132 protein-coding genes, 1 pseudogene and 1 riboswitch (1 of these 134 running past the window's edge) are annotated in these 109,259 nt (G+C 71.2%); of the genes and pseudogenes, 32 read left to right on the top strand and 101 right to left on the bottom strand.

Features of this window, described 5'->3' with window-relative positions; translation table 11 throughout:
- The 8 genes from AB852_RS29180 to AB852_RS29140 form a co-directional block, all read right to left on the bottom strand.
- On the bottom strand, window positions 1–1,175 hold the 5' portion of the coding sequence (locus tag AB852_RS29180; RefSeq protein WP_073793413.1) for an ABC transporter ATP-binding protein. 37 nt of this gene lie to the left of the window's left edge; only the first 1,175 of its 1,212 coding nucleotides appear in the window; the start codon lies at window positions 1,173–1,175; its stop codon lies beyond the left edge, outside the window.
- 14 nt (window positions 1,176–1,189) lie between these two features.
- Window positions 1,190–2,287, bottom strand: a complete 1,098-nt coding sequence (locus AB852_RS29175) for an ABC transporter ATP-binding protein (RefSeq protein ID WP_073793227.1) — start codon at window positions 2,285–2,287, stop codon at window positions 1,190–1,192.
- Window positions 2,284–3,282 carry an ABC transporter permease gene (locus AB852_RS29170; RefSeq protein ID WP_073793226.1) on the bottom strand — a complete coding sequence of 333 codons (999 nt, stop codon included), beginning with the start codon at window positions 3,280–3,282 and terminating at the stop codon, window positions 2,284–2,286. Before AB852_RS29170 ends, AB852_RS29175 begins: the two co-directional genes overlap by 4 nt.
- 117 nt (window positions 3,283–3,399) lie before the next feature.
- On the bottom strand, window positions 3,400–5,187 hold the full coding sequence (locus AB852_RS29165) for an ABC transporter substrate-binding protein (RefSeq protein WP_073793225.1): 1,788 nt from the start codon (window positions 5,185–5,187) through the stop codon (window positions 3,400–3,402).
- A 63-nt stretch (window positions 5,188–5,250) separates the two neighbouring features.
- Window positions 5,251–6,252, bottom strand: a complete 1,002-nt coding sequence (locus AB852_RS29160) for an ABC transporter permease (RefSeq protein ID WP_073793224.1) — start codon at window positions 6,250–6,252, stop codon at window positions 5,251–5,253.
- Between the two features lie 362 nt (window positions 6,253–6,614).
- Window positions 6,615–7,409: an enhanced serine sensitivity protein SseB C-terminal domain-containing protein gene (locus tag AB852_RS29155; protein WP_073793223.1), complete on the bottom strand. Its 795-nt coding sequence runs from the start codon at window positions 7,407–7,409 to the stop codon at window positions 6,615–6,617.
- A gap of 167 nt (window positions 7,410–7,576) precedes the next feature.
- On the bottom strand, window positions 7,577–8,389 hold the full coding sequence (locus tag AB852_RS29150) for an enhanced serine sensitivity protein SseB (protein WP_073793222.1): 813 nt from the start codon (window positions 8,387–8,389) through the stop codon (window positions 7,577–7,579).
- 986 nt (window positions 8,390–9,375) lie between these two features.
- Entirely contained in the window at window positions 9,376–10,167 is a 792-nt protein-coding gene (locus AB852_RS29140; RefSeq protein WP_079185006.1) for an AAA family ATPase, read from the bottom strand.
- A 236-nt stretch (window positions 10,168–10,403) separates the two neighbouring features.
- Window positions 10,404–10,498: riboswitch (glycine riboswitch) on the top strand.
- Window positions 10,499–10,673: 175 nt separating this feature from the next.
- Here AB852_RS29140 and gcvT point away from each other — a divergent pair.
- The 5 genes from gcvT (at window position 10,674) to AB852_RS41050 (ending at window position 15,976) form a co-directional block, all read left to right on the top strand.
- Window positions 10,674–11,789, top strand: coding sequence for a glycine cleavage system aminomethyltransferase GcvT (gene gcvT / locus AB852_RS29135; RefSeq protein WP_073793219.1), 1,116 nt, complete (start codon window positions 10,674–10,676; stop codon window positions 11,787–11,789).
- Between the two features lie 136 nt (window positions 11,790–11,925).
- Window positions 11,926–12,306, top strand: coding sequence for a glycine cleavage system protein GcvH (gcvH, locus tag AB852_RS29130; RefSeq protein WP_073793218.1), 381 nt, complete (start codon window positions 11,926–11,928; stop codon window positions 12,304–12,306).
- 22 nt (window positions 12,307–12,328) lie between these two features.
- On the top strand, window positions 12,329–13,597 hold the full coding sequence (glyA, locus tag AB852_RS29125) for a serine hydroxymethyltransferase (protein WP_073793217.1): 1,269 nt from the start codon (window positions 12,329–12,331) through the stop codon (window positions 13,595–13,597).
- A gap of 311 nt (window positions 13,598–13,908) precedes the next feature.
- Window positions 13,909–15,276 (top strand): L-serine ammonia-lyase, encoded by a 1,368-nt coding sequence (locus AB852_RS29120; protein ID WP_073793216.1) that lies wholly within the window; start codon window positions 13,909–13,911, stop codon window positions 15,274–15,276.
- A 463-nt stretch (window positions 15,277–15,739) separates the two neighbouring features.
- The gene (locus AB852_RS41050; protein ID WP_073793215.1) at window positions 15,740–15,976 is read left to right on the top strand and encodes a helix-turn-helix transcriptional regulator; all 237 of its coding nucleotides are present in this window, start codon (window positions 15,740–15,742) and stop codon (window positions 15,974–15,976) included.
- 347 nt (window positions 15,977–16,323) lie between these two features.
- On the opposite strand, the gene AB852_RS29100 is transcribed toward AB852_RS41050, so the two are convergent.
- From AB852_RS29100 to AB852_RS29090, 3 genes are all read right to left on the bottom strand, one after another.
- Entirely contained in the window at window positions 16,324–16,725 is a 402-nt protein-coding gene (locus tag AB852_RS29100; protein WP_073793212.1) for a hypothetical protein, read from the bottom strand.
- Complete coding sequence (locus tag AB852_RS29095; RefSeq protein ID WP_079185005.1) at window positions 16,722–17,132, bottom strand: hypothetical protein; 411 nt, start codon at window positions 17,130–17,132, stop codon at window positions 16,722–16,724. Before AB852_RS29095 ends, AB852_RS29100 begins: the two co-directional genes overlap by 4 nt.
- A gap of 104 nt (window positions 17,133–17,236) precedes the next feature.
- On the bottom strand, window positions 17,237–18,463 hold the full coding sequence (locus tag AB852_RS29090; protein WP_073793210.1) for a helix-turn-helix domain-containing protein: 1,227 nt from the start codon (window positions 18,461–18,463) through the stop codon (window positions 17,237–17,239).
- 136 nt (window positions 18,464–18,599) lie between these two features.
- Here AB852_RS29090 and AB852_RS29085 point away from each other — a divergent pair, with 136 nt between their 5' ends.
- Together AB852_RS29085 and AB852_RS29080 are read left to right on the top strand one after the other, a co-directional pair.
- The gene (locus AB852_RS29085; protein WP_073793209.1) at window positions 18,600–18,797 is read left to right on the top strand and encodes a hypothetical protein; all 198 of its coding nucleotides are present in this window, start codon (window positions 18,600–18,602) and stop codon (window positions 18,795–18,797) included.
- A gap of 103 nt (window positions 18,798–18,900) precedes the next feature.
- A complete protein-coding gene (locus tag AB852_RS29080; protein ID WP_073793208.1) occupies window positions 18,901–19,422 on the top strand; it encodes a hypothetical protein in 522 nt (173 codons plus the stop codon).
- Window positions 19,423–19,540: 118 nt separating this feature from the next.
- Here the strand turns inward: AB852_RS29080 and AB852_RS40010 are convergent, their stop codons facing one another.
- Together AB852_RS40010 and AB852_RS29075 are read right to left on the bottom strand one after the other, a co-directional pair.
- On the bottom strand, window positions 19,541–19,708 hold the full coding sequence (locus tag AB852_RS40010) for a hypothetical protein (protein WP_178391137.1): 168 nt from the start codon (window positions 19,706–19,708) through the stop codon (window positions 19,541–19,543).
- 254 nt (window positions 19,709–19,962) lie between these two features.
- Window positions 19,963–20,598: a hypothetical protein gene (locus tag AB852_RS29075; protein WP_073793207.1), complete on the bottom strand. Its 636-nt coding sequence runs from the start codon at window positions 20,596–20,598 to the stop codon at window positions 19,963–19,965.
- A 157-nt stretch (window positions 20,599–20,755) separates the two neighbouring features.
- On the opposite strand from AB852_RS29075, the gene AB852_RS29070 reads away from it, so the two are divergent.
- From AB852_RS29070 to AB852_RS29050, 5 genes are all read left to right on the top strand, one after another.
- Window positions 20,756–20,983 (top strand): hypothetical protein, encoded by a 228-nt coding sequence (locus AB852_RS29070; protein WP_073793206.1) that lies wholly within the window; start codon window positions 20,756–20,758, stop codon window positions 20,981–20,983.
- A 287-nt stretch (window positions 20,984–21,270) separates the two neighbouring features.
- Window positions 21,271–21,861: a hypothetical protein gene (locus tag AB852_RS29065; protein WP_073793205.1), complete on the top strand. Its 591-nt coding sequence runs from the start codon at window positions 21,271–21,273 to the stop codon at window positions 21,859–21,861.
- Entirely contained in the window at window positions 21,858–22,577 is a 720-nt protein-coding gene (locus tag AB852_RS29060) for a hypothetical protein (RefSeq protein ID WP_073793204.1), read from the top strand. Before AB852_RS29065 ends, AB852_RS29060 begins: the two co-directional genes overlap by 4 nt.
- 58 nt (window positions 22,578–22,635) lie before the next feature.
- Window positions 22,636–23,037 carry a hypothetical protein gene (locus AB852_RS29055; protein ID WP_073793203.1) on the top strand — a complete coding sequence of 134 codons (402 nt, stop codon included), beginning with the start codon at window positions 22,636–22,638 and terminating at the stop codon, window positions 23,035–23,037.
- A 293-nt stretch (window positions 23,038–23,330) separates the two neighbouring features.
- Window positions 23,331–24,038: a hypothetical protein gene (locus tag AB852_RS29050; protein WP_073793202.1), complete on the top strand. Its 708-nt coding sequence runs from the start codon at window positions 23,331–23,333 to the stop codon at window positions 24,036–24,038.
- 51 nt (window positions 24,039–24,089) lie between these two features.
- Here the strand turns inward: AB852_RS29050 and AB852_RS29045 are convergent, their stop codons facing one another.
- The 27 genes from AB852_RS29045 to AB852_RS28910 all read right to left on the bottom strand — a co-directional run bounded on the left by AB852_RS29045 (window position 24,090) and on the right by AB852_RS28910 (window position 48,412).
- Complete coding sequence (locus AB852_RS29045; protein WP_073793201.1) at window positions 24,090–24,275, bottom strand: hypothetical protein; 186 nt, start codon at window positions 24,273–24,275, stop codon at window positions 24,090–24,092.
- A gap of 1 nt (window position 24,276) precedes the next feature.
- Window positions 24,277–24,642 (bottom strand): hypothetical protein, encoded by a 366-nt coding sequence (locus tag AB852_RS29040; protein ID WP_073793200.1) that lies wholly within the window; start codon window positions 24,640–24,642, stop codon window positions 24,277–24,279.
- Window positions 24,632–25,060, bottom strand: coding sequence for a hypothetical protein (locus AB852_RS29035; RefSeq protein WP_073793199.1), 429 nt, complete (start codon window positions 25,058–25,060; stop codon window positions 24,632–24,634). Before AB852_RS29035 ends, AB852_RS29040 begins: the two co-directional genes overlap by 11 nt.
- Complete coding sequence (locus AB852_RS29030) at window positions 25,061–25,315, bottom strand: hypothetical protein (protein ID WP_073793198.1); 255 nt, start codon at window positions 25,313–25,315, stop codon at window positions 25,061–25,063.
- A 1-nt stretch (window position 25,316) separates the two neighbouring features.
- The gene (locus AB852_RS29025) at window positions 25,317–26,213 is read right to left on the bottom strand and encodes a hypothetical protein (protein ID WP_073793197.1); all 897 of its coding nucleotides are present in this window, start codon (window positions 26,211–26,213) and stop codon (window positions 25,317–25,319) included.
- Window positions 26,214–26,270: 57 nt separating this feature from the next.
- Window positions 26,271–26,888, bottom strand: coding sequence for a hypothetical protein (locus AB852_RS29020; protein ID WP_073793196.1), 618 nt, complete (start codon window positions 26,886–26,888; stop codon window positions 26,271–26,273).
- Between the two features lie 6 nt (window positions 26,889–26,894).
- The gene (locus tag AB852_RS29015) at window positions 26,895–27,653 is read right to left on the bottom strand and encodes a hypothetical protein (protein WP_073793195.1); all 759 of its coding nucleotides are present in this window, start codon (window positions 27,651–27,653) and stop codon (window positions 26,895–26,897) included.
- On the bottom strand, window positions 27,650–28,741 hold the full coding sequence (locus tag AB852_RS29010) for a DUF5047 domain-containing protein (protein ID WP_073793194.1): 1,092 nt from the start codon (window positions 28,739–28,741) through the stop codon (window positions 27,650–27,652). The genes AB852_RS29015 and AB852_RS29010 overlap by 4 nt, the downstream gene beginning before the upstream one ends.
- Window position 28,742: 1 nt before the next feature.
- Window positions 28,743–30,977 (bottom strand): hypothetical protein, encoded by a 2,235-nt coding sequence (locus AB852_RS29005; protein ID WP_073793193.1) that lies wholly within the window; start codon window positions 30,975–30,977, stop codon window positions 28,743–28,745.
- 10 nt (window positions 30,978–30,987) lie between these two features.
- A complete protein-coding gene (locus AB852_RS29000) occupies window positions 30,988–35,988 on the bottom strand; it encodes a M23 family metallopeptidase (RefSeq protein ID WP_073793192.1) in 5,001 nt (1,666 codons plus the stop codon).
- Window positions 35,989–36,013: 25 nt separating this feature from the next.
- Entirely contained in the window at window positions 36,014–36,364 is a 351-nt protein-coding gene (locus AB852_RS28995) for a hypothetical protein (protein ID WP_073793191.1), read from the bottom strand.
- A gap of 65 nt (window positions 36,365–36,429) precedes the next feature.
- A complete protein-coding gene (locus tag AB852_RS28990; protein WP_245876966.1) occupies window positions 36,430–36,876 on the bottom strand; it encodes a hypothetical protein in 447 nt (148 codons plus the stop codon).
- Between the two features lie 88 nt (window positions 36,877–36,964).
- Complete coding sequence (locus AB852_RS28985) at window positions 36,965–37,552, bottom strand: phage tail tube protein (RefSeq protein ID WP_073793190.1); 588 nt, start codon at window positions 37,550–37,552, stop codon at window positions 36,965–36,967.
- A gap of 78 nt (window positions 37,553–37,630) precedes the next feature.
- Window positions 37,631–38,029, bottom strand: coding sequence for a phage tail termination protein (locus AB852_RS28980; protein WP_073793189.1), 399 nt, complete (start codon window positions 38,027–38,029; stop codon window positions 37,631–37,633).
- Window positions 38,029–38,355, bottom strand: a complete 327-nt coding sequence (locus tag AB852_RS28975) for an HK97 gp10 family phage protein (protein ID WP_073793188.1) — start codon at window positions 38,353–38,355, stop codon at window positions 38,029–38,031. The genes AB852_RS28980 and AB852_RS28975 overlap by 1 nt, the downstream gene beginning before the upstream one ends.
- Window positions 38,356–38,364: 9 nt before the next feature.
- Window positions 38,365–38,727, bottom strand: a complete 363-nt coding sequence (locus AB852_RS28970) for a hypothetical protein (RefSeq protein ID WP_073793411.1) — start codon at window positions 38,725–38,727, stop codon at window positions 38,365–38,367.
- On the bottom strand, window positions 38,727–39,125 hold the full coding sequence (locus AB852_RS28965; RefSeq protein ID WP_073793187.1) for a hypothetical protein: 399 nt from the start codon (window positions 39,123–39,125) through the stop codon (window positions 38,727–38,729). Before AB852_RS28965 ends, AB852_RS28970 begins: the two co-directional genes overlap by 1 nt.
- A 10-nt stretch (window positions 39,126–39,135) precedes the next feature.
- Window positions 39,136–40,164 (bottom strand): glycosyltransferase family 4 protein, encoded by a 1,029-nt coding sequence (locus AB852_RS28960; RefSeq protein WP_073793186.1) that lies wholly within the window; start codon window positions 40,162–40,164, stop codon window positions 39,136–39,138.
- The gene (locus AB852_RS28955) at window positions 40,164–41,120 is read right to left on the bottom strand and encodes a phage major capsid protein (RefSeq protein ID WP_073793185.1); all 957 of its coding nucleotides are present in this window, start codon (window positions 41,118–41,120) and stop codon (window positions 40,164–40,166) included. The genes AB852_RS28960 and AB852_RS28955 overlap by 1 nt, the downstream gene beginning before the upstream one ends.
- Before the next feature lie 15 nt (window positions 41,121–41,135).
- On the bottom strand, window positions 41,136–41,711 hold the full coding sequence (locus AB852_RS28950; protein ID WP_073793184.1) for a hypothetical protein: 576 nt from the start codon (window positions 41,709–41,711) through the stop codon (window positions 41,136–41,138).
- A 58-nt stretch (window positions 41,712–41,769) separates the two neighbouring features.
- Window positions 41,770–42,585 (bottom strand): VG15 protein, encoded by an 816-nt coding sequence (locus tag AB852_RS28945; RefSeq protein WP_073793183.1) that lies wholly within the window; start codon window positions 42,583–42,585, stop codon window positions 41,770–41,772.
- Window positions 42,566–44,029, bottom strand: coding sequence for a phage portal protein (locus tag AB852_RS28940; RefSeq protein WP_079185004.1), 1,464 nt, complete (start codon window positions 44,027–44,029; stop codon window positions 42,566–42,568). The genes AB852_RS28945 and AB852_RS28940 overlap by 20 nt, the downstream gene beginning before the upstream one ends.
- Window positions 44,026–45,768 carry a terminase gene (locus tag AB852_RS28935; protein WP_073793182.1) on the bottom strand — a complete coding sequence of 581 codons (1,743 nt, stop codon included), beginning with the start codon at window positions 45,766–45,768 and terminating at the stop codon, window positions 44,026–44,028. The genes AB852_RS28940 and AB852_RS28935 overlap by 4 nt, the downstream gene beginning before the upstream one ends.
- Window positions 45,761–46,198: a phage terminase small subunit gene (locus AB852_RS28930; protein ID WP_073793181.1), complete on the bottom strand. Its 438-nt coding sequence runs from the start codon at window positions 46,196–46,198 to the stop codon at window positions 45,761–45,763. Before AB852_RS28930 ends, AB852_RS28935 begins: the two co-directional genes overlap by 8 nt.
- 75 nt (window positions 46,199–46,273) lie before the next feature.
- Window positions 46,274–46,912, bottom strand: coding sequence for a bifunctional DNA primase/polymerase (locus tag AB852_RS28925; protein WP_073793180.1), 639 nt, complete (start codon window positions 46,910–46,912; stop codon window positions 46,274–46,276).
- Window positions 46,913–47,307: 395 nt separating this feature from the next.
- Window positions 47,308–47,526: a hypothetical protein gene (locus AB852_RS38865; RefSeq protein ID WP_073793179.1), complete on the bottom strand. Its 219-nt coding sequence runs from the start codon at window positions 47,524–47,526 to the stop codon at window positions 47,308–47,310.
- Window positions 47,527–47,830: 304 nt separating this feature from the next.
- The gene (locus AB852_RS28910; RefSeq protein ID WP_073793177.1) at window positions 47,831–48,412 is read right to left on the bottom strand and encodes a hypothetical protein; all 582 of its coding nucleotides are present in this window, start codon (window positions 48,410–48,412) and stop codon (window positions 47,831–47,833) included.
- A gap of 39 nt (window positions 48,413–48,451) precedes the next feature.
- Here AB852_RS28910 and AB852_RS28905 point away from each other — a divergent pair, with 39 nt between their 5' ends.
- A complete protein-coding gene (locus AB852_RS28905) occupies window positions 48,452–48,793 on the top strand; it encodes a hypothetical protein (protein ID WP_143201298.1) in 342 nt (113 codons plus the stop codon).
- A gap of 218 nt (window positions 48,794–49,011) precedes the next feature.
- Here AB852_RS28905 and AB852_RS40005 read toward each other — a convergent pair whose 3' ends face one another.
- From AB852_RS40005 to AB852_RS28880, 7 genes are all read right to left on the bottom strand, one after another.
- Entirely contained in the window at window positions 49,012–49,173 is a 162-nt protein-coding gene (locus AB852_RS40005) for a hypothetical protein (protein ID WP_178391148.1), read from the bottom strand.
- Between the two features lie 227 nt (window positions 49,174–49,400).
- On the bottom strand, window positions 49,401–49,538 hold the full coding sequence (locus tag AB852_RS40000; protein ID WP_178391147.1) for a hypothetical protein: 138 nt from the start codon (window positions 49,536–49,538) through the stop codon (window positions 49,401–49,403).
- Window positions 49,539–49,613: 75 nt separating this feature from the next.
- Complete coding sequence (locus AB852_RS28900; protein WP_073793175.1) at window positions 49,614–50,156, bottom strand: class I SAM-dependent methyltransferase; 543 nt, start codon at window positions 50,154–50,156, stop codon at window positions 49,614–49,616.
- Window positions 50,157–50,166: 10 nt separating this feature from the next.
- A complete protein-coding gene (locus tag AB852_RS28895) occupies window positions 50,167–50,466 on the bottom strand; it encodes a hypothetical protein (protein ID WP_073793174.1) in 300 nt (99 codons plus the stop codon).
- Entirely contained in the window at window positions 50,457–51,293 is an 837-nt protein-coding gene (locus tag AB852_RS28890; RefSeq protein WP_073793173.1) for a hypothetical protein, read from the bottom strand. The genes AB852_RS28895 and AB852_RS28890 overlap by 10 nt, the downstream gene beginning before the upstream one ends.
- Before the next feature lie 12 nt (window positions 51,294–51,305).
- Window positions 51,306–51,689, bottom strand: a complete 384-nt coding sequence (locus tag AB852_RS28885) for a phage tail fiber protein (protein ID WP_073793172.1) — start codon at window positions 51,687–51,689, stop codon at window positions 51,306–51,308.
- 9 nt (window positions 51,690–51,698) lie between these two features.
- Window positions 51,699–51,926 (bottom strand): MerR family transcriptional regulator, encoded by a 228-nt coding sequence (locus AB852_RS28880; RefSeq protein WP_073793171.1) that lies wholly within the window; start codon window positions 51,924–51,926, stop codon window positions 51,699–51,701.
- A 145-nt stretch (window positions 51,927–52,071) separates the two neighbouring features.
- Here AB852_RS28880 and AB852_RS28875 point away from each other — a divergent pair, with 145 nt between their 5' ends.
- Together AB852_RS28875 and AB852_RS39995 are read left to right on the top strand one after the other, a co-directional pair.
- A complete protein-coding gene (locus tag AB852_RS28875; protein ID WP_143201297.1) occupies window positions 52,072–52,614 on the top strand; it encodes a hypothetical protein in 543 nt (180 codons plus the stop codon).
- Window positions 52,615–52,940: 326 nt separating this feature from the next.
- Window positions 52,941–53,156 carry a hypothetical protein gene (locus tag AB852_RS39995; protein WP_073793169.1) on the top strand — a complete coding sequence of 72 codons (216 nt, stop codon included), beginning with the start codon at window positions 52,941–52,943 and terminating at the stop codon, window positions 53,154–53,156.
- Window positions 53,157–53,267: 111 nt separating this feature from the next.
- Here AB852_RS39995 and AB852_RS39990 read toward each other — a convergent pair whose 3' ends face one another.
- The 14 genes from AB852_RS39990 to AB852_RS39975 form a co-directional block, all read right to left on the bottom strand.
- Window positions 53,268–53,408 carry a hypothetical protein gene (locus tag AB852_RS39990; protein ID WP_178391146.1) on the bottom strand — a complete coding sequence of 47 codons (141 nt, stop codon included), beginning with the start codon at window positions 53,406–53,408 and terminating at the stop codon, window positions 53,268–53,270.
- A gap of 26 nt (window positions 53,409–53,434) precedes the next feature.
- On the bottom strand, window positions 53,435–53,584 hold the full coding sequence (locus tag AB852_RS39985) for a hypothetical protein (RefSeq protein ID WP_178391145.1): 150 nt from the start codon (window positions 53,582–53,584) through the stop codon (window positions 53,435–53,437).
- A 45-nt stretch (window positions 53,585–53,629) separates the two neighbouring features.
- Window positions 53,630–53,791: a hypothetical protein gene (locus AB852_RS39980; protein ID WP_178391144.1), complete on the bottom strand. Its 162-nt coding sequence runs from the start codon at window positions 53,789–53,791 to the stop codon at window positions 53,630–53,632.
- 78 nt (window positions 53,792–53,869) lie between these two features.
- Window positions 53,870–54,481: a hypothetical protein gene (locus AB852_RS28865; RefSeq protein ID WP_073793168.1), complete on the bottom strand. Its 612-nt coding sequence runs from the start codon at window positions 54,479–54,481 to the stop codon at window positions 53,870–53,872.
- Window positions 54,478–54,987, bottom strand: a complete 510-nt coding sequence (locus tag AB852_RS28860) for a hypothetical protein (protein ID WP_073793167.1) — start codon at window positions 54,985–54,987, stop codon at window positions 54,478–54,480. Before AB852_RS28860 ends, AB852_RS28865 begins: the two co-directional genes overlap by 4 nt.
- Window positions 54,984–55,574 (bottom strand): hypothetical protein, encoded by a 591-nt coding sequence (locus AB852_RS28855; RefSeq protein WP_245876963.1) that lies wholly within the window; start codon window positions 55,572–55,574, stop codon window positions 54,984–54,986. Before AB852_RS28855 ends, AB852_RS28860 begins: the two co-directional genes overlap by 4 nt.
- Complete coding sequence (locus AB852_RS28850) at window positions 55,571–56,533, bottom strand: hypothetical protein (protein WP_073793166.1); 963 nt, start codon at window positions 56,531–56,533, stop codon at window positions 55,571–55,573. The genes AB852_RS28855 and AB852_RS28850 overlap by 4 nt, the downstream gene beginning before the upstream one ends.
- A gap of 21 nt (window positions 56,534–56,554) precedes the next feature.
- The gene (locus AB852_RS28845) at window positions 56,555–57,010 is read right to left on the bottom strand and encodes a Pycsar system effector family protein (RefSeq protein ID WP_073793165.1); all 456 of its coding nucleotides are present in this window, start codon (window positions 57,008–57,010) and stop codon (window positions 56,555–56,557) included.
- A 74-nt stretch (window positions 57,011–57,084) separates the two neighbouring features.
- Window positions 57,085–57,279, bottom strand: a complete 195-nt coding sequence (locus AB852_RS28840; RefSeq protein ID WP_073793164.1) for a hypothetical protein — start codon at window positions 57,277–57,279, stop codon at window positions 57,085–57,087.
- The gene (locus tag AB852_RS28835; protein ID WP_073793163.1) at window positions 57,276–57,551 is read right to left on the bottom strand and encodes a hypothetical protein; all 276 of its coding nucleotides are present in this window, start codon (window positions 57,549–57,551) and stop codon (window positions 57,276–57,278) included. Before AB852_RS28835 ends, AB852_RS28840 begins: the two co-directional genes overlap by 4 nt.
- 403 nt (window positions 57,552–57,954) lie before the next feature.
- Window positions 57,955–58,314 (bottom strand): helix-turn-helix domain-containing protein, encoded by a 360-nt coding sequence (locus AB852_RS28830; protein ID WP_073793162.1) that lies wholly within the window; start codon window positions 58,312–58,314, stop codon window positions 57,955–57,957.
- Window positions 58,315–58,468: 154 nt separating this feature from the next.
- Window positions 58,469–59,116 carry an XF1762 family protein gene (locus AB852_RS40295; RefSeq protein WP_073793161.1) on the bottom strand — a complete coding sequence of 216 codons (648 nt, stop codon included), beginning with the start codon at window positions 59,114–59,116 and terminating at the stop codon, window positions 58,469–58,471.
- The gene (locus tag AB852_RS28820) at window positions 59,106–59,303 is read right to left on the bottom strand and encodes a hypothetical protein (RefSeq protein ID WP_073793160.1); all 198 of its coding nucleotides are present in this window, start codon (window positions 59,301–59,303) and stop codon (window positions 59,106–59,108) included. Before AB852_RS28820 ends, AB852_RS40295 begins: the two co-directional genes overlap by 11 nt.
- Before the next feature lie 497 nt (window positions 59,304–59,800).
- Window positions 59,801–59,968, bottom strand: coding sequence for a hypothetical protein (locus AB852_RS39975; RefSeq protein ID WP_178391143.1), 168 nt, complete (start codon window positions 59,966–59,968; stop codon window positions 59,801–59,803).
- An 85-nt stretch (window positions 59,969–60,053) separates the two neighbouring features.
- Between AB852_RS39975 and AB852_RS39970 the strand changes: the two genes are divergently transcribed.
- Window positions 60,054–60,218 carry a hypothetical protein gene (locus tag AB852_RS39970; RefSeq protein WP_178391142.1) on the top strand — a complete coding sequence of 55 codons (165 nt, stop codon included), beginning with the start codon at window positions 60,054–60,056 and terminating at the stop codon, window positions 60,216–60,218.
- Between the two features lie 114 nt (window positions 60,219–60,332).
- Complete coding sequence (locus AB852_RS39965; RefSeq protein WP_178391141.1) at window positions 60,333–60,491, top strand: hypothetical protein; 159 nt, start codon at window positions 60,333–60,335, stop codon at window positions 60,489–60,491.
- A 635-nt stretch (window positions 60,492–61,126) separates the two neighbouring features.
- Here AB852_RS39965 and AB852_RS28810 read toward each other — a convergent pair.
- From AB852_RS28810 to AB852_RS41690, 25 genes are all read right to left on the bottom strand, one after another.
- Window positions 61,127–61,786, bottom strand: a complete 660-nt coding sequence (locus AB852_RS28810; protein WP_073793158.1) for a hypothetical protein — start codon at window positions 61,784–61,786, stop codon at window positions 61,127–61,129.
- Window positions 61,787–61,869: 83 nt separating this feature from the next.
- Window positions 61,870–62,091, bottom strand: a complete 222-nt coding sequence (locus AB852_RS28805; RefSeq protein ID WP_073793157.1) for a hypothetical protein — start codon at window positions 62,089–62,091, stop codon at window positions 61,870–61,872.
- Window positions 62,092–62,093: 2 nt separating this feature from the next.
- Complete coding sequence (locus AB852_RS28800) at window positions 62,094–62,369, bottom strand: hypothetical protein (RefSeq protein WP_073793156.1); 276 nt, start codon at window positions 62,367–62,369, stop codon at window positions 62,094–62,096.
- Complete coding sequence (locus tag AB852_RS28795; protein ID WP_073793155.1) at window positions 62,366–62,569, bottom strand: hypothetical protein; 204 nt, start codon at window positions 62,567–62,569, stop codon at window positions 62,366–62,368. Before AB852_RS28795 ends, AB852_RS28800 begins: the two co-directional genes overlap by 4 nt.
- A 14-nt stretch (window positions 62,570–62,583) precedes the next feature.
- Window positions 62,584–62,835: a WhiB family transcriptional regulator gene (locus tag AB852_RS28790; RefSeq protein ID WP_073793154.1), complete on the bottom strand. Its 252-nt coding sequence runs from the start codon at window positions 62,833–62,835 to the stop codon at window positions 62,584–62,586.
- A gap of 78 nt (window positions 62,836–62,913) precedes the next feature.
- Window positions 62,914–63,300 (bottom strand): hypothetical protein, encoded by a 387-nt coding sequence (locus AB852_RS28785; RefSeq protein ID WP_073793153.1) that lies wholly within the window; start codon window positions 63,298–63,300, stop codon window positions 62,914–62,916.
- An 84-nt stretch (window positions 63,301–63,384) separates the two neighbouring features.
- Window positions 63,385–63,603, bottom strand: coding sequence for a hypothetical protein (locus tag AB852_RS28780; protein ID WP_073793152.1), 219 nt, complete (start codon window positions 63,601–63,603; stop codon window positions 63,385–63,387).
- A 78-nt stretch (window positions 63,604–63,681) separates the two neighbouring features.
- Window positions 63,682–64,095: a hypothetical protein gene (locus AB852_RS28775; RefSeq protein WP_073793151.1), complete on the bottom strand. Its 414-nt coding sequence runs from the start codon at window positions 64,093–64,095 to the stop codon at window positions 63,682–63,684.
- Window positions 64,096–64,411: 316 nt separating this feature from the next.
- The gene (locus AB852_RS28770) at window positions 64,412–64,621 is read right to left on the bottom strand and encodes a hypothetical protein (RefSeq protein WP_073793150.1); all 210 of its coding nucleotides are present in this window, start codon (window positions 64,619–64,621) and stop codon (window positions 64,412–64,414) included.
- The gene (locus tag AB852_RS28765) at window positions 64,618–65,061 is read right to left on the bottom strand and encodes a hypothetical protein (protein ID WP_073793149.1); all 444 of its coding nucleotides are present in this window, start codon (window positions 65,059–65,061) and stop codon (window positions 64,618–64,620) included. Before AB852_RS28765 ends, AB852_RS28770 begins: the two co-directional genes overlap by 4 nt.
- Window positions 65,058–65,366, bottom strand: coding sequence for a zinc finger domain-containing protein (locus AB852_RS28760; protein WP_073793148.1), 309 nt, complete (start codon window positions 65,364–65,366; stop codon window positions 65,058–65,060). Before AB852_RS28760 ends, AB852_RS28765 begins: the two co-directional genes overlap by 4 nt.
- Window positions 65,363–65,917: a zinc finger domain-containing protein gene (locus AB852_RS28755; RefSeq protein WP_073793147.1), complete on the bottom strand. Its 555-nt coding sequence runs from the start codon at window positions 65,915–65,917 to the stop codon at window positions 65,363–65,365. Before AB852_RS28755 ends, AB852_RS28760 begins: the two co-directional genes overlap by 4 nt.
- Window positions 65,914–66,819 (bottom strand): hypothetical protein, encoded by a 906-nt coding sequence (locus tag AB852_RS28750; RefSeq protein ID WP_073793146.1) that lies wholly within the window; start codon window positions 66,817–66,819, stop codon window positions 65,914–65,916. Before AB852_RS28750 ends, AB852_RS28755 begins: the two co-directional genes overlap by 4 nt.
- 88 nt (window positions 66,820–66,907) lie before the next feature.
- Window positions 66,908–68,620: a DNA cytosine methyltransferase gene (locus tag AB852_RS28745; protein ID WP_079185000.1), complete on the bottom strand. Its 1,713-nt coding sequence runs from the start codon at window positions 68,618–68,620 to the stop codon at window positions 66,908–66,910.
- The gene (locus AB852_RS28740; protein ID WP_073793145.1) at window positions 68,617–68,976 is read right to left on the bottom strand and encodes a hypothetical protein; all 360 of its coding nucleotides are present in this window, start codon (window positions 68,974–68,976) and stop codon (window positions 68,617–68,619) included. The genes AB852_RS28745 and AB852_RS28740 overlap by 4 nt, the downstream gene beginning before the upstream one ends.
- On the bottom strand, window positions 68,973–69,344 hold the full coding sequence (locus AB852_RS28735; protein WP_073793144.1) for a hypothetical protein: 372 nt from the start codon (window positions 69,342–69,344) through the stop codon (window positions 68,973–68,975). The genes AB852_RS28740 and AB852_RS28735 overlap by 4 nt, the downstream gene beginning before the upstream one ends.
- 60 nt (window positions 69,345–69,404) lie before the next feature.
- Complete coding sequence (locus AB852_RS28730; protein WP_073793143.1) at window positions 69,405–70,223, bottom strand: recombinase RecT; 819 nt, start codon at window positions 70,221–70,223, stop codon at window positions 69,405–69,407.
- Window positions 70,220–71,143 (bottom strand): YqaJ viral recombinase family nuclease, encoded by a 924-nt coding sequence (locus AB852_RS28725; protein ID WP_073793142.1) that lies wholly within the window; start codon window positions 71,141–71,143, stop codon window positions 70,220–70,222. Before AB852_RS28725 ends, AB852_RS28730 begins: the two co-directional genes overlap by 4 nt.
- A gap of 161 nt (window positions 71,144–71,304) precedes the next feature.
- A complete protein-coding gene (locus tag AB852_RS28720) occupies window positions 71,305–71,607 on the bottom strand; it encodes a hypothetical protein (protein WP_079184999.1) in 303 nt (100 codons plus the stop codon).
- Window positions 71,604–71,747 (bottom strand): hypothetical protein, encoded by a 144-nt coding sequence (locus AB852_RS39960; RefSeq protein WP_178391140.1) that lies wholly within the window; start codon window positions 71,745–71,747, stop codon window positions 71,604–71,606. Before AB852_RS39960 ends, AB852_RS28720 begins: the two co-directional genes overlap by 4 nt.
- Window positions 71,744–71,983: a hypothetical protein gene (locus AB852_RS28715; RefSeq protein WP_073793141.1), complete on the bottom strand. Its 240-nt coding sequence runs from the start codon at window positions 71,981–71,983 to the stop codon at window positions 71,744–71,746. Before AB852_RS28715 ends, AB852_RS39960 begins: the two co-directional genes overlap by 4 nt.
- Complete coding sequence (locus AB852_RS28710; protein WP_143201296.1) at window positions 71,980–72,441, bottom strand: hypothetical protein; 462 nt, start codon at window positions 72,439–72,441, stop codon at window positions 71,980–71,982. The genes AB852_RS28715 and AB852_RS28710 overlap by 4 nt, the downstream gene beginning before the upstream one ends.
- The gene (locus AB852_RS28705) at window positions 72,438–72,767 is read right to left on the bottom strand and encodes a hypothetical protein (protein ID WP_218623289.1); all 330 of its coding nucleotides are present in this window, start codon (window positions 72,765–72,767) and stop codon (window positions 72,438–72,440) included. Before AB852_RS28705 ends, AB852_RS28710 begins: the two co-directional genes overlap by 4 nt.
- A 98-nt stretch (window positions 72,768–72,865) precedes the next feature.
- A complete protein-coding gene (locus tag AB852_RS28700; RefSeq protein WP_073793138.1) occupies window positions 72,866–73,129 on the bottom strand; it encodes a hypothetical protein in 264 nt (87 codons plus the stop codon).
- Entirely contained in the window at window positions 73,107–73,352 is a 246-nt protein-coding gene (locus AB852_RS41690) for a helix-turn-helix domain-containing protein (RefSeq protein WP_073793137.1), read from the bottom strand. Before AB852_RS41690 ends, AB852_RS28700 begins: the two co-directional genes overlap by 23 nt.
- 178 nt (window positions 73,353–73,530) lie before the next feature.
- Between AB852_RS41690 and AB852_RS28690 the strand changes: the two genes are divergently transcribed.
- The 6 genes from AB852_RS28690 (at window position 73,531) to AB852_RS28665 (ending at window position 77,227) form a co-directional block, all read left to right on the top strand.
- On the top strand, window positions 73,531–74,061 hold the full coding sequence (locus AB852_RS28690; RefSeq protein ID WP_073793136.1) for a helix-turn-helix transcriptional regulator: 531 nt from the start codon (window positions 73,531–73,533) through the stop codon (window positions 74,059–74,061).
- 108 nt (window positions 74,062–74,169) lie between these two features.
- Entirely contained in the window at window positions 74,170–74,583 is a 414-nt protein-coding gene (locus AB852_RS28685) for an ImmA/IrrE family metallo-endopeptidase (RefSeq protein WP_178391139.1), read from the top strand.
- Window positions 74,553–75,989, top strand: coding sequence for a tyrosine-type recombinase/integrase (locus AB852_RS28680; protein WP_073793407.1), 1,437 nt, complete (start codon window positions 74,553–74,555; stop codon window positions 75,987–75,989). The genes AB852_RS28685 and AB852_RS28680 overlap by 31 nt, the downstream gene beginning before the upstream one ends.
- Window positions 75,990–76,151: 162 nt before the next feature.
- Window positions 76,152–76,541: a hypothetical protein gene (locus tag AB852_RS28675; RefSeq protein ID WP_073793134.1), complete on the top strand. Its 390-nt coding sequence runs from the start codon at window positions 76,152–76,154 to the stop codon at window positions 76,539–76,541.
- A 24-nt stretch (window positions 76,542–76,565) separates the two neighbouring features.
- Window positions 76,566–76,838: a hypothetical protein gene (locus AB852_RS28670; RefSeq protein WP_073793133.1), complete on the top strand. Its 273-nt coding sequence runs from the start codon at window positions 76,566–76,568 to the stop codon at window positions 76,836–76,838.
- Window positions 76,835–77,227, top strand: a complete 393-nt coding sequence (locus AB852_RS28665; RefSeq protein ID WP_073793132.1) for a type II toxin-antitoxin system VapC family toxin — start codon at window positions 76,835–76,837, stop codon at window positions 77,225–77,227. The genes AB852_RS28670 and AB852_RS28665 overlap by 4 nt, the downstream gene beginning before the upstream one ends.
- A gap of 261 nt (window positions 77,228–77,488) precedes the next feature.
- On the opposite strand, the gene AB852_RS28660 is transcribed toward AB852_RS28665, so the two are convergent.
- Together AB852_RS28660 and AB852_RS28655 are read right to left on the bottom strand one after the other, a co-directional pair.
- A complete protein-coding gene (locus AB852_RS28660) occupies window positions 77,489–77,848 on the bottom strand; it encodes a hypothetical protein (RefSeq protein ID WP_245876961.1) in 360 nt (119 codons plus the stop codon).
- Between the two features lie 363 nt (window positions 77,849–78,211).
- Entirely contained in the window at window positions 78,212–80,437 is a 2,226-nt protein-coding gene (locus AB852_RS28655; protein ID WP_073793130.1) for a SpoIIE family protein phosphatase, read from the bottom strand.
- Between the two features lie 452 nt (window positions 80,438–80,889).
- Between AB852_RS28655 and AB852_RS28650 the strand changes: the two genes are divergently transcribed.
- Window positions 80,890–81,951, top strand: coding sequence for a nitroreductase family protein (locus AB852_RS28650; protein WP_073793406.1), 1,062 nt, complete (start codon window positions 80,890–80,892; stop codon window positions 81,949–81,951).
- Between the two features lie 250 nt (window positions 81,952–82,201).
- Entirely contained in the window at window positions 82,202–82,756 is a 555-nt protein-coding gene (locus tag AB852_RS28645) for a GH25 family lysozyme (RefSeq protein WP_073793129.1), read from the top strand.
- A 108-nt stretch (window positions 82,757–82,864) separates the two neighbouring features.
- On the opposite strand, the gene AB852_RS28640 is transcribed toward AB852_RS28645, so the two are convergent.
- The 8 genes from AB852_RS28640 to AB852_RS28600 all read right to left on the bottom strand — a co-directional run bounded on the left by AB852_RS28640 (window position 82,865) and on the right by AB852_RS28600 (window position 90,438).
- Complete coding sequence (locus AB852_RS28640) at window positions 82,865–83,392, bottom strand: hypothetical protein (RefSeq protein WP_073793128.1); 528 nt, start codon at window positions 83,390–83,392, stop codon at window positions 82,865–82,867.
- Between the two features lie 328 nt (window positions 83,393–83,720).
- Window positions 83,721–84,389 carry an NADPH-dependent F420 reductase gene (locus AB852_RS28635; protein WP_073793127.1) on the bottom strand — a complete coding sequence of 223 codons (669 nt, stop codon included), beginning with the start codon at window positions 84,387–84,389 and terminating at the stop codon, window positions 83,721–83,723.
- Window positions 84,390–84,624: 235 nt separating this feature from the next.
- The gene (locus AB852_RS28630) at window positions 84,625–84,837 is read right to left on the bottom strand and encodes an EF-hand domain-containing protein (protein WP_073793126.1); all 213 of its coding nucleotides are present in this window, start codon (window positions 84,835–84,837) and stop codon (window positions 84,625–84,627) included.
- A 117-nt stretch (window positions 84,838–84,954) separates the two neighbouring features.
- On the bottom strand, window positions 84,955–86,151 hold the full coding sequence (locus AB852_RS28625) for a YncE family protein (RefSeq protein ID WP_073793125.1): 1,197 nt from the start codon (window positions 86,149–86,151) through the stop codon (window positions 84,955–84,957).
- Entirely contained in the window at window positions 86,151–86,930 is a 780-nt protein-coding gene (locus AB852_RS28620; protein ID WP_073793124.1) for a polysaccharide deacetylase family protein, read from the bottom strand. The genes AB852_RS28625 and AB852_RS28620 overlap by 1 nt, the downstream gene beginning before the upstream one ends.
- A 438-nt stretch (window positions 86,931–87,368) precedes the next feature.
- Window positions 87,369–87,872, bottom strand: coding sequence for an ATP-binding protein (locus AB852_RS28615; protein WP_073793123.1), 504 nt, complete (start codon window positions 87,870–87,872; stop codon window positions 87,369–87,371).
- Window positions 87,873–88,305: 433 nt separating this feature from the next.
- On the bottom strand, window positions 88,306–89,073 hold the full coding sequence (locus tag AB852_RS28610; protein WP_073793122.1) for an enoyl-CoA hydratase/isomerase family protein: 768 nt from the start codon (window positions 89,071–89,073) through the stop codon (window positions 88,306–88,308).
- A gap of 192 nt (window positions 89,074–89,265) precedes the next feature.
- Window positions 89,266–90,438, bottom strand: a complete 1,173-nt coding sequence (locus AB852_RS28600) for a L,D-transpeptidase (protein WP_073793120.1) — start codon at window positions 90,436–90,438, stop codon at window positions 89,266–89,268.
- Window positions 90,439–90,694: 256 nt separating this feature from the next.
- Here AB852_RS28600 and AB852_RS28595 point away from each other — a divergent pair, with 256 nt between their 5' ends.
- Both AB852_RS28595 and AB852_RS28590 read left to right on the top strand, forming a co-directional pair.
- A complete protein-coding gene (locus AB852_RS28595; RefSeq protein ID WP_073793119.1) occupies window positions 90,695–92,521 on the top strand; it encodes an ABC transporter ATP-binding protein in 1,827 nt (608 codons plus the stop codon).
- Window positions 92,518–94,413, top strand: coding sequence for an ABC transporter ATP-binding protein (locus tag AB852_RS28590; RefSeq protein ID WP_073793118.1), 1,896 nt, complete (start codon window positions 92,518–92,520; stop codon window positions 94,411–94,413). The genes AB852_RS28595 and AB852_RS28590 overlap by 4 nt, the downstream gene beginning before the upstream one ends.
- A gap of 1,229 nt (window positions 94,414–95,642) precedes the next feature.
- On the opposite strand, the gene AB852_RS28585 is transcribed toward AB852_RS28590, so the two are convergent.
- Window positions 95,643–96,308, bottom strand: a complete 666-nt coding sequence (locus AB852_RS28585) for a TetR/AcrR family transcriptional regulator (RefSeq protein WP_073793117.1) — start codon at window positions 96,306–96,308, stop codon at window positions 95,643–95,645.
- A gap of 144 nt (window positions 96,309–96,452) precedes the next feature.
- On the opposite strand from AB852_RS28585, the gene AB852_RS28580 reads away from it, so the two are divergent.
- The gene (locus AB852_RS28580) at window positions 96,453–96,851 is read left to right on the top strand and encodes a Dabb family protein (RefSeq protein WP_073793116.1); all 399 of its coding nucleotides are present in this window, start codon (window positions 96,453–96,455) and stop codon (window positions 96,849–96,851) included.
- Window positions 96,852–96,885: 34 nt separating this feature from the next.
- Here the strand turns inward: AB852_RS28580 and AB852_RS28575 are convergent, their stop codons facing one another.
- Window positions 96,886–97,956: a cytochrome P450 family protein gene (locus tag AB852_RS28575; protein ID WP_245876959.1), complete on the bottom strand. Its 1,071-nt coding sequence runs from the start codon at window positions 97,954–97,956 to the stop codon at window positions 96,886–96,888.
- Between AB852_RS28575 and AB852_RS28570 the strand changes: the two genes are divergently transcribed.
- The 3 genes from AB852_RS28570 (at window position 97,943) to AB852_RS28560 (ending at window position 103,410) form a co-directional block, all read left to right on the top strand.
- A complete protein-coding gene (locus AB852_RS28570; RefSeq protein ID WP_073793114.1) occupies window positions 97,943–99,034 on the top strand; it encodes a cytochrome P450 in 1,092 nt (363 codons plus the stop codon). The two genes, AB852_RS28575 and AB852_RS28570, sit on opposite strands and share 14 nt — an antisense overlap.
- Window positions 99,035–99,838: 804 nt before the next feature.
- Window positions 99,839–101,905 carry a M4 family metallopeptidase gene (locus AB852_RS28565; RefSeq protein WP_079184996.1) on the top strand — a complete coding sequence of 689 codons (2,067 nt, stop codon included), beginning with the start codon at window positions 99,839–99,841 and terminating at the stop codon, window positions 101,903–101,905.
- Between the two features lie 260 nt (window positions 101,906–102,165).
- A complete protein-coding gene (locus tag AB852_RS28560; RefSeq protein WP_073793113.1) occupies window positions 102,166–103,410 on the top strand; it encodes a helix-turn-helix domain-containing protein in 1,245 nt (414 codons plus the stop codon).
- A gap of 1,320 nt (window positions 103,411–104,730) precedes the next feature.
- Here AB852_RS28560 and glgP read toward each other — a convergent pair.
- From glgP to AB852_RS28540, 3 genes are all read right to left on the bottom strand, one after another.
- Window positions 104,731–107,349: an alpha-glucan family phosphorylase gene (gene glgP / locus AB852_RS28550; protein ID WP_073793111.1), complete on the bottom strand. Its 2,619-nt coding sequence runs from the start codon at window positions 107,347–107,349 to the stop codon at window positions 104,731–104,733.
- 197 nt (window positions 107,350–107,546) lie between these two features.
- Window positions 107,547–107,939: a zinc ribbon domain-containing protein gene (locus AB852_RS28545; protein WP_073793110.1), complete on the bottom strand. Its 393-nt coding sequence runs from the start codon at window positions 107,937–107,939 to the stop codon at window positions 107,547–107,549.
- Window positions 107,940–108,134: 195 nt separating this feature from the next.
- The gene (locus AB852_RS28540) at window positions 108,135–108,935 is read right to left on the bottom strand and encodes a TetR family transcriptional regulator (RefSeq protein WP_073793109.1); all 801 of its coding nucleotides are present in this window, start codon (window positions 108,933–108,935) and stop codon (window positions 108,135–108,137) included.
- 169 nt (window positions 108,936–109,104) lie between these two features.
- Here AB852_RS28540 and AB852_RS28535 point away from each other — a divergent pair.
- Window positions 109,105–109,259, top strand: a pseudogene (locus AB852_RS28535) (electron transfer flavoprotein subunit beta); the annotation flags it as partial.

The raw sequence follows: 109,259 nt of genomic DNA, 5'->3' as shown, positions 1-109,259 counted from the left end.
ACCTGCGACGGGTCGGACACATGCGTGGGGGCCGGCGCGTCCTTCCCCACCGCCACCACCGCCACCGCGTCCACCGCCGCCGACAACAGCACCGTGTCCCCCGGCGCCTGATCCGCCGCGTTCTCGGGATGGTGGCAGGCCACGGACTGCCCCGGCCGCAGCTCCACGAACACCGGCTCCTGCCGCGCGCAGATCTCCGTGGCCTTCCAGCACCGGGTGTGGAACCGGCAGCCGCTGGGCGGCGAGATGGGCGACGGCACGTCCCCCTTCAGCAGGATGCGCTCGCTCTTGGCGGTCCGCCGCCGGGGGTCCGGGATCGGCACCGCCGACATCAGGGCCTTGGTGTACGGATGCATGGGCGACGCGTACAGCGACTTGCGGTCCGCCAGCTCGACGATCTTGCCGAGGTACATCACCGCGATCCGGTCCGAGACATGCCGGACGACGGACAGATCGTGCGCGATGATCACATAGGTGAGCCCCAGCTCGGTCTGGAGATCGTCCAGGAGGTTGACCACCTGCGCCTGGATGGACACGTCCAGCGCCGACACGGGCTCGTCCGCCACGACCAGCTTCGGCTTGAGGGCGAGCGCGCGGGCGATCCCGATGCGCTGGCGCTGGCCGCCGGAGAACTCGTGCGGATAGCGGTTGTAGTGCTCGGGGTTGAGGCCGACCACCTCCAGCAGCCGCTGGACCTCCTTCTTGACACCGCCCTCGGGGCTGACCCGCTGGAGCCGGAAGGGCGCGCCCACGATCGTGCCGATGGTGTGCCGGGGGTTCAGCGAGGAGTACGGGTCCTGGAAGATCATCTGGACATCGCGCCGCAGGGGCCGCATCCCGGCGACCCCGAGGTGCGTGATGTCCCGGCCCTGGAACTCCACCGTGCCGGCCGTGGGTTCCAGCAGCCGGGTGATGAGCCGCCCCATCGTGGACTTGCCGCAGCCCGACTCGCCGACGACGCCCAGGGTCTCCCCCGCGCGTACCTCGAAGTCGATGCCGTCGACCGCCTTGACCGCCCCGGACTGCCGCTGGAGCAGGCCCTTGCGGATGGGGAAGTGCTTCTGGAGACCGCTGACCCTCAGCAGCACCTCGCCGGGTGCCGGGTCCTCGGTCAAGGCGGCGCCGACGGACCGCTGGGCGGGGACCGGCGTGGAGCCTTTGTCGTCGCTCGTCACGGGTTTGTCCTCGCTCACAGCTTGGGCGCAATCTCTTCGGTCCAGATCCGCTCCCGCTGCTCCTGCGCCATATGGCAGGCGGCCCAGTGGGCACCGCCGACCCGCGTCAGCTCGGGGCGGACCTTGCGCGTGACGTCGTCCTTGGGGACGTCCGCGTACGGGCAGCGCGGGTTGAAGGCGCAGCCGTCCGGGATGTTGATCAGCGAGGGCGGGGAGCCCTTGACCGGGATCAGCCGTTCGGTCTCCTCGCGGTCGAGCCGGGGCATCGAGCCGAGCAGTCCCCAGGTGTAGGGGTGGCGGGGCTCGTAGAACACCTGCTCGGCGGGTCCGCGTTCCACGCACCGGCCGCCGTACATCACCAGGATGTCGTCGGCGAGTTCGGCGACGACCCCCAGGTCGTGGGTGATGATGACGACCGCCGAGCCGAACTCCTTCTGGAGATCGCGGATCAGGTCGAGGATCTGCGCCTGGACGGTGACGTCGAGGGCGGTCGTCGGCTCGTCCGCGATGAGCAGTTCGGGGTTGTTGACCAGTGCCATGGCGATCATGGCGCGCTGGCGCATCCCGCCGGAGAACTCGTGCGGGTAGCTGTCGACGCGTTTGTCGGGCTGGGGGATGCCGACCCGGTCGAGCATGTCGACGGCCCGCTTGCGGGCGGCCTTCTTGCTGACGTCGTGGTGGACGCGGTACGCCTCCACGATCTGCTGGCCGATCGTGTAGTACGGGTGCAGCGCGGACAGCGGGTCCTGGAAGATCATCGCCATCTCCCGGCCGCGCAGCTTGCGCACCTTGTCCGGGTCGGCGGACAGCAGCTCTTGTCCGTCGAGCCAGATCTCCCCGGAGAGCCGGGCCTTGCGCTTGCCGTACTGGCCGGCGGTGTGCAGGCCCATGATGCCGAGCGAGGTCACCGACTTGCCGGAGCCGGACTCCCCGACGATCCCGAGGGTCTTGCCCTTCTCCAGCGTGAAGCTGAGTCCGTCGACGGACTTGACCACGCCGTCGTCGGTCGGGAAGTGCACCTTCAGATCGCGTACGTCGAGGAACGCGGTGGGCGGCGGGGAGTCGGTCACGGGTTCGCCGAGGGCCGCCCCGGTCTTGCTGAGTCGGGTCATGCGAGCCTCACTCGGGGGTCGATCACGGCGTAGAGGAAGTCCACGGCGAGGTTGGCGACGATCACGGCGAGCGAGGTGACCAGGGTGACGCCGAGGATGATCGGCAGGTCGCGTTCACTGATCGCCTTGAGGACGGCCTGGCCGAGTCCTGGGAGGTTGAACGCGGTCTCGGTGAGGATCGCGCCGCCGATCAGGGCCCCGAGGTCCATCCCGAGCATGGTGAGGATCGGGGTCATCGTGGAGCGCATGGCGTGCTTGCCGATGACGACGGGTTCGGTCAGTCCCTTGGCGCGGGCGGTGCGGATGTAGTCCTCGCCGAGCACTTCGAGCATGGTGGCCCGGGTGATCCGCGCGTACATCGCCGCGTACAGGAAGGACAGGGTCACCCAGGGCAGGAGCATGCCCTGGAACCAGCCGCCGAGTCCGTCACCGATCTCCTGGTACTCGCCGTCGATCCAGCCGAGGCCGTAGTCGAAGGCGGCGAGCGAGAGCAGCGCGGTGAAGTAGATCGGCAGGGAGACGCCCGAGAGGGCGACGACCATGGCCGAGCGGTCCCACAAGGTGCCCCGCTTGAGGGCGGAGAGCACACCGGCGGCGACACCGAACAGCAGCCACAGGACGGCCGCGCCGAGCGCCAGGGTCAGGGTCACCGGCAGCCGGTCGGTGAGGACGGGCCAGATGGCCTGCTCACTGCGGAACGAGTAACCGAAGCAGGGAGCCGAGCAGTTGGTGACCTCGCCGCCCGCCGCGTAGGTGCGGCCGACGAACAGACCCTTGAAGAACTCCAGGACCTGCGCGTAGATCGGGTCGCCGAGCTGGAGCTTGTCCCGCACGGCCTCCACGGCCGCGGCGTCGGACTGCTTGCCCACGTACATCGTGGCCGGGTCGACGCCCGCCCACTGGGGGATGAGGAAGAAGATGCAGAAGACCACCACGACGATGACCACCAGCATCACTGCGGCGGCCAGCAGCCGCCTGATGAGGTATGCGAGCACAGCTCTTCGGCCCGGCGGGGGTCGCGGGCCACCGGAGGTCGTCCGATGGCCCGCGACCCTACCGCTCCGGCCTTCACCTGCCTTTCGTGCCGTACGGCGGGTGTGCCGGGGTGGTCGTTACTTCAGGCCCAGGCTGATGAAGTCGTACTGACCGCTGTACGCGTCCGTGGTGTACACGTTGGTCAGGTCCGACGACCGGAAGTTGATGAACTTCTCGAAGACGAAGGGCAGGTAGTACGCGCCCTCCATCACCTGGTGGTTGATCTGGGTGGCGAGCTGCTCCTTCTTCGCGTCGTCCAGCTCGGTGACGAACTTGTCGAAGTTGCCGTCGATCGCCTTGTCGTTGATCATCGCGAAGTTGTTGTTACCGCTGTCGAGGATGTACTTGCTGTCCCACAGCGGCTGGCCGTAGCCCTGGACCGACGGGAAGTCGGGGCCCCAGCCCATGATGATGATGCCGTAGTTCTTGTCCTTGACGACCTTCGGGTTGCCGATGATGCCCGAGGTCTGCGAGCCGTCGTACTTGTCGATGTCGACCGTGATGCCGATCTTCTTCAGCGACGCCTGGAGCGACTCGGCGGTGGCCACCTCGACCGGCTTGTTGTTCCGGACGGCGATGGTGGTCTTGAAGCCGTTCGGCTTGCCGCACTTCTTCAGCGCGTCCTTGGCCTTGGCCTCGTCGGGCTTGCCGTCGTTCTGGGCGAGACCGTACGGGTCGTACTTCTGGCCCTCGGAGCCCGGGACGGACGGCGGGAGCATGTTGGTGCCGATGTCGCCACCGGCCATCGGGCCGCCGCGCGCGGTCTGGAGCGACTTGTGGTCGGCGCCGTAGATGACGGCCTTGCGGCACTCGATGTTGTCGAACGGCGCGACCGTCTGCGGGAACACCGCGTAGCGGATGTAGCCGGAGACCGGGTTGTCCAGGTTGTTCTTGTGGTCCTTCAGGGCCTTGATACGGCCCTGCGGGGACAGCCCGGTCTGGTTGATGTCCAGGTGGTAGTCACCGGCGAGGATGCGGTTGTCCATCTCGTCGGCGTTCGAGAACAGGGTCACCGTGACCTTGTCCGGCAGGGCCTTGCGGACCGGGTCGGAGGACTGCTTCCACTCCGTGTTGCGGACGAGGGTGATTTCCTTGTTCGGCGTGTACGACTCGAACTTGTACGGGCCGGACGAGAACGGCTTCAGACCGTACTTCGACTTGGTGTCCTTGTCCTGGCGGACCGGGGACGCCGAGGTGAGCGCCAGCATCTCCTCGAAGTCGCTGTTCGCCTCGGGCAGCTTGAAGATGATGGTCTTGTCGTCGGGCGTCTCGATCGCCTTGAGGCCGAGCTTGTCCTTGGACTTGTCCTTGTACGGGCCCGGGTACTCGCCCTTGGGGTCGAGGACGTCCTTGAGGTAGATCGGGCCGCCGGACAGCACGTCCTGCGCCCACACGCGCTGGATGCCGTACTTGACGTCCTGGGAGGTGATCGGCTTGCCGTCCTCCCACGTGATCCCGTCACGCAGGGTGTACTTGTACGTCTTGCCGTCGTCGCTGATCTCGGCGCGCGCGCTGGCGAGGTCCGGGGTCAGGTCGGAGCCGGCCTTGCCGGGCTGGGTCTGGCTGGTGACGAGCTGACGGCTGTAGTAGCGCATGAAGTTCCACGCGAAGCCGTAGTAGCCGCGGGTGGTGTCCCATGAGTCGGCGTCCTGGGCGCCCGCGAACTTGAGCGTGCCGCCCTTCGTAGCACCGGCGCTCGCGATCTTGTTGTTGGCCGCGTCGAAGCCCGCGGCCTTGCCGCCGCCCTTGCCATCGTTGTCGCCGCCGCTGTCGCCGCCGCACGCCGCCGTGGCCAGCAGCGCCGCGACCACGGCGGTCGCCGCCACGGCCTGCTTGCGCCGTCCTCTGCTGATGTGGGTAGTCACGATGTCGGTTCCTCCGTGTGATTCGTGGCCTGTCCGAGCAACGGGCCCTGGTGGTACGGCAGTTCAGCGGGAGCCCTTCGGGTCGAGCGCATCGCGTACGCCGTCGCCGAAGAGATTGAAGGAGAGGACGGTGATGAAGATGGCCAGACCCGGGATGACCATGTACATCGGGTCGGCCTCGTAGTAGCTCACCGCGGAGGAGAGCATGTCGCCCCAGGACGAGGTGGGCGGCTTGACGCCGACACCCAGGAAGCTGAGGGCCGCCTCCGTGAGGATGTTCGTCGGGATCATCATGGTCATGTACACGATGATCGGGGCCACCAGGTTGGGCAGCAGTTCCTTGAACAGGATGTAGAAGCGTCCCGCGCCGAGACTGCGGGCCGCCTCCACGTACTCGCGCTCCCGCAGCGAGAGGGTCTGGCCGCGCACCACACGGCCGACGTAGGGCCAGCCGAAGAAGCCGATGACCAGGATCATCACGAAGAGCCGGACACCGGTGCCGGTGAGCCCCAGCATCTCGTTCGGCATCACCGAGACCAGCGCGATGATGAACAGCAGCTGCGGGAAGGACAGCAGCAGGTCCATCAGCCGGCTGATGGCCGCGTCCAGCCAGCCGCCGAAGTAACCGGCGAGGACCCCGAGGACCGTACCGATCACGACGGCGACCATCGCGGACGCGAAGCCGACGAGCAGCGAGATCCGGGCCCCGTAGACGATCCGGGCGAAGATGTCGCGGCCGTTGACGGGCTCGACACCGAGCCAGTGCTCACCGCTCATCCCGCCGTACGAGCCGATCGGGGTGGAGAACAGCGGGTCGATCAGGTCCTCGTGATGGACGTCGGGGTCCTGGCCCGCGAGCTTGGTGATGAACGGGGCGAGGATGGCGACCAGGATCAGCAGCAGCACCACGGCGCCGCCGAACAGGGCGAGTTTGTCGCGTTTCAGGCGCTCCCAGGCGATACGCCCGAGGGAACGCCCCTGCACCGCCTTCCCCTCGACCGCGGCGACCTCCTCGGCGGCCGACGGGGCCGCTTGCGCGGTGGGCTCGTGCAATGGTGCCGTCATGGTGGCGGGGACCCCTTTTCTCAACCGGCGGTGACCGGCCCGTACTTGCCGCGATGGCGACATGATCAGCCGTCGTGCGTGAGGGCTGGGTGCCCCCGTCGAGCGGGGCGGCGCGGCCCCTGGTGCGGGAGTCTTCATCCCGGCCGCGATCCGTAGCCAGACCTGACAGTGAATGGATGCGCAACCGTGATGCGGTCCGGCAGGTTCCGTTATTCGAACGGGAGGTAACGAACCCCGGACACCGGCCAGTTGGAAACCGTTACAGGACGCGCGTAGACCAGTGCGACTTCTGCCCGCACAAGCCGCGCCGAAGAGTAAAAGGGGTCAACGGGCACGGAGGGCCCGTGAGGTGACAGAGCGGGTCAGTACGCGCTCTGCTGCGGCGGGTAGCCGTACCCGGCGGTAGGCGCGGCGGGGGCGACATGCGATTCGCGGTCGTAGAAGGGCCGGGCGTGCGCCCGCAGCCACATCGCGACGGGGTCGTACTCGTCGGACAGCGCGACCGTCGACACGGCGAGGCCCTCGGGCACCGCGCCGATGGACTGCTGCATCATCGCCCGCACCGCGTCCACGGCACCGGGGCCGCTGTCGTACACGTCCAGCCCGATCGCCAGGTACGGGGCGCCGAGCGCGGGCTGCACCCAGGCGCGGCGCAGCGAGCGGACGGCGGGGGTGCGGTGGGCGTTCTGTCCGAGCAGCGCGTAGAACTGCGGGATCTCGATCGCCGGCTCGGTCAGCCGCAGCGGTCCGGCGGGCTGGCGCTCCAGGCCGGTGGCGACACGCCGCAGATCGAGCCAGGGGATGCCGACACCGCCGCCGGGGGCGTGCGGGTTGAGCCACAGGCCGTAGCGGTCGGGGTAGAGGGCGCGGGCGACCTCGGTGACGGGCAGTACCTCGTAGCCGCGGTTCCAGCCGCTCGCGGACAGCTCCTGGGCCGAGGTCACACAGGGGGCGTAGCCGAGGCCGTCGACGTCCATGTTGCCGTACTGGGCGTCGGGCGAGCCCGAGCGGCCCTGCCACAGCAGCATCCAGACCTGGCCGGACGACGGGTCGGCCAGGGCGCGCAGCAACGCCTCGTACGCGTCGTAGCGCCCGGGGGTCACCTGGCGCAGCATGTGCTCGATCTGCCCGGCCGCAGCCGTGCCCGACGCACTCACCCTTGACCGCCCCTTCGTGACCCATCAGAACAGTTCCGCAGCCGACACGACCCGATTCGTCCGCCCCGGTCCGCCCGGGCCCCGGATCAGGCCATGAAACCAGCTTAAGCGCCACGGCCGGGACCGACTTGACGTGCCGGTCCCAGGTCGGTCACAGGTGACGGTGTTCACCGGCCCCGGGCGTAGAAGGGCCGCACCTTCTCCCGCATCCAGTCGGCGACGGGATCATGGGCGACGTCGAGGAGGACGAGGTTGACCCCCCAGGCCACCGGTACCAGGCCGAGGGCGCGGCCGAGGGCGTCCAGCGGGAGTTCGCGACCGGCTCCGGCGAGCTGCGCGGGGTCCAGTTCGACGCCGACGAAGAGGTTCGGCTCGGCGCCCTCCACGCTGGCGAGGCAGCGGCGGGCCGTGGTGACGACGCCCGTGCCCTCGAACTCGGCGCTCGCGGCGGCGAGGAAGTCGACGGGGTCCTCCTTCCAGTCCGGCTCGAAGAGGCGGACCCGGCCGCCGCTGCCGGGGCCGTCGAGGGCGGTGCGTCCGGCGCGGCACAGTTCCGCGACGGCCGGGGGCGGCAGCGGGACGCCGACGGGGCCGTCGGGGTTGAGGACGATGCCGAGCTGCGGGGGCAGGCCCCGGGCGAACTCGACGGCCGGGGCGGCGGTGCCGTCCATACGGTCGCCGACGGTCTGGTGGAAGCGGTGCTCGGAGCTGAAGACGGGGACGTAGGCCTGGCCGTCGATCTCCAGGGTCGGCAGATCGAGGCTGCTGCTGGTGGGGCCGCCGCCGTTGGGGAGCGGAACCCATATCCGGCTGCGGCCCAGGGCCTCGACGATCCGGGGGGCGGCCGTGGGGACGCCCACGGAGGCGGCGAGCACCTCCTCCAACTCGTTCGCGGGCCACCCGTTGCCCTCGGGCGGGTGGGGGGCCGGTGCGGGGCCCTCCGGGGGGTGGGGGGCCGGTGCGGGGGCCGGGAACTCCATGGTCAACCACCTGCTCTGGACGGTGCGGGGTGCGGCACGCACCTTAGCGAAGTCGCGGGGGCGCGAGGTGGGGGCGGCCGCCTTCCCGTCCGTACGCGGCCCCCTCCCCGGGCCGCCCCGGGCCCGCGTGCCGGGGTCCCCCGGGCTGGGCGTACCTGTCCCCGTGCGGGGTCGCTCGTGGGGTGTGCGGTTCCCCGCGGGCCGCCTTCGCTTGCGCCTCTGGGTCTGCCCGGCTGGGCGTACTTGTTCCCGTGCGGGTACTTCGGGGGTGCGCAGTTCCCCGCGCCCCTGGGTTTCCCCGGCTGGGCGTACCTGTTCCCGTGCGGGTACTTCGGGGGTGCGCAGTTCCCCGCGCCCCTAGGGTTCCCCGGGCGGGCGTACCTGTTCCCGTGCGGGTACTTCGGGGGTGCGCAGTTCCCCGCGCCCCTAGGTTTGCCCGGCTGGGCGTACCTGTCCCTGTGCCGTCGCTCGGTGGGTGCGCGGTTCCTCGCGCCCCTAGGGTTCCCCGGCTGGGCGTACCTGTCCCTGTGCGGGCCGGACGGGGGGGCGCAGTTCCCCGCGCCCCTGGGTACTCGCCCCTGGGCGTAACTCGTCCCGTGCGGGTACTTCGGGGGTGCGCGGTTCCTCGCGGGCCTGGGGGCTGCCGCCTCGGGGCCGGCCTGTGGCTGCCTGCCGCAGCCGACCGGCAGCGTCCAGGGGCACGATCAAGGGGCGCGGGGAACTGCGCACCCCCGTCGGGCCCGCACAGCACGTGCGACGTCCACCCGGGACGACCCAGGGGCGCGGGGAACCGCGCGAGCAACCCAGGGCCACCCGCAGCCGAACAGCCACCGCGAGGGGCGCGACCTCAGGGGCGCGGGGAACTGCGCACCCCCGAAGTACCCGCACGGGAACAAGTACGCCCAGCCGGGAAACCCTAGGGGCGCGGGGAACTGCGCACCCCACGAGCGACGGCACGGGAACAAGTACGCCCAGCCCGGGGAACCTCAGGGGTGCGGGGTACCGCGCAGACCGGGGGCGACCCGCACGGGGAGAGGCGTGGGCGCGGACCCGGAGGCGCAAGCGAAGGCGATCGTGCGGAGGGTGTCCGCCGCGGCCCGGTCGAGCAGCACCGCGGACCTGCACCCCCGGGGCAGAACCCCCCGCTCCGCGTCCCGCACCAACCGCCCCACCGCCCGCCGGTGCCGCGCGAAGGCGTACCGCGACACCCCGCGCCCCCGCTCCCGCTGCCCGTCCAGCGCGGTCCGCGGCGCGACATCGAGCAGCAGCAGATGCAGCACCGCCCCCCGCCGCCGGGCCTCCCGCGCGAGCCACCGCCGCACCCACGCCTGCGTCCCGCAGTCATGCACCACGACACCCGCCCCGGACCGCAGCGCCCTGCGCAGCCCCGCGAAGTGGGCGAACCGCACCAGCGGCCGGTACAGCGCGTACGGCACCGCCGCCGGAACCCGCCGCGCCCAGCGGTCCCGGGTGTCCTGGGAGTCGATCCGGACCGCGGCCGGGGCGGCGCCCAGGGCCCCGGCACCCGCCCCGCCCCGGAGATCCGTCTCCCCCACCGTCCGCGCCATCAGCGTGGTCTTCCCGCTGCCGGGCAGACCCGAGACGACGACGAGGTCACCGGGGTCGAAACGCAGCGCGCGGGGCCCCCTGCCCGAACGGTCGCGGAAGTCCCGTACGACACCGAGCCGCCGTTCCGCGGCCACCTCCGCGGCGGGCGCGCCCGACTGTCCGGGAAGCGCGATACCGGAAGCGCCCACCGTCACCCTGGTCCTGTTCACCGTGATCGTCCCCTCCAGTCGGTCACGTGAGCCTTCCCCGTAGAGTGTAAAGAGCGGGTAATTTCGGACAATCGTGATCGGGTACCGGTACTGCCACAGGACCGTTACGGCCCGTACCCCCTCCAACACGCCGCCCGCGGTCCGTACTCCCGTTTCCGCACTCCCGTACGGATGCTGCCCTGCCCTCGGCGGCGAATGCGTGCAATGATGAGCGCGCCAACTGCATACCGGCCGCTTGAATCCGCGCGGGAGAGCCCTCGGCCGACGCCGGGGCGCCGAAGGAGCAAGTCCCTCCCTTGAATCTCTCAGGCCCAGTTACCGCGCGGGCGAGGCACATCTGAAAAGCGGACCGCAGTACCGGGAGCCCTTGGGCCCTTGGTCCTGAGCGGTCCCACCCAAGGTGCAAACCGGACTCACCGCGCACGGCGCGTCGTCCGGCGAACCTCTCAGGTTCCGATGACAGATGGGGAGGATCACCTCGCCGTCATGCCCTGGGAGCACCCTTCATGAGCAACGCCCCCCGTCATACCGCCCTCGACGCCCTGCACCGGTCGCTCGGGGCGACCATGACCGATTTCGCGGGCTGGGACATGCCGCTGCGGTACGGGAGCGAGCGCGACGAGCACAACGCCGTACGGACCCGTGCCGGGCTGTTCGACCTGTCGCACATGGGCGAGATCACCGTCACCGGGCCGCAGGCCGTCGGGCTGCTGAACCACGCGCTGGTCGGCAACATCGGCACGGTCGGCGCGGGCCGCGCCCGGTACACCATGATCTGCCGCGAGGACGGCGGCATCCTGGACGACCTGATCGTCTACCGCACCGGCGACACCGAGTACCTGGTCGTCGCGAACGCGGGCAACGCGCAGACCGTGCTGGACGCGCTGCTGGAGCGGGCCGCGGGCTTCGACGCCGAGGTGCGGGACGACCGGGACGCGTACGCGCTGATCGCCGTGCAGGGCCCGGAGTCGCCCGGCATCCTCAAGGCCGTCACCGACGCGGACCTGGACGGTCTGAAGTACTACGCGGGCCTGCCCGGCACGGTCGCGGGCGTCCCCGCGCTGATCGCCCGGACCGGGTACACCGGCGAGGACGGCTTCGAGCTGTTCGTGGCGCCGGAGCACGCCGAGACCCTGTGGCGGGCGCTGACCGACGCGGGCGCCGGGGCAGGTCTGGTGCCGTGCGGGCTGTCCTGCCGGGACACCCTGCGCCTGGAGGCGGGCATGCCGCTGTACGGCAACGAGCTGACGACGGCGCTGACCCCCTTCGACGCCGGCCTCGGCCGGGTCGTGAAGTTCGAGAAGGACGGCGGCTTCGTGGGCCGTGAGGCCCTGACGGCCGCCGCCGAGCGCGCCGCCGCGAAGGCGCCCCGCAAGCTGGTCGGACTGATCGCCGAGGGCCGCCGGGTGCCGCGCGCCGGGTTCGCCGTCGTCGCGGACGGCGTGGTGATCGGCGAGGTCACCTCCGGCGCCCCGTCCCCGACACTCGGCAAGCCGATCGCGATGGCCTACGTGGACACCGCGCACGCCGAGCCCGGCACCCCCGGGGTCGGCGTCGACATCCGGGGCACCCACGAGCCGTACGAGGTCGTGGCGCTCCCCTTCTACAAGCGCCAGAAGTAGCGCGGCGGGCGGTCGGGCCCTCGCACGGCCCGCTCCGTCCCGCTGTGGCCTGTTCGGGCCCGTGTCCCGGCGGCCGTCTCGCATACCAAGACATCCCGTTCCCCAGCACTCCCCCGCGTACAGGAGAATTCGACTCATGAGCAACCCCCAGCAGCTTCGTTACAGCAAGGAGCACGAGTGGCTGTCGGCCGCCGGCGACGACGGTGTGTCGACGATCGGCATCACGGAGTTCGCCGCAGGCGCGCTCGGCGATGTGGTCTACGCCCAGCTTCCCGAGGTCGGCCGGCAGGTCACCGCGGGTGAGACGTGCGGCGAGCTGGAGTCGACGAAGTCGGTCAGCGACCTGTACTCGCCGGTGACCGGGGAGGTCACGGAGTTCAACCAGGACGTGGTCGACGACCCGTCCCTCGTGAACTCCGCGCCCTTCGAGGGGGGCTGGCTCTTCAAGGTACGCGTCGGCGCCGAGCCGGACGATCTGCTCTCCGCCGACGAGTACACCGCGTTCTCCGCGGGCTGACCCGAGACCGAGGGATCTACTGATGTCGCTTCTGAACACCTCTCTGCACGAGCTGGACCCGGATGTCGCCGCCGCCGTCGACGCCGAGCTGCGCCGCCAGCAGTCCACGCTGGAAATGATCGCGTCGGAGAACTTCGCCCCGGTCGCGGTCATGGAGGCCCAGGGCTCGGTCCTGACCAACAAGTACGCGGAGGGCTACCCGGGCCGCCGCTACTACGGCGGCTGCGAGCACGTCGATGTGATCGAGCAGATCGCCATCGACCGGATCAAGGAACTGTTCGGCGCCGAGCACGCCAACGTCCAGCCGCACTCCGGTGCCCAGGCCAACGCGGCGGCGATGTTCGCGCTGCTGAAGCCGGGCGACACGATCATGGGTCTGAACCTCGCGCACGGCGGGCACCTGACCCACGGCATGAAGATCAACTTCTCCGGCAAGCTGTACAACGTGGTCGCCTACCACGTGGACGAGACCACCGGCCAGGTCGACATGGCCGAGGTCGAGAAGCTCGCCAAGGAGGCCCGGCCGAAGCTGATCGTCGCGGGCTGGTCGGCGTACCCGCGTCAGCTCGACTTCGCGGCGTTCCGCCGGATCGCGGACGAGGTCGGCGCGTACCTCATGGTCGACATGGCCCACTTCGCGGGTCTGGTGGCGGCGGGGCTGCACCCCAACCCCGTCCCGCACGCCCATGTCGTCACGACCACCACGCACAAGACGCTCGGCGGTCCGCGCGGCGGGGTCATCCTGTCCACCCAGGAGCTGGCGAAGAAGATCAACTCGGCGGTCTTCCCCGGTCAGCAGGGCGGCCCGCTGGAGCACGTCATCGCGGCCAAGGCCGTCTCCTTCAAGGTCGCGGCGACGGAGGAGTTCAAGGAGCGCCAGCAGCGCACCCTGGACGGCGCGCGCATCCTCGCGGAGCGGCTGGTCCAGGACGACGCCCGCGCGGTCGGCGTCAACGTCCTGTCCGGCGGCACGGACGTGCACCTCGTCCTGGTCGACCTGCGGGAGTCCGAGCTCGACGGCCAGCAGGCCGAGGACCGCCTCCACGAGGTCGGGATCACGGTCAACCGCAACGCCGTCCCGAACGACCCGCGTCCCCCGATGGTCACCTCGGGGCTGCGGATCGGCACCCCGGCGCTCGCCACCCGCGGCTTCACCGCCGAGGACTTCCGCGAGGTCGCCGACGTGATCGCCGAGGCGCTGAAGCCGTCGTTCGACGAGACGGTGGCGGCGTCCCTCAAGGCCCGGGTCACCGCCCTGGCCGACAAGTACCCGCTGTACCCGGGCCTCTAGGCCCTTCCCGCGGGCGCCGCGCACCCGTCATTTCGCGCGGCGCCCGTACGGTGCCCGTACCGGCGCGTGACGCGGGTACGAGCACAGGAGGACCCGCCGTACCGCGAGCGCCACAAGCGCCACGGCACACCACCAGCCTGACCGCGTCACGAGCCTCACCGCACAACAAGCGTCACCGCACGACAAGCCTGACCGCACCACGAGCCTCACCGGCCCACCGGCCGACGGCCCGCAGAAACGATTCACCCACCGGTGGGTCCGCACCATCCGGCAGACAACGGCGTCTACCAGCACCAGCTAGGAGTCCTCCCGTGGCCATCTCGGTCTTCGACCTGTTCTCGATCGGCATCGGCCCGTCCAGCTCCCACACGGTCGGCCCCATGCGCGCCGCGCGGATGTTCGCCCGGCGCCTCAAGAACGACGGGCTCCTCGCCCACACCGCGTCCGTCCGCGCCGAGCTGTACGGCTCGCTGGGCGCGACCGGTCATGGGCACGGCACCCCGAAGGCCGTGATCCTGGGCCTGGAGGGCGAGTCGCCGCGCACGGTCGACGTGGAGGGCGCCGACGAGCGTGTGGAGCGGATCAAGCGGGACGGCCGGATCGAACTGGTCGGCGCCCACGCGGTCCCGTTCTCCTTCGACGACGACCTGATCCTGCACCGCCGCAAGGCACTGCCCTACCACGCCAACGGGATGACGCTCTTCGCCTTCGACCACGAGGGCGCCCCGGTGCTGGAGAAGACGTACTACTCGGTCGGCGGCGGCTTCGTCGTGGACGAGGACGCGGTCGGCGAGGACCGCATCAAGCTGGACGACACCGTCCTCACACATCCGTTCCGGACCGGCGACGAGCTGCTGCGCCTCGCCCGTGAGACCGGCCTGTCGATCTCCTCGCTGATGCTGGAGAACGAGAAGGCGTGGCGCACCGAGGCGGAGATCCGCGAGGGACTGCTGGAGATCTGGCGGGTCATGCAGAGCTGCGTGGCGCGGGGCATGGGCCGTGAGGGCATCCTGCCGGGCGGTCTGAAGGTCCGCCGCCGCGCCCCGTCCTCCGCGCGGCAGCTGCGCGCCGAGGGGAACGCCGCGGCCCACTCGATGGAGTGGACGACCCTGTACGCGATGGCCGTGAACGAGGAGAACGCGGCGGGCGGCCGGGTGGTGACCGCCCCCACGAACGGGGCCGCGGGCATCATCCCCGCGGTGCTCCACTACTACATGAACTTCGTGCCCGGCGCGGACGACGAGGGCGTGGTCCGCTTCCTGCTGGCCGCGGGCGCGATCGGCATGCTCTTCAAGGAGAACGCCTCCATCTCCGGCGCCGAGGTCGGCTGCCAGGGTGAGGTCGGCTCCGCCTGCTCGATGGCGGCCGGCGCCCTCGCGGAGGTCCTGGGCGGCTCGCCCGAGCAGGTCGAGAACGCGGCGGAGATCGGCATGGAGCACAATCTGGGCCTCACCTGCGACCCCGTCGGCGGTCTGGTCCAGATCCCCTGCATCGAACGCAACGGCATGGCCGCGGTCAAGGCGGTCACCGCGGCCCGGATGGCGATGCGCGGCGACGGCAGCCATCTGGTCTCCCTGGACAAGGTCATCAAGACCATGAAGGAGACCGGGGCGGACATGAGCATCAAGTACAAGGAGACGGCGCGGGGCGGGCTCGCGGTGAATATCATCGAGTGCTGAGGGGCGGGCCCTGAACAGGCTCTTTAGCTTCTTGCTGAATCTTGCTGGAGCATTCCCAACCATGCGCGCCGTCTCTCCCTGAGGGCTCCCTGGCCCGCCGAACTCCCTACGCGCTCCCTGGGGATTTCGTGGTGGTGGGTCGCTGCGCTCCCACGCTGGAGGCGCAGCGACCCTCAGCCCGTCTGGTACCGCGCCTCCCACAGGTGGGCAACCGGACGGGCGTCTGGGGGTTGGCACTTCCATGCCGTTCGCGACAGGCCACTGCGGGGCCGCGCCGCTTTGCGATGCGAACACACATTCGATTTGTGCAAGGTACACCCAATGGGGCCATCACCCCCAGCGGCCACGGAGAGCACCATGCCCAACACTCCGCGCCACCGAACCTGACGACTGCGTTCCAATGCCCATCAAAGCGACCGTTTAGGCACTGACCGATGATCAGCACGGTCTCAGCGTTTGGCAAGTGCCAACCCGCCGAAACCCATACCCAGCCTGGGTGCTCGCTCGCCGCACCCAACTCGGCGACCACCTTGCCGCCGCCCGCCGCGCCCGCCGCATGTCGCAGGACGATCTCGCCGACGCAGTCGGCATGGAGCGACGATCGATCCAGCGGTACGAACGAGGCGAACGCGATCCTCGATTCAGCGATCTAGTTCTCATCGCCCGGGCTCTCGACGTCCCGCTCCGCGACCTGGTCTAGCCTCCGCCGGTCGCCGCGGCCTTAGGTACGGCTGCGGCTTCGGTGGTGTGGCACGGGCAGTCGCACCGCCCGGCCACCGCGGGCACGGAGAAGGGCTCCACGTACACGGCGTAGGTGCCGTGGCAGATGTCGTGTATCCGGTGCTCGCACTCCGGCGCCAGCTCCTGCTTACCCGGCACGGCCGTACCCCCGATACTGCGTGGGCGCGGTCTGGGTGGGCGGTGGCCGGCGTTGGCAGTCCACGGCGTGCCGGTACGCGACCCGCCCCGGCCCGGACATGGACGGCCAGTGCTGCTCCTCGTACGCCTCATGGCCCTGGATCTGCCGATCGCAGCGCGCGCAGATCCTCATGCGCCGGCCCCTGTCCGTGTGCCCACGGCGATCGCGTCCGATCCGGCGAGGCGGGTGAGCGCGCGGAGGATGATGGCGAGCCGCCGATCCCCGAGTTCTTCCAGTCGCCACAGCGGGACGACCCGAGGGAACGCGGTCGCGATGAGAAGGGTCAGGAACGCGTCCTCGCCCGCGTTCAGCGCGAGCTCGGAGCGGTAGCGGGACTCGAAGCGGGGCCAGTCGCAGAAAACGCCGGCCCCGGTCTCGACGATCAGGAGACGCTGGACGTCCTCGCGGGCGAGGAGCGTGTCCTCCTCGATGAGCGCGGCGACCGCAGCCCGCACTCCGCGCTGCTGGGTGCGAGCCCACTCGGTCAGGCGGTCGGACAACAGCGGCTCCGCCAAGGTGTGATCGGTCACCGCTCCTCCTCCGCCGCGCCCAGGGCTGCCGCCAGGGCGCGCGGGTCCACGAGCAGGCCGGAGCCGTCCGGAGGGTTCAGCCAGTAGACGCCCGGCGGTTCGGTGCGCTCCGGGGTGGGGACGCCGAGCCAGCACGACGGGCCGCCCAGCAGCTCACCCTCCGGGCTGCCCCACTCGGTCGTCGTGGGGACGAGGAAGTAGACGGCGCGGCCGGTCCCGTCGTGGATCGCGGGGCCTTCGAGGCCGGTGACGACGCGCAGTCCCGCGCGTTCCTCCGTTTTCACGGCGGACCAGGTGTTGCCGAGCGGCAGGAGCGTCACGCCGGTGTTCGTCATCCAGCGTTCGGCGTGTTCGGGGCTCGGGTCGGCGGCTGCGAGCCAGGCGCGGGCTGTGTAGGTATCGAACACGGGTGATCCCCTCATCTGGTGGTGAGGGGATCATTGCGCGCTGCAACGTGGGCGTTACCCACAGATTGTGGGGATGATTCTTTGCCGTTCCGCTTGACGGAAGGTCAGACGCCTGCCCACGCAGCGAAGTTCGTGACTGCCTCGTCGCCACTGCGGTCGAGTCGCACCAGCGCACCGGCGGTGTGTCGCACCGTCGGATGGAACCGCGTATGTGCAGGTGAGATCCGGCGGGCGACCGCCAGATCCGCGAAGGCGCCACCCCGGTCGCCCTCGGCCAGCCGCGCCGCAGCAACGTCGATGTGGTGGTGGGACGCCCGCTCGGCAGCAAGGTCGTCGGGCAGCTCCCACTCGTCGCGGTCCTGCTCGGCACCCCACTCCCGCAGCCGGGCCAGGGCCCGGCCGGTGTCTCCCGTGTCGATGAGCATCGCGATCTCGTGGATGCGGACGTTCGTCGGCCCGAACGACATCTCGTAGTGCGTCGTGTCGCGGCGCAGCACTGCCGCTGCCGCCTGCGCTTCAGCCAGCCGGAGCACCGCACGATCGGCCTGGCCGTCGCGGGCCTCGACCATCGCGAGCTTCAGGAGTACCGCTCCCTGCACGGCGAGCTCCGCCTCGGACATCGAGCCCTCCGGGGCCATACGCTCGATCTCCCGCTCCAGCCCCTCCAGCAGCCGACGCGCCGACCCGAAGCTACCGAGCCGCAGCATCGCGCCGGCCTTCAGGTAGGCAGCGGTCACCTGCATGAGCGGCTCACCGGCCCGGTCCGCCGCCCAGTGCACCCGCTCCACCGCCGTCAACGACAGGTCGTGGTAGCCCAGCTTGTGCGCGAGCGAGTTGGTCGCCCGGTACCCGCGGGCCAGCCACCCGAACGCGCGCCGCTGCTCCTCACCGCGGCCCGCGAGCGCCACATGCGTCAGCTCGGACAGCAGACCCGGCAGGAGCGCGCCCATCGGGATGTACTTGCCGTCCTGCCGCATCCGGGACAGCTGCTCCATCTCGGCGGCGAGCACCGGCAGCGGCCGGGGGGCGACGAGAAGGTCGTCCGGGCTGTCGTAAGTGAGGCAGATCCTCCGCAGCTCGGGGATCACCGCCTGCACGGGGTCCTCGGCCTCGGCGCCGTTCATGTACGGCTGGCCGGTGAGCCGGTCCGGCCCCACCCGGAGCACGCTTGCGATCCTGGTCAGCAGGGCTGGCGACAGGGTCCGGTCGCCCGACTCGATCTTCTCCAGCAGGCTGGGCGAGATCGCGGCCTGCGTGGCGAGGCTCCGCACGCTGAGGTGGCGAAGTTTCCGCAGCTGACGCACCCGCTGACCGACATGACTGGCAACCATGGAACCCCCTGTGTGCGGTGTGGACCGGGCTGCCAGCGTAGGCGCACTCCGGTGTCGGGCGGATATCACGTGCGCAAACTCTCCCCGCCGGCCGAGCCGGAGCTGCCGCCGCCGCGGGGCGACCTATCATCTCGGGGTGGCTGACATCGACCTACCCGAAGACCTGCTCGACCTGGAGCGCCGTGCGTGGGCGGAGCAGCAGGCGGGCGCGCTGACCGTGCCCACCGCGCTCGCCGTGCAGACCGCGATCACCGCGCACGCGACGGCGGCAGGGCTGTCCCGGTACGCGGTCGAGATGGCCGTGAAGAAGGCGGTCAGGAGCGTGGCGGGCTGACTCAAGTGACGCGTCTGCGCGGACGGCTGTGGCGGGGATCGAAGCGCCGCCCCTTTTGCAGGAAGTGCCGCCGGGACCACTCCCGGAGTCGCCATAATGCGGGATGCCGAACTGGTTGACCACCGTCATGATCGCGGCAGTTACCGCTACCGTCGCGGCGACTCTCACCGGCCTTCTGGCCGCCCCGCGACTGGAGGCTCGGAACCGCCGCCTTCAGGCGCTTCAGCTGGAGCGGGAGCTGTTTGGCGCCGCCACGCTGAAAATCTGGATGTACGCGAGCAGGCTCCGGAAGCTAACGCCTCCCGACGGGTCCCGGTCCAGCCTGGAGGGCGACCGGAGCAGGTGGCTTGCGGAGATCGACGCGGCTAGTCGGACCCTCGTCGACTGCATCGCACCGCTCACCTACATCGGCCCGATCGGGCGCCTGGCACTCCGCTACGCGTTGAGCCTGCGCGGTGTCTGGCTGTCCGGGCGGAGCGACGCGGCGAAGCTGGAACTGGTCGCCGAGATGGCCGCAGCCGCTCAGAAAATCTACTTCACCGCCGCATGGCAGCGCCCTCGGAGGACCAGGCACGCCGTAGCGCTGGAGCGCCTGTGCGACGACCTGGTGGAAGGGCGCCGGTAGCAGCGGAAGGGCCCCGTAAGTACGGGGAGGATGCCGGAAAGCTCGGAATGTCCGGCCCATCCCCGCCGGAGCGAGGAGGTGGCCAGGCTACAGCATCGCCCCCTGCTTCCACCGGCGTTCACCAGGCTCCGAGGACCTCGTTGCGCAGTGCGCGGAGCAGGGTCAGGGCGTCCTCGTCGTCGGCGTCGGTGAACGCCCGGATCGCCAGCAGGAGGGAGCGGGCGACCTGCACGGCGGTGTCGGGGTCGTGGCCGGCGGCGGTCTGCTCGGGGCTGGGGGAGGTCACGGGCATTCTCCTGAGTGTTCGGGGTGCGGGGCGGGACCGAAGGATCGGTCCTGGTGCGCTTCGGCCGGGCCGCGCGGCAGGCACACAGGGGTGCGCGGGCCGGTGACGGCGAACCGCGTCCCCGGCCGGGGGCGGCGCGGGCATTCCCGCACACGCGGGAGAAGAGAAGTACCGCAAATCTAGAGGAGTTCCGGCGCCGCCGGAACGGCCGTCCGGCCGGGCGGGCCCCGGAGCATTCCGGGACGGCGGGTCGTTCAGAGGGTGTTCCGCAGCTCCTGCACCCTGGCCGCGAGGTCCGCGCGCCGCTCGTCATCGGCCGCGATGACCCGGCGGACCTGACTGTCCGACAGCTTGAGGACACGCCCTGCGGCGAGGCGGTTGCCGCCCCGGCCCTCGACGGTCTCCCGGTAGAGGGCGGCGTTGGTGCGCTGCCACTGCGTGTCGAGGGCCTGGAGGGCGGCGCGGCGCCCGCTGATGGCGGCTGCGGCGAGGCGGGGGTCGGCGGGGAGGGTGAGGCGGACGATGTCGGTGTAGTCGTCCAGCGTCTCCTGGTCCCGGTCGAGGTCCCCGAGCCCTCCGGCGTAGTACTCCGGGTCGGTGATGCGGTCCTGGACGATGCCGATGACGTCGTCACACAGGTCGGCGGCGGCCTGCGGGGTGAGCTGGTCGACGGTCCAGCCCTCCCCGTCGAGGGGGCCGTTGTCGTAGGCCCACCAGACGGTGCGGGTGTCGGGGTCGAGGACGATCTCGTGGAGTTCGTCGCCGTGGAGGGCGGTGAGGGCGGTGAGGGTGCGGGCATGGGGGGCGTACTCCGCGAGGTGGGCGCGGGCGTCCTCCCAGCTGTCGACGGTGGCGGTGCGCAGCGGTGCGGCGGGCTCGGGCCTGGCCATGCGGTCCTCCGGGGTAGGCGGTACCCAGATTCAACGCCCCCCCGTTGGAAATGTCAACGCCCCCCCGTTGAATATTTCAACGGGGGGACGTTGAATCCTGGCGGCTGGACCGGTGACACCGGATGCGACCGCCCCTGCCCCGGCGGACGCTGGAGGCATGGCCGCGCCCGTCGTCGTGTACCCGCCCAGCGCCACCGGCGGGCGCCGGGTGCGCGCGGGCGACGAGATCCTCGGCCTCGCCTACAGCCTCCGCGACCTCACCGAGTTCCTCCGCCGCGCCGGACTGGAGGACATCAGCCCGGACGAGGTCGCCGCGAGCACGATGATCGAATGGCGCGGTGGCGGGCCGGACGCGTGGGGGCTGCACGGCGCTGGGCCGGCCTGAACGCGAAAGGCCCCTCCCGGAGGAGGGGCCACCCCGCGTTGGCGGGGGCAACGTCTTGGTGAGACGGAAAAGTGGAGCAGCCCCGACCGGCAGGGCCTACGACGGCTCGGCAGGGCCCGCGCAACTGGGCCGAGAGCCACCTCCGCACTGCGGGGCTTCCGGCAGGGTTTCAGTCAGGGCGTCAACTGTCCATCCGTGCATCGGTTTTCGGCTGGCGCCGGGCCCCCACACCTTGCATAACGCCGCACTGTGCGGCATTATGGGGTTGTCGAGCCGAGGGGGACCCGATGACCACCGTGAATACGGCCACCGCAGCAGCCGAAGCCCGCGTCACCGCCGCCACCGTCCGCACCTGGTGCCGCCGCGGGGCCGTGGCCGCCACGAAGGCCGCAGGGCGCTGGGCCATCGACACCGCGTCCCTCGCCCGCCGCATCGCCATCGGCGCCCGCCGCCACACCCGGAAGGCCCCGTCCATGACCGAAGCCCCCCTCACCCTCACCAGCAAAACCACCTCCGTAACCGGCCACATCGGCGTCATCGGCCCCGCCGATGTCCTCGAAGCCGCGTTCCGGGCCGGAACCGCGGTCACCCTCTCCGGCAAATTCGCAGGCGAACGCGTCCACCTCGGTCACACCCGCCAGATATACGACGACGGCATCATCCTCCAGACCATTGGACTCGACCGGACCCTGGGCAACTCGTGCGGACGCACCGGCGTCCACGCCATCTACCTCGTCAATTTCGAGCGCCTCGACGAGGCCCCCCGCCTCGCCGCCCTCATCGCCCGGGTCGAAGCCCGACGCACCGCCAGGGCGTGGGCCGCGGAACAGCGGGCCGCCGACGAGGAGAACCGCTACCTCAACGCCCCGGAGGCATGAGCATCATGACCGAAATCGTCAATCTCGCCCTGCGTGACGGCTCCCGCGTCTACGAAGACGTCGACCTCGACCAGCTCACCCCCCGCGCCCGCACCGTGGCCGAAGTCATCGCCCGGACCACCCTCCGGACCCCGGTCAGCATCCTGCTGCGCTCCGACCGCGGGGAGATGCAGTCCTGGCGCGGCTGGGACGGCTACCCCGTCAACTCCCCCGTCACCCCCCTGCTCTGGCTCGAAAACGCGGCACGGCGCATCCCCATGGGCTGGCACGTCTACGGCGTCGGCATCGACCACCCCGTCCCGTCCGTCGACGCCGGAGCAGACGACACCCGCCTCAGCCGGTACGCCGCCATCACGTACATGCAGCGCCGGGGCAGCAACATCAACCCCGCCGCGTGGGACACCCTCTGCGGCACCGGACACCTCCCCGAGCCCGACCGCTACGTCAACAACCGGCCCCAGTGGCGGCCCGCCGCCATCGACGCCTACCTGACCAGGCCCCGCGACCTGTGGACCGTGTCCCAGATCGCCACCTACCTCGGCTACCAGGGCGACCCGAGCTCCGCAGCCAGCAGCGCCCGCCGCCAGCTCGGCCGCTGGGGCTTCACCGCCGAAGGCCGCGCACCCGGCCGCGGCGGGGAATCCCTCTACCCCGCCGACCAGATCATCGCCGCCCACACCCACCGCCCCGGCAAAGGCAACCGCACCCCCCGCTGACACCACGCAGCACCGCCGAAGCGGCCCACACCGTGGGCTCGGACCCCGGAGAGTTCACATGGCCATCAGCTCGACAGACGCAGCCGCCATCCACAAGCTGGCCCAGGCCGCCGGAATCGACGACGACACCCTCGCCGCCTGGACGGAGGAGGAAGGCGGCTACCGGTTCGCCATCACCAGCCACACCGGCGCCATCAAAGCCCCCGCGGCTTCCCGGCTCAGGGAGCGGATCAACAAGTTCGCGCGCACCAAAGACGCCCCCACGCCGAACGCCGCCCCGGAGGGCACCCTGATGGCCACCGACAGGCAGGTCACCTACATCCTCGACCTGCTGGCCGAGCGGGAACGCACCGGCGACGGAGGCGGCTTCATGACCGGCCCCACGGACCAGAACGGCATCGAACAGATGACCCGCCGGGAGGCGTCCATGTACATCACATCCCTGACAGAGGACTACTGACGGGGCCGATCACCGATATGGTTCACCCCATCACCACGGACCTGCAAAACGGCCCAGCTCTCGCGAGGAGCCGGGCCGTTCGAGGCGGGAGGCGCTGAGCGAGTCCGGCCGACCATCTCGCGGCCGGACTCGCTCGCGCGAGAACCAGCTCAGACCGCCCCCGGAACGCCCCGAAGCGTGCAGGCCAGTCCCGGTTCGCGGCGGCCCGCATCTGTCACAGGTCCATCACAACGCGCACACCCCTCCCGAGTCCGCCCTACCGTGGCGAGACCGTCACACCTGGGGGGATTCCCGTGCCAGCCCGCATCACCATCTCAACTGCCGCACTCCTGCTCGCCGCAGCCCTCACCGCCTGCGGAGGCAGCGACAGCGGAGACAGCAAAGCCGACGAGAAGCCGAAGAACAGCTCCGCGCCCGCCGCCAGCAAGAAGGCCACCGAGGTCGACTGCACGGCCGAGGACATCGACCAGAAGACGTGGAACACCCACTGCTCCGGCGAGATCGATGGCGCGGCCAGCGCAGGACCCGAAGAGCCGCTCGCGCTCGGCAAGCCGGCCGGGACCGTCGGGGACCAGGGCGCCGGCGTCCTGGAGATCACCCCGACCACCGTCGTCTACACGAAGGCGGGTGGCGGCGGCACCTCGCAGAAGGGGACGTTCGTCTTCGTCACGGTGAAGGCGCGGGCGACGACCGGCGCGGCAGCCGAGGTGCCCGCACCGATCACCGGCAACGGCTGGCAGTGGATCGCCCCCGGCGGAGAAGCCATCGGCTGGGGCAGCGGGGACTCGGTCAGCGTTCAAACGGAGTCGTTCGACAGCACGGGGCCCGTCCAGCCCGGATCGTTCCAGTGGCGCAGCACTGTGTTCGACCTCACCCCGGCGCAGGCGAAGGGCGGCACGCTCCAGTACCTCGACGGTGACGGCGCCGCCTACCGGTGGAAGATCCCGGGCGCCGACACCGGCCCGCAGATCGCCGAGGTCAAGAAGCAGCTGGCGGGCTGAGACAGTCGTGTGCCCCCGCCGCCTGCACGAAGCAGGGGCGGGGGCACACGACTACTCGGACTCGCCCGGCGGTTCAAGCAGCAGCGCCGGGTCGAAGGCGGGTTCCAGGAACGGTGCGATCGACGGGGCGGGCATCGGCTGCGGATCGGCCAGGCCAAGATTCACCAGCGACGCCATGTCGGCCGAGGCATCCACCGGGCGGGACGTGGCGGGTCGCGGTTCGATCAGGTTGGGCACTTCAGACTCCTATGTCGTGCAGGTACGGCCGGACGTCGTCTGGGACCGGCTGCGGCGGTGAGGGCGGTTCCGCTCCCGTTGCGCGGATGTGGCCGTACAGGCTGCGGACCCACGCCGTCAGGTAGCGGATCGTGAAGTCCTGACCGGCGACGCGCGTGCGCTGCTGCTCGGAGTCCGCCTCCAGCTCGTCTATCCGCTGGCCCTGGCGGGTGATCTCCTTTTCCATCCGGTCGGTGACGGCCGTGAAGTCGTCGCGCCGGTGGTCGCGGCGTGTCCGGCGGGCGGCGCGCGCGCCCCATGCTGTCACGACCGCCGATGCCACCCCGACGGCCCCACCGGACACAGCCGTCCACATCTCAGCCGTCACCGCCCCACCCCTCCATGTGCTCGGGCCGGGCAGGCTCGGTCCACCCGGCCACGACGATCACCGGCACTGCCGCGACCGCCCAGATCAGTGCCGCGATCCACCCCCGCGGGTAGTCGTGCAGCGGCCACCACGACGCCAGGTACGAGCACATCCACGGCACGACGATCACCAGCAGAGCGGGGAACCCTACCCAGTCCCGGCCCTGGCGCAGCGGGGCCGATGCCAGGGCGAGGAGGCCGCAGACTATCCAGCACCAGGCCCACCCGTCCAAGGGCATGACGCGCAGCAGGAGGCGGATGCCCCGGGTGTCGGGCAGCGGCTCGATGAGCTGACCGACACCGTAGAGCGCCCACAGTGCGCCGAAGCTCGCGAGGATCGCGCCCCGTCTCCCGAGGCGCCGGGCTATCAGCCCGAGCACCTACACCCCCCGGGCGAGCGACGCGCTGTTCGTCACGTCCCTGGCCCGCGCGAGGATGCCCTTCACGAGGGACACCGCGGCGGCCGTTCCCGCGGACAGGGCGGTGTACCACATGCTCGCGTCCAGCGGCTGGGTGATCACGATGCCCGCGAGGAATCCCCCGAGGAACGAGGTCAGCACCCGTTCCAGCAGGTCGCGCGCGTACGTGGCGCCGTTCTTGATGACGGTCTCAGGCGTGGGCAGTATGTCGGCCATCTCAGGCCCCCTTCTTGAGGTCGCGCACCTCGGCGCGCAGCTTGGCCACGTCACCGCGCAGCCCGGTGAGCGCGTCGTAGATCTCCCGCAGGAACGACTGAGGCGCCCAGTGGGGGTTGGTCGTCTTCGTCGAGCTGCTGTCCGGGGCGGGCACCTTGTCCTGCTCCCACACCGCCGCGTACAGCTGTGTCTTGTCCATGTCCTTCTCCTTGCCTCCGGTTGCAGGGGACTTCGCGAGGGCGATCACCCGCGCGAAGTCCATCGATCCCGGGTCGCCATGGTCGTTCTCCGGGACGTGCTGGTGCCCGCACCAGCCGGTGAAGGCGCGCCACTGCGCGTGCGACATGCGCGCCGGACTGGCCCCGTACGAAGCCGGGGTCACGCCGGGCCGCCGCGAGTCGACCCCGTAGGCCAGCCAGTCCTTCACGCACGTGAGCGGCACGGCGTGGTGGGTGTTCAGCCAGCGCACCAGCCACGCCACCTCCGCGAGCGCCCACTCGGGCGCGTCAGGCCAGTAGATGTAGTCGACGCCGGCGCGCTTCCCTGCCCACGTGCTGGCCTTCGTCGCATCGCAGGTCCCCACCAGCTCCATCTGGAAGGCGTTGGCCTGGTTCGTCTCGACCCCGCCGACCTTGTTCGCGAGCGCTCGTGCGGACTCGTCGACGTCGTAGTGCTGGTACCAGCGGATACGCCGTGCCGGGATGTCGGGCAGCCCGGTCACGGTCGGCGCCATGGCGCCAGGCCGTCCCTGGCTGTCGGCGTACGTAGGGAGGCTGCGGCCCTCCGTGGTGTGTACGACACCGCAGTTGACCTCCATGTCCGACCCCGAGAAGCGCCCGGCCCCGTAGAAGTACGCCTGTGAGGCGCCGGGTATCTTCTGCGGCCCTGATCTGGCCACGTGTCCTCCTGGGAATGGCGAAGGCCCCGACGGCGAGCCGGGGTTCGAGTGGTTGGTCTAGAGGCTGGCGAAGCAGCCGTTGAAGGACACCCAGGGAGGTCTGCTGTCGGCCTGGGTGCCCCAGAGCCTGATGTGGCCGTCGGTCTGGATGTCCGCTTTCAGGGTGATCCGCACGCTGTTCACATCGGAGCATGGGACCGTGATGGTCCGCTTCGTCGACGGTCGGTACGCCACAGGGAGAGGGCTGGCGGTCAGCGTCCAGCTCCCCGGTACGAGCCACGGAATCCCGTACGCGTCCTTGCTGATCGCCCCGCGGAACATGATCGAGTCCTCCCCGAACAGGTTCACGAGCCGGTACTGGAAGGTGCCGTTGTCGTTGCCGTTGTGCTCCCAGCCCGAGGTCAGGCCGACCGTGGTCCATGACTTCGCGCCGGTCGCCACGACCGTCCACGCGCTGCCGTCCCACAGCGTGAGCAGGTCCACGTCCCGCAGCCACGCCAGCATGCCCTCGACCGGGGTCGTGATCGTGGCTCCCCGCGCTGACGCCGACGCGAAACGCATCACCCCGCGCTGCGCGAGCGCGTTGGCGATGTCCTTGGCGAGCTTGCCCGCGTCCGGGGCGTCGATCAGCGACGCGATCTGTATGCCCTGCCCGTAGTCGTCTGGTACCGGCATGATCCCCTATCCGATCCGTGTGGCCCGCATCCACGAGCCAGCACCCATCCGCGTCGGCGTCGCGTTGCTCGCCGACTGCGCCCATGCCACCGCGCAGGTCCCCGCGGTCCCGGTCGTGGTGACCACGCCGGTTTCGATGGCGTACAGCAGGTTGGTGTTGGTGTTGCGGCGCCCGTAGGTCACCGTGGTGCCGAACCCGTGGGCGCCGAAGCGGCCCGCAATGTTGTCCCCCGCGTTGGTCAGCGCATCCGTTCCGGCGGCGGTCGACGCGGGGCCGTGCGCGCCCTTCAGGCCGGTCGCTCCGGCGGGCACCTGCCACTGGGTGACCAGCAGTCCGGCCGCCGGGCCGCCCACCAGCAGGTGCATCTCGACCACGTACACGCCCGCCGCTGCGAGCGGCAGGACGAGGTCGGGGTCGGCGGCCGGTGCCGTGGTCGATGCGCGGTCCGTCGCGGTGGTCTTGTAGGCGTAGGCGGGGATGCCGATGGCCGTTCCGGGCCCGGTGTCGAGGCGTCCGGCGGCGGCCCAGTTGCCCGCCGAGGACTGGGTGAGCAGGATCGTGTCGCCGACAGCGGGCCGGGCGTACGTCTCCATCCGCCGGGCGGGGATGCCGTCGGCGGTGACCGTGCCGTCCGTGCCGACCGCGGTGACGGTGGCGAGCCGCCAGTCGGAGCCGCGTACCGTCGTCGCGGCCTCACCGGCGCGCTGGGCCTGCCCGCGGAGCGCGGCGGCGAGGTCGCGGTGGATGCCGTGGCTGCTGGTCACGCGTCCTCCTTCGCGGAGATCGTCGTGATCGGGAAGTCTCCGCCCACGTCGAGGGGGACGCTGAACGAGGCGACCTGGTGGAGTTCTTTGGTGCCGTCGGGGTGGACGACCCGGATCACGTCCCCGGGCTCCAGCGCCGGGTTGGGGAGGCTGGAGAAGTCGCCCTTGGCGTTGGGGGCCTTCGCCGCGGCGAGCTTCAGGTTCGCCGCCGCCGTGCAGGCCGCGGTGGTGGTGAGGGTGGGCGAGCTGTAGAAAGTGGGGCGGCGGCCGAACGGGCCGCCCCAGTAGGTCGGCGAGGCCGGGTCGTTGTCGGTCGCGAGGTAGCTGACGGGGGCCGTGTTGTCGGCGGTGTTCTCGCCCCGGGCCAGGACGCCGTTGTGGACGTTGCTGCTGGTCATCTGCCGGGTACCGGAGAGGTACACGCCGCCCTCGGTGGCTTCCACGGACCACGCCGGGGTGGCGGTCGTCAGGTCGGGCAGGGTCGCGATGACGAACACGCCGTCGGCGTTCACGTAGCACTCTGCGCCCGCTGCGGCGGCGATCTCCTGCACGGCGGCCCACGGGTCGGCCTCCGTGTCGAAGGTGCGCCGCCCGATCGGCGCGTCGGGGATCGCCGCGAGGACATCGGCGCCGGGGAGGCTGCGCGTCACCACAGCGGTGATCGCGCCGACGACCGTGCCCGACGCGGTGAACGGGGCGGTGAACCTGTCATCGGCGACGGCCGCGGAGAGGTCCTTCCCCTGGAGCGTCACCGGCCCTTCGGACAGGTCGCCGCCCGCCTCGTCGAGCCGGAACACCCCCAGCGGGACGAGCTCCTCGCTGCCGTCGCCGTACTCGACGCCGCGGGCGAGCATCAGCCGCGCACCGTAGGTCGCCAGCTCGTCGGCGGCCGTTACGGGGATCAGGGACACGTCCGCGCACGTCACCGTGCAGGTGCGGCGGATCGCCTGCGCCCGGTCGACCGCGACGCTGCCGCCTGTGTGGTCCAGGTCCAGGACCCGGCCGTCCGTGAGCATCAGCTGCACGCGCGTCACCGGGGTGTGGCTCTCCGCCAGCCGGGCCAGGAAACGGTCGCTGACCGGATACATGTCACGTCCTTCTGCGGTCGAGGAGGACGTGCTCCCAGGTGGCGTACGCGGCGAGGACATCGCCCCAGGTCGCGAACTCGGTCAGCACGTCCTGCCAGGTGCGGCCCGCAGCGCCGTTGACGCCGACCGCCGTCGGCATGTCCGCCTCGACGAGGGGCAGCGTCCACTCCCTCCACGGGTCCTGCGCCGTCCCGCCCGTGCGGGCCTCCGTCACAGTTCCGGCGTTCACGTACATGTCGGTGACGCCCATGCCGGGGGCGGCCTGCCACAGCAGCGTGTTCCCGGAGTCGAGGAGCAGGTTCAGACCGGCGCGTTCCTCGTCCGAGCGGGTCCAGACGACGAGTTCCCCTTCCGCGCCCTGCCGCAGGCCGGAAAGAACGATCTTGTTGCGGCGGCCCCGCACGATGAACGACGTCTGCTCGATCGGCCGCTGCCAGTCCGGCGCCCGCCGCACCATCACCCTCGTGTTGCGCTGCGGGTTGCCGGGGTCCTTCAGCCAGGCCGTGTTGATGTCGGCCAGGGCGACCGTCACGTAGACGCTGGTCCGCGTCCCGGTCAGCACCGCCGACGGCGACCACAGCTGCACGTGGTAGCGCACCGGCACATTCAACGGCGCCTCATGATCCTCGATGACGACCGTGTCCGAGATGACCGGCGTCCGGTCCCACAGTCCGTCCGGCCCCCGCACCAGGGTGCGGGACCCGTCAGCGCCCTCGCGGTACACCGTCAGCCCGTAGTCAAGCAGCAGCTCCCGCAGCGTCAGACGCGCGTAGCCGTCCCCGCTGACCGCCTCGACCGCGGTCAGCGGCAGCACCTGCCACAGCGCGACCGCGTCGACCTGCATCTCCGAGCCCGTCGCGGACGCCGTGGCGATCAGCTCGACCGCCGCCTGGGTGGCCCCGGCCGGCGCCGCCGCATCCGAGGGCATGCCGTACCACACCCCGGACGAGGGGAACGAGTACGCGGTCCCCGCCGACGCGCCGAGGTCGGTGCCCGCCGCGTCGTACCAGCGCAGCCGCAGCCACAGCGACGCCCACGTGCCCGTCACCGTCCGCGCAGACAGCGAGATCCGCCAGTTCAGGCCCTCGCCGCCGGGCGTGGGGAAGCGGGCGCTGCGCACGGTGCTCGCCGTCGCGGTCGCCGAGGTGACCGACAGCGCGTACGACCCGTCGACGGTGGCCGCGCCCCACGGCGAGGTCCGGGCCAGTACGGCCACACCGGATGTCCTGGTCCAGCCCGCGATGCCCTGCTCGAAGCGGCTGTCCGGGTACGGGACGACGCTGCCGACGACGTTCTTCGGCGCGGTGGTGATGACGACGGTCTCCAGGCGCAGTACCTGCCCGGCGCTCGCGCCCGTGAGGCCAGCCGCCACCGAGCACGACGCGGCTGTCGGCGGCGCGACCATCGCCGCGCGCTGCGTGTACATGCCCGTCCCCGGCGCGTCCAGTTCACTGCGCGCGGCCCCGACCTGGTTGCCCACCGAGTCGTAGAACCTCAGCTCGATCCACGCCGCCGCGGACAGGGTCGGCGGGTTCAGGTAGGCGTACGCCAGGTACTCGGTCCCCGGGGTCACCCGGGGCCGGTCGACCGCGACGACCGCGGCGTTCCCCGCGGCGACAGCCGTCAGCGCCAGGGTGTGCCCGCCGGCGAGGTAGTTGTTCACCGCCCACGCCACCACCGGTACCTGCCGGGACACGGTCGCGTTGACCTCGGGCACCCAGCCGGACGTGTCGATCTCCGTCGACTCCGTCCCGAACGGCAGCAGGTTCCCCGGCACCCGGAGAGGCCGCCCCAAGTACACGTTCTCCCAGTAGTGGTTCACGCCTGCCGCCGCAGGTGTGGACGTCAGAATCACCCTGGCCCGTTTGGTGTTTGCGGGCGCGGCGCCCGCCACTCCCACCCGGTGCCAGTTCGGCGACGACCCGGCCGTCGTGAGGGACAGTGTGGTCCCGATCGGGAGGCCCACCGCGTTCAGCCACTGGATGCCGATCCGTTCCGGCACCACACCGGCCGCGTCGGCGACCGCCTGGAGGACGGTGCCGGGGGTGACCGCGTACGACGACACGGTCGACGCGACGACGGTGCCGGCCGCGACGGACTTGACGACCAGGCAGCCGTCGCCGTTGCGGCCCCCGGTCCCCTTGGACAGGGCCGCGTTGAGCGGCAGCCCCCACCCGGACGTGTTCGGATCGACCATCTCCGTCGTCGCGGAGAGGAAGTTCCCGGGGATCGGCACAGGGGCCTCCTCAGCTCGACTGGATGACGGAGATCAGTTCCTGCTGCGCGGACCGGATCTCGGTGCGGGCGATGTCGGTGATCTCACGGTCCCCGACGAACACCTGGACCGTGAGATCACCGAGACCGAGCTGGGGTGGGCCGGAGGAGGCGGTGAGGGTGTCCCACTGCCGTCCGGTCAGCACCGGCTCCGGCCGTCCCGTCCCGTTGTAGGCCAAGTTGAGGCCGGGCTGGAGCATGCCGCCCGAGTCGTACCAGTGCGGGCTGCGGGACAGCCATTTCGAGTAGGCAGCCGACGGGCTGCCGTAGTCCGGGCGGCCCTTGATGTACCCCAGGCCCCACCGGATCTGGGTCTGCGGGTTGGTCCGCCAGTCGGCTCCGGCCGCCGCCATCTTCGTCGCGGGGAGCGACTGCGGAATCCCGTAGGCCCCACTGGAGGGGTTGCGGGCGTTCCACCGCCAGTTCGACTCGCCCTCCCACAACTTCTTCAGCGCAGGGAACTCGGACGGGCCCCAGCCGTAGCGGCCGAGGATGGACCGCGCGTAGGTCTGCGCGGCGCCCGCGGGAGCAGTTCCGCCCCCGCCTCCGGAGAGGAACGGCATCGGGTCGACGGCACGCCCGAGGCGCCGCGCCTCGAAGTGGAGGTGCGGGCCGGTGACGTTGCCGGTCGCGCCGACCCGTCCGATCAGATCGCCCGCACCGACCCGCCCTCCCTTCTGCGCCACCGCGGACGACAGGTGCGCGTACAGGGACGTCAGGCTGCCGCCGTGGTCGAGGACCACGAACTTGCCGTAGGGGCCGCCTCCGGCGGAGACCTGCTGCACGGAGCCGCCTGCCGCCGCACGGACCGCGGTGCCCACGGCGGCCGGGAAGTCGAGGCCGGTGTGCCGGCCGGACGCCCACATGTCGCCGGAGACGCCGTACCGGGTGCCGAACGCGGCGTTCACGGGCCGCAGCCACTGCCCGCCGCCGCTGCCGCCCCCGCCCGTCAGGCCGGTGACCGCATCGACGATCTTGTCCTTGAGTCCGGTCGTCATCTTCAGCGGGATCCGGCCGATCATCTTCCCCATCCGCGAGGTGCCGACGCCGCCCGCGACCTTCGACAGGACGGGCTTGACCAGCTCCTTCCACACCTTGGAGGGGTTGGTGAGCAGGTCGGCGCCCTTCTTCGCCCAGTCGATGCCCGTCCCGACGACGTCCGTCACGGTGTCCTTCGTCCAGTCCCACGCCCCCTCCAGCCCGCCGAGGACGCCTCCGCGCTCCATGAGCCGGGTTCCCGCCGCCTGGTGCAGGGAGAGGGCCCGGTTGCGGTACTTCGGGTCCGTCGGGATCACGAACTCGGGATAGCGGGGGTTGCCCTCGCCGACGATCGCCGTCGGCCGGTTCACCCGCATCGGAGCCGCGGGGCCGAACCCGCTGCCGACCGTGCCGCCCGCTTCAAGCAGTTTCGGCGCGTTCGGGAGTTTCTTCAGGCCGACGAATCCGGCGATCTTGTCCCAGACGGCCTTGATCCCGTTCGTGTAGACGAAGTCGATCACGAAGTTCACGGGGCCTTTGGTGATTCCCTCGATTTTGTCCCATGCCTTTTTGATGGCTTTCCTGGCACCCTCGAACGCGTCACCGACCAGCCCGATCGCCGACTTGATGCTGTCGAACGCGGGCTTCAGTCCCTTCACGTAAAGCCAGTCCGCTTTCTCCCCGATCCAGTCCCATGTGTCGCGGCCCTTGCGCCACAGCCAGACCAGCTTGTCGCCGACCCAGTTGAGCGCATCCCAGAACCCTTTGAGGAACGGCCAGAGGGCCTTTTCCCAGACCCATCCGAGTTTGGGGGCAAACCAGTCGAAGAGGGGGACGAGGATTTCGTCCCAGATCCACTTGAGTTTCCCGCCCACCCAGACAAGCGCATCCCAGAACCCTTTGAAGAGCGGCCAGAGGGCCTCGTCCCAGACCCACTTGGCCTTGTCGCCCACCCACTGGAGGACACCCCACAGGTTCGAGAAGAACGGTTCCAGGGCGGTGTCCCAGACCCGCTCGGTGGCGTCCTTGATGCCCGCCCACGCCGTGTCGACGATCTCCCGGAAGACGGGGAACTTCTCGTAGGCGGCGATGACTCCTGCGGCCAGCAGGCCGACCAGCCACACGACGCGCCCGATGGGCGACATCCGCATGACGAACGACCACGCGGCCGTGGCCGCGACGATCCCCCACAGCCCCTGCACCAGCCACGGCGCCTTCTCCGCCATCCGGCCGATGCCGTCGGCGACGTTCCTGATGACATCCAGGACCGGCCCGGAGAGAGGGGCGAGGGCCTGCCCGATCTCGAAGAACGCGCCGCCGATCCCACGGAGCGCGCCGCCGACCTTCGGGCCGGTCTCCTTGACATATCCCAGGAACCCCTCGAATTCGGGGCTGCCCTTCAGGCCTGTCGCCCAGTCGGCGAACTTCTCCGACTTGTCGCCCATCCAGTCGGATATGTCTTCCATGTGCGGGAAGAACGCCTCGACGGCGCCCGCCATGCCTTTGAAGATGTTTCCGAAAGTCCGGCCGAACCCCTTGATCGCGGGTGCTGCTGCCCCTTCCAGGCCCTTTTTGAAGCGGGACCAGAACGGGTCCTTCAGTTCACGTGAAGCGTCGTCCTGGAGGTCGCTGACAGCGCCAGCAGAATTCTTGACCAGCGTCGTCAGTCCGGGAAGCGCGCCCTTCGCGCCCTTCACTCCACGGGTGAAAATGGGGAGGACGTCGGGCTGCAACTCGGTCTGCCAGTCGGTGAACGCTGCCGACAGCCCGTCCGGGCCCGCGATCGAGTCGTACAGCTCCCGCTGCGCCGGGCTCAGCTTCGCCAGCGCGTCCCGGTACTTGTCCTGAGCCGTCGCGGCCCGCACCGTCGTGTCGATACCGGCCGCGCGGGCCGACTCGATACCGCGCTCGGCGGACTCGATCCGCTCGGCGGACTCGACCTGCACCTCGGCCGCACGGGCGACCGCGTCGGCGACCGCCCTCTGCGCGTCGGCGACACCCCGCTGTGCGTCGGCGACACCCCGCTGTGCCTCGATGGTCGCCTCGGCCGCATCCTGGGAAGCCCGGGCGGCAGCCGCCTGCGCGTCGGCGACGCCGCGGGCCCGCTCCTGCACCTGCCGCTCGGCCTCGGCGGCGCGCTCGGCGGCCGAGCGGACCGCCTCCTGCCCCTCTACACCCTCACGGCGGGCCTTGTCGGTCTGCCGCAGCTGCCGGACCAGGTCGGCCTGCTCGGTCGCCTGCGCCCGCACCGCTTCCTGCGCCTGGTCGCGGGTCAGCTGGGCCCGCGCGCGCTGGAGGTCGGTCGCCTTCGGGTCGGCGAGGACCTTCTGGAGTTCCGCGTGCGCCTCGCTCAGGCGGAGGCGCGCGTCGCGCTGGTCCAGGGACGACCGCCGCAGACGCTCGTCCAGCGCCGCCCGCTGCTCCTCCAGCTGGCGCACCGCATCGACCCTGGCCTGGGTCAGCTCTTCCTCGGCCTGACGGGCGTCACGCTGCGCGTCGGCGAGGGACCGTTCTGCCTGGCGGACCGTGTCAACCGCCTGGCGGGTCGTCTCCGCGGCCTGGCGGGTCGTCTCCGCGGCCTGACGGCGCTGGTCGGCCACCCGGCGGGTGGCATCGCCGACACCGCGCTCCGCGTCCTCGATCTGCCGCCCTGCCTGAGCGGCGGCCTGCGCCGCCTGACGGCGCGCCGAGGTGAGCGCGGACTGGGCGCCCGCCACCTGTTGTGCCTGCTGCGCGGCACGCTGTTCAGCGGCGGCGCCGTTGTCGGTCGCCTGGGCGGCTTCCTCCGTCGCCTGCTTCTTCGCCTGAAGTACGGAGGTGACGCCTTTGATCGCGGGGATCGCGACGAGGCCGATGGAACCGAGGCCCGCGGCGGTGACCGTGGCCATGCCGGCCACGGCGCCCAGGCCGGCCAGCAGTATCGGTGCCAGGGGGATCGCGGCGACTCCGGCGATCGTCGCGCCGAGGAGCATGAACGAGGCGATGGCGGGACCGGTGTTCGCGTGGACGCGGATGCGCACGTCGTCCCGGTCCAACCGGTTGACCATCGCCTGCACTGCCGCGAGCTGCGAGAACGCGGCTGCCGCGTCCACGCGGACCGCTACGTCCGCGTCGCTCGCCGCCAGCGCCTGCAAGCGGACCTGCACCGCTTCGACCGTGGCCAGGGCCGTCGCGGAGTCGATGTCGATGCCGATGCGGGCATCGGCGAGCTGGGTGAGCTGCGCGCGCAGCCGCGCGATCTCCACCTCGGCCGGTGTGCTGTCGGCGGTGAGGTTGATGTGCGGCAGCGACGCCTGGGCCTGCTGCACCGCAGCACGGAGACGGCCGCCGAACCCGCCGTCCGTCTCCACGCGGACACGGGCCGGGTCGCGGGTGACGTCGTCGATCTGCTGCTGGAGCAGCCGCAGCTCCGCGATCGCGGACGCCGTGTCCGCGCGGACCGCGATGTTCGGGTGCAGCGCTCCGAGCCGCTGGAGACGCTGCTCGATGTCGGCGGCCTGCTCGCGGGCCGTCGCCGCGTCGATGTCGACGCCGATCGTGCGGTCCGCCAGCGACTCCAGCCGGGCGCGGAGGCGGGCAAGGTCGGCGTCGACGCCGGTGTCGTCGATACCGACGTCGATGTGGGGCATGTTCCGGAACGCGGCCTCCAGCCGGGTCCGGATGCTGCGCGCGAACGCGCCGCCCGCCTGTTCGCCCTGGCGTGCGGCAGCGGGCCGCGCAGCTCGGCCGCCCTGGGTGATCCCCTGCTGGAGGGACGAGCGGACCTGACCGGTGATCTGGCCCGCGATCTGCTCGCCGACCTGCCGGCCCAGCCGGGTGCCGAGCGTGGCGGCCTGGGCTTGCATGGCCGGGCCGAACGCCCGCCCTGCGGCTTCCCCGGCGTCGCGGCCCGCCCGCGTGGCGGCAGGTACGAGAGCGGCGCGCAGCCGCCCGTGGATGCCCCGGGTGCTGGGGATGATGTCGATCTCGACGGACCCGACGGTGATCGCAGCCACGGAGCCCCCTCTCCGTGGTGCGGCGCTACACGGCGCCCCCGTTGATCATCTGGAACAGGAAAGCGGCCTGGCCGGTGGACATCGCCGCCGCCGTCTTCGGGGCCTTCGCACCGGGGCGCCGGATCGGCTCCGGGGGCTTCGGGCGGCGGCCCTTCGACCCGGTGTTCGCGCAGACCAGAACGTGCTCCACCCGCGCCACCCGGTCAGCGACGACCGCGAGCAGCTGCTCCACCTGGGACCAGCGGCCCTTCTCCGGCTCGCCGCGGTCCGCCTGGTCGGCGAGTTCGGCGTCAGGGGTGGCGTTGCGGATCGCGGTCATCGTCGCGGACTCCGGCGGCAGCCGCGAGATGAGGACCCGCAGGCGGCGGGCGGTCATCTCCCCGCGGTAGAAGGCGATCAGCTGGTCGGCGTCGCGCTGGTAGTAGAACGCCAGATCGCCCTCTACCGCCTCCTGGTGCGCCGCGACGACCGCGCGGGTCCACGCGATTTTCCCTCGCTCTCACCAGCACGCTCCGCAGCTGCGGCGAGGAAGTCACCGAACTCGTCGTTCGTCGGGTCGATCTCTTCGTACAGCTCCACGTCGTCCGGGTGCATGACGCACGCCGCGAACGCGTCCACGTTCCCGGCCTGCAACACGCGGCGCCAGGACTGCCGCCACGCGCCGGTGGGGATGATGCGCAGGTCCTCCCCGCAGAGCGGCGCGGTGACGTAGGGGCCTTCGGCCTCGACCTCCAGCGCGTCCGGGGCATCTGCCGTCCCGGACAGCTCGTCCAGGTCGTGGTCGCCGCCCTCCAGCACGGGCTCGTGCTCGGGCTCCCGCGGGGGGCGGGGCCGGGCGTAGTCGTCGCGCGGGCGTTCGGGGCGGGTAGGGCGGTGGGTCGCGGCCATGGGCGCGGGCCTCCTCTGTCGCGGCGCGGGCAGGAACAGGAGGTGAGCGGGCCGGGCCCGCGCCACGGATGACGGCCCGCTCACCAGCTCAGGACCCCACGTACGGGGGCGTCGCCGGGATCTTGTCGACGTGGTAGACGGTGTTGCCCGCCGCGTCCGGGTAGGTCGTGATCGTCCACTCGTAGCCCGACATCTCGTCCTGCTTGAACGTCACGTCGGACCGCTCGCTGATCTCGCCCTCAGGGACGTAGAAGCCCTTGTAGGCGTCGCCGTCGATGACCAGGAACCAGAACGCGCGCCGGTCCGGCACCGGCGACGCGGTCTCCGCGTACTGGGTGATCCCCGAGACGTCCGGCTCCAGGTCCGCCGCGTCGAGCCGGTACTGAAGCGACTGGACGGCGATGCGGGAGGTCTCCCACGCCGTCAGCCCGAACGTCCGCACCGACTTGGTGATCTGCGTGCGGTACGGGCTGGTGAGACCCCAAGGGGTGAACTCCTGGGAGTCCTCGTCGAATCCGTAGGTGAGGCCGTCGTCGCTGATGGCGCCGAGCGGCGCCCACGGATCTGTGGGCTGCGCCGTCGGCGACGACAGGGCGGGCGTCCCGACCGGGGCCACCCAGCCCCCGCCGTTCGCGCCGACGATCGCCAGGTCCGAGGCGCGGGTGATGAGGACCATGATGTGTCTCCAGACATGGGGAAGGCCCGCGCACGGGCGGGGTGCAGAAGGGGTCCGGCGCGGGCCCAGAGAGAGCGGTCAGGAGACCGGGTGGCAGAAGACCTCGTAGGTGGCCCCCACGCGGCGGAGCGCAGGGTTCTCGTAGGGGCGCGGAGCGGGCCGCGCGAGAGTGCCGACCCGTCCGAAGACCGCCGTGGCGGTGGTGGAGCCGCGCAGCTCGTGCAGGAGCAGGTTGCGAACCCGGCCCGCGAGCTCGACCGCGGCGCCGCGGGTAGCGGCGTAGACGTTGATGTCGACGAGGGGGCGGTCGAGGCGGAACCCGTCGTCGTCGCCGCCGACCGACTCGACCTGCACCGTCGGCAGCTCGTCGGCCAGATTGTTGTCGAGCTCGTCCCGGACGACGACCGCCGGTCCGAGGCGGGCCTGAAGCCAGCTGATGAGGACGAGTTCCACATCGACGGGCGCCGGTGCGGGCATCATCCGCCTCCCGACCGTGCCGCCCGCAGGAGCACGTGGTGCGCGCGGACGCGTTCCGTGCCGTACTCCACCCAGCGGGCGTAGGGCGCCGTGTTGCGGACCGTGGCCGTCGCGCGGTCACGGCGCCGGCCGCCGCGGGCCGTACTGTCCGGCGACCACGACGCCTTGTAGCGGCCCGCATGCGGGTCTCCGGGGCCGCCGACGGGAGACAGGGCCACGGCCGTCGCCATGACGGCCTGCGCGCGGCGTTCCATCTCGGCCTTCACCATCGGGGACCGCAGCAGCTTGCCGACGCCCCTGCGGGACAGCTTGAACCGGGCAGCCATGTGTCCTCCTCAGCCGGTGACACGGTCGGCGGCGAACTGCACCGGCCCTCTGGTGCCCGTGAAGGGGCTGCGGCTCCAGTCGCCGGGCTCCCCGGTCACCTCGTACACGGCCCCGCGGATACGGAACCGGTCGGTGGTCTGGACGTCCGTGCGGGGAGGGGCGTAGACGGTGAACCCGACGATGACCGTGTCGCGGTCCTGCTGCTGGTCGCCGCCGACCTGCGGCAGTTCGGCGCGCGGCGCCACCACGCACCCCCGCACCGGCGTCTCCGTCAGCGGCCCCGGAAGGGGCTGGCCGCGCGGGTCCCGGCCCGGGGAAGGGCCGCGCCGCAGCCGGACCACCGTCTCCCCATACGGGTACGGGGCGGGCATCAGGGCCACCTCCAGCCCGGTTGGCGGTCCGGGTGGACCGGCCAGGTCGGCGACGGATCAGCGGTGGCCGGTGTGGGATCGACGGTGAACGCGCCGCCCCGGCCCGCCAGAGCCTTGAGGGCGGCCTTGTCGGCCTTCGTCAGGTACAGGCCGCCCGAACCGGACGGCCGCTGCACCGACATCGGGCCGATCGTCTCGTACGACACTTGCTGCGGGTTCACGTAAGCGCGCCCCGCCACCGACAGCACCACCGCCGTCGCCTGGTCCGGCAGCGGCCTCACGACCGTCTCGCACAAGGCGACCGCCTGCGCGATCAGCAGGTCCGCGCGGGCACCGTCGATCTCCCCCATCCCCAGATAGAGGCCGAGCTGCTCAGCCGTCGGAGACACGAACGCCACCAGGCACCTCCTATCGGGCCAGGGACTCCACCGCGGTACACCACGCCTGCAGGTCGCCAGCGGGGTCCAGCTCGGCGGAACGGGCCTTCGCCCGCTTGCCGGCCAGCCGGTACTCAGCAGGCGTCAGCAGCTTCCGCAGGACCGCCTCGTACCCGTCGAGGTCGTGGCGGTCCACGAAGATCCCCGCCTCGCCCAGGGACTCGCACAGGCCCGGCGTGGGGTGAGCTATGACCGGGATGCCAGAGGCGAGCGCCTCCACCCCGGCGCGCCCCCAGGACTCGTAGGAGCTGGGCATCAGCAGCACCTTCGTGCGTCCGTACACCCGGTCCCTCATGTCCGCTCCGTCGACATGCCCGACGACCTCGACGTTCGGCAGGTCGGGGAGGATCTGCTCCCCGTACGCGCCGCGGACCGCGAGGAACTCCTGCTCCGGCATACGGCGGGCGAGGGCCTCCAGGACCCTGCCGCCCTTCTCCGCATTGCAGTTGATCAGGGTGACCGCCTTGCCCGGCCGGGTCGCGTAGTCCTCCGCGAACACCGGGGGCCGCACCACCAGCGTGCCGCCGGGCCGGACGGACTGCGGATACTCGGCGAAGAACATCTGCGCCTCCGCCTGCATCCACAGGCTGTTGAACACCGCCAGTGCCGTCCCGCCCGCCGCCATGTCGCGGAACGTCGGCCTGTGCGTGTTGTGGCAGACCACCACCAGCGGTGTCCCGTACCCGCGGGCCAGCGACGCGGTCGACGGCACGCACTCCAGGTGTGAGAGCAGCACGTCCGCCCGGCGTACCGCCGCGGAGAAGTCCAGGCGCGCCTCCAGCGGCACCACCCGGACTCCCCGGTACTCGTAGGGCTCGGACGTCTGCCCGTACCGGGACAGCCACACCTGCACGTCGTGCCCGCGGTCCACCAGGGGGCGGAGCATGCTGACGAGCATGTGCTCGGCGCCGGCGTTGTGCTGCGGCGGCATCGCATGCACGCGGGCCACGATCCTCAGCGGGGCGGTCCCGCCCGGCGCGGAGGCCGGGACCGCCGCCATCAGGTTCCGCTCGGGGTGCCGGTGAACTTCACGAAGGCTTCCGGGTCGCCCAGGACGAATCCATAGTGGGCCTCCGCCAGGAGGAGCACCAGGTTCTCCTGGAACGCCGAGTGCACACCGCCGTCCTCGTCGATGTAGGTGGCCTCGCGGCTGATCTTCACGGTGATGTCCATGCCGACGCCGTAGGCGGTCTGCGACCAGTCGCCGCCGATCGCCCGCAGGCCCGTGTCCGTCGAGGTCGACTGGCGCCGCACCTTGCCGCTGACCGACCGCGAGTACGCGAGCGGGTTGCCCACGAGAGATCCGGCCATCGCCATGCCGGTGCCCGTGTCGCGGGTCTCCACGAAGATGGCCCGTCCGGTGGTGTCCACCGCGCCGAGGAGCTTCGGCTGCAGGCGGTGGTCGGCGACCGTGCCGGTGTAGTCCCAGTCGTCGTCGACGATCTGCTCCATGCCGTTGACGAAGTCCTTCCAGATACCGCCGGTGACCTGGGACGCGGCACCCAGGGCGACGGCCTTGGAGGTCATCGCCAGGTAGTCGGTGAAGGGCCCGGTGGCACCCTTCATCGTCTTGCCGTGGATCGTCGCCCGGTCGAACGCCCGGCTGAACGCGGTCGGCAGGTCGGACTGCAGCTGCGTCCACAGGCCCGCCGCGTTGGACTGCACCACCTCCATCGCCACCGGGATCAGCACCGCGATCTTCTTGCCCGACATCTGCTTGATGTCGACGCCGCCCGTACCCAGCGGCTTACGGCCGGCCTGGTCGACCCAGTCGGCCGTCGGCACATCGAGCGGCACCGGCACGGCTGTGTTCGCCGACATCGACAGCGGGACCCGCCGCGACAGGGACATCACCGCGGACTGTTCCACCGACTTCTCGAAGATCGGGCCGGTCAGCGTGGGCGGGAGGAACGTCGCATTGACGTCGCTCAGCTTGATGGGGGCAGTTGCAACCATGGAGGGCTACCTCTCTCAGTGGCCCTTCAGGGCCTGCTGCATGAGTCCGGCGAAGATGTCGCCGGGATCGGAAGATGTGCGATTGCCGTTGCCCGAGGAGCCCTGCGTGCGGTCCGGCGCCGGACGCCGGGGGCCGGTGTCCGACGGCTTGCCCCAGTGCGGCTTGCGCTTCAGGAGAGCCGCCAGGTCCGCCCTGATGGCGTCGGTGTCGATGACTCCGTCGTCGTCGACATAGGCGGCGAGATCAAGGGCGCCGGCGGCGTCCTCCGGATCGGCGAAATCAGCCGAGGCCAGAGCCTCGACCTTCGAGGCGACCGCGGTGCGTACAGCCTTCGCGGCCCGCTCCTCGGCGGCCGTGAGCTGCTCGGAGAGCCGCTCCTGCTCCGACTTCTGCGCCTCTTCGAGCTCCCTGGCCTTGGCGGCGAGGGGCTCAAGCTCCTTGGCGGAAGTGCGGTACTTCGCGGACTCCTTGCGGAGCTTCTCGATCTCCCTGCGCGCCGTCTCCGGATCGGCCCACGGGTCCGGCCTGCTGTCCGCCTCCGGGGCGGTCTGCGGCTGCTCGGTCTGCTCGGTCTCGGTCTCTTCGGGCATGGTGAAGTCGCCCTCCTGGGGCTGGGGAAGGCCACCGCCGGGGCGGCCGGAAAGGGTGTCAGTCGGAGCCCGGCAGCGGATTGCTGTCGTGCTCGGCCAGCGCCCGCCGGAACAGGCGGAGCTGATCGCCGGGGCGGCCGGCGGCGTACTCCTGGTACAGCCGGTCCCACTCGGCAGCATGCGCAGACAGCTCGAAGCGCTGCCCACGGAAGACGGGGATGATTCCGCAGTGGCAGTTGTCGTGAAACTTCACGGCCGACGCGTCACCCGAGAACCTGGCATCCGCCTCCCGGCCCGCCGCCCGCGCGTCCTTGAAGACCGCGCCACGGCTGGCCAGGAGCTTGCAGAAGGAACAGCCTCCCAGCGCAGCCGCACGGGCGTAGGCGACCGCCTCCCGGTCCCGTCGCACCGCCTGCCGGACCGTGGCCCGGCCCTGATCGGAGACGAGTTTCTGGACGGCGCCCTCCGCCTTCACCTGCACCGCCTCCAGCCGGACCGTCAGCGGCTCACGCTGAGCCACCGTCGCCGCTTGGGCATCGCGCGGCCACAGGTCCTTCGCCGCCCACCTCAAGGACGCCTCGACCTGCTCGTCCGGCGGGGCGCCGGCGAGGGGGACGGTGAACGTCCCGCGGACACCTGCCGCCGCACGCTCCGCCTCGTAGAAGTCCGCCGCCACGGTCGCCGCCGTCTCGCCGTACCGGCCCACCACACCGATCAGCGCGGCGATCCACTCCGACACCGACGACTGCAACCGCGACGGAACGATCAGCCGCCGCAGCGCCCGCACATCCCGCAGCAGCACACCCGTCAACCCGCGCTGCGCCCGGCGCACACGCGCCGCCGACTCCGACCCGTCAGAGACCGTCGACGCCATCGCCCGCCCCCGCCTCACCAGCCGGAGCCGCCGCAGCAGCCCCGCCATCGAGCTGCGCCAGCCGGTCCAGCAGCGCACCGCCAGCAGCCCGCCCCGCAGCGCGCCGCCGCTCCGCAGCCACCCTCTGGCGCTGATCCTCCGTGAGGCCCGCCATCTCCAGCGCGACATCGCTGTCCGCCGGAAGCAAACCCGCCTGGACCATCTTCACCGCGGCGTCCGTCTGCGCCGCCAGCGTCGGGGTCGCAGGGTTCCGCCACACGGCGTCGATCCGGCGGGCCGGGTCCGGCTCCTTGCCGTCCCGCACCCACAGCGCCAGGCGCATCGCCTCGCGGTGCGTCGCCCCGAAGCGCCTGATCCTGCGCTCGGACTTCTTGACCAGCATCCCTTCCGAGCTGCGGATCGCGTCGGCGGAGGCGGGATTGTCCGAGGTGTAGCCGAGCATGTGCGGCGGCAGCCCGAGCTGCGTCGCCATGATCCGCGCGTACAAGTCGATGATCTTCGTCTGTCCGGACGGATCATGGGCCGTGAACTGGCCCACCGTCGGCACCTGGCCGTCCTCATCCCGCTCCAGGGCCAGCACCCGCCCGATGTACGTCTCCCACGCGGACTTGGCGTTGCCCTCGGCGTCCTGGAACGCCGACTCCGACGCGCCCAGGATGTACCGGCCCGGAGCGCCGAAGAACTCGGCCTGTACCTCGATACCCATCAGCCGACGGCACGCCGCATCGGTGATCGACCGCACCTCCGGCGTGATCTCCGACTTGCCGACCCGATCGGCTGTGCGCTGCCGGTTCGCCATCCGCAGCACCGGCAGCACCCCGAGGCGGTGCTCGTCACGGGACAGAACCTCCCAGCCTCCGTCCACCTCCAAGGCCGTCACCGTCTCCAACGGTGTCATCAGTGAAATGACCCGGTCCTTCGACGTCAGAGACCCGTCGTACCGGTCACCGCGCGACTCCCGGTAGGCCGCCAGCCCCACCCGGCCGCGCGCATCCCACTGCATCGTCATGTCGAGCGGCGACTCGAACGTCACCAACGGCGGAGCGCCCTCCTCGTCCGCCGAGCCCGCCACCACGTACTCGCGGCCGTACGTCAGCGCATCCAGATGGGCCAGCGACGCCTCGTCGAACCAGTTGTTCGCCTCAGCGATCTCATCCAGCTCAGCCCCGCCCGCCCCGTCCGACCACCGGAACGCCTCCAGATCGAGGCGCTGCTCCAGCGCCTCCACGCCGATCCGCGGCCATCCGATGACCGTATGCAGGCCCTTGAGCTGCGGCGGAATCGAGATCCCCAGATCCCTCACCAGCTGCTCGCCGTTGAAGTACGCGTCCAGCAACTCCAGGCCGAGGCGGTGCCCCGACAGATCCGACCTGAGCGCCGCGATCAGCGCCTGTTCGTCCTCCGACAGCCCCAACAGACGCAGCGCGGGAATCACAGCGGTCACCGCAGGACCACCACCCTCCCCTTGCCGCGGCTCTTGGGCCGGTGCTTCGAGCTGTTCAGGAGCGTCCGACGCAGCATCCGGGCCCCGATCATGCACACCGCCAGGTCGATCTTCCGGGGGCTCTCACGGTGCTCCTTGCCGATCGTGATGCCCCACTGGTTCGTGCGGCGCCGCGCGTTGATCACGTGCGTGCGCATCACCTTGTGCCCGTCGTGGACGAGGGTCCGCTCCAGGACATCCTTGTGAGTCCGTTTGACCGCGTCGGTGAACTGCTCCTGGTGCTGCTTGTTGCGCATGTCCCAGCGCACCGCGTGCTGCTTGGGCCCGGCGGTCACCGCACGCAGGCTCAGCTTCTTCCCGAACTGCTGGCCCCACGCGTCCAGGTAGCCGTCCCAGTACAGCTCGCCGTCGTCGTCCTCGCCCGAGCCCGGGTCGGCGAAGAATGCCAGCACCCGGAACCGTTCGAACGTGTTCTGCACGACACCGTCGACCTGCTCGCGGGGCACCTGCCACGGCGCGTAGCCGGGCGTGCTCGTGCTCGGAGCGGGCCAGTTCGGCGGCTTCTGCCACACCCCCAGCCCGGCAACCAGGCCGTCCGACATGCGGCACGCGGCCAGCCCCGTCGCATCGTCCGACTTCGAGCCGTCGAAGAAGATCACGATCTCGTCGCCGTCCACCAGCGCCAGATCCTCACGCTTGCAGGCTTCCCACTCGTAGCGGGCCATCCACGCGTCCTCGGCAGCGGTGACCTGGTTGTACCAGAAGCGGCGCGAGCGGGACGCCGGGTTGCGGACGTCCAGGATCGACGCCTTCAGCCGCTCGATATCCAGCCACGTCGAGTCCCCGCGCACCGCCATGAGCGTCGGAACGATCCACGCCTCCGTCAGCTTCGCCTCCGGCGGAGCCTCCAGCGAGTCGTAGAACAGGCCCGTATCGGCTGCCCGTCCGGCGTCGACCGCCTCATAGGCGTCCCGGGTCCTTTCCGCGACCGAGTCCTCACCCGGCTCGAACGCGTTCGTGTTCGCCAGCGACCGGGCCTGCCCGTCCGCCGACTTCGTGGAGTTCCGCTCGATGACTGCGGCCATTTCGTGGCCGCCGTTGGACGCCAGCCAGTGATGGGTCTCTCCCATCTGCACGGCCGTCGGCCGGCCCCCTTCGAGAGCCCGCGGGGACGACGTCACCGCCTCAATGCGCGCCCGGCCCTTGTCGGCGTAGATGATCTCCTTGCCGAGGTCGATCCGGTACTCCTCGATCGCCCGCTTCGTGAACATCCCCGGGAACAAGGTCATGGTGTTCCGCGTCTGGTCCTGCGACACGGCTGCGATCTGCACCCAGGCGTCCGGATGCTGCTGCCCGAGCGGCTGCCCCGGCGGCACACCCCACTCGTTGCCCTCGTCGGCGACCTGGTCGAAGCGGCACGGCCCGACGAACTCGAAGGCCGAAAAGGTCGCCACCAGCGGATCCTTGCCGTGCCCCTTCAGCCGCTGAATGACCCCGTCGCGCCACAGGAACCGGTTGGTCACCGGGTCCATCGCATACCACCACAGCGTCAGCCGGGCCTGCTCCGGCGTGTACCGCCACGGCCGCCCCGCGTAGTGCTGCAAGTACTCGGCCGTCCACGCCAGCGCCTGCCAGCCCAGCGTGTACTCCGGCAGCAGGAACTTCCCGTCCGGGCCGCGCTTCCACGTCGGGCCCAGCGTGAACGGCTCGACGACCGCGGGGACCTCTTCCTCAGCCACCGATCGACGAGCGGTAGTCGGCGATCGCGGTCACGCTCGCCGGCGCCTGCCGCGCCGTCGGCTTCCGCTCCAGCTCGATCCGCGCCCGACGGCGGTCGCCCTCCGTCGCCAGCAGGCTCGCCATCACGCTGTTCAGCGCGGCGACATACTGCCCGTTCGGCGGCCGGTCCGAGCACAGGCCGCGCGACATCAGCTCCGCCGCGTACCGGGCCATCGCCCAGTCCGACGGCTCATAGAAGGCGGCCTGCCCGGACTCCCGCAACGACAGGTACCAATCAGCGGCGATGGGGTGCCACAACGGGTCGGGGTCGGGAAGGACCGGCACATCGGCAGGCGGGCCGGAAGAGCCCTTCACGAGGCCAGGGCCATCGTCCTTGTTCCGACGACGGCGCTCCTCGCTGCGCTTCGGGATAGGTCCATGAGCGCCCATGGCGACCTCCAGGGTCCAAGGCGCCACCAGGACGCCGGGCGGGAAAGTGGCCCCGCCCGGGACGCCGCCAGGGCGTCAGGCCAGCGAGGCGATCCGGGCCGCCGCGTTCGGCAGCTCGGCAAGACCAAGGGGGGTGCCGGGAACCCGGTCACCCACGATCATGTAGCGGCGGTCCGAATAGACCTCCACCGCCACCTCGCCGCGACGCCACCGGCGCCCCGACGGAACAGAGCCGCGGAACCACAGATGCAGACCGCCACCTGAGCGTCCGCGCTCCATGTACGTCGGCGGCAGCGCGTCGACGATGCGCTGCGCCCACGGCAGTACCCGTCCACGCTCCACGGCATGGTCCAGGTCCACCACAACAATCCGGTCCGACGCCGTCAGCACGAACCCGACACCTTCGCCCGCCGACGCCTTCACCGCGGCCGCGTAGGTCGACCACGACGACGGATCATCCACGGAGGCGAACCGTCCGTCCGTGCGCAGCGGCACCTTGCGGGCCGAGTAGCGCACCCAGCGCGCCCGGTTGCGGAGTTCGGACGGCACGCGGGCCGCCTGTTCAGCCTGGACTCGCGACCGGGTCTCCGCGCGACGCGCACGGTATGCCGCCTGCCGGCAGGCGCCCGAGCAGTACTGCGCGTCCGCTCGCGCCACCACAGGCAGCGGGCCGCTGCACCGGGAGCATGTGAGGCGGGCAGTGGTCGTCGTCATGCGGCCATCCTAGCCATCATGCGTTACGGCTATAGCGCGTTGAGCAGGGGTGTTACTGAACTGATGCGCGGGGGCGGAGGCGAGAGGCGTCGGACCCGTCGGGCGTCTCCGCAGGTCAGCGAGCTAGGGAACCCGTACACGGGGGCAGGTGCTATACGGCCCCGATGGCCAGGGCAGGGGGGAGGGGGGTAAGCCCCCCGGGTCATCGACGGCTTGGCGGGGTCGAACTGGTCGACTTCGCATCGTTGGGCCGCAATGTCCACCACTGGTCTCGCTACGGCGCGGTCGGCGCGGCTGCGGGGGCCTGGCGTGGGCTCTGCCCTGCTCGTCGTCGCTGGCTGGTGAGCGCTTCGGTCTGTGTCCGTTGTCGGTCTGGTGTTGCTGTTGCTCGGTCTTCAGTCGGTGTTGGCTTGCTCGTCGTGTGTGTCGTCGACTGTGTCGTCTGGGTCGATGCGGGTGATGGTGGCTCCGGCGCTGTGGGGTACGACGAGGCATGGTCCGTGCTGGTCGGCGAGGATGGCCCAGCCGCGGTGGAGGGTGAGGGTGAGGTGTGGGTCCTCGATGTGGGTGTCTGCGCCTTGGCCTTTGGGATAGGTGATCAGGTAGGCAGTCACGTGAGTCCTGGGTGTGGTTCGGGTGGCCTCAGCCGTCCGGGCTTGGGGTTCGCGCGCTTGGCTTCGAGCCCTTCGCGACTGCTCTTGTAGCGGTGGCAGTGCGGGGGGACGCGGTCGTGGGTCCAGTCGAGGTTGTCCAGGCTGTGGTCGTCGCCTGGGACCTTGTGGTCGAGGTAGTCGCCGCCGGGCTGCCCGCAGAGGTGGCAGATGCGATCGGGGTTGCGGGCGTGTGCGGCTGGTCGGATCTCGCTGGCCCAGTTGGACGGTAGCCGCTGACGTCGTGTTGAGCCTTTCCATCCGCCGCTCATGTCTGTTCCGTGCTGGGTGTCGGGGGGTCGTTGAGTGCGCGGAGGGTGCTGCATTGGTCGTAGGCGGCGGGCGGCAGGTAGGTGGTCTGGTCGTCAGGGTCGTAGGCCGAGCACTCCCAGCAGATGCTCTGCCCCTGGTGTTCGACGGGCCTGTGGAGGTGGCGGACTCGTTCGAGGGCGTTGGTCAGCGGAGCGTGTTGCTGGTGGAGCTGTTTGCGGGCGGTCTCGGACTTCTCCAGTTCGTGGCAGGCGGTGAGGAGCCATCCTGCGACGTCGGGGGTTGGAGTGCTGGTGTCGATGCCGATCGCGCGACTGACGGTTGCGGCGAAGGCGGTGTAGTCGCCGCCGGGGATTCCGTTGTAGCCGGTGAGGTCGTTGGCGGGGATGTCGATGGTCTCTGCGAAGGCGAGGACGGCGCGGGCGCCGATGCTTTCGGCCATGCCCTCAGGGGCGGGATCGGTGGACTGTCCAGGCCCGAGGATGTACCGCTGGGATGTGTACTCGTCGATGACGAGGGCGAATGGCGGCCGGTCGTCTCCGGCGCCTTCGGGGAGTTCGAGGATCTGAAGACGGGCCATGGCGCGGGCTCCTGTGTGGGGTTTCGGTACGGTTGCCGAATGAGCAGTGTGACGAGCGTGTTTGTGGTGGTCGGGGGTAGCGAGACCGAGAACGCTGAGGAGGTCGCCCCGAAGGTCGCGGAGGTCGTGGCCGAGGTGATCCGGGAGACCGCCGTGAATCCGGACGCGGCGAAACGCCTGCCGGTGATCTCGAACAGCGAGGACAACTGTCACCCGTTGCAGGGCGGCAGCAAGCCGGGAAGCGGCGCCGTGATCTGGTTCGCCTGGAACTACGGCCGCCCCGTCGATCTGGAGCAGCGGTTGCAGGAGCGCGGCTTCGAGAACATCACCGTGTGGTCGCAGCACGAGGACGGTCTGCCGCCGCGCGTGACGAGCTGGTAGCTACGGCTTCCAGTGCGCCCGCGTAGCACTTCGGGCACGTCGCTGGTGGTGATGGGCGGGGTGTCGAAGATGTCGGCGAGTCCGAGGCGCCCGGTGGCGGGCTTCGGCTCGGGTGACTGCGGCCGGTCGAGTCCGGCGAGGATCTCGTCCGTCAGCCCGTGCGCATGGGCGAGGTCGAGCAACTCCGGGCAGTCGTTGAGGTTGCCGGTGGCGGGGCCCTATCCCTTGTCCTGGTTCCGGACGCTGGCCGCCAGGACGATCTTGGCGAACTCAAAGGCGTGGGACACGGCGAACCCGGCTGCGAGGTAGGCGACGTACAGCTCGTAGAGCTGGGCGGGCGGGACGCCGAGGTGGTGGTTGGGGGACTCAGGTTCGGCCATGGCGCGGGCTCCAAGATGGACGGGTCAGGGGTGGGGGTGGCCTTGCTGGCCACGGCAGGTCACATTGCGTCTACCGAACAGGCGGCAGGCGATCCGGCGGGGCACGGCGTAGGCGAAATCGCGTGGTTCGCCCGTGAGGTCGCGCAGCCAGTACATCAGACCGGTGGCGGCGGGGCCGTGCTGATACCAGCGGGGGCGTAGCGGCCTGGTTCTCGGGGCAAGGCCAGTCATTCGGGTTCCTCTGCCCAGTGGGGGCGGTGGGAGGTGAAGCGCCTGCCGCCCCAGGTCTCTACTGTGGTGGTCTCTGGGCAGTCCTTGACGAGGCACACGGTCGGCGCCCGGTGGCCTTTCGTCTGTTCGCTCACGGTCCGCTCCTACGCGTCCTCGTTGGTCGCGTCGACGTAGCCGCCGTTCTCGATCTCCAGCGCGGCTGTCAGTGCTCAGCCACGGCGGGACCACCACCACACGCCGAGCGTGTCACCGCGCATCGCGTCCGTCCGTCCGCCGAGCCCGGCGAGGACGGTGTCCAGGTCGTCGGGGTCCCACTGGTGGACGTGGGCTTCGTGCGGGTTGCCGTCGATCTCGTCCTGCACCGACTCGACGATCGGGACGCTGACGAGGATGTTCCACGCCCCGGCGGCTTCGGCGCGCTCCAGGAGGTCGATGGCGTCTTCGCGGGGCATGTGCTCCAGCACGTCTCCGAAGATGACGAGGTCGCGGTGGAACAGGTGCTGTTCCGACTGGCGGGCGTCCTCGACGTGCAGCTCGTCGTACATGCGGCGGGCCTTCGTCGACCGGAGCTTGTACTTGGCCACGTACGGCTTGTGGATCTCGATGCCGGTCCACCACACACCCTCGTGGGCGGGCCGGAACAGCTTGGCGTAGGTGCCTTCGCCGGGACCGATGTCGCACACCGTGTCGGGCTTGACGGCCGCGAACCGTTCGAGGGACCAGTCCTTGCCCTCGGCGTCACTGGTGGGCATGGCGGTCCTCCTAGTAGACGGTGATCGTGCCGCTCGTCCGGTACACGGGCGCCTCAGTACCGGCCGCCCACGACAGCCAGACGACGTACTCGCCGGGGTCGAGGGTGACGGTGCCGCCGGGTCCGAGGAGGAGGCGCGCCCACGTCCCGGACCACTCTCCGGTGACCCAGTCGTCGACCTCGGGGTTGCCGGTGCGGGATGCGGGGAGGATCGCGAACTTCGGTGGTGCGGCGACGGTGATGACCGATCCGGCGGCCTTCGATCTGGCGGTCACGCGGACGTACTCGGTGGAGGTGGCGGCTATTTCCATGGTGCGCTCACCGTCCATCCGGGGGTCGGCTGGCCGATGGCGAAGTCGATGTCGGTGCGGTCCTGGCCGACGCTTTCGGCGGTGAGGTCGGATTCGGCTCCGAGGCCCGCTTCGGCCATCGCGGTGATGGCGGGGTCCGGGGTGCTGAGGCTGCCGTCTGCGGTGAGGTCGGTGCTGGTGACGGTGACCGGGGCCGCTGCTGCGGTGAGTCCGCCTTCTGCTCCGAGCGCTGCGTCGGCGTCCCAGACGGCGCCGTCGGCGAGGGTGTTGACGCAGTCGTATTCGGCGTAGTCGTCGGTGCCTGCGTCGCGGTGGGATGACATGTCGAGTGCGAGGGCGTCGGTCTCGGTGAGGACCCAGGCCGGGGTGGCGAGCGTTCGGCGGGTGGTCCAGGTGCTGCCGTCGGGTGAGGTGTCCCAGTAGACGTTGGTGCCGTCTTCGCGGATGCGGAGCCACCGGTGGTCGACTGCCGAGTAGGTGATGTCGACGCTGTCGGGGTCGTAGTAGCCGGTTTCGCTTTTGCAGCGCAGGAGTCCGGTGACGGCGTTGATGATGAATCCGGCCCGGGTTCCTGCGGTGACGGACTGGATCATGACGCCGCAGTACGCCTCTGTCGCTGTGGATGCGACGGGCACGGTGGGTACCTGGACGTAGAGGGCTGCTCCGGCGAGGGTCCATGAGTAGGCGGTCTGGCATCCGGCGTATCCGGTGGTGCAGGGTACGCGGGCCCGGCCGCCGGTTTCGGTGGTGCCGCCGTAGCTGTTGCCCCATTCGGGCCCGAGCGCGCCGTCGTTGAAGTTGTCGAGGAGCGCGTTGAGGGAGGGCATGGTCGCCTCCCGTCAGATGATGGCGAGGGTGAGCGATCCGGCGATGATCTTCAGTTCGTCTCCGGCTGCGACGGTTCGGGGGGTGCCGAGGGGGCCGTGCCAGAGGCGGACGGGGGTCCCGGCGCTGTCCCAGATTTCGACGCCGACGACGGTGGCGGCGGGCATCCCGGCCCACACGAGGTCGGCGCTGTTGGAGGTGGCGCCGTTGACCGCGGCGGCGACGGTGAGGTTCTTCCGCGCGTAGGACCCGCCGGCGACTTCGGTTCCGGCGGCGGTGTCGCTGCCGTTCGCGGTGACGAGGGCGACTTTGAGGGGGGTGGTGGGCGCGGTGGGGGCGAGTCCGGTGATGAAGTCCAGCGCGCGGTTCTCTGCGGTGTTGGTCAGGTTGTCGGCCACGGTCGCCTCCTAGGCTGCGGCTGCTCGTCGGCTCGCGATGCCGTTGTGCCGTGCCGCTCGTTCGGCCCGTGCGATCTGGGCCTGGGTGTAGATGAGCCGACCTCGCTCGTCCTTGCGTGCGTCGCCACGGTTGAGGTGGCCGCGGCGTTCCCACTGGTAGACGGCCTGCCGGGTGAGGCCGAGCCAGGTGGCGGCCTCGCTGATTGTGAACCACAGCGTGCCGTTGGCTTCGCGCACGGCCCACCCCCTGGAACGCGAAAACCCCCGCATTGGCGGGGGTTGGTGTGTGGGCGCACGTATGGCGCTGGCATCACTGTAAACATCACCGGTCACCCTTGTCCAGCAGGGTTCCTTCCGATCGGGTCGCGGCTAGGGTTCGTGGATGAGCTGGGTGGATTTGGGCGATGTCCCGACATGGTTTGGTGTTGCGTTCGCCGGCGCTGCTGCGATAGCGGCCGTGCTGACGATGCGGAACCAGCAGACGCAGTTGAAGGAACAGCGGAAGTTCATCGAAGTGCAAACAGAGAATCTCTCGTTGGAGCGCGTTGAGTTGCTGGCTGCGGTCGAGGATCGGCGGGAGGCGCAGGCGCGACAGATACGTGTGACGGTGTCGGACGCTTACGTCAGCGCCACGAACGGGAGCAACGCCCCGATACATGACGTGCGGTGCAGCGTGGGCGGGGCTGCGGCCCTGCGGGCTGTTGTGACTGCACCTGACGAGTCGACGTCTTTGCGCATGCAGGCTGCGGAGGTCATGCGGACGTCGACCAGTTCGTTGGAGGTCGTCGGCTCCGGCCAAGTCGCCCGATTCCAGAGGCCGGGAGCTGGGGTCGGTTCGGTGCAGGTGACGTTTACGGACGCTCACGGGTACGTGTGGGTACGCGGTGAGCTCGGGTCCCTGCGCCGGGTGAGGTCAGAAGCGTGAGCGGCTCGGCTGGGCGGCGGAAGGCACCGAACCCCGAGGTGTGATGCGGGCCACGCTCCGTACGCACTGGCGGAGCGGCGCCCACTGCGGCCCGTTGCGAGGCTGGCCGCATGCATACACGCCTCGTCACCGCATGCCCGAGCCCCGCGGCGTTCACGACCTTCCGTCGGCGCAAGGGCGCTCCGGCCTGGACAATCTTCATCTGCAAGCGGCACCGTGGGCTCTCGTCTTGGTCGGTCCCGGGCAACCTGACCCGCCTCGATGCCGCCGGGCCCGAGGTCCGGTGCGGGACGGTGCACGACTGCCGGCCGCATGGGGAGGTCATCGTGTCGCACCTGTACGGCTGGATGGGGGCGGCGCCGAACGGCCAGGACCGCGACTGGCGTGCCCATGTGTGCGCGGCCCGCGACTGGTTCGCCTACCTCCGCCAGCACGACCTCCTGTCCCTGGTGGACCAGGTGCTCGCGTCGGACGGGACGGTCGAGATCCTGGGACTGCTGGCCGCGGCCGAGACGGCTGAGGCGCGGCGGCGCGGGCTGTGAGGTGACACAGGGTGGCCCCGCCTGCGGGGGTGACAGGCGGGGCCGGTCCCGGGTGCGCGTGTGCAGCCAGCAGACGCGGGTGGGATGGGTTCTACGGTACTGCGGGGGCGTCTACTTCTGTTCGGTCTGGGTCTTGGCCTTCTCGGCTTCTTCTGCGGCCTTGAGCTCGGCTTCGGCCTGGGCGATCAGTGCTGCGCGGCGTGCGTCGTCGTTCTCGCCGGTGGCCTGCGCGACGGTGTTCCAGAATCCCATGGCGGTCTCTCTTCCGGTTGGTGTGGTTACTGCTTCATGGTGGTGCTGGTGGTCGGCGCGGGTGGGTCCGGTGGTTTCACCCAGCCGCCTTGGCTGGCGCGGTAGTCAGTGGCGTGCCGGTCTGCGTCGGGGACACGGTCGGGGTCGCGGATGGGCATGTCTCGGCGGAGCGCCATGAGGGCGGTCTCCTCTCGTCTGATCGGAGTGGGGAGAGTCGCGGGTCAGCGGCCGTCACGCTTCAGCAGTTCGTCGAGGCCTTTGTCGATGGCCTCGATGGCGGCTTCGCGTGCCGCCTCGGGCAGGTCCCGCCGCTTGCGTTCGTCGGTCAGGTCCTTGAGTTCGGCCTTGATGTCGTTGTCGGTCATGTAGTCGAAGCGGTCCATGATGTGGCCCTTCCGGGTGGGTAGGCGGCTGGGGAGGCGGGCGTCTCCCGCTGGGAGGCGTGAGGGAGTTTTCGCAGGTCAGGCGGGGAGGCGCTGGTTGGGAGCGGGGTCCGCCTCCCGCTCGGGGGAGAGGCTCAGGAGAGCGGCCCGGGTGACCCCTCGGGTGGGCACTCGGTCCACCTTCACGCGGGGCTCGGTGGGCACCCCGAGGGCCTCCAGATGGGCGCGCAGTTCGGGCACTGTGCGGCCCTCCCAGTGCCCCTGCTGCTGGAGGTGCTGGAGGACCGCGCGGAGGTGCACTCCGGAGCCGGGTCCCATGACTGTCAGGAGGAGGGTCCGGGCGGCGTCGCGGGGGTCGGTTCCGGGGGGCTGTTCGCCGCTGTCCGGCACCTCGTCGTCGACCGCTTCGGGGTCCTCTTCGTCGTCGCGTCCGGCACGCCAGGCGGCGAGGGTCCACAGGGCGGCGGGTATCCACATGAGCCAGGGGGCGGCGCGGACGATGCGGTGGGTGAGGTAGAGGCTGACGCCGAGTCCGGCGGTGCGGACGCAGCAGCCGAGGGCTGCGCGCCAGCCGGTGAGGTCGTCACGGCGGCCGCGGGCGATCCATGCGGCGGTCGCGTCCCAGAGCTGGGCGCTGAGGGCGTGGCTGCCGGTGCAGAGGCGGGCGGCGGCGTGCTGGAGGGGGGTCACAGGAGCCCGGCTCCTTCGGCGGTGCCGCGGAGGGCGAGGCCGATGGCGTTGAGGAGGTCGGGGAGCCAGACGAGGGCTCCGGCGACGCCTGCGGTGAGGCAGAGGGTGGCGCCGCAGAACACGCCTCCGACGAGCCGCTTCTTGTCCTGTTTGCCTGCTTCGCGCCAGGCGAGGACGGTGCCGATGGTGATGAGGAAGACGACGACGGCGGCCTCGGGGGTGAGCTGTCCGAGGGTGCCGGAGGCGAGGGTGCTGGCGCTGCTCTGGCCGGTGGTGCCGAGGGTGGCTTTGTCGCCGCCGGTGTTGGCGACGCGGTTGGCGCCGAGGGCGAGCCAGCCGAGGAGTCCGCCGGCGCACATGGTGGAGAGGGTGCCGAGGAGCGCTCCGGTGCCGAACGCCCGGAGTTGCTTGAGTTCCCTCTTGCCCTTCCACCAGGGGCGGAGGTTCGCCCAGAGGATGGCGAGGACGGCGGCGAGCCCGGCGAGGGTGAGGTTGGTGGTGGTCACGGTGAGACTCCGGTCAGGGCGGTGATGGGGTCGAACAGCGAGATGGCGCCGGTGCTGCCGATGACAGCGGTGACGAGGAGGAGCCTCGGGAACCAGCGGCCGGTGTGCCGGTCGAGCGCCCAGGCGCCTCCGGCGGCGCTGATGGCGAGGACGTACGCGGCGGTGGTCCCGGCCTCGGTGCGGCATTCGGCGAGGGTGTGTGCCCAGGCGGTGACGGGGCTGTCTCCTGCCATCCAGGGGACGACGGCGGCGGTGACCGCGGTGAGGAGCCGCCAGTCGCACAGCCAGTCCCACAGGCGACTGAGGAGTCCGGGCGGGTCCGGGTCGGGCTCGGGGAAGACGAGCTCGACCTGCACACGGTGGACGATCGGTCCGGGGGCGGCGGGCGGCCCCGGCGGCGGGGGCGGGGGTTCGCGCCAGGGCGGTACCTCCCCCGGCTCGGGGCTGCGGGCGGGGAGGGGCGCTCCGGCCGGGATGATGCGGGCCGGGGTGATGGGGCGGTCGGTCATCGTGGGCTCCTGGTGGCCGAGGGGGTGAGCGCCGAGCAGCTGGAGGTAGTGGCGGGCGCGCTGCTCGTCTGCGGTCACGCGTAGCCGTCGCGGGAGTCGGTGCGGCGTCGTTCGCGGCGGACGGCGGCGGCGACGCTGTCCTTGTTCGCGTCGGGTCGTGCGGCCATGACGGCGCGGACGGCGTCGGTGTTGTTCGCTGTTCGGGCGACGTGTTCGCGGACGAGGGTGATCACGCTCGGCTGTTCGCGATCGGTGTTCGTGCTGGTGGTGGCCTTGTTCGCGATCTGTTCGCGGATGCGGTTCGGGCTGGGGGCGTTCGTGTTCGGTGTGTTCGCCGGGTGTTCGCGGGCACCGTGTTCGTGTTCGCCGATCGCGTTGATCGCCTCGGTGGCGGCCTGCTCGAACCCGGCCGACTCGCGTACACGCTCGGGCGGCGCGGAGATGGCGAGCGGGGTCCGCCGGGCAAGGTCGGCTTCCTTGCCGAGGCGTTCCAGCCGGATTTCGAAGTCCGCTTCGTCGCGGGCGAGGAGGGCTCGGGCTTCGGCGCGGATGTGGTCGATGGCGGCGTCGGTGCGCCGGTCGAGGAGGGCGCGCTCGGCGGCGGCGATGCGGGCGGCGTACTCGGCGTGGCGCATCACGCCGTGGATCTCGGCTTCTTGTTCGGGGGTGAGGGCGGCGGGGTCGCGCATGTCGGCGAGCGCGAGCGCCCAGATGCCTTTGGCGCCGAGGGGGAGGAAGGGTCCGGCGATGGCCATGGCGGCTGAGTCGCGGTCGAGGCCGTGCCAGGCGAGGAGTGCGGCGACGACGAGGAGAGCGGCCCAGCCGACGGCGGGGACGGCCCAGCGTCGGCCGGCGATGTGCAGTCCGCGGGCTTCGGCGAGGATGACGGACGCCCAGATGATGTCGGCTCCGGCGGCGACGGTGAGGCCGATGGGGCCGGTGCCGAGGAGGTCGACGAGGCTCCAGGTGGTCCAGGCGAGGGAGGCGAGGGAGAGTGCGGCGGCCGGGTAGGCGAGCGCGCTGATGCGGGTGGTCACGGCGGGGCTCCGGGGCCTGAGTCAGTGGACGAGGGCGAGGGCGGCGGCTACGGCGAGGAGGCCCGCCGCGGTGAGGACCATGTCGATCGCGCGTCGCAGTGCCCGGTATTTGGCGAGGGCGATGCGGCTGAGGGCGGAGATGTCCTCGACGCGCCGGTCGAGCGCGAGCTCGGTGTGGAGTCGGGGGATGTCGAGGCGGGCCCAGGCGGGCCATCCGGTGCAGCGGCCGGCGGGGATGCGGGGCCGCGCGGCGAGGAGGAGCTGTACGGCTGCGGCGGCGAGGAGTGCTGCTCCGGTGCCGCCGACGAGCTGGACCGTGGTGCTGTCGGGGAGGTCTTTGGTGATGGCGGCGAGTCCGGCGAGTGCGGCCCCGGTGAAGGCGAGCAGGAAGCTGACCTTCTGGTCGGTCCTGGCGATTTCGGCTCGCACTTCGGCGTGGGCTGCGGTGAGGGCGGTGTCGCGGTCGTAGGTGGTCACGGCTGCTCCTGGGCAGGGGTGGGTGCCGGGCCCCGCGCGGGGGTGGTCGCGGGGCCCGGCGGTCTGGGGTGCGGCTAGTGGCGGGTGCGGGGCTGGCCGGTGGTGGCGGACGCGGCGAGGAGCCCGTGCTGGAGGGCGGCGGTACCGGTGCGGTCGCGGGCCTGGTAGTCGGCGGTGCAGGCGGCGACGGTCGCGGGCTCGGTCGCGATCCGGGACTCGGGCAGCGGCTCGCGGTGGGCGCGGCGGAGGAACTCGTCCTGCTCGCTCATCGGGTCGCTGCCGCGTTGTCGAGGGCGGTGACGAGGGCCTGCGCGGCGAGGCGGAGCGCGGTGGCGGCTTCGACCATGGCGGGGTGGTTGTGGATGTCGGGGGTGGCGTAGCGGGTGAGGGTGTCGCGTGCGACCGCGAGGGCGGTGTCGATGGCGTCGTCGGCGATCTGCTGGGCGAGGTCGCGGGCGGCCTGCCCGTAGAGGGGCTGGTCGAGACGCGGCTGGTGCTGCGCCGGGGTGGGCTGGGCGGGGGTGAGGTGGCTACGATCCACTTGGACCTGCTCCTTCGTCGCTGTTGCGGGTGGGTCCGCCCCCGGCCCATATGGCGTTCCAGCGCCGGGCCGGGGGCTTTGTTGTCGCAGGCTCCACCGTAGGGAACCTGCTTTACAGTGTCAACAAGGTTGAGGCAGGATGGTACCTATGCCGGAGCGGAACGAGCCGCCACGGGAGGAAGGGGAGCGGGAGCTGATGAACATGTCACGGCTGGCCGCCTCTCTCGGAGTGACGCGACAGTGGCTGCACAAGCTGCGCGTAACCGACCCGGACTTCCCCGCTTCTGAGCGAATCCCGGGAAGTACGCGGGAGGTGTGGGACCTTCACGCCGTTCGCACCTACTACGAGGGGCGCGACAGGAAGCCCGGCGAAAGGACTGACCTCAAGCCCAAGGAGGCGCACTCAGATGAGGCGAAGCGCGGCCGGCCCGGCCACGATGGTGACGGACCCTAGAGGGCAGCCGTGCAGGCTCTTCAGGTCGGCGGCGAGCCGGGCGGGCCCGTGCTTGGTCTGCCGCCGAAGCGACTCGATCAGGTCCGCGAGCGGTTCGCTGGTGCGGGCCGGGCTGATGGCGGGGCGCGAGGAGTGGTCGAGCAGTCCGTTCTCGCCGTGGGCGCACCATCGGGCGTACCACTTGGCCAGGCAGCGGCGGGAGATCCCCGCTTCCGCCGCGACGTGCGCGATCGGACGCCCCGCGTCCACGCGCTCACATAGCCGACGACGCCCTTCCGGCGTCAGCGGAGCATTGCCGTGCCCGGCCATATTCCCCCGTACTGGCTGGACTTGCCGGACCGGGCTATGCCGGGACCTCCCCAGATCCTGTCGTACTGCTCCATACGCACCTCACGTCACGCCTTAACTACAACTGGTGACGTCATGGTGAACGATGCCACTGGCAACGGCTGGTTGGTGCAGGTCAGGCGCTCACCTTCGCGGCGCGGTGAGCGCGCACGCGACAGGCAGTTGAGCAGTAGCGGGCGGGGCGGCCTCGGCCGACGCGGAGCGGGAAGGGGCGACCACAGCCGACGGCTTCGCAGAGAATTTCGTTACGTATTTCGTTACGCAGGTCTTCGACCGACGGCAGCTCCGGCGCATCCTTGGCTCGCTGCTCCCACAAGATCCGAGCGACGCCGTCCGTGCCCCGGTCCTCACGGCGCCGCGACGGGGTGTCCCATCCGGCGCGCGGGCGCAGTTCCGCGATTGGCTTCCATCCGACCGCGCGCAGGCTCGCGCCTGACTCGCTGTCCTGTGTGTATGTGATCACCCTGAGGAAGCCCATCCGGGATGCGGCGCCCCAGGCCGCCCCGTACAAAGCGCTGCACGCGTTCGGGGTGCCGTCGGTGGCCACACGGGTCACCTCGACAGTGAGCCGGTTGTCGAAGACGCGACTGACAGGGCGGCCGACGATGGCCACCCCGCAGAGTGCCCCGTTCGGACGCTGCACGCCGATGCTGAACCTGTGTCCCCGAGGCTTTCTGTGGTGGCGGTGGAGCCGCTCGACGACCTCGCACGCGTCGTCGAGCGTCAGCGGGATGACCGTCAGCCGATCCTGCTTACTGGTCATCGGCGCCCGGTTCCCGTCGCTCGCCACCGAAGCGGCGGTGAGCGACATCGAGGATCTCAACGAATTGTCGGCCGGTATCGGAGGCGGGCGTGCCGAGTTCGGCGAGCAGATCGGTGATCTCAGCTTCGCCGATTTCGACATGGATACGGCGCTCGCCGGGGCGATTGTTGGTGTACATGCGTTCCATGAAGCATCCCCTCCCTGGTCATGGTGGCTAGCCACCGCCAGTTTACGGGCAATATGGACGGGTGGCTAGCCACCATGAAATGCTGGTTTCATGCCCAACAAGCACAGGAACCCCGCTGCGGTTTACCGCCCAGACCCCGAACTCCACGAACGAGCCAAGGCGGCCGTCTCTGACGTCGGGTCCGACATGAACGCGCACATTGTGGGCTTCCTGAGCTGGCTCGTCGGCGATACCGACGAACTCCCTGCTCGCCCGGATTCAGCGGCATGCGAGCAGGGAGGCCCGGCCGTCAGGTGATCGCAGCCGTGGCACCAACCTCATGCGACACCACAGCTAGTCGGGCCACTCGGGGCGGTTTCGGTCCATCGAGCGGGGCCATGCCGAGGCGTGGGGAGCCGAGGACCGAAGGAAGCGGGAGCTTCCGGAGGAGTAGGGTGCCGAGTCGCATCAGCCGCCGTAAGCCCCCAACCGCACGGTCTGGGGCTTGATCATTTGCCTCAGAGCACGCCGCGCGCCTTCAACTCTTCCACTGCGCGGCGGGAGACGGCCCGGATCTCTGCCGCCGTCATGTCATCGGCAACCGCTAGGACCGCGTAGGAGATGGCCTGCTCCATCTCGCCGTCCGGGATTCTGGCCTCGACCCACCCGTCGGAAGTCTTTTCCACCGTGATGGGCTCGTCTGCGTCCCCGGCGAGGATGTCTCGGCAGGAACCGGGGGCCCAACTCAGGGCACTCTCTACCTTGCCGAGCGTGACGCCCCGAACGGACTCGCCTCGTTCGAGCTTCTGGATCGTTGCACGGGCGATGCTCGGCCAGCCGCAGATCAGGGTGACCGTGAAGGGGCTGCGGTACCTGCACGGGAAGCTCGGGGGGCTCGCGCCGCTGCGGTTCGAGCAGCTGCGCATGAGCGCGTAAAACGCCGCTCGCATGCCCCGCACCAGGGTTCAACGGTGCGGGGTATGCGAGCGTTTGCGGGTCCTGGCCGACACATTGCTGCCAAACTGAGGCGCCTCCGGGGAGGGGGCGATCGTGCCGTTCGATGCAGTGTTGATCATCGCGGTGCTTGTGGGTGTCGCGGTTCTGGTGTTGCGAGGCATCAACGAATCGGACGAGGGCTGTGGTTGTTTCATCGCCACGGTGCTGCTGGTAGCGGCCGTGCTGGTGTACATCGGGGCGCAGCAGGGATAGACGCGACGAACCCCCGCACCGCCGCCGATCGGTGCGGGGGTTTTCTGCGTGGCCCGGTTCGGGTGGCGTTCCGTCGCCCCTCTGCCGTTCCTCCGCGCTGTCCCCCATGCTGTACCTATGAGTGACGTGCCATGTGCGGGCTGTGGTGGGAGTGGCCTGACGGACCACGAGCAGCACACAGTGGAGCTGGACGACGACGGCAATCAGATACCGGTCGTCCACAGATGGACCGGCGCATGCGGCCGGTGCAGCGGGTCTGGGCTGTCATAGGAGGCGTCGTGCGTACGTGGTTCGTGTGTCTGGGGTGTGCGGCCCTGTACCTGCCGCCCGCCGGGTCGACTGATCCGGCGTATCCGGGTGTGGGGGGTCCGGCGAGTCCGGTGGACTGTTCGGAGCCGGAGTGCCGGGAGAAGGCGCAGACGGCGGTGGATGCTGCCGGGGTGCCTGCGGAGGTGCTGGCGCGGTGGGCCCGTCGGGCGGCCGGCCTGGACGGGCCTCGTCGGGTCGCCCGCTCGTACCGGCCCGCCCGCGGTCGTAGGGCGGCGGCGGGGCCCGTTGCGGCCCGGACGCGGCTGCTCTGACCCGCCTTGAGCGTGCAGAACCCCCGCACCGGACGGTGCGGGGGTCCGCCGCGTTCAGGCGGCGGTGCGGGCGAGGTGTGCGGCGGCTCCGATGGCGAGTTCGTTCGCGGAGAACAGGGCGTCGCACTCCCCGCAGCCCGTGTACGCCTCTCCGTCGACGCGGGACAGCGCCAGCGAGTCGCAGCGGGGGCAGGGCTGGGTGATGGCCCGGCGGCGGGGCTGGTGGGCGGTGACGCCCCAGATGGCGCGCATCATCCCGTACACCTCGTCGTGGAGCTCCCCGGACCACTGCTGGGCGGAGATCCAGACGGTGCGGCGGGCGAGCCAGTGGGCGAGGTGCCGCGGGGTCCAGCGCGGCGGCCCGTCGTGGTGGCACTCGGCGAGCGCGAGCTGCACCCACGAGCCGAGGACCCCTGCGATGGGCTCGGCACCGACCTGGTCGTGCGTAGCGGGGACGGAGTGCCAGGCGGCCGGCCCGAGGAGATTCAGCACGTCCTCGCGGCCGGGGAGGGGTGCGCTGCGGGTGCCGCCGACGGACGGCTGCCCGGTCGTCTCGCGCTCCCTGCTGGCCTCCAGGAGGACCATCAGGCGCGGGATGTCGGCGAGCCAGCCGTGAAGGCGGGTGACGCACGGGGTGCACAGGTACTGCCCCGCGTCGAGCTCGTACGGGCGGAGGGTGCGGAGGCAGGTCGGCGCAGAGCAGGCGGCGGTCATGTGGATTGCTCCTTGCGGTGGTGCGGTGAGGGAAGCGGGGCGGCCCTGACGCTGAGCCGCCCCGGTGGAGCATGAGTTCGCGGTCAGTCGTCCCAGGTGATCCCGTTGTTGGCGAAGGCGCGGACGATCGCCTCGTCGTCGAGGAACAGTTGGAGGCTGTCGAGCTCGGTGTCCCAGTCCTCGGCTTGGAGGCGGGCGATGAGGTCGGTGAGCGTCTGTTCCTTGAGCTCATCGGATGCCCCGGCCTTGATGAGGGATCGGGCGACGGGGTCGAAGAAGGTCAGTCCTGCGCTGCCGAATCCCATGGTCAGCTCTCCTCGGTGTAGCGGGTGTTCCAGTACTGCCGGTCCGCGACACCCTCCTCGGCAGGGGTGGGCTCGGCGGGCGGGCGGAGTACGGCGCGCCAGCGGGCGACGGTGCGTTCTCCGACCCACCCGGACGACAGGCAGGGCTCGCCGGGATGGCCCTTGTGGACGAAGTGGCTGAGGATGTCGCCGAGGGCGGTACGCGCCTGGTCGCGCTCGGCGTACAGGGCGTCGAGGGCGTCGTCGGTGATGCTGTCGGCGGTGTGCCGGCCGGTCATGTGCTGCTCCGTTCGCAGGCGGGTTCGTGGTGTGCGCCGCAGGAGGTCCACCACTGCTCGCAGCACGCGTCGGTGAGGGCCAGCGCGGCCTGGTCGGCGGCCGGGTGCGCTCCGAGGACGATCAGCCGGATGCGGGCGGTGCGGTGTCCCCAGTACCAGCCGATGGCCAGGGCGAGGAGGGCGACAAGGAAGTGGGTCACCGTGGCTCCTTGGGCTAGGCGGCCAGCGAGGTCTGGTGGGCGAGGGTCTGTCGTGCGGGGCGTCGGTCGCTGCGGGTCATGCCGCCCCATACGCCGTGCTGCTGCCGGGTGGTGAGCGCGTACTCGGCGCACGCCCGGAGCAGGGGGCACGTCGCGCGGCAGATGTCGGCGGCTTCCTGCTGCTCGGCGGGAGTGTCGGCGTACCAGAGGTCGGGGTCGGTGGTCGCGCACACGGCGCGGCTGGTGTCGAAGGGAACGGTGTGCACAGCGGCTCCCGGGCGAGGGCTGGACGGGGTGGGTGAGGGGCCGGGGCGGTGGAATCGCCCCGGCCGGGGGTGGGCTGGTCAGCCGGGGTCGACTTCGGGGTGCGTGAACCGGACCGGCTTGCCGAGGCCGCGGGCGTAGGTGATCTCCGCGCGGGTGCTGTCGCCGATGTAGTCGCCGACGACCAGGACCTCGTCGGCGAGCCGGATCTTCGCCCGGTGCAGGGTGTCCAGCCGGAGCTTGAGCGCGTCCGCAGCCATCGGATCGGCCCATAGGGGGTGCGGCACCTTCATGTCGCAGCCCGGCTTGACCACGATGCGCCCGGCGGCGGTTTCACGCAGATCGGCCTCGGCCATCTCCGCCATGAACCGGGTGGACCCGCAGATGGCGACGACGGTCGGGATGCTGAGGCCGCGCTTGCCCTCGGCGAGCTTCTCCTCAGCGGTGATCAACTGGGGGTATGACATCAGGGGTTCTCCTCGACGGACTGCTCGGTGATGGTGGTGGTCACGTGGTGGTCTCCGTTGCGGTGGGGTTCGGTTGGCGGCGGGTCAGGCGGTGTGGGAGCGGGTGCGTCCGGTGCAGTCGGGGCAGGCGTCGAGGAGCGGGCCGCCTCCCGGGCGGCGGCGGGTGCGCCAGCCGTCGGCGCGGCGGATGCGGCGCAGCTCGGAGTGGGTGGTGACGGGGTGTGGCGTGTGGGTCTCCGCGCCGCAGGGCTCACCGTCGGGCGGGCCGTCGCAGCGGATGACGAGGTAGGCGGCCGTAGCCATCGGGTGCTCCAGGCGGTCGGTGTGGGAGGCTGGCGGGGTGCCCGCCCCTGCTAAGTCCAGGGGCGGGCGCTCGTGTGTTCAGCGGCAGATGGCGCAGATGTGGAACGCGTCCGTGGTGTCGTGGCAGTTGTCGGTGCAGCGTCGGCACCACTGGGTGTCGCGGTGCTGCGCGCGGCCGTCGAAACGGGTGTCGGTGGAGTCGAAGGGCTGCTGGCATCGGGCGCAGTCCGCAGGCTGGGGGTTGGGCGCGGCCTTGTCCTGCGGGCAGTGGTCGCCGGTGCGGTCGCACTGCCAGCCCTGGGTGCGCATGTGGGCGCGGGCGGCTTCGAGTCGCTCGCTGCTGGTCTGGTCGGTGGTGACCATGTAGTCAGCGGTGAACTCGGTGCCGCATTCGTCGCAGTACACGGTGATCTGGGTGGGGTAGAGCGGGCTGCTGGGGTCGCGGAGGATCGCGGAGACGGCCTCAGGGGTGAGGCTTTCGGGCGTGGTCATCAGGGGCTCCAGAGGGTGGGTTGGTGGTCGGTGAGCGGCAGTTCGCCTTGTCCGGGTATGTGGTCGTCGCGTCGGGGTGTGGGGATGGTGGCGGTGGCGGGCCGGTGGCGGCGTGCGCATACGGGTCCGTAGCCGGAGGGGCTGTAGCGGCGCAGGAGGCGCCCGCAGCCCCGGCATCGAACCTGGGGGCCATCCGGGACTGTCGGTCCGTCAGGCGGCCGTTCAGCGGCCTTCACGGGCGGGTCCCCGGGGAGCGTCACCGTCGCCACCGGCCGGCCCCGCCACCACGCCCTCCGCACCGGAGGGGCGATCGCGGTCATGCGGCTTCCTCCTGCACGCCCCGGTGCGCCTTCGGGACGGGGCGGCGGCGGGGTGCGCCTATCGCGTCGGCCAGCGCGTCGTAGTGCGCCTCCTGCTGCTCGGGGGTCCAGCGCAGGGACCGCGGGTCTCCGGGGCGGGGCCTGGCGCCGCCGAAAGTCCCGTCCGGCACGGACTCCGCGGTGAGCGGGTCGACGAAGATCCTCACGAGGCGGCCCCTGTGGGTGCCTTGTGGACGGACCAGCGGCCGTCGGGGTGCCGGATGATCCAGTCGCCCCAGCGGGCGACGACGCGGTCGGGGCCGTCGCCGATGCGGAGGCCGACGACCCGGTTCTTGCCGTCGGGGCCGGGCTGCCAGTAGCCCTTCGCGAACACGCGGAGCTGGTCGATGTCGTCGTCGACCCGGGCGATGGTGCGGGGCGTCAGGAGCCAGGTGCGGCAGCCTGCGCGTTCGGCCTCGGCGACGGGGCGGCAGTGCGGGCATTCGGCGCGGACATCGACGGCATGGCCGTCGGCGTCAAGGTCGCGGTCGAGGAGATCGCCGAGCGGCTGTCCGCAGCCGTTGCAGGAGCGCTTGAGGGCGAACACGGTGGACTCTCGGCCCTGTTCGTCGACAGTGATGACGTCGGGGGTGGTGGTGCGCTTCATGCGGCGGTGGCCTCGGCTTCCTGGTAGCGGCGGGTGTGGGTGGTGGTGTGGCGGCCGTCGTCGTGGCAGGGCGCACCGGGGGCGGCCTGACAGGCGGGGCAGCGGGCGGTCGCCTGCGCCCAGGCGGATATGCGCTGCGGGTGCGGCTGCGGGAGGCGCTGTCCGGTGGTGCGGAGGGCGCACGGTTTGTGGGCGGCGGCCCGGCAGTGGGGGCAGGGGACGGCGCGGGCGGGGTGCTGGCCGGCGCGCATGAAGTGCCGCAGCTCGGCGGGCATCGGCGCGGCGGGACGGCGGCGGGCGGTCATGCGGACTCCCGGAGGGTGGCGGTGATGCGGGCTTCGTGGGGTGCGCGTTCGCGGTCACGGCCGGTGCGGCAGGGGCGGCCGATCGGTGCGGCGCAGGCCGGACATTCGCGGCCGAGCGGACCGGCCCGCCGGACCGGCGACGGCTCACCGCCCCGGCCGTCGGGCATCGGGCGGCCGATCCCGGCGACGAGTTCCGCGATCGGTCGGCGGCGGAGCTGCTGTCCGTCGGCGGCCCGGGTGCGCTGTTCGCGGACCGCGGCGAGGTAGGCGGGCACGTCGTCGGGGTCGGCGTCGGGGATCTCGGCGGGGAGGCCGGGGCCGTGGATGCTGTCGGCGGTGGCTGAGCGGTGGCGGCGGACGGCTTGCCGGATGTCGGCGGGCATGATCCACCGGGTTTCGGTGGCGTAGTGGGCGGTGACGGCCTGGCGTGCAGCGTTGAAGTCGATGTCGGCGAGGACGGTCTGCCAGGCGAGGACGTCGGCTTCGCCGATGGTTCGGCGGTCGAACGCGGCGGCGAAGGACAGCAGTTCGGCGGTCTGGGACGGGATCACGGCTGGTGTCCTTCCTCAAGGGCACGGAACTTGGCGGCGAGGTCGAGGCCTGCCTGGACGCGCTGGTCGGTGGTGGACGCGGGCCGCCGGGAGGCGAACGGGACGACGTTGCCGACTTGCTGGGCGCCGGGGGCGGGCTTGGGCGGGAGCTCGGCCCAGCCGCGCTGGAAGTAGCGGGCGGACTCGACGCGGGTGGGACTGCGGGACGCGGCGGCGACGGCGTGGTCGACCATCGCGGGGATGCCGGTCTTGTCGATGAGCGCGAGGAGCGGGAACCACTGGTCTCCGCGGAAGGGCCAGCGGACGACGACTCCGGCGGTGGTGAGTCCGTCGACGAGCGGGCGGGCCTGATCCGGGATGCCGTAGCCGTCGGGGGCGGGCCGGCTCTCCTGCTTGCTAGCTGAGGGGGTAGTAGAAGAGGGGTTAAGAGGGGTAGGTGTCCCGGATTCCCTGACACTGACGTCCCGGATTCCCTGACACTGAGACGGGTCAGTGTCCGCAATTCCCTGACACTGACCCTCGGTGTCAGTGTCAGGGAATCCGGGACGCTGAGAGGGTTCAGTGTCAGGAGAACTGGGACTCTGAGAAGGGGCGTCAGTGTCAGGGAATCCGGGACACTGAACGCCTTCGAACGCTGCGATCCGGTACTTCGCGGAGCCGTTCTTCTGTCCGGCGGCGAGCTTCGTCAGCACACCCTTGGCCACGAGGGTCTTGAGGACGGCGTACAGCTGGGACCGGCTCAACTTCGCCCCGCGGAGGACCTCCGGACGTTCCACGCTGTTCCAGGTGACGCGCGAGTCGTCGTTGGCGTCCTCGGCGAGCACCGTGAGGAGCAGCTTCTCCCGGTGCGTGAGGACGTCGGGGGCCTCGTACAGGACCTCGACGATCAGGCGGATTCCCACAGGTGGCTTCTCTCGGTCGTGCGGAGGGTGGTGTCACGCCCGGGGCGGGGCTCGGGGCCGGCCGCCCCGGACGGGCAGGCGGGGTGGGTCAGGCGGCCCGGGGCGGGGGCATTCCCGGCGGGGCGGCGTGCCGGTCGAGTTCTTCGCCGGTGATGGCCTCGACGAGGGCGCACACGAGCACTTCGGAGGCGTTCGGCGTGACGGCGTTGCCGTACTGGCGGACCTTGTCGCGCTTGGAGCCGAGGACGACGTAGTCGTCGGCGAAGGACATGGCCCGCCCGATCTCGTGGGGTTCGAGCATCCGGAAGAGCACGTCGTCGATGTCGACGTCGCCGCGCACCAGGGCGTACCGGTCGCGGGTGGTGAGCGCGCCGATCGGCTCGTTCACCGATCGGGGGGTGCCGTTGCCGTAGTAGGGGACGAGCATGTGCTCCCACGTGAGGAGCGACTGGTGGCCGGCCGTGGTCATGGTGCGGAACGGTTCGGCCGGGGTTGTGCAGTGCTCGCCGCCGTCGCCCCTGCTGCCGTTGTTCCGCATGACCATGGCCGCCGGGGTGACGAGTCCGTGGTGGTTGCCGGACGCGGTCACGGTCGCGAGGGACTCGGTGACCGGGCGGGCCGTGGAGCCGCCGCCGCGGAGTTCCGCGATGAACGGCAGCCAGGCGAGGCCGGTCTCGTTGCGGGTCGTCATCGTGCGCAGCGGACCGTGCGCGGACTCGGCGCGTTTCCCGTCGCGGCCCTCGACGGGGATCATGAGCGGCGGGACGATCAGGGCGTCGTTCTCGCGGGTGGTGCGGGCAGGCATCGGCTCACCGACGCTGACAGCGGCCTCGCGCCAGGTGCCGCCGGCCGGGACCATCATCGGCACGGGCCGCGCGAACTTCCTGAGGCCCGCCTCGATGCGCTTGACGGTCTTGTCGGCGAGGGGCTTGGTCCGGTCGCCGATGCGCTGCCCGGGGATGGACCAGTCGATCGCCGCGGCGGCGGGGAGCGCCTCGGGCTCGACGATCTGGTTCCGGCAGGTGGCGTGGGGGCAGCGGTAGACGTACTGCTGCCGGTAGCGGCCCATGTCGCGGCTGGGGTCCTTGAACACCTGCATGGCCTGTACGTACTGGTCGCAGCCGGGGCACCAGGCGCGGGGGCGGAGCCATTTGTCCCAGTCGGGGGTGCGGCCGAGGGACTCGTGCCAGTAGCCGACGTACAGGCGGTCGCGGGACTGGGGCGCGGCGTGGACGGTGCGCGGCTGGGCGTGCATGGAGTTGAGGGCGATGACGCGGGTGCGGTAGCCGAGCTTGTGGAGTTCGCCGAGCCACCGGCCCCAGTCGGTCCAGGCGCGGACGTCGGTGACGTTCTCGACTATCCCCGCCTTCACCAGGCCGCCGCGCTCCTGCACACCGCGCAGGTACAGGGGGACTTCCTCCATCAGGGCGCGGGACTCCTCCTCCAGGTCGGCGTCGACGTCGTCGTCGTGGGAGGCGAGGAGGTCGAAGAGGCTGCCCTGCATGGCCAGGTCGAAGTCGCGTTTCCTGCCCTTCGCCACGGACCAGTTGGTGCACTCCGGGGAGGCCCAGAAGATGTCGGTGACGGGCCAGTCCCAGACGGGCGCCTTGCGGATGTCGCCGCGGTAGTGGTCGGCGGCCGGGAAGTTGCTGGCGTGGGACTCGACGGCGAGGTTCCAGTGGTTCGCGGCCCGGGTGACGGAGACGCCGGGTACGGCGTGCATGCCCTGGCTGGAGCCGCCCGCGCCGCAGAACCAGTCCATGACCGCGAGGTCGGCCGCGTCGTGCCGGTAAGCGCTCATGCCGCCCTCCCCGCGATCCGGCGGTCCCCGCGGCGGGCGAGGAGGTAGTCCCGTCCGTCGGTCGTGAGGAGGTAGGTCCCGACGGGCTTGCCCTTGGCGCGCGGGTTGATGGAGGTGACGTAGCCGACGTGGTGGACGGCTCCGGCGGTGTGGATGAGGGCCTGGAAGTGCAGGCCGGCGCGCGTGCAGGCGTCCTCGGGCACGAGCTGCCGGATGTCGTTCATGCCGAACGGCTGGCCGAGGTCCGCGAGGTGAAGGACGGCCTGGTCGAGGACTGCCTCGTCCCACCGGGTGACGGTGTGTGCGAGGGCGGCGAGTTCGCGGCGGGCGCGGGCCCGCGCTGCGGCGGGGGTCACCGGAGGCCGCCGACGAGCCGGGCGAGCGGGCCTTCGCCGATCTGGCCGAAGGTGTCCGCGAAGGCGGCCTCCTCCTGCTCGACGGTTATGGCCGCGCGGCTCCAGCAGTGCTGGCACAGCCAGAGCAGCGGCGGCTCGGCCTCGTCCCACGACTGCTGTTCGCGCTGGAACTGGAACACGGTGACGCGCTTGGCGCAGTGCTCGCAGTTGCCGTCGCGTGCGGTGGCGAGGCGGATGCGCTCGGCCTGCCGCTCCAGCTCGGCCTGCCCGTCCGTCCAGGTGAGCCCGCAGCCCCGGCAGTCGCCCGGGGTCACACCGTCGCGGCCTACGGTCAGCGGGAACAGGTGCTTGCAGAGGGAAATCTTCATCGTATGGTCTCCTGATGTCCGGCCGCCCCGCACTGCCCGCGGGGCGGCCAAGCGGGCGGGCTAGTCGACGAGTTCGCCGTCGATGGGGCCTTCGTCGTCGGGGTCGGCGTCGACCGTGCCGGGAGCGGGCGGCGGCGCGACGGGCAGAGGCTCGGGGCGCTGCTCGCTCTCGACTGCGACCTGCGCGCGGATCTGCTCGCGCAGGTACTCGGCGGATGTCGGGACCCACTTGGTGAGGCGGTGCGCGGCGGTCTTCAGCCACATCGCTTCCTCGTCGGTGTTCCACGGCGACCAGTCCTTGGCGGCACTGTCGGACTTGGCCCGAGCCGCGGCGATGTGCTGTCGGTTGAGGACGACGACCTTGCTGGTCGCACCGTCCTTCATGACGGCGTAGGCGTAGACGAGTCGGAGGCTTCCGCGGTCTTCGAGGTCCCAGTCGATGTCGTGGACGGGCCGGGCGTCGCGGCCGGGCCGGAACCGGAACTGGTCCTGGGTGTGGACGACCTCGACGATGACCGACGAGACGGCCCCGGCCCTGTACATCAGCTCGATCTCGCCCTGGTATCCGCGGACTCCGGTGACCTCGGTGGCGCGCTTCTTGTTGTTCCAGCGCGGCACGAGGTAGTAGTGCTCGGTGCCGGGCTCCAGGCCGAGGCGGGCAGCGTCCATCAGGACGGCGACGAACTGGCCGACGTCGTTCTGTGCGGCCTCCATGAGCTTCGAATCCCGGCGCAAGAGCCCCTGGGTGTTGCGAATCCACGCGCCGACGCGCTGTTGGAGGTGGCTGGGCATGACGAGGGCGAGGGACTCGCGGTACTGCTCGACGACGGCGGCTGGCCCGTTGTCACGGGTGGCGATGGCGGTGCTGATCTGGCTCATGCGGCGGTGTCCTTGCTGGTGTAGGGGTGGAGGGAGTGGGTCTCGCCGTTGTGGACGGTGCGGTAGGCGATCCGCCGTTCGCCGACGACGGCCCGCCGGCCGGTGCCGATGTGGTCGAGGAGGACCCCGCGGGTGCGCTGGAGCTCGTCGGCGGCCGTGCGGGCGCCGGCCTGGGCGGCCTCGTAGGCGGCGGCATCCTCGGCGGGCACCTGCACGTCGGTGTCGGTGAGGCCGTCGGGCTGGACGCGGATGGTCTGGTAGGTGGCGTCCGAGCCGTCGATGGGCGGGCGGATGCCGTGCTCCACCTCGTCGAGGAACGCCTCGGCGGCCCGCCGCAGCGTCCGCGCGTCGCCTTCGTCGTACTCGACGGTGTACTCGCGGTAGTCCCAGCCGCCGATGAGGACCGCGAGGTGCGCGGGCGCGGTGAGGCCGAGGGTGTCCTGCTGCCACAGGATCTGGCAGCGGTAGTGGACGGGGATCTCGTCCGTACCGGAGGGGCCCCAGTCGTCCCCGAAGGGGCTGGTCTTGATCTCCAGGACGGCGGTCGGGCCGGTCGGGGTGAGGACGTCGACCGGGGCGGGGTGGATGAGCCGGTCGGGGGTGGCGCGCTGCCACGCCCGGTCGGCGTGCCGCCACGTGCCGGTGGGGCACGGAATGACCGAGGGGTGGTTGTCGGCCCACTTGGTGGCGACGGCGTCCTCCAGGCGGTTTCCCCACTCGGCGGCCGGGTTGTCGACCCAGGCGGGGGCGGGCAGGCCGGACTTCTTGTGCCAGAGGGAGAACCGGCTCTGGTACGGGGAGAGGCCGACGATCGCGGCGATCTCCGTGGCGGTGGCGGTCAGGCCCGCTCGGGCCTCGTCCCACTCCGGCGTACCGGGGGTCAGGTGTCCGAGGAGGACACCGGTCGGGGTGCTGATCACAAGGTTCCTTCTGCCTGGGGTCCGGTGGGGCGGGGCGCAGGTCACCGCCCCACCGGACGGTCAGCGGGCGATCGGGCCGGCGGTGTGGCCAGTGCAGACGCAGTCCTCGAACAGGCGGGCACACGTCGGGCAACGGCGAGCCAGCGGCGGCGGGAGGGCGGTCATCCGGCATCGCCTGCCTCGATCGCCTCGGTGGTGGCGACGGTGTGCGGGGTGAGGGTGAGCCAGTCGCAGCCGCCGTGCAGGCGGAGGCTCCCGTCCTCCTCCTCTTCCGCAGCGTCGATACCGAAAGGCATCCGCTGGGCGGCGTCGAGGAACGCGCCACGGGCGGCCTCACGGTCTGAGAAGACCCCCAGCACGCTGCCACCTTCGTGGTCCTCGCCCGCCTCTAGCAGCCACACGACCTGCACGGGGGGCGGGCCCCCAGCCCGGTAGGCACGGAGCCGCTCCACCTCGGCGTTCACGCCGTCCTCCTCAGCCTGTAGCCGTCCTCGGCCGCCACCTCGGCGGCGATGTCCGGGCGGTCGGTCAGCAGCCCCCAGCGGAGGCAGGTGTCGAGATGCCCGCACTGCTCACAGCACGTCTGGCAGTCGCAGTCCCTCATCGGGCCGACCCCTTCATCTGGTCGTGGTGGAGCAGGAGGAGGTGCCACTGAGTGGTCGCCGCGTCGATCGCGGCCGTGGCCGCGTGGGCGGCGCAGGCCACCAGAGCGGCAGGCGCGGCACGGACGACGGCCGGCAGGGGCGGGAGGTGCAACGCGTCGTCGGCGGCGGCCTTCGCCACAGCGCCGAGCGTGAGGCAGGCGCTGGCGGACAGGTCGATGACCTCGAAGGGAGTCACGACGCACCGCCCGTTGCGTGGCTGTGGCCGGGGCACCAGACGGCCGGTCGGTCGGCCCACTCGTGCGGAGCGTGGTAGTCGTCGTGCCCGCACTGGCGGTTCGACGGGGCCACCTCGACGTCCTCGACGTCGTACCCGGCGACCTCCCACCGCTCGGCCGCCCGGTTCCACACCACCGACCACACGTTGTGGTCGGTGATCGTGCCGTCGAGGTCGATACCGAGCGGCATGTGGTCCGGGACCGCGTTCAGCGCGTCGGCGATCGCGACGAAGTACGAACGCTCCGTCTGCGGGACGGCAGGCTCCGAGACCAGCCCGGCGGCGATCTCCGGGGACATCAGCAGCCCCGCATCGTCCAGGGCCTGAGCGGCGGTCGTCTGCGGGTCACCCGCGACACCCCGCTCCCACGCCGCACGGATCACACCAGCAGCCGCAGCCACCCGCTTCGCCGCGCTCACGACGCCACCGCCGCAATGCCGTGGCCGGTGAGATCGACCGTCACACCGGCGAAGACCGTCTTCGCCTCCAGCCAGCCACCGCCCGCGTGCCGCTGGAGCGCCACCGCATCGGTGGGCACCTCCAACACCGCCCGCCACGCCTCGAACTCGGCCGGGGAATCGAGCTGAACACGCAGCTGCGCGACCCCCGTCTTGTACACCGTGATGTACGGGACCGGCAGGTCGGCGAACCGCTCGGTGAGGGTCAGCAGCACGCGGGCAACCGCAGTGCGGGACCCAAACGTCGGGGCAGTGAGCGAGGACGGTTCTGCGATGATGGAGGACACGTGTCCCCCTCCTTTCGATCGGTCAAGCGATCGGATGTGGATGGGTGGTGCGAGGGGCTTCGGGACCAGGCACGGTCCGGGGGCCCCGTTTCGTGCGGTCAGGCGGCGCGGCCTACCAGCTCCACCGCAGCGTTCGCGGGGTCGAGTGCCGTGTTGAACCGCGAGTCGGCGGCCTGGCCGGCCCGCTCGTACGCCTCGACTTCGGCTCGCGGAAAGAGGACCTTGCCGCTGAGGCGGAACCCCTTCGGGTAGTTCCGACGGCGAGATCGCGCCGTGTAGATGGCGTTCGTCGTGGTGTGCCACCGCGCGGCGAGTTGCTTGACGGTGAGATAGGGCGATTCATCCACCCGGGTGTCGTTCATCACTTCCCTCGTCTTCGGCCTGTGTGATTGCGGCGATCGCCAAGCGGGCCTGTCGCTCTTGATGGAGGGCTAGAGCTATGCGTCTCAGCACGTCAGGGCTTGGGTCGCCTTGGTCTCGTTCGATCCGTGACAGCCAGGCGGGAGATATGCCGACGAGGCTGGCGAACGCTGTCAGCCCGTATCCACATGCCTCGCGCTGGCCCCGTATCAGGTGTCCCCGCACTCGCACATGGCAAGATTACGCAAGATTCGGCAGGCAAGTCAAGGTAAGAACCGGCAAGGAGCGGCAATATCACGTCGCCGCAGGTCAGCGACCAGATCCCGACTGCCGAGCTCTGCGAGATCTTGCTAGCTTGTTGCGTGTCGTTACGTGTCGTTGCGTGAGAAGAGGCTGGGAGAACATGAACCGCGACCCGGGGGCATGGCAGCGGCTTGGCCGTCTGATGCGTGACGCCCGAGAGCGGGCAGACCACACCCGCAAGGAGTTCGCCGACATCGCCGGCGTATCCGAGAAGGCCGTGTACAACGCCGAGCGAGGAGACGTTCCCCGGAGGCAGCAGCCCCCGACGCTCGTGAAGATCGCGGCCGCCCACGGGTGGAAGCCGGAGAGCATCCAGGCGGTACTCGCCGGAGGAGACCCCGAGCCGTCAGCCCAGCCCGTCACGACGGGTACCGCAAGCGGCCCGTCTCTGACTCAACTCCAGCTCTGCATTTACGAGTTCGGCAGAGCGTGCACAAGTCTCGGTGGAAGCCACAAGGCTCGCGAGCGCTTCGAGGCGGCGGCACAAGAGCTGCTTGAGAGCGTTCCGCAATCCTCCAGAAACGGATTCCAGTCGGGGTACGGACTGGCCGCGTACCGGCCGCACGCTATTGGCGAAGGAGTCCCCGAGGACGACGCTGAGCGCATCCTGCGCGCCATGGACGAGGACTGAGCTGTACAAACCTTTACTTCCATTGCGTAGTGCACTGGTGTACAAAGAGTGTCCACGCGGCGCCTCCCACGCAGTCCGACAGTGGGGGTTGGCATGCCGTACTCGCCGATGAGCGTTCTCGAACAACTCGGGATACCCGTCGTGCGTATTCACCTGAGGGACACCTGGGGTGCCTGGTCCCCCATCCATCGAAAGATCGTCGTCGCGTCCGGCCTCTCCCCCCGCCAAGAGCGCTGCGTACTGGCTCATGAGGCGGAACATGTCCTCGCGAACGACCTCGGCTGCGGTGTAGGGCTCGACGCCGTACACCCGTTGGCCCTCCGCCAAGAGCGGCGCGCCGACCTGGAGGCCGCCCGCAAGCTCATTTCGATATCGGACCTTGCGGCAACTGCGCAGTGGGTTGACGACCTGCGGACCGCCGCTCACGAACTCGACGTCACCGAGCGGATGATGCGTGTACGTCTGCACGATCTCAATGGGGAGGGATGGCCGTGGCCGGTTACATCGAAGATCGCTGGCTGAAGAAGAGGCCCGACAAGGAAACGGGAAAGCGCGAACGGACAGCGCTGTACGGAAAAGGGAAGCGGTACAAGGTCGCTGGCATCTCCGGCGTCCGGGCTCGCTCCTTCGATACCCACGACGACGCGAAGCGGTGGAAAGCGAAGGCCGAACACGAAAGCGCGCAGGGAGAGTTCGTAGATGCCCGCCGAGGGGACATGCTCCTCAAGGACTACGTCGAAGTGCACTGGTGGCCGAGCCGTACAGACGAGCCCTCCACCTTCGGGCCCATGAGGTCACGGATCTGGAGGCACATCATCCCCCTGCTGGGCACGAAGCGGCTGCGCGACATCGACGCCGCGGCGTTGCGTACGTTCAAGGCGGAGCTGCTGACCCGGGTGGAGGGCTCGGCGCCCGTCATCTGGACGCACCTCTCCACGATCCTGGAAGCCGCGGTCGACGATCAGCGGATCGTCCGCAACCCGTGCCGATCCTCCCGGACGGTGAAGGCGCCCAGGCCGCAGCGTGGGAAGGCCAAGGCATGGAGTCAGAAGACAGCGGACGCCGTCCGCGACGCACTGAATGCCCGATACCGGCTAGCTCTCGACCTGACCCTCGGCGCCGGCCTACGGCAGGGTGAAGCGTTCGGCCTCGCCGAGGACGACATCGACTTGGAGAACGGCTTCGTGCACGTGCGGAGGCAACTGCGGTGGGACCACAGGGCGCGCCCCTACTTCTGCTTGCCGAAAGGCGGGAAGACCCGATCCGTGCCGATCCCGCCTCTCCTCGTCTCCAGGATTCGCAGCGCGCTGAAGGAGTTCCCGCCGGTCGAGTGCCGTCTGCCCTGGCGGAACCCGGAGCCCGCGGCGACGCCCCTGGAAGAGAAGCAGCGGAAGCCGGTCACAGTGAGGCTGGTCCTGACGACGACGCACGGTAACCGGATCCACTTCAAGACGTGGAACGAGCGGACGTGGAAGCCGGCCCTCGCCAGGGCCGGGGTCATCTCGATCGTGGGAGAGAAGCTGGAGAAGCCGCGCGGAGGCCGCCAGCGCACGAATCCGGTGTTCGAGCTGTCCCGCACGGACATGTTCCATGTGGGCCGCCACACGTTCGCGTCTGTGCAGTTGCAGGCCGGGGAGTCCCTGGTGACGCTCTCGCAGTGGCTTGGGCATGCCTCGCCGAACATCACCCTCGGCCACTATGCTCACTTCATGCCCGAGGCGGGAGCGCGAGGGCTTCAGGTGATGAACGGCTGGTTCGAGGACGACTTGCCGCCGATTCTCCCTGAGAACTCCCCAGAGCCGAATACGATTGCCTCTTTGACTTCAAAGGCCCAGCTCAGCGGCCCTATCGCGTTCGGGGCGGACATGAGCATCAAGTACAAGGAGACGGCGCGGGGCGGGCTCGCGGTGAATATCATCGAGTGCTGAGGGGCGGGCCCTGAACAGGCTCTTCGACCGGTCGGTACCGATGTGGTGGATCAAGGCTCCGATCCGCGGTGTCCCGGGACAGCGAAGATCGATCGATTGCCACCGAAGTCTGACTGCGAGCGAGGGTTGATGAGCCGCCGAATAACTCAAGGTGCACTGTTCGTGGGCTCGATCGGCGTCCTGATCAACACCGTGGACGCGATCGGGGCGGGGCGCCTGGAGTCGCACCATGCCTTCGCCGCGCTGGTCATGCTCGGTGCGGGCGGCGAGCTGCTCAAAGAGCGGCGGCCCAAGGCTGCGAAGGCACTGTATGCCGTGGCGTCGGTGCTGCTCGTGGTTGTCGGCTCCGTCGCGGGCACCCGGGCATGGGTCTCGCTCCTCAGGGGCACGGCCTATGACTGGCTCGACCTCGTACTCGGGGTGCTGGTCGCGCTTTACGTCGCCGTCGGTGCAGGTCAACTGCTCGCGCGCCGGTCCCGCAGAGCATCGAGGTCCCGCGTGAGGGCCGACACCCTCAGCGAACAGCGCCGGCATCAGTCACGCACCGATTAACAAGAGTTTTGTTAAAGTGGCTGCATGGCCACTCCCTCCGCTCCCGGCGAAGGCCCCGTCCGTCCGGTCTCCGTCTCCCTCCACGAAGGCACGATCGCCGCCCTCAAGGCGCGTACGGGCAAGCGGGGCATGTCCGCCTACGTCGAAGCTCTCATCCAGCGCCAGCTCGAACGGGACCTGCTGCGCGAACTCGTCGAGGACGCCGAAGCCGAACACGGCCCGGTGGACCGGACGGCGGTCGAGGCCAAGCGGGCGATCCTCCGCGGCGACATGGCCGACTCGGCGGACGCGGCGTGAGCGGGACGCTCGTCCTGGACTGTGAGGGGTTGTCCAAACTCGTACGACGCTCTCCTGAAATCACCGAGTGGCTGGCCGCGGCCGAGGCCGAGGACATCCGCGTGGTCACGAGCTCCGTCACACTGGTCGAAGCACGCGACCCGAAGCTCAACCAGGCCCGCTTCGACTACGCCGTCTCCCGCGTGAACATCGTCCCGCCCACTGAGGCCATCGCCCGCCATGCCGGCAAGCTCCTCGCCGCTGCCGGGCTGCACGGCCACAAGTACGCCCTCGACGCCATCGTGGCCGCCACCGCGCTCGCCTCGCCCGCCCCCGTGACCGTACTGACGTCGGACCCCGAGGATCTCCTCATGCTGTGCCGCCCCGGCGTCCGCGTCATCAAGGTCTGACCCCGCGAGGCCGCGCCTCTCGGTCCATCTGATCGCCTCGGCTGCGACACAGACCGCCAAGGCTCCTGCGGGGGCGCGCCCCTCACCCCGCTCACCGGCGAACTCTTGAGAGCCGTTCAAAATCGCGCTGTTCCGCAATCAGTGGGCCCCGCCCGCCAATTACGGAACAGCGGGCGGACCGGTTCCGCGAGATCCAGGAAGGGGCACGCCGGGCGGGCGGAAAGCCGCCGGAATGCGCGGCATTCGGTCGGGCGGACGAACTCAGGTGTTGTTGCGCGGCGACAGCTCGACACCCGCGACATGGGGTGTGTAACCGGCACCGCAGGACGAGTACGAGAAGCCGCTCTGCTTCCACGTACCGTAGGCGAACTTGATTGCTCCGGTGGTGTCGCGCTTGCACTGGCCCACGGCCCGGTAGGAGCCTCCGTTGTGGTGGTCGCATCGGGCGTACGTTCCCGAGCGGTGGTTGATGCCGTAGCTACAGCCGCTGGGATGCGCCTGGGGGCCGGCGGTGGTGGCCGACGCGGCCGACGCGGGGGCCGCGACCCCGAGCGAGAACAGTCCGGCCAGCAGCGCTCCGGCCGCCGGTGCGACAAGGGACCGCTTGAGGGAAGTATTCATCGACATTTCTTTCACCACTCCATCCGCTTTCGGGTCGGTAATGCGATTCGAGACGCTATCCGACACCACCGCGCTCGGCAATGACGCGGCAATACTTGTCCGAATCAGCATCGCGGAAAAACATCGCCCGAAAGGTGCGACCTCATGAAATTTCGGTCACCATCTTCATGGCCCGGGCAGGTAATGACCGGCCTTACGTAATACTCGGCATTACCCGATTCCCCGCTTTACGTAAAGCTCAGCATGACGTGGCCCGGCATGGCGTAATACCCGGCTTTACCCGGACCGCTTCGAGCGCCGGGAGCACACGGGAAATCGCGTGGGAATCGCGGGACGGGCGTCCGGGTCGCCGCGAGCGGCGCGTCACACCGGGCTGCGGCGGATCAGCAGGATCGCGATGTCGTCGTAGCCGGGGTCGGTGAAGCCGTGGGAGACGAGGGTGTCGGCCAGGAACTCCAGCCGGGTCTGCGGATCGCTGTCCTCGGGTCCCGCGGCCCATCGGGCGAACGCCTCGCGTACGGCGTCCACGGCCTCGTCGTACGGGCGGTCGGGGCGGTCGACCAGGCCGTCGGTGTACAGCAGCAGGGTGCCGCCGGGCGGCAGGTTCCCCTGGTGGACCGGGTAGGTGTCGTCGGGGAGGCAGCCCAGCGGGAGCCCGCCCGGGGTGACCACCTCGTGCACCGCGCCGCCCGGCTCCGCCTGGAGCGGGTGGGGATGACCGGCGCGGACGATCCGCAGGTCCCCCGAGTGCGCGGACACATCGACGACGCAGCAGGTGGCGAACCGTTCCGTGTCGAGGCCCCACAGCGTCTGGTTGCCCCGGGACAGCAGACCGTCCGCGCGGAAGCCGTCGGAGGCGTGCGCGCGCAGGGCGGTGCGCAGCTGGCCCATCACCCCGGCGGCCTTCGCGCTGTGCCCCTGGACGTCCCCGATGACCAGCGAGGCACCGCCGTCGGGGCGGGGCAGTACGTCGAACCAGTCGCCGCCGACCTGCATGCCCCCGGCCGCCGGACGGTACCGCGCCGCGATGTCGTAGCCGGGCAGCCGGGGCAGCGAACGGGGCATCATCAGCCGCTGGAGCTCGGTCATCCGCCGCCGGGACATGTCCGAGAGCCGGGCGCGGGCCAGCGTCTGGGTGAGGATGCCGGAGACCGCGGTGGCGACGGTCTGGTCGTCGGAGGTGAACTCACGCGGTTCGGCGTACGAGATCAGACAGGTGCCGACCGTGCCGTCGGCCGAGATCAGCGGCAGGAACACGAACGCCTTGTGCGACTCGGGCGGCCGGATGCGCGGGTCGGGGAACCGGGCCACATAGGCGTCGCGGGAGGACAGGAACAGCGGATGGCCGTCGTGCAGCGCGGCGGCCATCGGGTTGTCCCGGACGGTGCCCATCATCCGCAGCCGGTCACGTATCGGCTGCGAGTAGCCGATCGCGTCCTCCAGCAGCAGCCGTCCCTCGTGCTCGATATGCAGGGCGAGCGCGCGTCCGCCCACCTCCGGCAGCACGATCCGGCCCATCACGTCGATGATGTCCCGGGTGGAGCGGGCGGCGGCGAACGCCCTGGTCACCCGTAGGACGAAGTCACGGCGGGCCTCGCGGCGGCGGCCCCGCTCGCGCTGTTCGGTGTCGTCCCAGGACACCCCGATCATGGCGTCCGGCGTCCCGTCCGGGGCCCGCTCCAGCGCGCCCTTGGCCTCCAGCCAGTGGATGCTCCCGTCGGGCCACACCACCCGGAACGCGGCGTGGTAGACACCGCTCCGCAGCCCCTCGGCCATCGCCTCGTCCAGGGTGGAACGGTCATCGGGGTGGACGGCCTCACGGAAGGTCTCGACCCGTGAGTCGAAGGTGTCCGGTCCGAGTCCGCAGAGCAGCATCTGACGCTCGTCCCAGACGGCCGCGCCGGTCCGGATGTGCCACTCCCAGGAGCCGATGAATCCGCTGGACATCGCCATTTCGAGGCGCGACTGCCGGGAGCGGCGGGACTCGATGCGTTCGGCGGGGTCGAGCAGGGGGCTGCCGGCCGGGAGCCCCGCGCTCTCCAGCGCCATCAGATGGTCCAGATGGTGGGCGCAGAGCGCGGCGACCATCGCCAGATGCTGGTCGTCCTCGGCGGACAGCGGGCGCGGGACGGAGAACATGACGAGCAGCGCGCCGAGGCAGCGGTCGTCCACCAGCAGCGGCGCCGCGACGAACTCGACCAGCTCCGCCGGTGCCCCCGGACCCGCCGGCCCCGGGGCCGGGCTCTCGGCGAGGCTGTGGAGCAGCCTGCGCTCCCGGACCGCGATGGAGACGGCGAACGACGAGTCCGGGGCGATCACCGGATAGCGCTCGACGGTCTCGGCGTCCAGTCCCCGCTGGGCCTCCAGCCGCAGCCAGCCGTCGTCGCTGGCGAGATAGACGGCACCGGTCCGGACCCCGGGCCCCGGGCCCACCGCGTCCAGGGCCGCGCCCACCAGGGCGTCCGCGTCCTGGGCGGCGAGCAGCGCGAGAACGGTCCGCCGCAGACCGGGCACGCCGAGCCCCCCTGCCGGGGCGTCGGCCCCGTCCGGTGTCCGGTCGGTCGCCCGGTCGGCGCGGTCAGCGTTCACGGTCCCCTTGTTCCTCGGGCGCGGTGGACACCGGGTCCGTGGGTGGGCGTCCCCCGGGGCGCCCGTGTCCCGGGACGGCTGTGACTGCCACTCTAGAAAAGAGTGACGGAACCCGCCAAACTTGTACCGGTCGTTAGATATGCCGCGAAGAGGGAGGATTGCCCTGTCGACGTGTCCGCGTCCGCGTCCGTACCGGTACCCGTACTCGTGCTCGTACCCGTACTCGGGTTCGCGGGCGCACGGGAGTGCCGCAGGCGTCGGCAGGCCCTGACCCGCACCGTGCGGGACGGTCGCGGGTCCCGTACGGACCTCACCGGCCCGTACGGACCGCTCAGAAGAACGGGAACCCCGAGGAGGCCACGGTGTCGCTGAAGACCCCAGCCGGTCCCGACGCACACACCCCTGACCCGGACGGAGGACAGGACCCCGTCCCCGTACCGAGCCCGGAGGCGATCGCCGACCTGGTGGCCGACGCGATCACCGCGCCCTCCCTGCACAACGCCCAGCCGTGGCGATTCCGCTACGACCCGGACCGCCGGGTCGTGGAGGTACGGGCCGATCCCGACCGCGGGATCGCGCTGTCCGACCCCGACGGCCGGGCCGCCCACCTGGGGTGCGCCGCCGCGCTCTTCAATCTGCGGGTCGCCGCCGCGCACGCGGGCTGGAAGCCCGTGACCCGGCTGCTGCCCGACCCCGGCGACCCGCTCCTGCTCGCGGAGGTCCGGCTGGACGGCGGACGCGCGCTGTACGACGCGACCCGGCTGCCGTACCGCAAGACGACGGAGACCTACCGCAGGTCCGGTGAGCCCTACGACGGCACGGCCGACGCGTACGACGAGCTGGCCGACCTGTATCCCGCGCTGCGCCGCCGCCGGACCAGCCGGGCGCCCTTCACCGAGGAGCGCATCGACGAGCAGCTGCTCGACACCCTGCGCCGGGCCGCGCTGATCGAGGGCGCGCGGCTGGCGTTCCCGGACGAGTTCCACGGCGAGACGGTCCTGGAGCTGGGACGGGAGGCCGAACGGCGGCAGCTGAGCGACACGGCCCTGCGCGAGGAGCTCGCCGCCTGGACGGGCGACCTCCGTACGCACCCGCCGGACACACCCCCCGACGACGGCGTTCCCTCGGACGCCTTCGGCCCCCGGGCACGCGCGGGGAACGCCCCGGTCCGGGATCTCGACGCGGGGGACGATTCCTCCGGACGGGCGGTGGCGGACTTCGAGCGGTCGCCGCAGCTGGCGCTGCTGGGCACGGCGGGTGACAGCCGGGCCGACTGGCTGCGGGCGGGCCAGGCCCTGGAGCGGGTCCTGCTGGAGGCGACCCTGGACGGCCTGGCCACCTCACTGGCCTCCGAGGCCCTGGAGTGGGACGAGCTGCGCTGGGCGGTACGGGACCCGGCGTCGGCCCTGAGCCATGTCCAGATGGTGATCCGCTTCGGCTACGGCGACCAGCCGGGCCCGGCACTCCGGCGCAGGCCCGTGCAGGAGGTGCTGACGGTCACGGGAGACGGGTGACGCCTCTGAACAAGCGACCTGACACACCGTCACATCGGTTACGGTGTGGCCGAGTTGCCCGGTGACCGAGCGGTGGGCATCGTACGGGCCGGAGGTGGGGTACGACCGGAGCCCTGGAGGGAAGACCCGCGGCCCGGGTTCACCGCTTCGGGTGCCTTGCCCCGGAAGGGGCGGATACGCGTCCCGCCGGGCGGGCACGCTGGGGGCCGGACCGGCGCCGTGCGACCCCGGTCCGGGAGAGGCGAACCGTATGATCCGCGGCATCGATGTGAGTGCCTACCAGTCGTCGTTCGAGACCGACGGACTGGCCTTCGTGTTCGTGAAGGCGACCGAGGGCCGTTCCTACATCAACCCCCGGCAGACCGCCCAGGCCAAACAGGCCCGGGACGCGGGCTGTGTGGTGGGCTTCTACCACTTCCTGTGGCCGGGCAACATCAAGGCGCAGGCGGCGTACTTCGTGGAGGAGTGCGTGTCGAAGGGCCGTGATCTGCTGGCCGTCGACTGGGAGTGGACCGGCGAGAACACCCGGGCCAGCAACGCCGAGAAGGACGCCTTCCTGCGGGAGGTGAAGCGGCTGCGGCCGACCCACCGGGTGCTGCTGTACTGCAACCGGGATTTCTGGCTCAACCACGACGACACGTCGTTCGCCGGGGACGGGCTCTGGATCGCCGATTACACGACCGCGGGGAAACCCCGGATCAAGGCGGACTGGCGGTTCCACCAGTACACGGACCGTCCGCTCGACAAGAACCTCGGCGACTTCTCGTCCGAGTCGGCCCTGCGGAGCTGGGCGAACAGCGCCTGACGGATGCGCCGGCACGGTGACCGGCGGGAGCCGTTGCGGTTCAAGGCACCGCTCATGGTGACGCCTTGAACCCCAACGGTCCCCGGCACGGGACCCGGGGCCGCACCCTCAGGGGAAGTACCGCGCGGCCTTCTCCAGGACGTGCCCCGTGAACATCCCGCCGTACATGGGCCGTCCCTGGTAGACGGTGACCCGGGCGGACCCCGGGGCGAGTACCTCCACCGTGATCGGGCGGCCGATCACGGTCGCCCCGAGCAGCCGGGCGTCCGCCGCCGCCCAGTTCACCGCCTCCGGCTGGACACTGCCGCTGATCAGGGCCGGCAGGACCGACGCCGCGTTGCGGGCACCGGCCACACCGGTGCGGACACTTCTCGCGAACGCCATCGCCCACTCGGTGAATCCCGCGAGGGAACGGGCGTCGACCTCGGGGACCGCCGCGGCGAGGACGAACAGCTCGGCCTTGGTGCCCATCCAGCGCGCCTTGCGGTCCGACCGGCTGCCGAGTACGACCTGGTGATCGCCCCAGGTGGCCTTGGTCACCGAACATCCGTCGGCCCTCAGCCGCCCGCGGACGGCCTCCAGATACGCGGTGGCCTCGTCGGCCGACGGCGCGCTGTTCATGGGTTGCTGGGTCATACGTGGAACCTCCATCACCGTCCCGGTGCGGGAACGCCCGCCGGTACGCCGGAGTCCGTTTGCACGGGTGCCCGACTCGCGTATGACGAGAGGGAGTTGACGTACGGTTCCCGCCGGTGGACGGGTCCGGCCGTACCGCCGGGGCCACGGCCGGATCCGGCCATGGCCCCGGAAGCCGATCCGGCGGAACCTGGAAGCCGACCTGACCGGAGCCCGGAAACCACTTGAGCCGGACCCCGGGGCCCGCGTCGCGGCGGTCCGGCTCAGCGGCCCGGACCCCGCCACACGCCCCGCCCGCCGCCACGCCACCCGGACGGCGAGCGCGCCCCTACGGTTCGCGGTGGGCGCGGAAGGCCGCCGGACGTTCCGGGGACGCCTCGGCCAGGGCCCGGGTCACGGCGTCGGCGCCCTCGCGCAGCCCGTAGACCGGGGTGTCCGGCTGCTGGCGCCAGGACTCGTCGAGCCCGCCCGCGTCGACCGTGTCGAAGCCGATCGCGTCGATGAGTTCCCGGACGGTCCGCTTGGCGGCCTCGTCGTCACCGGCCACGGGGACGGCGAGCCGGTCGGGGGCGCCCGCGGGGCGGGGCCGGGCGACGATGTCCTCGGCGTAGGTGCCGTTGAACGCCTTGACGACGGGGTGGCCGACATGGCGTTCCACCCAGCGGCTCTCGGGGAGCCCGTTCTCGATCTCCTCGATGAACCCGTCGCGCTGCGGGTAGTAGTTGTTCGTGTCGATGACGGCGAAGCCGTCGGCCGCTCCGGCGAACAGGCCGGCGGGCAGGTCCGGTACCGCCTTCAGCGGGATCGTGACGACGACGACCTGTGCGTCGCGCACCACGTCCGCGACGGTCGCCGGGGTGGCCCCGGTCTCCTCGGCGAGATCCTTCAGGGTGTGCGGGCCGCGGGAGTTGGCCACGGAGACGGTGTGGCCGACGGCCGTCAGCCGCCGGGTGAGGTTGCCGCCGATCTGTCCCGCGCCGATGATGCCGATCTTCATATGGAGCCCTTCCGGATCGGTGACCGACCGCCGTCGCGCCCGGTCGTTACGGAGGCAACCTCCGTTTCACCGTCCGCTATTCCACGGCCCGGGGCGAGATCCCGCCATTCCTGGCACCCGGCCGCCGATGGCACTGCCCATCCATACGACGCCGCCCGCCGATACGACAAGGCCCGGCGTCCGACCGGTAGGGGTCGGGCGCCGGGCCCTGGGGCCGGGTGCGAGCCGGGGGTGCCTACTTGTTGAGGTTGCCCCAGAACTCGTCGAACGAGAGCAGCTTGTCCCTGTTGGTGTCCTGCGCGGCGATGACGGCCTCCGCCACGGACTCCGTGACGTTCCAGTCGCCCAGCTGGGCCATCGCGGTCTTGTACTCGGCCGCCGTGATGAAGCCGTCGCCGTCCGCGTCGAACCGCTCGAACGCCTTACGCGCTTCCTCGATGTCCGCCACTGGGTCCACCCCTTCTTGTCGCCTTGCTTGACGAAGGTCAGATTAACGGCCCGTGGCGGACGGCCGCGCCCCCGGCCCCGTCCGCACGCCCCGGCCGGGCGCGCGGCGGGGTGCGGGTCAGCGGAAGACCCCGGTGTGGCCCAGGGAGTAGCGGCCCGGCTGGGGGTAGACGGCGAGGCCGTGCGGGCCGGAACCGACCTTGATCCGGGCCAGTTGGGCGCCGGTACGGGTGTCGATGGCGTAGACCTCGGAGTCGTAGCGGCCGGAGAGCCACAGCACCTTGCCGTCGGCGGAGACACCGCCCATGTCGGGGCTGCCGCCGTCGGGCAGGCGCCACTTCTTGGCGACCTTCTTCCTTCCGAAGTCGAAGACGGAGACGGTGCCCTCGCCCCGGTTGGAGACGTACATCTCCTTCGAGTCGCGGCTGACGTACAGCCCGTGGCAGCCCTTGCCGGTGGGCAGCAGCTTCGGTTCCGCGAAGCTGTCGCCGTCCAGGACCCACATGCCGTGGGCCATCATGTCGGCGATGTAGAAGGTGGAGCCGTCGGGGGAGATCTTCACGTCCTGCGGCATGGCGCCCTTGAGGGGCAGTTTGCGCTGGGCGACCACCTTCATCTTCAGGGTGTCGACCTTGAGGAGTTCGCCGGAGAACTCGCAGGAGACGATGAAGTAGCGGCCGTCGATGGAGAAGTCCGCGTGGTTGACGCCGTAGCAGCTCACCGGTTCGGTCTTCTTGATCTTCATGGTGTGCGGATCACGGAAGACGAGCTGCCGGTCGAGGGACGCCATGACGACGGCGTGCTTGCCGTCGGGGGTGAAGTAGAGGTTGTACGGGTCGTGGACGGGGACGGCCTTGCCCGCCTTGCCGGTTCCCGGGTCGATCGGGGTGAGGGTGTGGCCGCGGTTGTTGTTGACCCACAGGGTCTTCAGGTCCCAGGACGGCACGACGTGCTGCGGCTGGTCGCCCACGTCGATCGTCTCGACGACCTTGTACGTCTCCGGGTCGATGACGCTGACCGTGCGGGAGCCGGTGTTGGGGACGTACACCCGGGACGGGAAGTCCTTGACCACCGGGGAGAGCGCGCCGGGCCGGTCGGCGGAGTAGAGGTCCTTCGGGTCGAGGACGGGCGGCATGCCCGGCAGGACATCGACCGCGCCCGCGGCGGGGGCCGGGGGCTGGGCGGCGCGCTCGGTGCCGGGCGGCGCGGCGCCCCGGTCACCGCCGTCGTCGCCGCAGCCGGCGAGGGCCACGAGGACGGCCGGGGCGAGCAGCGCCGCGGCGGCGCGCCGGGTCAGGTGCAGGGATACGGACATCAGGTCAGCAGCTCCGTGGTCGTCACCGCGCGCAGCCCGCGCCGGTGCAGTTCGTCGAGGAGGGCGGGCAGCGCGGCGACGGTGTCCGGGTACCCGAAGTGCAGGCTCACCACCGCCCCGGGCCGCGCCCCGTCCAGGACGGTCCGGACGACGGCGGGGGCGCCGGGTGAGGTGTGGTCGAGGGAGTCGACGCCGTAGGACAGGACGTGCGGGTAGCCCAGTGAGCGGGCGACCCGGGCCACCAGCGGGGACGCGCCCTGGGCCCGGGAGGGGCGGAACCAGGTGCCGGCCGAGCCGGTGAGGCGGCGCAGCCGGTCGGCGCAGCCCGCGATCTCGGCGCGGACCCCGTCCTCCGGCAGGGCGTTGACGTCGAGATGGCGCTGGGTGTGGTTGCCGAGGTCGTGGCCGCCGTCGAGGACCCGGCGGGCGATCGCGGGGTGGGCGTCGAGCCAGCTGCCGACGGCGAGCACGGTGAGCCGGGCGTCCGCGCGTTCGGCCTCGGTGAGCAGGGCGCGGGCGGTGGCGGGGTCGCCGCCGCCGTGGAAGGTGAGGGCGATCTCGGGGCGTGCGCCGGAGCCCTGGGTGATCTCGGCGGGGTGGCCGGGGAAGCGGCGCGGGCCGGGGGCGGGCCGCGCCGGGGGCGAGGGCGCGGCACCGGTTCCGGCGGCCGGGGGGCGGGGGGTGTGCGCGGGGGGAGCCGGTGCGCAGCCGGTGACCGCGGTGCCCGCCGCGAACAGGGCGGCACCCGCGCGCAGGGCCGTGCGGCGGTCGGGGGTCACGGGACCATTTAAGGGGCGGCGGAGCTGAATGCGTCCTGATCAACCCGGTTCGCTGGGATTGTCACCCATTGGCCCCGCTTTCACACCCCTCGTGAAGCATGCCGACATCCTGTCGATTGACCTGCACACAGGGAGTTCATCCGGTGTTTACCAGGTAAGTGGCCCATCTCACCAATGATTCACCCACCGATTGCCCCATTTTGCACACTTTCGCACCGATTCTTGCCTTTGGATCATCGGCCACGGTCTGCCATAGTCGGAACCACGACCCCCCTTGACCCGGGCCAAGGTCGCCCCAAGCAGCCGGGGACCACACCCCCAAAAGTGTTCCCGGTGCTCCACAGCAGCCCCCGCGAGACCGTACAACGGCGGATCGGGGGCTTCTGTGTACCCGGATACGTATCCGGGGGGCGGGGCGACGGGTGGGACTTCGGCAGGTCAGCGGTCGCAGACGCGCATCTCGAACCAGGTCGTCTTGCCGCGCGGCAGCAGGTCCACGCCCCAGCGGTCGGACAGTTTGTCCACGAGGAAGAGCCCGCGCCCCGACACATCGAGTTCGTGCACGGGCATCAGACAGGGGAGTCCGCGGGAAGGGTCCCGCACCTCGACCCTGATCCAGCCGCGCCGCCGCAGCATCCGTAACCCGAAGACCCGGGCGCCGGTATGACGGACCGCGTTGCCGACGAGTTCGGAGACGAGCAGCACGGTGTCCTCCGTGAGCTTCGGGGACAGCGCCCACTGCCGCAGCACCACCACCTGGGCGAGCCGCCGCGCCGACGCGGCCGACTCGGGACGGGACGGCAGCCGCACCTCGGCCTCCGTGGGATCACCGAACAACTCCACGGCGCGCAAAGCCTGTTCGTCCGCGACCGCCGGTGACCAGCGTGCCGCGGTCGTCCCCCCGGGCAGTCCCGGCTGTTCGATGCCCTCCAGCCCCGCCATACCCCCCATCATGGCCGTCCGGGGGCACCGCCGTGGCCGTTCCGGGGGAATCGGGTGGGCGTAACAGGCCCTGTCGCCGGGTCTGTTGGGCATATGCCGAGGACATTGATCATGTCCACGTACACCCGATGACCTGCAACGACCCCCCGTAGCCACGCGATCACCATGAGCCGCATACGTGATGCACTTAAGGCTGTCTTAAGGCTGCGACAAACCGCACCATCGGGGTACGGCCACGGCACCCCGTATCCCGGAGTCGCCCGTACGAGGGGGTTTCGGCGTCCGGGTCGACGCCCGGACGGCGCGGGACCGACCGGGCGCCGACCGACCGTCCGGACATCGGATCGACGGCATCGGGTCGACGGCATCGGGTCAACGGCGCCGGATCAATGGCGTCAGGCCGAACCGCGCCGGACCGATGGCGTCGCGCGCGTCAGAGGAACTCGGCCTTGCCCGGTCCCTCCTCGACGAAGCTGCGCATCCCGCGCTCGCGGTCCTCGGTGGCGAACAGACCGGCGAACCAGGTCCGCTCGATCGCGAGCCCCGTACCGATGTCGGTCTCCAGGCCCGCGTCCACCGACTCCTTCGCCGCGCGCAGCGCCAGCGCGGGGCCCTTGGCGAGCTTCGCGGCCCACGCGTGGGCCGCGGTGTACACCTCGGCGGCGGGCACCACCCGGTCCACCAGACCGATGGCCAGCGCCTCGTCGGCGCGGACATGACGGCCCGTGAAGATGAGGTCCTTGGCCTTCGACGGGCCGATCAGCCGGGCCAGCCGCTGGGTGCCGCCCGCGCCCGGGATCAGCCCGAGCAGGATCTCCGGCTGGCCCAGCTTGGCGTTGTCCCCGGCGATCCGGAAGTCCGCGCACAGCGCCAGTTCGCAGCCGCCGCCCAGGGCGTAGCCGGTGACCGCGGCGACCACGGGCTTGGGGATCCGGGCGACGGCCGTGAACGACTCCTGGAGGGCGCCGGACCTGCGGACCATCGCCGCGTGGTCCATGGCCTGCATCTCCTTGATGTCCGCGCCCGCCGCGAACACCTTCTCGCCGCCGTAGAGGACGACCGCGCGGATGTCGTCCCGTCCGGCCGCCTCCTCGGCGAGTTCCTTGATCCGGTCCTGGGCGGCGACGTCCAGGGCGTTCATCGGGGGCCGGTCCAGCCGGATCGTCCCCACACCTTCGGCGACCTCTAGATGCACAGTCATGCCCAGCAGGTTAGCGACCGTTCACCACCGGGACGCCGGTGCGGTTGCTCACACCGGTCGGGGCAGTGGTCGGGGCAGTGACCGCCTCAGCGGTCGGGACAGCGAACCGGTCGCCGGGTCGGTCGGCCGGCGAACCGGCCGCCGGGGCCGTCGGGCGGGTGGGTCGGCGGGCCGGGCCGGGCCGCGCACCCGTCAGCGGACCGCCGAGCCCGCGCGCCACTCGGCCCAGCCCATGTTCCAGCCACCGAGGCCGTTGTCCGCGGCCACCGTCCCGTCGTCGCTGCCCCGCACCTCGACCACGTCCCCGATCAGCGTGCGGTCGAAGAACCAGCCCGCGGGTGTGCTCGGGCTGCCGCCCTTCACATCCCGCAGCCCCACACAGCCATGGCTCACATTGGTCTTGCCGAAGACCCCGCCCGCCCAGTAGTTGCCGTGCAGGAACGTCCCCGAGGAGGTCAGCCGGATGGCGTGCGGCACGTCCGGGATGTCGTACTCACCGCCGAAACCGACCGTGCGGCTGTTCATCCGGGTCGTCTCGTGCATCTCCGTGACGACCATCAGACCGTTGTACGTGGTCGACTCCGGGGCGCCCGCGGTGATCGGGAGTGTCGCGAGGAGGTCCCCGGAGCGGCGGACCGTCATCGTGTGCCGCACCGCGTCCACGACGCTGATCTGCTCCCGGCCGACGGTGAACCCGAACGTCCGGTCCTGGAGCCCGTACACCCCGGGCGCCGCCTCCACGTCCCGCAGCCGCAGCGCGACGGTGACCTTCGTCCCCGGGCGCCAGTACTTCTCGGGCCGCAGATCCAGCCGTTCCTTGCCGAACCAGTGCGGGGCGACCTCGGCCGGGGGTTCGGCGGTGATCCGGACGGCGCGTTCCACGGCGGCCCGGTCGGTGACCGGACGGCTGAACTCCAGCGAGACGATCGTCCCGGTGCCGACCGTGGCACGGTTCTCCGGTGCGGAGTACGCGATGAACCGCTCCTCGGGCACCCGGGTACGGAAGGTGGTGTGCCGTGCGATCCGGCGGCCGTGGCCGTCCAGCGCCAGCGCGTCGACCGTGTACGCGGCGGCGGGCGCGAGCCGTTTCGCGGCGGGCTCCCAGCTGAGCCCGTCGGCGGAGATCCGCCCCGGCACCGGACGCCGGCCCGCGTCCTCGGACCTGACGACCCGTACGGACTCCAGCCGCCCGCCGGGCACCCGGACCAGCAGCCGCTCGTCCAGGGGGACGTCCCGTGCCGAGTCGTCCGGAGTCACGCGGATGGCGTCCTTCGGCGAGCGGGGTTCGCCGACCAGGCCGTCGGGTCCGCAGCCGGCCGTCGTGGCGAGCAGGAACCCGCTGAGGGCCAGGGCGACCAGGGACATTGCCGTGCGCGGGGCGCGTCTGAGGGGGGTCACGCCCCGACCAACGAGCGTCACCGCCGGGGGAAACGTAGGTGCGGGCCGCCCGGGGGAGGCGGGCGGCCGTGTCCGTGGGCCGCCGTTCGCGGGCGCACCCCCTCCGGTGCGGGAGGGGCGCGGCGGAGGGCTCGGTGCGCCGGGGTCCTAGGTCCAGGGGATGAGGGGGTGTGGGGCGAAACTCACTGGGACGAGTGGGCCCAAAACCGTAGGCTCGTGGTCGATGCCCAGTACACCCTCACCGGTCGAGCCGGTGGATACGCCCGGCTCACCGGTCCGCACCCTGCTGCGCCTGTGGCCCTACGTCCGTCCGGTCAGGGCGAGGTGGATCACGGCGGCCGTCGTCGCCGTGATCGCCTCGTGCATGTCCCTGGTCTTCCCCGTCGTCCTGAAGTGGATGATCGACGGACCGATCACGGACCAGGACCAGGCGGGGGTCTGGCTCGGCGCCCTGCTGCTGCTCGTCCTCGGCATCGCCGAGGCGCTGCTGTTCGGGTTCCGCCGCTGGCTGGTGGCCCGGCCGCTCGCCGGGGTCGAGGCGGCGATGCGGGCGGATCTGTACCGGCACCTCCAGCGGGTACCGGTGGCGTTCCACGACCGCTGGCCGTCCGGACAGCTGCTGTCACGGGGGACGACGGATCTGTCGGTGATCCGGATGTTCTTCGCGTTCCCGCTGACGTTCCTCCTGGTGAACGGGGTGACGATCCTCGCGGGCTTCGGACTGCTGCTGGCCCAGGACTGGACGCTCGGGCTGGTCCTCGTGCTGCCCGCGGTCCCGATGGTGCTGATCTGCTACCGCTTCGAGGGCAAGTACTCGGCGGCGGCCCGCACCTCGCAGGACCAGGTCGGTGACCTCACCACGGTGGTCGAGGAGAGCGTGCTCGGGGTGCGCGTCATCAAGGGCTTCGGCCGGCACCGCAGCCAGGCCCGCGCGTTCCGGGAGCTCAGTGGGCGGCTGCGGGGCACCGAGCTGACGAAGGCGCGGCTGCTGGCGACCCTGCTCGGCACCCTGACCGTCTTCCCCGAGATCGCGCTCGGCGCGGCACTGGTGGTCGGCACGGTGCAGGTGGCCGACGGGCAGCTGTCGGCGGGCACCCTGGTCGCGTTCCTGTCGACGGCGCTGGCGCTGCGCTGGCCGATCGAGTCCATGGGTTATCTGCTCGCGATGAGCCAGGAGGCGGCGACGGCCACCCGCCGCTACTTCGAGGCGATGGACGAGCCGGAGGAGGACTCCGGCGGGACGGCGGCCGTGCCGGACCCCGGGTCCGGTGACGGTATGCGGTTCACGGGTGTGGAGTTCCGCTACCCGGACGCGCCGCCCGGTTCCACGGCCGTGCTGGAGCGGATCGACCTGCATGTGCGGCAGGGCGAGACGATGGCGGTCGTCGGTGCCACGGGCAGCGGCAAGACGACCCTGACCGCGCTGGTGCCCCGGCTGCACGAGCTGACCGGCGGCCGGATCACGCTGGACGGGCAGGACATCACGGCGATGGACCGCGCCGAGCTGCGCGCCCTGGTGTCGGTGGCGTTCGAGGAGCCGACGCTGTTCTCGGCGTCCGTCGCGGAGAACGTCCGGATGGGCGCCGGACCGGACACGGCCGCCGGCCCCGGCGCCGACCCGGCGCTCACCCGGGCCCTCGGCGTCGCGCAGGCGGGCTTCGTCGCGGAGCTTCCCGACGGCCCGGCGACCGAGGTCGGCGAGCAGGGGCTCAGTCTCTCCGGCGGGCAGCGCCAGCGGCTCGCGCTGGCGCGGGCGGTCATCGGCGGGCCCCGCTTCCTCGTCCTGGACGATCCGCTGTCCGCGCTGGACGTGCACACCGAGGCCGCGGTCGAGGCCGCGCTGCGGGAGGTCCTCGGGCGGACCACGGCCCTGGTCGTGGCGCACCGCCCGTCGACCGTGCTGCTCGCGGACCGGGTGGCGCTGCTGTCCGGCGGGCGGGTCACGGCGGTGGGCACCCATCAGGAACTGCTGCGCGAGAGCGCCGAGTACCGGCATCTGATGTCGGGCGGTGACGGCCTTGCGGGGCCGAAGGGGGACGGGACCCGATGACGACGACGAGTGAACAGCCGCTGGCCCCGGACGAGGACCGGGGCCGCCGGGACGAACCGCCGCTCCCCGCGGCGTCCGGTCCTGGCGACGGGACCCGGGTCGACCCGTTCGACCAGGACGATCTGCCGACGCCCCGGGGCGCGACGGGCACCTTGCTGCGTTCACTGCTCGGCCCGCACCGCAAGCTGGTCGCCGTGACGGCGCTGTGTCTGCTCGTCCAGCAGGCGGCGGTGCAGTCGGGCCCGCTGATCGTGGCGTACGCGATCGACAGCGCGGTCCCCGCGTTCCGCGCCGACGACCACGGGCCGCTGATCGGTGTCGCGGTGGCCTATCTGGTCGCGGCGCTGCTGGGCAGTCTGCTGGTGTACGGCTTCATCCGGCTGTCCGCGCGGGTGAGCCAGGCGGTGCTGCTGGATCTGCGGGGCCGGATCTTCCGGCACGGGCAGGCGCTGAGCGTCGACTTCCACGACCGGTACACCTCGGGACGGCTGATCTCACGGGCCACCACGGATGTGGAGGCGCTGCGGGAACTGCTGGAGGAGGGCCTTCAGGAGCTGGTCGGTTTCGTCGTGTCGTCGGTGTACATCATGGCGATGCTGCTGTGGCTGGACCTCGGGATGGGGTCGGTGGCCGTGCTGTCGTTCGTCCCGCTGTACTTCGTGATGCGGTGGTACCGCAGGCGGGCGGCGCGGGTGTTCGCCGAGCGGTCGACGGCGATCGCCGGGGTGATCGTGAAGTTCGCGGAGACCCTGGGCGGTATCCGTCCGGTACGGGCGTTCCGCCGGGAGCGGGCCAACGACGAGCGGTTCGCGGTGCTCAACCGGCGCCATGAGCGGGCCAACGGTGACTCGCTGCTGGAGATGGCCCGCTATGTGACGCTGTCCCGGCTGATCGCCAACACGGCGGTGGCGGGGATGGTGCTGTGGGGCGGCTACCGGGTCGCGGGCGGCACGCTGGAACTGGGTGTGCTGGCGGCGGCGGTGCTGTACATCCGGCGGCTGTACGACCCGATCGACCGGCTGGCGATGTTCCTCAACTCGTACGAGTCGGCGAGCGCCTCGCTGAAGAAGATCGCCGGGCTGCTGCACCAGCGGCCCTCGGTGGCGGAACCGGCCGAACCCCGGACCCTGCCCGCGCGCGCCGACGGCCGGCCCGGCCGGGAGGTCGTCTTCGACGGGGTGAGCTTCGGCTACCGCACCGGCGGGGAGATCCTGCCGCGCTTCGACCTGCGGATACCCGCTGGTCAGACGGTCGCCGTGGTGGGTTCCACGGGTGCGGGCAAGTCGACGCTGGCGAAGCTGCTGGCCCGGTTCTACGACCCCAGCGAGGGGCGGGTCCTGCTCGACGGGACGGATCTGCGGGACCTCGCGGTGCCGGAGCTGCGCAAGGGGGTGGTGATGGTCACCCAGGAGGCGTTCCTGTTCTCGGGGACGGTCGCGGAGAACATCGCCATCGGCCGCCCGGACGCCACGCGCGCCGAGATCGAGGAGGCCGCGCGGGCGATCGGCGCGCACGAGTTCATCGTCGCCCTCCCGGACGGCTACGACACGGACGTCCGTAAACGGGGCGGGCGGATCTCGGCGGGTCAGCGTCAGCTCGTCGCCTTCGCGCGCGCGTTGCTGGCGGACCCGGCGGTGCTGATCCTGGACGAGGCGACCAGTTCCCTCGACATCCCCGGTGAGCGGGCGGTGCAGCGGGCGATGGACACGGTGTTGCGGGGGCGCACGGCCGTGGTCATCGCGCACCGGCTGTCCACGGTGGAGATCGCGGACCGGGTGCTGGTGATGGAACGGGGGCGGGTCGTCGAGGACGGCACGCCCGCGGAGCTCATCGCGGGGACGGGGGCGTTCGCGGGGCTGCATGCCGCTTGGCGGGAGAGCGTGGTCGGCTAGCCGCCTTCGCTTGCGCCTCCGGGTCCTGCCTCCTGCTGCCGCCCTTCGACCGCGGGTCGCCTTCGCTTGCGCTTCCGGGTCCTGCCTCCTGCTGCCGCCCTTCGACCGCGGGTCGCCTTCGCTTGCGCTTCCCAGGTCCGTCCGGCTGGGCCTACCTGTCCCTGTGCGGGTACGTCCGTGGGTGCGCAGTTCCCCGCGGGTCGCCTTCGCTTGCGCTTCCCAGGTCCGTCCGGCTGGGCGTACTTCGTTCCTGTGCCGTCGTTCGGTGGGGTGCGCAGTTCCCCGCGCCCCTTTGGGGCGCGTCCGGTCGGTTCTTCGGGTCGGTGCCGGTCGGGATTCTCCGTCCTCGATCCGACACGCTCGGTACGACGTCCGGTGACCCGACTGAAGAGCATCGGAGTCTGCGGGCAGAGATTCCCGCCCACCCCCTCCCGCAGCAGCGCGAGTCCGCGAGGAGGGGGCTTGAACCCCGACCCCGATTGCTGACAGCCCGCACCCTGACGACAGCCCCAGATGGGCGCCCCCAAAGGGGCGCGGGGAACTGCGCAAAATCGAGGACGGCCCGCACCCGAACAGCGACCGCAACGGGGCACCACCCAGGGGCGCGGGGAACTGCGCACCCACGGACGTACCCGCACGGGAACAGGTACGCCCAGGTGGGGAACCCCAGGGGCGCGGGGAACTGCGCGAGCAACCAAGGACCACCCGCACCCGAACGGGAACCGCAAGGGGCACAACCCCAGGGGCGCGAGGAACTGCGCACCCCACGAGCGACCCGCACAGGAACAAGTGCGCCCAGCCGGACAGACCCAGGGGCGCGAGGAACTGCGCACCCACGGACGTACCCGCACGGGAACAGGTACGCCCAGGTGAGGAACCCCAGGGGCGCGGGGAACTGCGCGAGCAACCAAGGACCACCCGCACCCGAACGGGAACCGCAAGGGGCACAACCCCAGGGGCGCGAGGAACTGCGCACCCACGAACGTACCCGCACAGGAACAAGTACGCCCAGGTGAGGAACCCCAGGGGCGCGAGGAACTGCGCGAGCAACCAAGGACCACCCGCACCCGAACGGGAACCCCAAGGGGCACAACCCCAGGGGCGCGAGGAACTGCGCACCCCACGAGCGACCCGCACAGGAACAAGTGGGCCCAGCCGGACAGACCTCGGAAGCGCAAGCGGAAGCGACCCGCCGGGGAAGGCTGCCCGGGCGGGCGGACGGACGGGCGTCAGGGGCCGTAGGCGCTGAGGAACGTGTCGACCGCTGCGGCGGCGATCTCCCGGCTCTCCGCGACGGAGATCCGCCGCGTACCGAGCCGCGTACGCAGCTCCAGCGGCCCCGTGAGCATCGCGAGCAACTGCTCCGCGGCCCGCGCGGGATCCGCGACCCGCAACCGCCCGGCGAGCGCGACCCGGGCGAGACGGTCGGCGAGCGCGTCCGCGATCCGTACGGCCGTGCGCCCGTGGACATCGACCACGAGGTCGGGGAACTCGGCGACCTGACCATGGGTGAGCCAGCGCAGCGCCACGGCCCGCTCGCCCCGGCAGACCTGGAGGAGCCGGTGCGCCACGTCCTCCAGCGCGGCCGGCAGGTCGTCCCCGGGCGCGCGCAGCCGGTCGAGCACGGCCACGCACTCGTCGGCGACCGTGTCCGCGGCGGTCTGCATCGCCTGCCGGAACAGGTTCTCCTTGTCGTGGAGGTGGTTGTAGACGGTCGGTTTGGCGACCCCCGCCTCCTGGGCGACCTCCTTGACGCAGGCCCCCGCGTACCCCCGGCGGGCGAACACGGTGAACGCGGCGGTGAGGATCGCCCGCCGTTTGTCGATCTGCCCGCTGCCGCCGCCCGCGGCGCCGGTGGTGGTCCGTCCGGCGCTGTCCGGTGTCGCTCGCCCCATGCCCGCATCGTAGCCCGGCGGCCTCGGAGACCTGAACCCGTGGGTTCAACTTCCCGGACTCCGGTGCTTTACTGATGAGGCCGACGAGATGAACCCACGAGTTCACTTCTTGGTGGGCTCATCCCCTACGAGGAGGTCTTTGACGTGATCGTCATCATTCTGCGCTTCAGCTTCCGGGACACGACCACCGAGGCGGAGCGGGAGGAGGCGCTGACCGCGATGCGGCGTACGGCGACCGTGGAGTCGACGGTGTTCGGCGTGGTCGGCAGGGACATCGGCGACCCGGCCGAGGGCTTCACCCACACGTACGGCGCGGCCGTCACGGACTTCGGCGCGCTGGAGCGCTACACGTACGACCCGGTACATCTCGCGGGCGACGACGTGATCCTGCCCCGGCTGTCCCGGCTCTCCGCGGTGCGGTTCTCCGACGATCCCGATCCCGCGCTGGTGGAGCGCATCAACGAGCTGCATCTGGAGAAGCGCGCCAGGTACCCCGAGTGGGACCGGCGGCTCGACGCGATCCCGGACACACGGCGCGGCTGAGGTGCCCGTACGGCGTGGGCGGTGGCCGGTGGGTCTACCAGCGCACCGGGACCCGCCGGTCGCCGTGGCCGAGGAAGCCGTCCAGGGCGAGCGTGGGGCAGCGGCGCAGCAGGGTGCCGATGACGACGCGGCCCTCCAGCCGGGCCAGCGGGGCGCCGAGGCAGTGGTGGACGCCGTGGCCGAAGGCGAGGTGTCCGCGGCGTTCGGCGGGCGGGCGGCGGATGTCGAAGCGGTCGGGTGCGGGGAACCTGCCGGGGTCGCGGTCCGCGTCGGCCAGGGCGATCAGCACGACGCCGCCCCGGGGGATCACCGTGCCGCCGATGCCGACGGGCGCGACGGCGACCCGGGGCGGGGCGGTGCCCACCGGGGCGTCGTAGCGCAGCATCTCCTCCACCGCTCCGGTGACCAGCGTGTCGGGGTCGGCGCGGAGCAGGGCCAGTTGGTCCGGGTGGGCGAAGAGGGCGCGGACGCCCTTGGAGATGAAGTTGACCGTGGACTCATGGCCCGCGATGAGCAGCAGGAAGGCCATGGAGAGCAGTTCGTCCTCGTCGAGCCGGTCGCCGTTCTCGTCCTCGGTGTGGATCAGCGCGCTGAGCAGGTCGTCGCCGGGGGCCGCGCGCTTCGCGGCGACGAGTCCGGAGAGATAGGGCACCGCCTCGGCCTGGGCGGCCCGCGCGGCCTCGGCGCTGGTGGGTGCGGCGACCTCGTCGGACCATCCCCGGAAGGCGTCCCGGTCCAGGTCGGGGATGCCGAGCAGTTCGCAGACGACGGTGAGCCGCAGCGGGTACGCGAGCGCGTCGACGAGGTCGGCGCGGCGGTCCGGGGCGGCGAGCATGGCGTCGAGGAGTGCGTCGGTGAGCCGCTGGACCCGGGGCTCCAGCGCGCCGACCCGGCGGGTGGTGAACTCCCTCGCCGCCAGCCGTCGCAGCCGGGTGTGGTCGGGGGGATCGCGCAGCAGCATATGGGCGTTCCCCGGGCCGTCGACGGGCGGCGGGGCGGGCAGCCCGGTGGCGATCGGGCCGTGCCGCCGCCAGTCGCGGCTGAGCGCGGGCGAGGTGAGCGCGGTTCGGCAGGCGTCGTATCCGACGACGATGAAGCGCACCAACACCGACTTCCTGGTGACGAGCAACATCCGCCGGGACGAGGTCAGCGGGGAGCGCGGCGACCCCGGCACCGAGGCGTGGATGCGGGGGCGGCGCGCGACCCAGAAGGGCATGGGCCCGGCCGCGCTCGCCGCGCACCGCGAGTGGCTGGCGGAGGAGACGGAACGGCTGATCGCCGGCTGGCGCGCCCGCTCCTCGGTGACCGATCCGGTCGCGGAGCTGGAGCGGCTCTCGGCGCGCTCCTTCACCCGCTTCTGCTTCGGCACCCGTGACCCCGGGGCGGCGGCCCGGCGCACCGGCGAACTGCTGGCCGCGCTCACCCCGATCATCAGCAGCCCCTTCCACTTCCCGCGCGCGATCCGCCGTTTCATGCCCCGCTACCGGCGCTCGGTGGACGCCCAGCGGACCCTGGAGCGGGAGTTGCGGCGGGCGCTCGACGCCCCGGGCGGGGGCGGGCTCGTCGAGTCGCTCGCGGACGCGGGGCTGGACCCCGAGGCGTCGGTGCGGATGCTGGTGTCCAACGGGCTGGCCTCCTACCGGGTCCCGGCGGCGGCCGTGACCTGGACCCTCGTCGCGCTGGCCCGGCACCCGGCGGTCGCCGACGAACTCGCCGGACGGCTGGGCCGCGCGCGGACGGGCGACGGAGCAGGTGACGCGGACGGGGACCCGCTGCTGGCGTGGACGATCGCCGAGTCGCTGCGGCTGTGGCCCCCGAACTGGCTGATCCTGCGGACCGCGAACGGCGAACAGAGCTGCGGCGGCTGGCGGTTGCCGCCCGGCGCCTCGGTGATCGTCTCGCCCTACGTGGTGCACCGGACGGCGCCCTCGTTCGCCGGTGACCCCGACACGTTCCGTCCGGAGCGGTGGTCCGGGATGAACCCGGGTCCCGGCGAGTACCTTCCGTACGGCATCGGCAGCCGCTGGTGCGTCGGCAAGGCGCTCGCCGATCTGGAGCTGACGACCATCGTCGCGGCCCTCGCCCGTGAGTTCCGCTTCTCGGTGCGGACGATGGCCGAGCGGCCGGACGTCCGGACCACCCTGCTCCCGGCGTCCCTGACCCTGGGCCTGCGGCCACGTTGAGGAGGGACTGCCCTCCCTCCGCCTGCGGCACGTTGAGCATGGGGCGGCGCCCCAGCCCGGGGCGCCCCCTCCCCCGGCACCCCGATCCGCACCCGACCGTTCACTTCCGGCCATGGGCGGGCCGGAAGCGCTCCCCCACCGAGGCGGCCCCCTCCGCCCCAAGCCCGGCGCACACCGGTCCGCCCCCGGTCCGCGGCACGACCCCCAGGGCCTCCGTCCGGCACCCCGGACGGCCGTCCGGTCAACGGACGCGCACCGCGCGGAGCTCGCGAACCGGACGGCGGGCGTCCCCCGTAGCGGCCTTCGGCGCGGTCCCGGCCCGAGGGCACGGCGTGCCGGGCCGAAGGCCGCCACCGCGCCCCGGCCCGTTCTCCGGTTACCGAACATGACCATCCGTGCAACGGACCATTTCGAGCCAAGATGATGACGCGCCCCTGACAAGTACGTCACCGAGGTGCCAGTCTTCCCCTCGGTCGCCCTGCCGCACAGCTCAGTCCCCCGACCCCGGGCACGGCGTCCAGGCACCTGGTGCTCGGCGGCACCACGTGCCACCGCACGGCACGACATATCCGCGCGACCGGCAACGACGGCGCCACCCCCCACCCTCTACCGCAACGCGTCGCCGTCCCACCCGCACCACCGCGCCACGGCCCCCACGCCCCCGCGTCGGCGGCCGTTCCTCCCCGGTCGGAGGAAGAACCGCGCGTCCACCGCACATGGTTCCGCCCCGCTCTGCCCGGACGGCCACCCGCCGACCGGTCCCCCTGGCCGTGCCCGACGGCGGCCACGCAGAAGGAGTCCGTGTTGAGACCCACCTCCCCCATACCCCCCACCTCCGGTTCCCGGCCCGTACGACGCCGTCGTGCGGCGACCGGGGGCGCGCTCGTCGCCGTCGCCGCGCTGCTGGCGGTCGCCGTGCAGAGCGGTGCCGCGACCGCCGCGCCCGAGGGACGGCCCCTGGCCGCGCCCACCAAGGCCGACCCGGGCTCGCTGCCCGCGCAGCTCTCCCCCGCCCAGCGTGCCGCGCTGATCCGCGCCGCCCAGGCGAAGTCGGCGCGGACCGCCGGGGAACTCGGCCTCGGGGCCAAGGAGAAGCTCGTCGTCCGGGATGTGATCAAGGACCGTGACGGCTCCCTGCACACCCGCTACGAGCGCACCTACGACGGACTGCCCGTCCTCGGCGGCGACCTCGTCGTGGACAGCGCGAAGTCCGGTGCCACGCAGGGTGTGACCAAGGCGTCCAAGTCGGCCCTGAAGGGCATCGCCGCCGACGCGGCGGTGAAGCCCGCCACCGCCGAGAAGCAGGCGCTGCGCGAGGCGAAGGCCGAGGGGTCGAAGAAGACCTCCGCCGACCGCGCCCCGCGCGAGGTCGTGTGGATGGCGTCCGGCAAGCCGGTCCTCGCGTACGAGACCGTCGTCGGCGGGTTCCAGCACGACGGCACGCCCAACGAGCTGCACGTCGTCACCGACGCGGCCACCGGCGCGAAGCTGTACGAGTGGCAGGCCATCGAGAACGGTGTCGGCAACACCCAGTACAGCGGCCAGGTCACCCTCGGCAGCACCCAGTCGGGCGGCAACTGGACGCTGACCGACGGGGCGCGCGGCAACCACCGCACGTACAACCTCAACCGGGGCACCACCGGCACCGGCACGCTGTTCTCGCAGACCAACGACACCTGGGGCGACGGCACCCCGGCGAACCTGTCGACGGCCGGCGCGGACGCGGCCTACGGTGCCGCCGAGACCTGGGACTACTTCAAGGAGGTCTACGGGCGCAGCGGCATCCGGGGCGACGGGGTCGGCGCGTACTCACGCGTCCACTACGGCAACAACTACGTCAACGCCTTCTGGTCCGACTCCTGCTTCTGCATGACGTACGGCGACGGCGCGGGCAACGCGAAGCCGCTGACCTCGCTGGACGTGGCCGCGCACGAGATGACCCACGGCATCACGTCGAACACCGCGGGCCTGATCTACAGCGGGGAGTCCGGCGGTCTGAACGAGGCCACCTCGGACATCTTCGCGGCGGCCGTGGAGTTCTACGCGAACAACACCTCCGACCCCGGTGACTACCTGGTCGGTGAGAAGATCGACATCCGCGGCAACGGCACCCCGCTGCGGTACATGGACCGGCCGAGCCGGGACGGCGCGTCCAAGGACTACTGGTACTCGGGCATCGGCTCGGTCGACGTGCACTACTCGTCGGGCCCGGCGAACCACTGGTTCTACCTGCTGTCCGAGGGCAGCGGTGCGAAGACCGTGAACGGCGTCGCGTACGACTCCCCCACCTCCGACGGACTGCCCGTCGCGGGGATCGGCCGGGACAAGGCCGCGCTGATCTGGTTCCGCGCGCTGACCACGAAGTTCACCTCGTCCACCAACTACGCGGGCGCCCGGACCGGGACCCTCGCGGTGGCCGGTGAGCTGTACGGGACGACGAGCCCCGAGTACCTGGCCGTCCAGCACGCGTGGGCCGGTGTCGCGGTCGGTGCCCGTCCCGGCACCGGCGAGCCGCCGACCGGCACGGTCTTCGAGAACACGGCCGATGTGGCCGTTCCCGACCGGGGCGCGGCCGTCACCTCGACGGTGAACGTGACCGGGCGCGCCGGCAACGCGCCGAGCAATCTGGCGGTCGGCGTGGACATCGTCCACACCTGGCGGGGCGACCTGGTGGTCGACCTGGTCGCACCGGACGGCACCGCGTACCGGCTGAAGAACTCCAGCTCCGGCGACTCGGCGGACAATGTCGCGGAGACGTTCACCGTCAACGCGTCGTCCGAGGTCGCCAACGGCGCCTGGAAGCTGCGGGTGCAGGATGTCGCGGCGCAGGACACGGGGTACATCAACAGCTGGAAGCTGACGTTCCCGTAGGACGTGACGCGTCGGTCGCGGGTCGGACACCGTCCCGCGACCGTACGGCTCCCCGACCCGTCCGTGCGGTCCCCCGCCCCTTTCCGGGGGCGGGGCCGCGCGGACGGGTCTTCCGGTGCCTGCCGCACCTGGTGCACCGCGGGTACGGGACAGATCCCCGGCTCCGGAACATGACGGGCGCCAAGAGCAGGGCCTCGGAAGGTGCGGGACGGGCGTACCGTGGAGGGAGACCGTCCACCACACGTGTAAGGCGGGGAACCATGGGCGCACTTGGTGACAACGTCCGCGACAAACGGTTGGCCGCCGGACTGACCCAGGAGACATTGGCGTACGCCGCCGGCTTGGCACCTTCCACAGTCGCCAAGCTGGAGCAGGGCGGAAGCGTTCGTATCGAGACGCTGCACAAACTCGCGAAGGCCCTGCACCTGAAGACGTCCGAGTTGATGGCCTCCAGCACTCCTCAGGCTGTCGGTTGCGGGGAGGTCTCGCCGGTCGGACTGGTCGGTTTGCGGAATGCCCTCACACCACCTGTCGGGCTGGAGGATCTCAGGCCCGAGGTCGCGGGGGCCCCTGATCTGGCGGCGCTTCGCGAGGTCGTTCGCGGGGGATCATCGTCCTACAACGCACTCAAGTTCGAGCCGATAGCCGCTCATCTCCCCCAAGTCGTCACGGACTCGAACTCAGCGGTCGCCCACTTCGACAACGGGCCCGAACGCGAGACGGCCTTGTCGATCCGTTCGGAAGCGTTGCTGTTGGCCGGGCGGTATCTGACCGCCGTGCGGCAGTTCGATCTCGCCTACTACGCGCTTTCCGGTGCCATTCACGACGCGCGCGCGGTGGACGACACACATACCGCGTCCATCGCCATCGGCATCATGTCCTGGCTCATGACGCGGCAGGGCCGTTTCGATGACGCCGAACGCCTCGCGATCGAGACGGCGGACCGCATCGAACCTCGAATCTCGCAAGCGACGCCTGAGCGATTGAGCTCCTGGGGCTGGCTGGCGCTGCACGCGGCTGCGGCGGCGATCCGGAACAACCGCGTGGAAGAAGCCGTGGCGGTCCGGCGCATCGCCGCGTCGGCCGCGTCCGCGCTGGGGAATCAGCCTGCTGGATCTGCCCGCTACGGCAGGTTCGACACGGCCGTCGTGGCGATGAAGAGCCTGGAGGACGAACTGATCAAGGACGGCGGAGATCCCTACCGCGTGATCGAGGAGTCCGCCGGGAAGGCACCCCTGTCCGACTTCTCCATGAGGGCCGCCGGCGTGTCCGAGACCGACAACGAGTGGAACCGGCATCGGCTGACGGTCGCGTCCGCCTGCGTGATGGTGGGCGATCACGACGGCGCGATGGACCGGCTGGTCCGCATCGAGTGCGACAACGCGGATTGGCTGAGGCACCAACGCCCCGCGCATGACGTGTTGCGGACGGTCGTGCGGGCACGCAAGCGGAAGCTCACCAGGGACATGCGCCGCTTGGGCGCCCTTCTGACGACCGACGCGTAACTGCCCCGCTCCGCGGTAGCTACCGCTCCGACCGGACGAGGCGGCCGGTGTGTCTGCTGCGTGACGTGACGGGCGACGGGCAGAGCGCTCAAGAAGTGCCGCTTTCCGCTCGTGAGCCCAACTCCACTTCTGGCTATGGTCGTTGCACTCGCATCCGCGAGAGACCCCCGCGACGGGGCGAACCGTCCGGGGGCGTGGCCATCAGCCTGAGGAGCTGTTGACGTGCCCAAGAATATCGGTCTGGTCTTCGAGTGCCTGTTGCGGGTGTTACTTCCACGGACGGCGCGACGCCCGGCCTGTGCCCTGGCGCTCCATGGTGCCGGGGTGTCGCCCCGCGTCATTCATGCTGTGGAGCTGTGGCGGTGACCGGCACGGAAGGGGCGATGTCCCCAGGGCCGGTGCGGCTGAGCGGCACCGGGTCGGTGCGGTTGCTGCCGTGGACGTCCACAGGCGGGAATCCGTGCTACCTCGTGACGGACGACGGTGACGGGTATCTGTCGAGGGTCGCGGACAGCGTGGAGGCCGTGCAGCTCGACATGGCGGCTCGGCTCCTCTCGCATGCCGAGGAGTTGGTACGGGAGCCGAAGGCGAGTGCGCGGGAGTTGCGGTATGTGGCGGCGCGGCTGGTGGAGTCGTTGCACGAGACGCTGCGAGTGGCGCGTAGTCGTGGGGGGGGCGATTGCCTCGGCCCGTCGAACCTTTCGCATCGCCGGGCGGCGACCCGGTTCCCGGCGATGGCGATGGCGATGACACGGAGCCAGGAGCGGGAGGGTGAGAGTGAGTGCGTCGGACACGTCGTCCCCGGTGCCGTGTGCGGCGTGCGTGTCGGCACGGATCATGGGGCGTCCCTGGAGCGCGCATGGGTGTCATGGGGTGACCCGGCTGCGCGTGGTGGGCGGGCGACCGCCATTGCGGATTTCCCACCTACGGCACGCGTGCCCGTGCTCGTGCTCCGGGGTCGGTGCCGCCCGGTGAACCGCCAAGGCCAGGCCGCGTGGCCCGCCTGCCGCTGCCCGACCTGCCGCGTGGAGCCGATGCGGCTGGTCCCGTAGCAGCCCGCGAACAGGATCCTCCGCCCGCAGCCACCAACCGGGTTCCCTGCGGCCTTGAGGTCACGCCGCCTCGTGGTGCCGCGCGGTTCCCCGCGTTCCTTGGTGCGTGCACCTGAACGTACGTGTTCCCCGCGCCCCGATCAGGGGCGCGGGGAACCCGCACCCCGTGCCACCCGTCCGGGAACACGTACGGCCAGCGGTCCGGACCCCGGGGCGCCCGAAGCACACGCCGTACCGCGCCCCGTACCGCTCGCCGCGCCGGACGGCGTCAGCGGAGGAGGACGCCCGAGCCGTCGGACTTCGTGGTGACGGGGACGGCCACCAGGCCCAGTTCCGCCCCGGACGCCAGCAGCGGATGTGACGGGAGGATGCGGACCGTGTACCCGAACGGGCCGGTGCGGTCGAGGGCGAGTTCTCCCTCGAACACCCAGCGGCCCTCCAGGTCCGGGCCGCCCACGGACTTCAGCGCGACCGCCGACGCGTCCGCGATCCGGTCGTCGGGGTCGACCCGGCCCGCGACCGCCTGGACCTCCACGTCCTCGGGGCCCAGTTCCCCGAGCCGCACCCGGACCCGGAGGGTGAGGCTCGCCCCCAGTTCCGGCGCGGACGGCGCGCCGGACGGCTCGACATGGTCGACCCGGACCCGTGGCCACCCCGCCCGGACCCGCGCCTTCCACTCCGCGAGCCCCCGCGCCGCGTCGTCCCGCAGCTCCCGGTGCGCGGCGGCGGCGGGAACGTACAGCCGCTCCACGTACTCGCGGACCATCCGCCCCGCCAGCACCTTCGGGCCGAGCCGGGTGAGGGTCTCGCGGACCATCGCGATCCAGCGGTCGGGCAGCCCCTCGGGCCCGCGCTCGTAGAAGCGCGGGGTGATCCGCCGCTCCAGCAGGTCGTACAGGGCGCGCGCCTCCAGGTCGTCCCGGCGCTCCGGGTCGGTGGTGTCGCCGTCGGCAGTGGGGATCGCCCAGCCGAAGTCCGGCGCGAACCACTCGTCCCACCAGCCATCGAGGACGGAGAGGTTCAGGCAGCCGTTCAGCGCCGCCTTCATCCCGGAGGTCCCGCACGCCTCCAGCGGACGCAGCGGATTGTTGAGCCAGACGTCGCAGCCGGGGTACAGCTTCTTCGCCATCGCCATGCCGTAGTCGGGCAGGAACACGATCCGGTGCCGCACCCGGGGGTCGTCGGTGAACCGGACGAGTTCCTGGATCAGCCGTTTGCCGCCGTCGTCGGCGGGATGCGCCTTGCCCGCGACGACGACCTGCACCGGCCGTTCGGGGTGCAGCAGCAGCCGGGTGAGCCGGTCCCGGTCGCGCAGCATCAGGGTGAGCCGTTTGTACGAGGGGACCCGGCGGGCGAAGCCGATGGTCAGGATGTCCGGGTCGAGGACGGAGTCGATCCAGCCGAGCTCCGCGTCGGCCGCGCCGCGCTGCCGCCAGGACCGGTACAGCCGCTCGCGGACCTCGCCGACGAGCCCGGCGCGCAGGGTGCGGCGCAGCTCCCAGATGTCGGGGTCGGGGATCTCGGCGACGGCGTCCCAGCGGGTGCCCTCACCGACGCTCAGCGCGTCCTCGGTACGGCGTGCCCCGAGCTGCCGGGCGCTGACCCGGATCACCTCCGGCGCGACCCAGGTCGGCGCGTGGACACCGTTGGTGACGGAGGTGATGGGCACCTCCTCGGCGTCGAATCCGGGCCACAGCCCGGAGAACATCTCCCGGCTGACCCGTCCGTGCAGCACGGAGACACCGTTGGCCCGCTGGCCGAGCCGCAGTCCCATCACGGCCATGTTGAACAGTCCGGGCTCACCCCCGGGGTACGTCTCCGTCCCCAGCCGCAGCACCCGTTCCGCGTCGATGCCGGGGAGTTCGGCGTCGGCGCCGAAGTGCCGGGCGATCAGGTCCCGGTCGAAGCGGTCGATCCCGGCGGGGACGGGGGTGTGCGTGGTGAAGACGGTTCCCGCGCGGACGGCCTCCAGCGCCGCGTCGAAGCCGAGGCCGCGCGTCACATGTTCGTGGATGCGCTCGACGCCGAGGAACCCGGCGTGCCCCTCGTTGGTGTGGAACACCTCCGGCGCGGGATGCCCGGTGAGCCGGCAGTACGTGCGCACCGCGCGGACCCCGCCGATCCCGAGCAGCATCTCCTGGAGCAGCCGGTGTTCGCTGCCGCCGCCGTAGAGCCGGTCGGTGACCTCGCGTTCCCCGCGGTCGTTCTCCTCCATGTCCGAGTCCAGCAGCAGCAGCGGCACCCGGCCGACCTGGGCGACCCAGACCCGGGCGTGCAGGCTCCGGCCGCCGGGCAGCGCGAGCACCAGGTGCGCGGGGGTGCCGTCGGCCTCCTTGAGGACGGTCAGCGGCAGCTCGTCGGGGTCGAGGACCGGATAGTGCTCCTGCTGCCAGCCGTCCCGGGAGAGGGACTGGCGGAAGTAGCCGTGCCGGTAGAGGAGGCCGACACCGATGAGCGGGACCCCGAGGTCGCTCGCCGCCTTGAGGTGGTCCCCGGCGAGGATGCCGAGGCCGCCGGAGTACTGCGGCAGGGCGGCGGTGATGCCGAACTCGGGCGAGAAGTAGGCGATGGCGGCCGGGGGTTCGCCGGGCTGGCGCTGGTACCAGCGCTCGCCCTCGGTGTACTCGCGCAGCTCGGCGGCGCACACGGCGAGCCGCTCCAGGAAGCCGGGGTCGGCGGCGAGCCCGGTGAGCCGGTCCGGGGCCACGGTGCCGAGCAGCCGTACGGGGTCGCCGTGGGCGGCGTCCCAGCCCTCGGGGTCCAGGGAGCGGAACAGTTCACGGGTCCCGTCGTGCCAGGACCAGCGCAGGTTCCGGGCCAGTTCGTTCAGTGGGGCGAGCGGCCCGGGGAGTACGGGTCGGACGGTGATGCGACGGATGGCCTTCACGTTTCCACCTTCGCAGGGAACGCAGGAGGGAAGCCGCGCGTCCGGCTGCGGGCTCCACGTCAAGCTTCGAAGGTATCGGCGCGCGCGCCGCGTCGGTCACGGCGCACAGGGGCCCGTCCGCGTGTCACACGTCCGGACCCGTAGGAGGGCTCCCCGGCGGACCGGGGCGGGACGGGAAGGACGCGGTCCAGGGCGGGTCAGGCCCAGTCGCCGCCGCGCATCGCCGGGTCGCAGAGCTCGACCACGACCTCGCCCGCCGTGACATCGGTGTCCGCCTCGGCCGTGTAGCGGACGCGCGCCCCGATCCACACCAGATGCGGTTCGGCGCCGACGACCCGGCAGCGGTACAGGAATCCCTCGGGGAACCTGATGAGCGACTCGTTGCGGGCGAGCCGGGTGTACCGGTGCACGACGGAGGAACGGACGACGACCCCCTCGCCGGTGCTGCGCTCGTTCTCCAGGTCGCTGGAGGCGCAGACCGGGCAGAGCAGCCGCCGGAAGGACGGCGTACCGCACCAGCGGCAGCGCTGATAGGTGAGACCGACGTCCTCGCGGGTGACTGTCGCGGTGTCGGTTCCGGGCTGGGACATGAGGGACCCCCTGCGCTCGGCTCGGGTGCGCACCGGCTCGCGCCGACGCATCGGCACCATATGACACTGAGTGCCGAAAGGCTAGGTACTGAGTGTCAGGATTTTCGGACACTCCGCCAAAAAGGCCCCTGACCTGCCCATTCGCCGCCGCCCATATCCCGCGCGCGCACCCGTGACCCGTTCCCCGCCCCGGGTTCAGCCATCCTCCAGCGCCGACTCGATGCGCTGGACCACCCGCCACAGGGGCGCGTTCCGCTTGGCGACGACCACGATCACGTCGTCCCCGTCGCCGCCTTCGCCCCCGGCGTCACCGTCACCGCGCCGGTCGCCGCCCGCCCCGGGACCCGTACCGCTTTCCGTGCCGCCGCCGTCCGCGCCGGTACGTTCGTCCGGGCGCGCCGCCAGGGCCGCGTCCGCCGGGTGGCCGTCCCACGACACCTGGCCGGACTCGGTCCACACCCGCAGGACGAGGTCCAGCGCGTGGTCCACCTCGGCGTCCGGATGCCCCTCGCCGCCCGAGCGCAGCCAGGTGCGCAGTCCGTTGTTGTGGGCGGCGACCACCGCCGCCGCGATCATCTCCGCGCGCAGCGCCCCGTCCCGGGAGGTCCCGTACCGGCCGCGCAGATAGCTCGCGAGGGTCACCTCGTAGCGGCGGACCACGGACAGCTCGTACGTCCGCAGCCCCGGCACCTCACGGGTGAGGCGGTAGCGCTGGACGGAGAACTCCGGGTTCGTCGCGTACAGCCGCAGCACGAGCCGGGCGGCGTCGCAGACCCGGGCGACCGGGTCGCCGCCCGGGTGGTCCGCGAGGAAGGTCCGCATGTCGGCGAGGCACCGCTCATGGTCCGGGAAGACCGCGTCGTCCTTGGACGGGAAGTAGCGGAAGAAGGAGCGGCGGCCCACGCCCGCGCGCGCCACGATGTCGTCCACGGTCGTCTGCTCGAAGCCCCGCTCCATGAAGAGCTGGAAGGCGGCCTCGGCCAGCGCCTCCCGCATCGGGGTCTTCCCCTCACGGGTCGGCGCGGGGCCGGTCGTGGCGTCGTCTGCGTCTGCGGTCATGCCGGGAACGTAACACCGCGACCCCCCATTTGGCACTAGGTACCTTTACAGAGGGTACTCAGTACCATAATGTCGAACGCATCCATCTCACCAGGAGGAGTTCGGTATGACTCTCAAGATTGTCGTGTGTGTGAAGTATGTGCCGGATGCTTCGGGTGAGCGGGGGTTTTCGGGGGATTTGACGGTGGATCGTGTGGGTGTGGACGGTTTGTTGTCGGAGTTGGACGAGTATGCGGTGGAGCAGGCGTTGCGGGTTGCTGA

The organism is Streptomyces uncialis, assembly GCF_001905345.1.
GTDB classification, from domain to species: domain Bacteria; phylum Actinomycetota; class Actinomycetes; order Streptomycetales; family Streptomycetaceae; genus Streptomyces; species Streptomyces uncialis.
Note: the sequence above shows the minus strand (reverse complement) of the source record. Positions and strands in the feature narration are given on the sequence as shown.

What these genes read in the sequence shown, in the direction of transcription:
- AB852_RS29175 (WP_073793227.1), bottom strand. Translation starts at nt 2,287, where the DNA reads ATGACCCGACTCAGCAAGACCGGGGCGGCCCTCGGCGAACCCGTGACC.
- AB852_RS29160 (WP_073793224.1), bottom strand. Translation starts at nt 6,252, where the DNA reads ATGACGGCACCATTGCACGAGCCCACCGCGCAAGCGGCCCCGTCGGCC.
- AB852_RS29150 (WP_073793222.1), bottom strand. Translation starts at nt 8,389, where the DNA reads ATGGAGTTCCCGGCCCCCGCACCGGCCCCCCACCCCCCGGAGGGCCCC.
- gcvT (WP_073793219.1), top strand. Translation starts at nt 10,674, where the DNA reads ATGAGCAACGCCCCCCGTCATACCGCCCTCGACGCCCTGCACCGGTCG.
- gcvH (WP_073793218.1), top strand. Translation starts at nt 11,926, where the DNA reads ATGAGCAACCCCCAGCAGCTTCGTTACAGCAAGGAGCACGAGTGGCTG.
- glyA (WP_073793217.1), top strand. Translation starts at nt 12,329, where the DNA reads ATGTCGCTTCTGAACACCTCTCTGCACGAGCTGGACCCGGATGTCGCC.
- AB852_RS29090 (WP_073793210.1), bottom strand. Translation starts at nt 18,463, where the DNA reads ATGGTTGCCAGTCATGTCGGTCAGCGGGTGCGTCAGCTGCGGAAACTT.
- AB852_RS29080 (WP_073793208.1), top strand. Translation starts at nt 18,901, where the DNA reads ATGCCGAACTGGTTGACCACCGTCATGATCGCGGCAGTTACCGCTACC.
- AB852_RS29075 (WP_073793207.1), bottom strand. Translation starts at nt 20,598, where the DNA reads ATGGCCAGGCCCGAGCCCGCCGCACCGCTGCGCACCGCCACCGTCGAC.
- AB852_RS29070 (WP_073793206.1), top strand. Translation starts at nt 20,756, where the DNA reads ATGGCCGCGCCCGTCGTCGTGTACCCGCCCAGCGCCACCGGCGGGCGC.
- AB852_RS29065 (WP_073793205.1), top strand. Translation starts at nt 21,271, where the DNA reads ATGACCACCGTGAATACGGCCACCGCAGCAGCCGAAGCCCGCGTCACC.
- AB852_RS29060 (WP_073793204.1), top strand. Translation starts at nt 21,858, where the DNA reads ATGAGCATCATGACCGAAATCGTCAATCTCGCCCTGCGTGACGGCTCC.
- AB852_RS29055 (WP_073793203.1), top strand. Translation starts at nt 22,636, where the DNA reads ATGGCCATCAGCTCGACAGACGCAGCCGCCATCCACAAGCTGGCCCAG.
- AB852_RS29030 (WP_073793198.1), bottom strand. Translation starts at nt 25,315, where the DNA reads ATGGCCGACATACTGCCCACGCCTGAGACCGTCATCAAGAACGGCGCC.
- AB852_RS29020 (WP_073793196.1), bottom strand. Translation starts at nt 26,888, where the DNA reads ATGCCGGTACCAGACGACTACGGGCAGGGCATACAGATCGCGTCGCTG.
- AB852_RS29010 (WP_073793194.1), bottom strand. Translation starts at nt 28,741, where the DNA reads ATGTATCCGGTCAGCGACCGTTTCCTGGCCCGGCTGGCGGAGAGCCAC.
- AB852_RS28995 (WP_073793191.1), bottom strand. Translation starts at nt 36,364, where the DNA reads ATGACCGCCCGCCGCCTGCGGGTCCTCATCTCGCGGCTGCCGCCGGAG.
- AB852_RS28990 (WP_245876966.1), bottom strand. Translation starts at nt 36,876, where the DNA reads ATGGCCGCGACCCACCGCCCTACCCGCCCCGAACGCCCGCGCGACGAC.
- AB852_RS28985 (WP_073793190.1), bottom strand. Translation starts at nt 37,552, where the DNA reads ATGGTCCTCATCACCCGCGCCTCGGACCTGGCGATCGTCGGCGCGAAC.
- AB852_RS28980 (WP_073793189.1), bottom strand. Translation starts at nt 38,029, where the DNA reads ATGCCCGCACCGGCGCCCGTCGATGTGGAACTCGTCCTCATCAGCTGG.
- AB852_RS28975 (WP_073793188.1), bottom strand. Translation starts at nt 38,355, where the DNA reads ATGGCTGCCCGGTTCAAGCTGTCCCGCAGGGGCGTCGGCAAGCTGCTG.
- AB852_RS28970 (WP_073793411.1), bottom strand. Translation starts at nt 38,727, where the DNA reads ATGCCCGCCCCGTACCCGTATGGGGAGACGGTGGTCCGGCTGCGGCGC.
- AB852_RS28960 (WP_073793186.1), bottom strand. Translation starts at nt 40,164, where the DNA reads ATGGCGGCGGTCCCGGCCTCCGCGCCGGGCGGGACCGCCCCGCTGAGG.
- AB852_RS28955 (WP_073793185.1), bottom strand. Translation starts at nt 41,120, where the DNA reads ATGGTTGCAACTGCCCCCATCAAGCTGAGCGACGTCAATGCGACGTTC.
- AB852_RS28950 (WP_073793184.1), bottom strand. Translation starts at nt 41,711, where the DNA reads ATGCCCGAAGAGACCGAGACCGAGCAGACCGAGCAGCCGCAGACCGCC.
- AB852_RS28945 (WP_073793183.1), bottom strand. Translation starts at nt 42,585, where the DNA reads ATGGCGTCGACGGTCTCTGACGGGTCGGAGTCGGCGGCGCGTGTGCGC.
- AB852_RS28930 (WP_073793181.1), bottom strand. Translation starts at nt 46,198, where the DNA reads ATGGGCGCTCATGGACCTATCCCGAAGCGCAGCGAGGAGCGCCGTCGT.
- AB852_RS28925 (WP_073793180.1), bottom strand. Translation starts at nt 46,912, where the DNA reads ATGACGACGACCACTGCCCGCCTCACATGCTCCCGGTGCAGCGGCCCG.
- AB852_RS28910 (WP_073793177.1), bottom strand. Translation starts at nt 48,412, where the DNA reads ATGGCCCGTCTTCAGATCCTCGAACTCCCCGAAGGCGCCGGAGACGAC.
- AB852_RS28905 (WP_143201298.1), top strand. Translation starts at nt 48,452, where the DNA reads ATGAGCAGTGTGACGAGCGTGTTTGTGGTGGTCGGGGGTAGCGAGACC.
- AB852_RS40005 (WP_178391148.1), bottom strand. Translation starts at nt 49,173, where the DNA reads ATGGCCGAACCTGAGTCCCCCAACCACCACCTCGGCGTCCCGCCCGCC.
- AB852_RS28900 (WP_073793175.1), bottom strand. Translation starts at nt 50,156, where the DNA reads ATGCCCACCAGTGACGCCGAGGGCAAGGACTGGTCCCTCGAACGGTTC.
- AB852_RS28895 (WP_073793174.1), bottom strand. Translation starts at nt 50,466, where the DNA reads ATGGAAATAGCCGCCACCTCCACCGAGTACGTCCGCGTGACCGCCAGA.
- AB852_RS28890 (WP_073793173.1), bottom strand. Translation starts at nt 51,293, where the DNA reads ATGCCCTCCCTCAACGCGCTCCTCGACAACTTCAACGACGGCGCGCTC.
- AB852_RS28875 (WP_143201297.1), top strand. Translation starts at nt 52,072, where the DNA reads ATGAGCTGGGTGGATTTGGGCGATGTCCCGACATGGTTTGGTGTTGCG.
- AB852_RS39990 (WP_178391146.1), bottom strand. Translation starts at nt 53,408, where the DNA reads ATGGGATTCTGGAACACCGTCGCGCAGGCCACCGGCGAGAACGACGAC.
- AB852_RS39985 (WP_178391145.1), bottom strand. Translation starts at nt 53,584, where the DNA reads ATGGCGCTCCGCCGAGACATGCCCATCCGCGACCCCGACCGTGTCCCC.
- AB852_RS39980 (WP_178391144.1), bottom strand. Translation starts at nt 53,791, where the DNA reads ATGGACCGCTTCGACTACATGACCGACAACGACATCAAGGCCGAACTC.
- AB852_RS28840 (WP_073793164.1), bottom strand. Translation starts at nt 57,279, where the DNA reads ATGAGCGAGCAGGACGAGTTCCTCCGCCGCGCCCACCGCGAGCCGCTG.
- AB852_RS28830 (WP_073793162.1), bottom strand. Translation starts at nt 58,314, where the DNA reads ATGGCCGGGCACGGCAATGCTCCGCTGACGCCGGAAGGGCGTCGTCGG.
- AB852_RS40295 (WP_073793161.1), bottom strand. Translation starts at nt 59,116, where the DNA reads ATGACCAGTAAGCAGGATCGGCTGACGGTCATCCCGCTGACGCTCGAC.
- AB852_RS28820 (WP_073793160.1), bottom strand. Translation starts at nt 59,303, where the DNA reads ATGGAACGCATGTACACCAACAATCGCCCCGGCGAGCGCCGTATCCAT.
- AB852_RS28810 (WP_073793158.1), bottom strand. Translation starts at nt 61,786, where the DNA reads ATGACCGCCGCCTGCTCTGCGCCGACCTGCCTCCGCACCCTCCGCCCG.
- AB852_RS28805 (WP_073793157.1), bottom strand. Translation starts at nt 62,091, where the DNA reads ATGGGATTCGGCAGCGCAGGACTGACCTTCTTCGACCCCGTCGCCCGA.
- AB852_RS28800 (WP_073793156.1), bottom strand. Translation starts at nt 62,369, where the DNA reads ATGACCGGCCGGCACACCGCCGACAGCATCACCGACGACGCCCTCGAC.
- AB852_RS28785 (WP_073793153.1), bottom strand. Translation starts at nt 63,300, where the DNA reads ATGTCATACCCCCAGTTGATCACCGCTGAGGAGAAGCTCGCCGAGGGC.
- AB852_RS28780 (WP_073793152.1), bottom strand. Translation starts at nt 63,603, where the DNA reads ATGGCTACGGCCGCCTACCTCGTCATCCGCTGCGACGGCCCGCCCGAC.
- AB852_RS28775 (WP_073793151.1), bottom strand. Translation starts at nt 64,095, where the DNA reads ATGACCACGCCCGAAAGCCTCACCCCTGAGGCCGTCTCCGCGATCCTC.
- AB852_RS28765 (WP_073793149.1), bottom strand. Translation starts at nt 65,061, where the DNA reads ATGAAGCGCACCACCACCCCCGACGTCATCACTGTCGACGAACAGGGC.
- AB852_RS28760 (WP_073793148.1), bottom strand. Translation starts at nt 65,366, where the DNA reads ATGACCGCCCGCCGCCGTCCCGCCGCGCCGATGCCCGCCGAGCTGCGG.
- AB852_RS28745 (WP_079185000.1), bottom strand. Translation starts at nt 68,620, where the DNA reads ATGAGCGCTTACCGGCACGACGCGGCCGACCTCGCGGTCATGGACTGG.
- AB852_RS28735 (WP_073793144.1), bottom strand. Translation starts at nt 69,344, where the DNA reads ATGAAGATTTCCCTCTGCAAGCACCTGTTCCCGCTGACCGTAGGCCGC.
- AB852_RS28730 (WP_073793143.1), bottom strand. Translation starts at nt 70,223, where the DNA reads ATGAGCCAGATCAGCACCGCCATCGCCACCCGTGACAACGGGCCAGCC.
- AB852_RS39960 (WP_178391140.1), bottom strand. Translation starts at nt 71,747, where the DNA reads ATGAGGGACTGCGACTGCCAGACGTGCTGTGAGCAGTGCGGGCATCTC.
- AB852_RS28700 (WP_073793138.1), bottom strand. Translation starts at nt 73,129, where the DNA reads ATGAACGACACCCGGGTGGATGAATCGCCCTATCTCACCGTCAAGCAA.
- AB852_RS28690 (WP_073793136.1), top strand. Translation starts at nt 73,531, where the DNA reads ATGAACCGCGACCCGGGGGCATGGCAGCGGCTTGGCCGTCTGATGCGT.
- AB852_RS28685 (WP_178391139.1), top strand. Translation starts at nt 74,170, where the DNA reads ATGAGCGTTCTCGAACAACTCGGGATACCCGTCGTGCGTATTCACCTG.
- AB852_RS28670 (WP_073793133.1), top strand. Translation starts at nt 76,566, where the DNA reads ATGGCCACTCCCTCCGCTCCCGGCGAAGGCCCCGTCCGTCCGGTCTCC.
- AB852_RS28660 (WP_245876961.1), bottom strand. Translation starts at nt 77,848, where the DNA reads ATGAATACTTCCCTCAAGCGGTCCCTTGTCGCACCGGCGGCCGGAGCG.
- AB852_RS28645 (WP_073793129.1), top strand. Translation starts at nt 82,202, where the DNA reads ATGATCCGCGGCATCGATGTGAGTGCCTACCAGTCGTCGTTCGAGACC.
- AB852_RS28640 (WP_073793128.1), bottom strand. Translation starts at nt 83,392, where the DNA reads ATGACCCAGCAACCCATGAACAGCGCGCCGTCGGCCGACGAGGCCACC.
- AB852_RS28635 (WP_073793127.1), bottom strand. Translation starts at nt 84,389, where the DNA reads ATGAAGATCGGCATCATCGGCGCGGGACAGATCGGCGGCAACCTCACC.
- AB852_RS28625 (WP_073793125.1), bottom strand. Translation starts at nt 86,151, where the DNA reads ATGTCCGTATCCCTGCACCTGACCCGGCGCGCCGCCGCGGCGCTGCTC.
- AB852_RS28615 (WP_073793123.1), bottom strand. Translation starts at nt 87,872, where the DNA reads ATGGCGGGGCTGGAGGGCATCGAACAGCCGGGACTGCCCGGGGGGACG.
- AB852_RS28610 (WP_073793122.1), bottom strand. Translation starts at nt 89,073, where the DNA reads ATGACTGTGCATCTAGAGGTCGCCGAAGGTGTGGGGACGATCCGGCTG.
- AB852_RS28600 (WP_073793120.1), bottom strand. Translation starts at nt 90,438, where the DNA reads ATGTCCCTGGTCGCCCTGGCCCTCAGCGGGTTCCTGCTCGCCACGACG.
- AB852_RS28595 (WP_073793119.1), top strand. Translation starts at nt 90,695, where the DNA reads ATGCCCAGTACACCCTCACCGGTCGAGCCGGTGGATACGCCCGGCTCA.
- AB852_RS28590 (WP_073793118.1), top strand. Translation starts at nt 92,518, where the DNA reads ATGACGACGACGAGTGAACAGCCGCTGGCCCCGGACGAGGACCGGGGC.
- AB852_RS28585 (WP_073793117.1), bottom strand. Translation starts at nt 96,308, where the DNA reads ATGGGGCGAGCGACACCGGACAGCGCCGGACGGACCACCACCGGCGCC.
- AB852_RS28570 (WP_073793114.1), top strand. Translation starts at nt 97,943, where the DNA reads ATGAAGCGCACCAACACCGACTTCCTGGTGACGAGCAACATCCGCCGG.
- AB852_RS28560 (WP_073793113.1), top strand. Translation starts at nt 102,166, where the DNA reads ATGGGCGCACTTGGTGACAACGTCCGCGACAAACGGTTGGCCGCCGGA.
- AB852_RS28545 (WP_073793110.1), bottom strand. Translation starts at nt 107,939, where the DNA reads ATGTCCCAGCCCGGAACCGACACCGCGACAGTCACCCGCGAGGACGTC.
- AB852_RS28540 (WP_073793109.1), bottom strand. Translation starts at nt 108,935, where the DNA reads ATGCGGGAGGCGCTGGCCGAGGCCGCCTTCCAGCTCTTCATGGAGCGG.